The organism is Paenibacillus sp. TAB_01, assembly GCF_043945595.1.
Lineage (GTDB): Bacteria > Bacillota > Bacilli > Paenibacillales > NBRC-103111 > Paenibacillus_S.
Window position 1 is genome coordinate 5,915,001 of record NZ_JBIFNP010000001.1, and the last position, 115,343, is coordinate 6,030,343.

General features: G+C 51.2%; 98 protein-coding genes and 13 pseudogenes (2 of these 111 cut by a window edge). 30 read left to right on the forward strand and 81 right to left on the reverse strand.

Translation table 11 applies throughout. The features are described from left to right. From ACHHV8_RS28825 to ACHHV8_RS28915, 19 genes are all read right to left on the reverse strand, one after another. On the reverse strand, positions 1 to 293 hold the start of the coding sequence (locus tag ACHHV8_RS28825; RefSeq protein ID WP_395162740.1) for a sensor histidine kinase. It extends 1,084 nt beyond the left edge of the window; the window shows 293 of its 1,377 coding nt (coding positions 1-293); it begins with the start codon at positions 291 to 293; its stop codon lies beyond the left edge, outside the window. A 90-nt stretch (positions 294 to 383) separates the two neighbouring features. Next, positions 384 to 1,085, reverse strand: a complete 702-nt coding sequence (locus ACHHV8_RS28830) for a response regulator transcription factor (protein ID WP_395162741.1) — start codon at positions 1,083 to 1,085, stop codon at positions 384 to 386. Between the two features lie 286 nt (positions 1,086 to 1,371). Then, positions 1,372 to 2,244: a hypothetical protein gene (locus tag ACHHV8_RS28835; RefSeq protein WP_395162742.1), complete on the reverse strand. Its 873-nt coding sequence runs from the start codon at positions 2,242 to 2,244 to the stop codon at positions 1,372 to 1,374. A gap of 242 nt (positions 2,245 to 2,486) precedes the next feature. After that, on the reverse strand, positions 2,487 to 3,014 hold the full coding sequence (locus ACHHV8_RS28840; RefSeq protein ID WP_395162743.1) for a hypothetical protein: 528 nt from the start codon (positions 3,012 to 3,014) through the stop codon (positions 2,487 to 2,489). Positions 3,015 to 3,132: 118 nt separating this feature from the next. Continuing rightward, entirely contained in the window at positions 3,133 to 3,639 is a 507-nt protein-coding gene (locus ACHHV8_RS28845) for a copper amine oxidase N-terminal domain-containing protein (RefSeq protein WP_395162744.1), read from the reverse strand. A gap of 112 nt (positions 3,640 to 3,751) precedes the next feature. Next, positions 3,752 to 5,110 carry a phosphoglucosamine mutase gene (glmM, locus tag ACHHV8_RS28850; protein ID WP_395162745.1) on the reverse strand — a complete coding sequence of 453 codons (1,359 nt, stop codon included), beginning with the start codon at positions 5,108 to 5,110 and terminating at the stop codon, positions 3,752 to 3,754. Positions 5,111 to 5,242: 132 nt separating this feature from the next. Further along, positions 5,243 to 5,518, reverse strand: coding sequence for an NTP transferase domain-containing protein (locus ACHHV8_RS28855; protein WP_395162746.1), 276 nt, complete (start codon positions 5,516 to 5,518; stop codon positions 5,243 to 5,245). 20 nt (positions 5,519 to 5,538) lie between these two features. Then, the gene (gene glmS / locus ACHHV8_RS28860; protein ID WP_395162747.1) at positions 5,539 to 7,368 is read right to left on the reverse strand and encodes a glutamine--fructose-6-phosphate transaminase (isomerizing); all 1,830 of its coding nucleotides are present in this window, start codon (positions 7,366 to 7,368) and stop codon (positions 5,539 to 5,541) included. 31 nt (positions 7,369 to 7,399) lie between these two features. Continuing rightward, positions 7,400 to 8,755 (reverse strand): nucleotide sugar dehydrogenase, encoded by a 1,356-nt coding sequence (locus ACHHV8_RS28865; protein ID WP_395163652.1) that lies wholly within the window; start codon positions 8,753 to 8,755, stop codon positions 7,400 to 7,402. A 34-nt stretch (positions 8,756 to 8,789) separates the two neighbouring features. Further along, on the reverse strand, positions 8,790 to 9,608 hold the full coding sequence (locus tag ACHHV8_RS28870; RefSeq protein ID WP_395162748.1) for a response regulator: 819 nt from the start codon (positions 9,606 to 9,608) through the stop codon (positions 8,790 to 8,792). Between the two features lie 31 nt (positions 9,609 to 9,639). Further along, positions 9,640 to 11,088, reverse strand: coding sequence for a glycosyltransferase family 2 protein (locus ACHHV8_RS28875; RefSeq protein WP_395162749.1), 1,449 nt, complete (start codon positions 11,086 to 11,088; stop codon positions 9,640 to 9,642). Between the two features lie 15 nt (positions 11,089 to 11,103). Further along, positions 11,104 to 12,273 carry a HEAT repeat domain-containing protein gene (locus ACHHV8_RS28880; protein ID WP_395162750.1) on the reverse strand — a complete coding sequence of 390 codons (1,170 nt, stop codon included), beginning with the start codon at positions 12,271 to 12,273 and terminating at the stop codon, positions 11,104 to 11,106. Positions 12,274 to 12,294: 21 nt separating this feature from the next. Then, positions 12,295 to 14,529, reverse strand: coding sequence for a hypothetical protein (locus tag ACHHV8_RS28885; RefSeq protein ID WP_395162751.1), 2,235 nt, complete (start codon positions 14,527 to 14,529; stop codon positions 12,295 to 12,297). A 456-nt stretch (positions 14,530 to 14,985) separates the two neighbouring features. After that, positions 14,986 to 15,579, reverse strand: a complete 594-nt coding sequence (locus tag ACHHV8_RS28890; protein WP_395162752.1) for a TolB-like translocation protein — start codon at positions 15,577 to 15,579, stop codon at positions 14,986 to 14,988. A 19-nt stretch (positions 15,580 to 15,598) separates the two neighbouring features. After that, on the reverse strand, positions 15,599 to 16,198 hold the full coding sequence (locus tag ACHHV8_RS28895) for a hypothetical protein (RefSeq protein ID WP_395162753.1): 600 nt from the start codon (positions 16,196 to 16,198) through the stop codon (positions 15,599 to 15,601). A gap of 58 nt (positions 16,199 to 16,256) precedes the next feature. Next, on the reverse strand, positions 16,257 to 17,132 hold the full coding sequence (locus tag ACHHV8_RS28900; protein WP_395162754.1) for a carbohydrate ABC transporter permease: 876 nt from the start codon (positions 17,130 to 17,132) through the stop codon (positions 16,257 to 16,259). A gap of 30 nt (positions 17,133 to 17,162) precedes the next feature. Continuing rightward, the gene (locus tag ACHHV8_RS28905) at positions 17,163 to 18,110 is read right to left on the reverse strand and encodes an ABC transporter permease (protein ID WP_395162755.1); all 948 of its coding nucleotides are present in this window, start codon (positions 18,108 to 18,110) and stop codon (positions 17,163 to 17,165) included. 15 nt (positions 18,111 to 18,125) lie between these two features. Next, on the reverse strand, positions 18,126 to 18,926 hold the full coding sequence (locus tag ACHHV8_RS28910; protein WP_395162756.1) for a type 2 periplasmic-binding domain-containing protein: 801 nt from the start codon (positions 18,924 to 18,926) through the stop codon (positions 18,126 to 18,128). Beyond that, a complete protein-coding gene (locus tag ACHHV8_RS28915; RefSeq protein ID WP_395162757.1) occupies positions 18,923 to 19,774 on the reverse strand; it encodes an extracellular solute-binding protein in 852 nt (283 codons plus the stop codon). The genes ACHHV8_RS28910 and ACHHV8_RS28915 overlap by 4 nt, the downstream gene beginning before the upstream one ends. A gap of 312 nt (positions 19,775 to 20,086) precedes the next feature. On the opposite strand from ACHHV8_RS28915, the gene ACHHV8_RS28920 reads away from it, so the two are divergent. Further along, a complete protein-coding gene (locus ACHHV8_RS28920) occupies positions 20,087 to 20,887 on the forward strand; it encodes a helix-turn-helix transcriptional regulator (RefSeq protein WP_395162758.1) in 801 nt (266 codons plus the stop codon). Between the two features lie 153 nt (positions 20,888 to 21,040). Further along, on the forward strand, positions 21,041 to 22,840 hold the full coding sequence (locus tag ACHHV8_RS28925) for an IS1182 family transposase (RefSeq protein WP_395162759.1): 1,800 nt from the start codon (positions 21,041 to 21,043) through the stop codon (positions 22,838 to 22,840). Positions 22,841 to 23,120: 280 nt separating this feature from the next. Here ACHHV8_RS28925 and ACHHV8_RS28930 read toward each other — a convergent pair whose 3' ends face one another. The 10 genes and pseudogenes from ACHHV8_RS28930 to ACHHV8_RS28975 all read right to left on the reverse strand — a co-directional run bounded on the left by ACHHV8_RS28930 (position 23,121) and on the right by ACHHV8_RS28975 (position 37,010). Further along, positions 23,121 to 23,870 carry a nucleotidyltransferase domain-containing protein gene (locus ACHHV8_RS28930; RefSeq protein ID WP_395162760.1) on the reverse strand — a complete coding sequence of 250 codons (750 nt, stop codon included), beginning with the start codon at positions 23,868 to 23,870 and terminating at the stop codon, positions 23,121 to 23,123. A 9-nt stretch (positions 23,871 to 23,879) separates the two neighbouring features. Further along, positions 23,880 to 24,785, reverse strand: coding sequence for a pentapeptide repeat-containing protein (locus ACHHV8_RS28935; RefSeq protein WP_395162761.1), 906 nt, complete (start codon positions 24,783 to 24,785; stop codon positions 23,880 to 23,882). A gap of 349 nt (positions 24,786 to 25,134) precedes the next feature. Beyond that, complete coding sequence (locus ACHHV8_RS28940; protein ID WP_395162762.1) at positions 25,135 to 26,844, reverse strand: GTP-binding protein; 1,710 nt, start codon at positions 26,842 to 26,844, stop codon at positions 25,135 to 25,137. A 1-nt stretch (position 26,845) separates the two neighbouring features. Next, positions 26,846 to 27,745, reverse strand: a complete 900-nt coding sequence (cysD, locus tag ACHHV8_RS28945) for a sulfate adenylyltransferase subunit CysD (protein ID WP_395163653.1) — start codon at positions 27,743 to 27,745, stop codon at positions 26,846 to 26,848. 313 nt (positions 27,746 to 28,058) lie between these two features. After that, positions 28,059 to 31,637, reverse strand: a complete 3,579-nt coding sequence (locus ACHHV8_RS28950; protein ID WP_395162763.1) for an S-layer homology domain-containing protein — start codon at positions 31,635 to 31,637, stop codon at positions 28,059 to 28,061. Between the two features lie 818 nt (positions 31,638 to 32,455). Beyond that, positions 32,456 to 32,620: pseudogene (locus tag ACHHV8_RS28955) on the reverse strand (DUF1385 domain-containing protein); the annotation flags it as partial. Between the two features lie 725 nt (positions 32,621 to 33,345). Then, positions 33,346 to 34,110, reverse strand: coding sequence for a M20/M25/M40 family metallo-hydrolase (locus ACHHV8_RS28960; protein ID WP_395162764.1), 765 nt, complete (start codon positions 34,108 to 34,110; stop codon positions 33,346 to 33,348). Continuing rightward, positions 34,103 to 34,900 (reverse strand): hypothetical protein, encoded by a 798-nt coding sequence (locus tag ACHHV8_RS28965; protein ID WP_395162765.1) that lies wholly within the window; start codon positions 34,898 to 34,900, stop codon positions 34,103 to 34,105. The genes ACHHV8_RS28960 and ACHHV8_RS28965 overlap by 8 nt, the downstream gene beginning before the upstream one ends. Before the next feature lie 104 nt (positions 34,901 to 35,004). Beyond that, the gene (locus ACHHV8_RS28970; protein WP_395162766.1) at positions 35,005 to 36,051 is read right to left on the reverse strand and encodes a hypothetical protein; all 1,047 of its coding nucleotides are present in this window, start codon (positions 36,049 to 36,051) and stop codon (positions 35,005 to 35,007) included. A gap of 236 nt (positions 36,052 to 36,287) precedes the next feature. After that, a pseudogene (locus tag ACHHV8_RS28975) lies at positions 36,288 to 37,010 on the reverse strand (TOTE conflict system archaeo-eukaryotic primase domain-containing protein). Between the two features lie 631 nt (positions 37,011 to 37,641). Here ACHHV8_RS28975 and ACHHV8_RS28980 point away from each other — a divergent pair. Beyond that, positions 37,642 to 37,728: pseudogene (locus ACHHV8_RS28980) on the forward strand (WYL domain-containing protein); the annotation flags it as partial. 42 nt (positions 37,729 to 37,770) lie between these two features. Here ACHHV8_RS28980 and ACHHV8_RS28985 read toward each other — a convergent pair. The 5 genes from ACHHV8_RS28985 to ACHHV8_RS29005 form a co-directional block, all read right to left on the reverse strand. Continuing rightward, positions 37,771 to 38,187 (reverse strand): alpha/beta fold hydrolase, encoded by a 417-nt coding sequence (locus ACHHV8_RS28985; protein WP_395162767.1) that lies wholly within the window; start codon positions 38,185 to 38,187, stop codon positions 37,771 to 37,773. A 221-nt stretch (positions 38,188 to 38,408) separates the two neighbouring features. Then, entirely contained in the window at positions 38,409 to 39,242 is an 834-nt protein-coding gene (locus ACHHV8_RS28990) for a DJ-1/PfpI family protein (RefSeq protein WP_395162768.1), read from the reverse strand. Between the two features lie 2 nt (positions 39,243 to 39,244). Further along, positions 39,245 to 39,880 (reverse strand): DUF2306 domain-containing protein, encoded by a 636-nt coding sequence (locus ACHHV8_RS28995; protein ID WP_395162769.1) that lies wholly within the window; start codon positions 39,878 to 39,880, stop codon positions 39,245 to 39,247. A 51-nt stretch (positions 39,881 to 39,931) separates the two neighbouring features. Further along, positions 39,932 to 40,966, reverse strand: a complete 1,035-nt coding sequence (locus ACHHV8_RS29000; RefSeq protein ID WP_395162770.1) for a DJ-1/PfpI family protein — start codon at positions 40,964 to 40,966, stop codon at positions 39,932 to 39,934. Then, positions 40,963 to 41,250 (reverse strand): hypothetical protein, encoded by a 288-nt coding sequence (locus ACHHV8_RS29005; protein ID WP_395162771.1) that lies wholly within the window; start codon positions 41,248 to 41,250, stop codon positions 40,963 to 40,965. Before ACHHV8_RS29005 ends, ACHHV8_RS29000 begins: the two co-directional genes overlap by 4 nt. Positions 41,251 to 41,451: 201 nt before the next feature. Between ACHHV8_RS29005 and ACHHV8_RS29010 the strand changes: the two genes are divergently transcribed. The 3 genes and pseudogenes from ACHHV8_RS29010 to ACHHV8_RS29020 all read left to right on the forward strand — a co-directional run. Beyond that, the gene (locus ACHHV8_RS29010; RefSeq protein WP_395162772.1) at positions 41,452 to 42,138 is read left to right on the forward strand and encodes a response regulator transcription factor; all 687 of its coding nucleotides are present in this window, start codon (positions 41,452 to 41,454) and stop codon (positions 42,136 to 42,138) included. A 1-nt stretch (position 42,139) separates the two neighbouring features. Continuing rightward, positions 42,140 to 43,489, forward strand: coding sequence for a sensor histidine kinase (locus tag ACHHV8_RS29015; RefSeq protein ID WP_395162773.1), 1,350 nt, complete (start codon positions 42,140 to 42,142; stop codon positions 43,487 to 43,489). 171 nt (positions 43,490 to 43,660) lie between these two features. After that, positions 43,661 to 43,837, forward strand: a pseudogene (locus ACHHV8_RS29020) (transposase); the annotation flags it as partial. A 68-nt stretch (positions 43,838 to 43,905) separates the two neighbouring features. Here the strand turns inward: ACHHV8_RS29020 and ACHHV8_RS29025 are convergent. Next, positions 43,906 to 44,385 (reverse strand): annotated as a pseudogene (locus tag ACHHV8_RS29025) (IS3 family transposase); the annotation flags it as partial. Between the two features lie 41 nt (positions 44,386 to 44,426). Continuing rightward, on the reverse strand, positions 44,427 to 44,708 hold the full coding sequence (locus tag ACHHV8_RS29030; RefSeq protein ID WP_395162774.1) for a transposase: 282 nt from the start codon (positions 44,706 to 44,708) through the stop codon (positions 44,427 to 44,429). An 834-nt stretch (positions 44,709 to 45,542) separates the two neighbouring features. Between ACHHV8_RS29030 and ACHHV8_RS29035 the strand changes: the two genes are divergently transcribed. Continuing rightward, positions 45,543 to 46,763 (forward strand): IS256 family transposase, encoded by a 1,221-nt coding sequence (locus ACHHV8_RS29035; protein WP_395161094.1) that lies wholly within the window; start codon positions 45,543 to 45,545, stop codon positions 46,761 to 46,763. Positions 46,764 to 46,957: 194 nt separating this feature from the next. Here the strand turns inward: ACHHV8_RS29035 and rlmD are convergent, their stop codons facing one another. From rlmD to ACHHV8_RS29065, 6 genes are all read right to left on the reverse strand, one after another. Further along, entirely contained in the window at positions 46,958 to 48,514 is a 1,557-nt protein-coding gene (gene rlmD, locus ACHHV8_RS29040) for a 23S rRNA (uracil(1939)-C(5))-methyltransferase RlmD (protein ID WP_395162775.1), read from the reverse strand. 20 nt (positions 48,515 to 48,534) lie between these two features. Next, a complete protein-coding gene (locus ACHHV8_RS29045) occupies positions 48,535 to 48,693 on the reverse strand; it encodes a hypothetical protein (RefSeq protein ID WP_395162776.1) in 159 nt (52 codons plus the stop codon). Positions 48,694 to 48,723: 30 nt separating this feature from the next. Further along, on the reverse strand, positions 48,724 to 48,924 hold the full coding sequence (locus ACHHV8_RS29050; protein ID WP_395162777.1) for a hypothetical protein: 201 nt from the start codon (positions 48,922 to 48,924) through the stop codon (positions 48,724 to 48,726). Positions 48,925 to 48,956: 32 nt separating this feature from the next. Further along, the gene (locus tag ACHHV8_RS29055) at positions 48,957 to 49,940 is read right to left on the reverse strand and encodes a diacylglycerol kinase (RefSeq protein WP_395162778.1); all 984 of its coding nucleotides are present in this window, start codon (positions 49,938 to 49,940) and stop codon (positions 48,957 to 48,959) included. 235 nt (positions 49,941 to 50,175) lie between these two features. Then, positions 50,176 to 50,952 (reverse strand): sirohydrochlorin chelatase, encoded by a 777-nt coding sequence (locus ACHHV8_RS29060; RefSeq protein WP_395162779.1) that lies wholly within the window; start codon positions 50,950 to 50,952, stop codon positions 50,176 to 50,178. A 706-nt stretch (positions 50,953 to 51,658) separates the two neighbouring features. Further along, complete coding sequence (locus ACHHV8_RS29065) at positions 51,659 to 51,949, reverse strand: YerC/YecD family TrpR-related protein (RefSeq protein WP_094013678.1); 291 nt, start codon at positions 51,947 to 51,949, stop codon at positions 51,659 to 51,661. 555 nt (positions 51,950 to 52,504) lie between these two features. Here ACHHV8_RS29065 and ACHHV8_RS29070 point away from each other — a divergent pair. Then, entirely contained in the window at positions 52,505 to 52,756 is a 252-nt protein-coding gene (locus tag ACHHV8_RS29070) for a hypothetical protein (RefSeq protein ID WP_395162780.1), read from the forward strand. Between the two features lie 291 nt (positions 52,757 to 53,047). Here ACHHV8_RS29070 and ACHHV8_RS29075 read toward each other — a convergent pair whose 3' ends face one another. After that, a complete protein-coding gene (locus ACHHV8_RS29075) occupies positions 53,048 to 53,785 on the reverse strand; it encodes a ThuA domain-containing protein (protein ID WP_395162781.1) in 738 nt (245 codons plus the stop codon). Between the two features lie 215 nt (positions 53,786 to 54,000). Between ACHHV8_RS29075 and ACHHV8_RS29080 the strand changes: the two are divergent. Continuing rightward, a pseudogene (locus ACHHV8_RS29080) lies at positions 54,001 to 54,911 on the forward strand (helix-turn-helix domain-containing protein). 457 nt (positions 54,912 to 55,368) lie between these two features. Here the strand turns inward: ACHHV8_RS29080 and ACHHV8_RS29085 are convergent. The 8 genes and pseudogenes from ACHHV8_RS29085 to ACHHV8_RS29120 all read right to left on the reverse strand — a co-directional run bounded on the left by ACHHV8_RS29085 (position 55,369) and on the right by ACHHV8_RS29120 (position 61,701). After that, positions 55,369 to 56,283, reverse strand: coding sequence for a phosphotransferase (locus tag ACHHV8_RS29085; protein WP_395162782.1), 915 nt, complete (start codon positions 56,281 to 56,283; stop codon positions 55,369 to 55,371). 355 nt (positions 56,284 to 56,638) lie between these two features. Continuing rightward, positions 56,639 to 56,941: an NUDIX domain-containing protein gene (locus ACHHV8_RS29090; protein ID WP_395162783.1), complete on the reverse strand. Its 303-nt coding sequence runs from the start codon at positions 56,939 to 56,941 to the stop codon at positions 56,639 to 56,641. A gap of 730 nt (positions 56,942 to 57,671) precedes the next feature. Next, positions 57,672 to 57,923: a DUF3953 domain-containing protein gene (locus tag ACHHV8_RS29095; RefSeq protein WP_395162784.1), complete on the reverse strand. Its 252-nt coding sequence runs from the start codon at positions 57,921 to 57,923 to the stop codon at positions 57,672 to 57,674. Between the two features lie 185 nt (positions 57,924 to 58,108). Next, positions 58,109 to 58,414, reverse strand: a complete 306-nt coding sequence (locus ACHHV8_RS29100) for a DUF6678 family protein (protein ID WP_395162785.1) — start codon at positions 58,412 to 58,414, stop codon at positions 58,109 to 58,111. A gap of 150 nt (positions 58,415 to 58,564) precedes the next feature. Next, positions 58,565 to 59,287 (reverse strand): metallophosphoesterase family protein, encoded by a 723-nt coding sequence (locus ACHHV8_RS29105; RefSeq protein ID WP_395162786.1) that lies wholly within the window; start codon positions 59,285 to 59,287, stop codon positions 58,565 to 58,567. 181 nt (positions 59,288 to 59,468) lie between these two features. Then, a pseudogene (locus tag ACHHV8_RS29110) lies at positions 59,469 to 60,135 on the reverse strand (IS1595 family transposase); the annotation flags it as partial. A 132-nt stretch (positions 60,136 to 60,267) separates the two neighbouring features. Then, complete coding sequence (locus ACHHV8_RS29115) at positions 60,268 to 60,726, reverse strand: GNAT family N-acetyltransferase (RefSeq protein ID WP_395162787.1); 459 nt, start codon at positions 60,724 to 60,726, stop codon at positions 60,268 to 60,270. 21 nt (positions 60,727 to 60,747) lie between these two features. Next, positions 60,748 to 61,701, reverse strand: coding sequence for a helix-turn-helix transcriptional regulator (locus tag ACHHV8_RS29120; RefSeq protein WP_395162788.1), 954 nt, complete (start codon positions 61,699 to 61,701; stop codon positions 60,748 to 60,750). A 140-nt stretch (positions 61,702 to 61,841) separates the two neighbouring features. Between ACHHV8_RS29120 and ACHHV8_RS29125 the strand changes: the two genes are divergently transcribed. Continuing rightward, the gene (locus tag ACHHV8_RS29125; protein WP_395162789.1) at positions 61,842 to 62,267 is read left to right on the forward strand and encodes a VOC family protein; all 426 of its coding nucleotides are present in this window, start codon (positions 61,842 to 61,844) and stop codon (positions 62,265 to 62,267) included. A gap of 65 nt (positions 62,268 to 62,332) precedes the next feature. Here ACHHV8_RS29125 and ACHHV8_RS29130 read toward each other — a convergent pair whose 3' ends face one another. Then, complete coding sequence (locus tag ACHHV8_RS29130) at positions 62,333 to 63,526, reverse strand: DHH family phosphoesterase (RefSeq protein ID WP_395162790.1); 1,194 nt, start codon at positions 63,524 to 63,526, stop codon at positions 62,333 to 62,335. 400 nt (positions 63,527 to 63,926) lie between these two features. Here ACHHV8_RS29130 and ACHHV8_RS29135 point away from each other — a divergent pair, with 400 nt between their 5' ends. Together ACHHV8_RS29135 and ACHHV8_RS29140 are read left to right on the forward strand one after the other, a co-directional pair. Then, positions 63,927 to 65,201: an NTF2-like N-terminal transpeptidase domain-containing protein gene (locus ACHHV8_RS29135; RefSeq protein WP_395162791.1), complete on the forward strand. Its 1,275-nt coding sequence runs from the start codon at positions 63,927 to 63,929 to the stop codon at positions 65,199 to 65,201. After that, positions 65,107 to 66,048: a penicillin-binding transpeptidase domain-containing protein gene (locus ACHHV8_RS29140; protein ID WP_395162792.1), complete on the forward strand. Its 942-nt coding sequence runs from the start codon at positions 65,107 to 65,109 to the stop codon at positions 66,046 to 66,048. The genes ACHHV8_RS29135 and ACHHV8_RS29140 overlap by 95 nt, the downstream gene beginning before the upstream one ends. 329 nt (positions 66,049 to 66,377) lie before the next feature. On the opposite strand, the pseudogene ACHHV8_RS29145 reads toward ACHHV8_RS29140, so the two are convergent. The 5 genes and pseudogenes from ACHHV8_RS29145 to ACHHV8_RS29165 form a co-directional block, all read right to left on the reverse strand. Next, positions 66,378 to 67,530 (reverse strand): annotated as a pseudogene (locus ACHHV8_RS29145) (glycoside hydrolase family 88 protein). A gap of 230 nt (positions 67,531 to 67,760) precedes the next feature. Further along, the gene (locus ACHHV8_RS29150; protein ID WP_395163709.1) at positions 67,761 to 68,279 is read right to left on the reverse strand and encodes a hypothetical protein; all 519 of its coding nucleotides are present in this window, start codon (positions 68,277 to 68,279) and stop codon (positions 67,761 to 67,763) included. A gap of 39 nt (positions 68,280 to 68,318) precedes the next feature. Beyond that, positions 68,319 to 68,573, reverse strand: a pseudogene (locus ACHHV8_RS29155) (DUF4982 domain-containing protein); the annotation flags it as partial. Between the two features lie 421 nt (positions 68,574 to 68,994). Then, a pseudogene (locus ACHHV8_RS29160) lies at positions 68,995 to 69,555 on the reverse strand (glycoside hydrolase family 2 TIM barrel-domain containing protein); the annotation flags it as partial. After that, positions 69,537 to 70,319 (reverse strand): sugar-binding domain-containing protein, encoded by a 783-nt coding sequence (locus tag ACHHV8_RS29165; protein ID WP_395162793.1) that lies wholly within the window; start codon positions 70,317 to 70,319, stop codon positions 69,537 to 69,539. The gene ACHHV8_RS29165 and the pseudogene ACHHV8_RS29160, both read right to left, overlap by 19 nt. A 118-nt stretch (positions 70,320 to 70,437) precedes the next feature. On the opposite strand from ACHHV8_RS29165, the gene ACHHV8_RS29170 reads away from it, so the two are divergent. Next, complete coding sequence (locus ACHHV8_RS29170; protein WP_395162794.1) at positions 70,438 to 71,376, forward strand: helix-turn-helix domain-containing protein; 939 nt, start codon at positions 70,438 to 70,440, stop codon at positions 71,374 to 71,376. Positions 71,377 to 71,555: 179 nt separating this feature from the next. Here the strand turns inward: ACHHV8_RS29170 and ACHHV8_RS29175 are convergent, their stop codons facing one another. From ACHHV8_RS29175 to ACHHV8_RS29190, 4 genes are read right to left on the reverse strand one after another with little or no spacing between them, the layout of a single operon-like run. Then, complete coding sequence (locus ACHHV8_RS29175) at positions 71,556 to 72,014, reverse strand: GNAT family N-acetyltransferase (protein ID WP_395162795.1); 459 nt, start codon at positions 72,012 to 72,014, stop codon at positions 71,556 to 71,558. A gap of 48 nt (positions 72,015 to 72,062) precedes the next feature. Beyond that, on the reverse strand, positions 72,063 to 72,380 hold the full coding sequence (locus ACHHV8_RS29180; protein WP_395162796.1) for a GNAT family N-acetyltransferase: 318 nt from the start codon (positions 72,378 to 72,380) through the stop codon (positions 72,063 to 72,065). Next, positions 72,377 to 72,529, reverse strand: a complete 153-nt coding sequence (locus ACHHV8_RS29185) for a hypothetical protein (RefSeq protein ID WP_395162797.1) — start codon at positions 72,527 to 72,529, stop codon at positions 72,377 to 72,379. Before ACHHV8_RS29185 ends, ACHHV8_RS29180 begins: the two co-directional genes overlap by 4 nt. 23 nt (positions 72,530 to 72,552) lie before the next feature. After that, positions 72,553 to 73,425, reverse strand: a complete 873-nt coding sequence (locus tag ACHHV8_RS29190) for a helix-turn-helix domain-containing protein (protein ID WP_395162798.1) — start codon at positions 73,423 to 73,425, stop codon at positions 72,553 to 72,555. Positions 73,426 to 74,129: 704 nt separating this feature from the next. Between ACHHV8_RS29190 and ACHHV8_RS29195 the strand changes: the two genes are divergently transcribed. From ACHHV8_RS29195 to ACHHV8_RS29205, 3 genes are all read left to right on the forward strand, one after another. Further along, positions 74,130 to 74,417 (forward strand): hypothetical protein, encoded by a 288-nt coding sequence (locus ACHHV8_RS29195; protein WP_395162799.1) that lies wholly within the window; start codon positions 74,130 to 74,132, stop codon positions 74,415 to 74,417. After that, positions 74,414 to 75,202: a phytanoyl-CoA dioxygenase family protein gene (locus ACHHV8_RS29200; protein ID WP_395162800.1), complete on the forward strand. Its 789-nt coding sequence runs from the start codon at positions 74,414 to 74,416 to the stop codon at positions 75,200 to 75,202. Before ACHHV8_RS29195 ends, ACHHV8_RS29200 begins: the two co-directional genes overlap by 4 nt. Positions 75,203 to 75,424: 222 nt before the next feature. Next, a complete protein-coding gene (locus ACHHV8_RS29205; protein WP_395162801.1) occupies positions 75,425 to 75,826 on the forward strand; it encodes a DoxX family protein in 402 nt (133 codons plus the stop codon). 3 nt (positions 75,827 to 75,829) lie between these two features. On the opposite strand, the pseudogene ACHHV8_RS29210 reads toward ACHHV8_RS29205, so the two are convergent. Continuing rightward, positions 75,830 to 76,575, reverse strand: a pseudogene (locus tag ACHHV8_RS29210) (helix-turn-helix transcriptional regulator). 819 nt (positions 76,576 to 77,394) lie between these two features. On the opposite strand from ACHHV8_RS29210, the gene ACHHV8_RS29215 reads away from it, so the two are divergent. Next, the gene (locus tag ACHHV8_RS29215; protein WP_395162802.1) at positions 77,395 to 78,186 is read left to right on the forward strand and encodes an arylamine N-acetyltransferase family protein; all 792 of its coding nucleotides are present in this window, start codon (positions 77,395 to 77,397) and stop codon (positions 78,184 to 78,186) included. A 137-nt stretch (positions 78,187 to 78,323) separates the two neighbouring features. Here ACHHV8_RS29215 and ACHHV8_RS29220 read toward each other — a convergent pair whose 3' ends face one another. The 7 genes from ACHHV8_RS29220 to ACHHV8_RS29250 all read right to left on the reverse strand — a co-directional run bounded on the left by ACHHV8_RS29220 (position 78,324) and on the right by ACHHV8_RS29250 (position 93,243). Then, positions 78,324 to 80,399, reverse strand: coding sequence for an S-layer homology domain-containing protein (locus ACHHV8_RS29220; RefSeq protein ID WP_395162803.1), 2,076 nt, complete (start codon positions 80,397 to 80,399; stop codon positions 78,324 to 78,326). Further along, the gene (locus ACHHV8_RS29225; RefSeq protein WP_395162804.1) at positions 80,353 to 84,492 is read right to left on the reverse strand and encodes a fibronectin type III domain-containing protein; all 4,140 of its coding nucleotides are present in this window, start codon (positions 84,490 to 84,492) and stop codon (positions 80,353 to 80,355) included. The genes ACHHV8_RS29220 and ACHHV8_RS29225 overlap by 47 nt, the downstream gene beginning before the upstream one ends. 36 nt (positions 84,493 to 84,528) lie before the next feature. Then, positions 84,529 to 86,124 (reverse strand): immunoglobulin-like domain-containing protein, encoded by a 1,596-nt coding sequence (locus tag ACHHV8_RS29230; protein ID WP_395162805.1) that lies wholly within the window; start codon positions 86,122 to 86,124, stop codon positions 84,529 to 84,531. Beyond that, complete coding sequence (locus ACHHV8_RS29235; protein WP_395163654.1) at positions 86,093 to 87,679, reverse strand: Ig-like domain repeat protein; 1,587 nt, start codon at positions 87,677 to 87,679, stop codon at positions 86,093 to 86,095. Before ACHHV8_RS29235 ends, ACHHV8_RS29230 begins: the two co-directional genes overlap by 32 nt. A 343-nt stretch (positions 87,680 to 88,022) precedes the next feature. Next, positions 88,023 to 90,224 (reverse strand): Ig-like domain repeat protein, encoded by a 2,202-nt coding sequence (locus ACHHV8_RS29240; protein WP_395162806.1) that lies wholly within the window; start codon positions 90,222 to 90,224, stop codon positions 88,023 to 88,025. Positions 90,225 to 90,704: 480 nt separating this feature from the next. After that, positions 90,705 to 91,295, reverse strand: coding sequence for a hypothetical protein (locus ACHHV8_RS29245; protein WP_395162807.1), 591 nt, complete (start codon positions 91,293 to 91,295; stop codon positions 90,705 to 90,707). Positions 91,296 to 91,329: 34 nt separating this feature from the next. Continuing rightward, entirely contained in the window at positions 91,330 to 93,243 is a 1,914-nt protein-coding gene (locus ACHHV8_RS29250; protein WP_395162808.1) for a hypothetical protein, read from the reverse strand. Positions 93,244 to 93,456: 213 nt separating this feature from the next. Between ACHHV8_RS29250 and ACHHV8_RS29255 the strand changes: the two genes are divergently transcribed. From ACHHV8_RS29255 to ACHHV8_RS29280, 6 genes are all read left to right on the forward strand, one after another. After that, positions 93,457 to 93,654 carry a hypothetical protein gene (locus ACHHV8_RS29255; RefSeq protein WP_395162809.1) on the forward strand — a complete coding sequence of 66 codons (198 nt, stop codon included), beginning with the start codon at positions 93,457 to 93,459 and terminating at the stop codon, positions 93,652 to 93,654. Positions 93,655 to 93,891: 237 nt separating this feature from the next. Continuing rightward, the gene (locus ACHHV8_RS29260) at positions 93,892 to 94,029 is read left to right on the forward strand and encodes a hypothetical protein (protein ID WP_395162810.1); all 138 of its coding nucleotides are present in this window, start codon (positions 93,892 to 93,894) and stop codon (positions 94,027 to 94,029) included. Positions 94,030 to 94,047: 18 nt separating this feature from the next. Continuing rightward, complete coding sequence (locus tag ACHHV8_RS29265) at positions 94,048 to 96,090, forward strand: peptidoglycan D,D-transpeptidase FtsI family protein (RefSeq protein WP_395162811.1); 2,043 nt, start codon at positions 94,048 to 94,050, stop codon at positions 96,088 to 96,090. Between the two features lie 244 nt (positions 96,091 to 96,334). Beyond that, the gene (locus tag ACHHV8_RS29270; RefSeq protein ID WP_395162812.1) at positions 96,335 to 96,787 is read left to right on the forward strand and encodes an NUDIX hydrolase; all 453 of its coding nucleotides are present in this window, start codon (positions 96,335 to 96,337) and stop codon (positions 96,785 to 96,787) included. Then, positions 96,784 to 97,380 carry a histidine phosphatase family protein gene (locus tag ACHHV8_RS29275; protein ID WP_395162813.1) on the forward strand — a complete coding sequence of 199 codons (597 nt, stop codon included), beginning with the start codon at positions 96,784 to 96,786 and terminating at the stop codon, positions 97,378 to 97,380. Before ACHHV8_RS29270 ends, ACHHV8_RS29275 begins: the two co-directional genes overlap by 4 nt. Before the next feature lie 339 nt (positions 97,381 to 97,719). Continuing rightward, positions 97,720 to 99,852, forward strand: coding sequence for a GMC family oxidoreductase (locus ACHHV8_RS29280; protein ID WP_395162814.1), 2,133 nt, complete (start codon positions 97,720 to 97,722; stop codon positions 99,850 to 99,852). A 185-nt stretch (positions 99,853 to 100,037) separates the two neighbouring features. Here the strand turns inward: ACHHV8_RS29280 and ACHHV8_RS29285 are convergent, their stop codons facing one another. Then, entirely contained in the window at positions 100,038 to 100,973 is a 936-nt protein-coding gene (locus tag ACHHV8_RS29285) for an MraY family glycosyltransferase (RefSeq protein ID WP_483874889.1), read from the reverse strand. Positions 100,974 to 101,344: 371 nt separating this feature from the next. On the opposite strand from ACHHV8_RS29285, the gene ACHHV8_RS29290 reads away from it, so the two are divergent. Further along, positions 101,345 to 101,608, forward strand: a complete 264-nt coding sequence (locus tag ACHHV8_RS29290) for a GlsB/YeaQ/YmgE family stress response membrane protein (RefSeq protein ID WP_395162815.1) — start codon at positions 101,345 to 101,347, stop codon at positions 101,606 to 101,608. A gap of 44 nt (positions 101,609 to 101,652) precedes the next feature. Continuing rightward, complete coding sequence (locus ACHHV8_RS29295; protein WP_395162816.1) at positions 101,653 to 102,087, forward strand: YtxH domain-containing protein; 435 nt, start codon at positions 101,653 to 101,655, stop codon at positions 102,085 to 102,087. Positions 102,088 to 102,176: 89 nt separating this feature from the next. On the opposite strand, the gene ACHHV8_RS29300 is transcribed toward ACHHV8_RS29295, so the two are convergent. Continuing rightward, positions 102,177 to 102,455, reverse strand: a complete 279-nt coding sequence (locus tag ACHHV8_RS29300; RefSeq protein WP_395163656.1) for a winged helix-turn-helix transcriptional regulator — start codon at positions 102,453 to 102,455, stop codon at positions 102,177 to 102,179. 232 nt (positions 102,456 to 102,687) lie between these two features. Here ACHHV8_RS29300 and ACHHV8_RS29305 point away from each other — a divergent pair, with 232 nt between their 5' ends. Continuing rightward, positions 102,688 to 103,518 (forward strand): NmrA/HSCARG family protein, encoded by an 831-nt coding sequence (locus ACHHV8_RS29305; RefSeq protein WP_395162817.1) that lies wholly within the window; start codon positions 102,688 to 102,690, stop codon positions 103,516 to 103,518. A gap of 224 nt (positions 103,519 to 103,742) precedes the next feature. Here ACHHV8_RS29305 and ACHHV8_RS29310 read toward each other — a convergent pair whose 3' ends face one another. From ACHHV8_RS29310 to ACHHV8_RS29330, 5 genes are all read right to left on the reverse strand, one after another. Then, on the reverse strand, positions 103,743 to 104,060 hold the full coding sequence (locus ACHHV8_RS29310; RefSeq protein ID WP_395162818.1) for a hypothetical protein: 318 nt from the start codon (positions 104,058 to 104,060) through the stop codon (positions 103,743 to 103,745). 118 nt (positions 104,061 to 104,178) lie between these two features. Then, entirely contained in the window at positions 104,179 to 104,955 is a 777-nt protein-coding gene (locus ACHHV8_RS29315) for a sigma-70 family RNA polymerase sigma factor (RefSeq protein WP_395162819.1), read from the reverse strand. After that, a complete protein-coding gene (gene rsbW / locus ACHHV8_RS29320) occupies positions 104,952 to 105,401 on the reverse strand; it encodes an anti-sigma B factor RsbW (protein ID WP_395162820.1) in 450 nt (149 codons plus the stop codon). The genes ACHHV8_RS29315 and rsbW overlap by 4 nt, the downstream gene beginning before the upstream one ends. Positions 105,402 to 105,410: 9 nt before the next feature. Continuing rightward, positions 105,411 to 105,758: an STAS domain-containing protein gene (locus ACHHV8_RS29325; RefSeq protein WP_395162821.1), complete on the reverse strand. Its 348-nt coding sequence runs from the start codon at positions 105,756 to 105,758 to the stop codon at positions 105,411 to 105,413. A gap of 179 nt (positions 105,759 to 105,937) precedes the next feature. Then, positions 105,938 to 106,417, reverse strand: a complete 480-nt coding sequence (locus tag ACHHV8_RS29330) for a DUF948 domain-containing protein (protein WP_395162822.1) — start codon at positions 106,415 to 106,417, stop codon at positions 105,938 to 105,940. Between the two features lie 160 nt (positions 106,418 to 106,577). Here ACHHV8_RS29330 and ACHHV8_RS29335 point away from each other — a divergent pair, with 160 nt between their 5' ends. After that, positions 106,578 to 106,730: a hypothetical protein gene (locus tag ACHHV8_RS29335; RefSeq protein ID WP_395162823.1), complete on the forward strand. Its 153-nt coding sequence runs from the start codon at positions 106,578 to 106,580 to the stop codon at positions 106,728 to 106,730. A 318-nt stretch (positions 106,731 to 107,048) separates the two neighbouring features. Here ACHHV8_RS29335 and ACHHV8_RS29340 read toward each other — a convergent pair whose 3' ends face one another. Both ACHHV8_RS29340 and ACHHV8_RS29345 read right to left on the reverse strand, forming a co-directional pair. After that, complete coding sequence (locus tag ACHHV8_RS29340) at positions 107,049 to 107,693, reverse strand: hypothetical protein (RefSeq protein WP_395162824.1); 645 nt, start codon at positions 107,691 to 107,693, stop codon at positions 107,049 to 107,051. Between the two features lie 257 nt (positions 107,694 to 107,950). Further along, positions 107,951 to 109,433: pseudogene (locus ACHHV8_RS29345) on the reverse strand (amidase family protein). 231 nt (positions 109,434 to 109,664) lie between these two features. On the opposite strand from ACHHV8_RS29345, the gene ACHHV8_RS29350 reads away from it, so the two are divergent. Beyond that, entirely contained in the window at positions 109,665 to 110,396 is a 732-nt protein-coding gene (locus tag ACHHV8_RS29350; protein WP_395162825.1) for a hypothetical protein, read from the forward strand. Positions 110,397 to 110,482: 86 nt separating this feature from the next. Here ACHHV8_RS29350 and ACHHV8_RS29355 read toward each other — a convergent pair whose 3' ends face one another. Both ACHHV8_RS29355 and ACHHV8_RS29360 read right to left on the reverse strand, forming a co-directional pair. Beyond that, positions 110,483 to 111,664, reverse strand: coding sequence for an ATP-binding protein (locus tag ACHHV8_RS29355; protein WP_395162826.1), 1,182 nt, complete (start codon positions 111,662 to 111,664; stop codon positions 110,483 to 110,485). A 72-nt stretch (positions 111,665 to 111,736) separates the two neighbouring features. After that, positions 111,737 to 112,875 (reverse strand): annotated as a pseudogene (locus ACHHV8_RS29360) (SpoIIE family protein phosphatase). A gap of 263 nt (positions 112,876 to 113,138) precedes the next feature. On the opposite strand from ACHHV8_RS29360, the gene ACHHV8_RS29365 reads away from it, so the two are divergent. Both ACHHV8_RS29365 and ACHHV8_RS29370 read left to right on the forward strand, forming a co-directional pair. Next, complete coding sequence (locus ACHHV8_RS29365) at positions 113,139 to 113,582, forward strand: YflT domain-containing protein (protein ID WP_395162827.1); 444 nt, start codon at positions 113,139 to 113,141, stop codon at positions 113,580 to 113,582. 210 nt (positions 113,583 to 113,792) lie between these two features. Next, entirely contained in the window at positions 113,793 to 113,957 is a 165-nt protein-coding gene (locus tag ACHHV8_RS29370; protein WP_395162828.1) for a DUF1328 domain-containing protein, read from the forward strand. Positions 113,958 to 114,187: 230 nt separating this feature from the next. On the opposite strand, the gene ACHHV8_RS29375 is transcribed toward ACHHV8_RS29370, so the two are convergent. Further along, positions 114,188 to 115,343, reverse strand: partial view of an enolase C-terminal domain-like protein gene (locus ACHHV8_RS29375; protein WP_395162829.1) — the 3' portion only. The gene runs 56 nt beyond the window's last position; only the last 1,156 of its 1,212 coding nucleotides appear in the window; its start codon lies beyond the right edge, outside the window; the stop codon is at positions 114,188 to 114,190.

Genomic DNA, 115,343 nt, shown 5'->3' on the forward strand with positions numbered 1-115,343 from the left:
TTGAGTCCTTCGGACTGATCCCAAACCGCCGGTTCGCCTTTAAGAACTTTATTCACCACATCGGTGCTAACGACCTTGCCAACATTCACCTCATCCTTGGAGGAGGTAACGACAATATTGCCATCCAAATCGAATATCCAAATACGCGAGTCAAAGGCTTGATCGAAAAATTGCAGCAACTCTTTGAATCCGTCATTCGGAACCGTTTGATTTTGTATAGCGAGATTGACCTGCTTGGCCTGCCGGATCATCTCATTGCTTTTGGAGTTAACTATGTATTCTTTGGCAAACAAGGAAATGACAAGGCCGACCGCGCACAGTCCAAGAAGTGACCGTGACGATGGAGCTGGTCAGCATTTTACGCAGAATGCTTTTATTCGGATTCAGGTACATGCTTCTACCTCAAATTTGTAGCCCACTCCCCATACCGTATGAATGCACACATTGCGACAAGGGCTTAACTTTTCTCTAAGTTTTTTGATGTGAACGTCTACCGTTCTCATATCTCCTAAAAAATCATATCCCCAAACCTGCTCCAGCAGCTGCTCTCTCGTAAACACACTGCCTGGAGATTTTGCAAAAAATGCGAGCAGCTCAAATTCCTTGGGGCGCAAGTCGACCTTCGCGCTTCCCGCGATGACCTCCCGGCGGGTGACATGAACGACCAGATCGTCAAACTCATATTGGGAGGGCGCATCAACCTCAATAAGCGGCTGCCCCTTCTGCATTCTTCGAAAAATCGCTTTGATCCGCGCAACCAGCTCTCTCGGGCTGAAAGGCTTGGTCATATAATCGTCCGCACCGAGCTCAAGACCGAGCACCCGGTCAAATTCATCATTCTTCGCTGTCAGCATAATGACAGGCACATCATAACGTTTAGTAATTTCCCGGCACGTTTCAAAACCGTCGATCCCCGGCATCATTACATCCAGTATCACAATATCAGGCTTCACTTCCGCTAATATGGCCAAGGCCGAGGCGCCGTCAGATGCTTCTATCAATTCAATAAGCTGCTGACGAAAATAGAGTCGTATGATCTCCCTCACATTCGGGTCATCATCGGCAATCAACACTTTCCAGGGCACAGGCGGTTCACACCTTTCTATGATCCTTATATAGGATTCTGACATCCTTTCCATTTTAAGTGGGTAGCCCGTAGTGTATTATTTATACGACTAAGGATTTATGTCGGCAGCATCCTCAGAATTTGCGTCAGCAAGCCGCTGCGGAAACGCATTTTTCCGGAAAGTTCGGTGCTGAATCCGACTCAACAAAAAAAGCCCTCTAGCGAATAGAGGACTTTTACAGTCTGATTAAAGTATGGGAGAAAATGAACTGCTGTTACCGAATTACGGTTAACAGGAATGCAATTTACCATGAAGAAAGCGCCGTTCTTTTCCATGTGTTGGGAGCGACACAAACATACATGTATCCGTTGTCCCAAGCGATCTCCCCTTCTTCTCCTGGAGCCGAGGACGAGGCCGGCGTCATAGATTTCCTGATGCGGACGCTGTCATCGTTGATATCCAGCTTCGTCTTGGCATCCGAGCTGCCAATACCAATGTTGCCGCTGCTGCGGTCAATCGTTAGCGGATTGTCCAGTGCTTTCCCATCATCGGAATAACGGATAATTTGCAGATTGGAGCCGGCGTTCCCTCCCGATTCCTCGGAAGTGTCGGCACGCATGGCCCAGCGGGGAGTCGTGATATTCCCGTCGTCCGCTTTGGCAAAGGTCAAATCGCGGTTAATGCCGCCGGTGCCGGCGATTCGTAAAATGCCGTCCATGACATTAAAGTTGGAGGAATGCGTGCGAATTTCAGAAATATCCTGGTCAAACGGAATTTCCAAGCGGGTAAACAGCTCGTTCGCGTTTTTGCCGTCGGGCGACATCGTCGTTTCAAACGACATATGATTATGATCGTGCTGCTTGGGGTCATTCGCTTTGGCGTGAGCGACGATAGCCGCTTTGTCTTTTCCGTTCTCGTCCAACCAGGAAATGGCCGGCTTTGCCCGGTCTTTCGTCCACTGAAGCCGAATCAGATCCGACAAGTGGCCTTCTGAGGAAATCCACTGCTTATCTGTAGAAAGGTGAATCCTATCGTTATGAGGGACCTCAATGCCTCCTCCCGGTAAAGAAGATTGCTGAAAGGTGTTGGCCATATCGCTGCCGCCCGCAAAAGCCATCCCTGAAATACCGAGAGCCGCACCGGCCAACAGGGAGACAACCAAACCCATAATTTTCATTTTGTATATCCTCCTTCGTGTTTCTAAAAAAATCCGGTCACGTCGGTCGAGGCCGCTGAAAAAGTCGTCGCTGCGAGGATAGGCTCCTTCTCCTGATCGCCGCTGTGCCAGAATTTCTTGGATTTGTCCCGCTTGCTGCGGTTGAAATCCAGGAACAAAGGCGAACGCTTGCGCTTTTACAGAACCATTCCGCAGGCTCCGCTCGTTTTTCAGCGGCCGCCGTCCGTGTCCGGCATGTTCTTTTATCGATTACCGTTCACTAGTTGAATCCATCTGACGTAATCATGGACAGCGATGCCGGAATAGCTCGGATAAAGAGAGAAGTTTTCCTTGACCTGTTTCAATTCCGACTCCATGAACGAAGAGTTCGACGTGTAAAAGGTCGTATAATCGGCTTCCGTGCTGGGTAACGTATCCACCGCGACGACAGCCTGTTTCTTAAGTGTTGCCGCCTCGAGGATGATAGATTTGGCTCTCGCTATAATGCCGTTGCTGCCCTGTGCGCTGTTGCGATAAGCCATAATGACGACACTGTCCGCCTTCTCCAGCAGCCATGCGCTAAAGGAGTAGCTTGTTCCCGGAACTGTACAGCTACTGATCCAGAATGGAATATCGAAGGCCATCGTCATGCTGCGGTCAGCGTTCCTCACTTCCGTCTCAATGAGCCGGATCGTATCCATCCATCGTTCGAGTACCCAGGTCTGATTCGTTCTCCACATGCCCAGCGTGTACGGCTCAATATCAAAGTGGTAGCCTTGAAAGCGTTCCATGGCATCTACTGAATTGTTATACTGCGTAACCGACGCAATCCATTGCTGGATGTAGATATGGTTATAGTCGTAGATCCAATCCGATTCGCCTGCCAGCGCTTCTACCTTGATACCCAGCTCAGTAGCTTTTCGGATAAAATTCCGGTAGGTCTCCTGGACCGGGATACGTTTCGTAACGAAGATAAATCGAAGTTAGCTTTTGGTTGGCGGCAAACTGAAGGATACTGTCACTTTCGGTTTCAATCAGCTTGCTGTCCCAGATCCAGGTAGATCTCTGTGCTTTGTCCGCCGAAGTTATCACCGCCAAATTCCGCTCATCCACCCAGTCAACATCGGCTCCAAGACCTTCACTGACAGCCCTAAGCGGAACCATGGTACGGTCGCTTTTGATGACTGCCTGAGCGTCCAGCTTAACAGTCTTGCCATTCACCGAGGCATAATTTTGACCAATGGTCAATATTGTATTGTAACGCTGGTTGTGTAAGGTTACCTGCTCCAACGAGCGGTCCCATTCCACCTCAGCTCCTAATTTTTCGGCAATTTCTCTCGCGGGAACCATCGTACTGCCCGTCTGCTCATCGATGTACGGCTGCGCATCCGTAAAGCTCATCCTTTCCCCGTTCACTTCCACCTCCAGCTCGGTAATAAGAGAATATACCGGAAGAAACAGAGGGACGCTCGTTAAAATCAGGCAAAAAACTAAACACGCCATCATCTTTCTCATATTTACATATGGATTAAACAACGCTATATTCAAGCTCTTCCTTTACCGCCTCTACTATGCCCTTTACGTAGCTGGACAGTTCCCTTTCATCCGGCCCCTCCGCCATCACACGCACCAAAGCCTCCGTACCCGAAGGCCTTACCAATACCCGGCCGCGGCCGGCCATTGCGCTCTCGACCTGCCGGATCAGCGCTTCAATGCGCCGGTTGCCTTCCAGCTTGTATTTGTTTTTCACCTGTACATTAACAACGAGCTGGGGAAATTTCACTACAGGGGAGGCAAGCTCTGACAGCGGCTTGCCTTCCTGCCGCATCACCTGCAGCAGTTGAAGGGCGGATAATACGCCATCTCCTGTTGTCGAATAGTCCAGCATAATGATGTGCCCGGATTGTTCGCCGCCCAGGTTGTACCCGCCTTTCCGCATTTCTTCCATGACGTAGCGGTCGCCAACCTTGCTTTTCAACGAATCCATGCCACTGGCTTGCAGCGCTTTGTGAAAGCCGAAGTTGCTCATGACTGTAGATACGACCGTGTTATGCCGTAATCCGCCGTGCTTGGCCATATGTGCGGCAAGAATATAGAGGATATGATCTCCATCCAACAGCTCGCCCTGTTCATCGACAGCAATCAGCCGGTCCGCGTCGCCGTCGAAAGCAAGCCCTGCATACGCCCGATGCTCCAATACGGCTTGGCGGAGCCGCTCCGGATGCGTGGATCCGCACGCTTTATTAATGTTCGTGCCATCCGGCCGATGATACAGCAGGACTGTCTCTACGCCCAATTCGAGGAAAAGACGAGGAGCCAGTAAAGAGGCGGCCCCGTTCGCGCAATCGAGCACGACCTTGCATCCGGCCAGCGGCCCCGATAGGGTAGACTTCAAATAGCTCACATAGTCCTGAGCGCCCTGTGCGTCATCGCGTACGGTCCCGATATCGGCCCCGATAGGCCGGGAGGCCCGGTGCGGATTCCCCTGCAGGAGGGATTCGACTTCCGCCTCCCATTCATCCGGCATTTTGAAGCCGTCTCTGCCGAAAAATTTGATCCCATTGTCTTCTACCGGGTTATGGGATGCCGAGATCATCACACCCGCATCCATCTGCGAGTGCCTTGTGACGTAAGCTACGCCCGGCGTCGGCAGCACGCCGAGCCTTACAGCGTCAATCCCTGCGGACAATAACCCGGCAACCAGAGCCGATTCCAGCATCGGGCCGGAAATGCGGGTGTCCCGCCCGATCACGATGCGCGGCCTTCTCCCTTCGCAGCTGCGCGACAGCATATCGCCTGCGATAAGACCTATCTCAAAGACAAGCTCCGGCGATAATTCGCGGTTCGCAACCCCTCTAACTCCATCCGTACCGAAAATAACTCCCATATTGGAACTCCTCTCTCCATGACTTACTAGGCAAAAATGCCCATTCGTGCATAAAAGGCCCGATTCGCCTCCTCCAGCTGTTCGGGGGTGTTAATCCCCATCACCTCCATCGGGTCCTCGAGGACGATCGCTTCAAATCGCTTCGAGCCGCCGGGTTTGAAGCACGGCATGCGCCGTTCCAAGCCGGTGGATCTGCTCAACGAAGGTTACCCGCATTCCCAGATACTCCCTCACCAGTTCCCCCTTATGCCTAATAACAGCCAATATCCGGTTAATGGGCATGCTTTCGAGCTTGTTGACCAGCCGTCCGATCATCGGCATGCCTCCGACGGGATGAAGCACTTTGGGCAGCTCCGACTTCATCCGCGTGCCTTTACCTGCGGCTAACAGAATGGCGAATGCCTCCATGTGAATCCCTCCCGTACCGTTTATTCGACCGTGACGCTTTTGGCCAGATTACGGGGTTTGTCAATATCGTTCCCTAGCGCCAACGAGGCATAATAAGAGATTAACTGCAGCGGAACGACCGCCAAAATCGGCGCCAGCAGCTGAAGGGATGGAGGGATGAAGCAAATTTCGTCCACCGCATTCAGCAGCTCTACGTTGCCTTCAACGGTGATCCCCATGACGTGGGCCCCGCGAGCTTTGACTTCTTTAATATTGCTGACCGTTTTTTCATAAAGATCCATATGTGTAGCCAGCGCAATAACCGGCGTATCCTTCTCGATCAGAGCCAAGGTGCCGTGCTTCAGCTCCCCTGCCGCATAAGCCTCCGAGTGAATATAGGAAATCTCCTTTAATTTGAGAGACCCCTCCAGGGCAACGGCATAATCCAGTCCCCTTCCGATAAAGAACAGGCTGTCCGCATCCTTGATGGATTCGGCAAACAGCTTGACCTCGTTCGCGTTCTCCAGTACCTTCTCCACTTGAACGGGGAGTGCCTTCAAGCCTTTGACCAGCTCCGTGCGACGCGCCGGATCGAGTGTCTGTCTCTCCTGCGCCAAGTAGACGCTGAACAAATAGAAGGCAAGCAGCTGGGCGGTATACGCTTTGGTCGATGCCACGGCAATCTCCGGACCGGCTTTCGTCGCGATCACATAGTCCGCATCCCGAGCAATCGAGCTGGTCGGCACATTGGTGATGGCCAATATTTTGGCGCCGTGTCTCCTGCTTTCATGCAGAGCGGCAAGCGAGTCCGCCGTTTCCCCGGATTGGCTGACGACGATCACCAGCGTTCGATCCGTGATGATCGGGTCGCGATAGCGGAACTCCGATGCGATATCGGACTGAACCGGAATGCGCGTTAATTTCTCAATCACCGCACCGCCGACGAGTCCGGCATGATAGGCGGTGCCGCAGGCGATGATGAAAATTTTATCCACGTCTTGGAAAGCACCCGCTGCGTGCGCCAGCTCCGGGAAGACGACCTCATCCCGGTCATTGATGCGTCCCAGCATTGTGTTTCGCAGCGTGAGCGGCTGCTCATGAATTTCCTTCAGCATGAAGTGGTCGTACTGGCCTTTCTCCACCTGGTCGGCGCTCCAATCGATATGCAGCAGCTTACGCTCCGCCGGCTCCGCTGTCTCGGCCTTCGTGATGGAGATACGGTCCCGGGTAATCACCGCCAGATCGCCATCCTCCAATATATACACCTCGCGGGTATGCTCAATTAAAGCCGAAATATCCGAAGCTATGAAATGCTCCCCTTGGCCTGCGCCAATAACGAGAGGGCTGGACTGTCTGACCGCGACAAGCTTGTCCGGCTCGCACTCCGCCATAACGCCGAGCGAATAGGCTCCCTGCAGCCTCCCGATTACTACACGAACAGCGGCGGCAAGATCGCCCTGGTACGCTTCGGCAAGCAAATGCGCGATCACCTCGGTATCCGTCTCGGAAGCAAAGGTGACTCCTTTGGCCTCCAGCTCTTTCTTCAGCTCCATATAGTTTTCCACAATGCCGTTATGCACGACGGTAAATTGACCCGACATATCCGCATGAGGATGGGAATTCGCATCCGATGGCTTACCATGCGTTGCCCAACGCGTATGACCGATGCCGGCCGATCCTTGCAGCGGCTGCTCGTCCAGCCGGCTCGACAAGTTGGCAAGACGTCCCTCGACCTTGCTAATTTTGATCCGATCCTGTTCCAATACCGCTATCCCAGCGGAATCGTACCCTCTGTACTCCAGCTTGCTTAGTCCGTTCAGCAGAATCGGCTGTACGTCCCTTTTTCCGATATAGCCTACAATGCCACACATCGTTGTTGCTCCTCTCTATGCTATTGATCGTTTAAACGCCTACGGCGAGCTTCACTTCTTGCTTCCGGATACCGGTGCCCAATTTATAAATATTGTCGGCCTGAATGTCCGCGAAAGCATTGCGCGTATCAATGATCGGCACACCTAGCGCGGCGAGTTCAAGGTTATTGAAGCAGCGGTGATTCGTGATCAGCACCATGCAGTCGTATTTGGCGAACGCAGATAAATCATAGTCCACCGATTGAACCGTATGCTCCTGCTTGTCCCGGAACGACCGGGCATGCGGGTCGTAATAATCCACATAAGCTCCGCTCTCCCGCAGAAGCTCATACAATTCCAGCCCCGGCGATTCACGAAGATCGTCCACATCCGGCTTGTACGCCATGCCCAGAATGAGAATCTTCGAATTGCGGATCGACTTCGCATACATATTGAGCACCTGCGATGCTTTATAACGAACATATTCCGGCATGTTGTCGTTAATGGACTGCGCCAGCTCGATAAATTTGCTGTAGAAGCGGAATTCCTTCGCCTTCCAGGACAAATACATCGGATCGAGCGGAATGCAGTGCCCGCCGATGCCCGGTCCCGGATGGAAAGGCATAAACCCAAACGGCTTGGTCGACGCCGCTTTAATGACCTCCCAGACATCGATATCCATTTTGTCGCACATCATGGCCATTTCATTAATAAATGCAATGTTAATGCTGCGGAACGTATTTTCCAGCAGCTTGGACATTTCCGCGACCTTCGGAGAAGAGACGGGAACGACATTTTTCACCACATGACTGTATAATGTCACGCCAAGATCAATGCAAGCCTCGGTCGTACCGCCAATCACTTTCGGCGTATTATGAGTGTTAAAGTTCGGATTTCCCGGGTCGACCCGCTCCGGCGAGAAGCAAAGGAAGAAGTCCTTGCCTACCTTGAGCCCTTGCGCTTCCAGCTCGAACTGAATCAATTCCTCCGTCGTGCCCGGATAGGTCGTACTCTCAAGAACGATCAAAGCACCGCGCTTCAAATTTTTCTTTATTTCCAGGACGACACTTTTAATATAGGAGGTATCCGGGTCCTGGTTATCATTAAGCGGAGTCGGAACGCAAATGCTGATCGCGTCCAGCTTTTGAACCGTATGGTAGTCATCAGTCGGAATAAACCGGCCGGACTCCACTGCATTCTTAATTTCCTCATTCGGAACGTCTTGAATGTACGACTGGCGGTTGCGAAGCGACTCTACTTTACGATAATCCAGATCAATCCCATATACGGTAAACCCGCCCTTGACCATCTCCATGCATAGGGGCAACCCTACATAGCCGAGACCGATCACCCCGATTTCAGCCGTTTTTTTCGTAAATTTATATTTTAAATTTGTGTATGTGTTCATCATACTCTCCACCTTCCCATGGTTTATTTCTAGATTAATGGCTTAATCGAGAATCCAGCTTCTTGATTCTCCACTCCAGCTCCGAAATGGAAAAAGGCTTCGTCACATAATCGGATGCGCCCAGTTCAAAAGCGCGGTCCATGCTTTTCGGCAGCTGCTTATCGGTGAGAACAATGACTTTTCCATCTGTCGCATAGTCTCTCTTGATTTTATCGATCAGTTGATAGCCATCCAGAATCGGCAGGTTCAATTCCGTAATCACCAGACTAGGCATCGTTTTCTCGAATTTCTCAAGCGCTTCGCTTCCGTCTTTGGCTTCTTCCACCTTGTAACCGTTAATCTCCAGCCGCAGTTTGACAAATTCCCTGCTTACCTCGTCCGGGTCGGCGATCAGAATGGAAGTGATCCCTTGCTGAATCCCTTGATTCATAAACAAATGAGTATCCCTGTTCTCTCCTTTCGCATGAAGTGTTGTGTGGAGCAGCTGTGACAGCGACTGTTCCGTCAGCTCTCCGCTCTCCGGGAAGCTGGCGACAACCATTTGACCTTGGAGCAAGCCCTGCCGTTCGATAAATTCTTTGAGAACGAGCGACACATAGTGGGTGTCGATCAGCTTTTGCCCGGACAGCACGACCCCGAGAAGGCCATTGGAATCCAAGTAGAAGCATTGAAGGGGCATCTCGAGGTCAAATCCGTTGACAAAGGTCTGCATTTGCTCCAGTACCTTCTGATTGACCGCTGTGCACGGAGCCAGAATGATTCCGCATGTTGTGCCGTCTTCATAGGAAGCCTGGACCCGCCGGGCCAGCTCCAAAATTGCCTCTTGAATCGGATCGTGAACTAATACCGCCATCTTCTCCACTCCTCTTATCTTCGATTAGAATCTATTTATTAAAATTAGTACGGACCATCGTTCCCCAGGAATTGTTGTTGCGCAGGAATTGGATATGTCCGTTTAATCGCCACCATACGCCAATCTGCCGATAGCCTACAAACATTAAGAACGAATATAAGAGCATTTTGTTTAAATCGCTGAGCTTCGGATAACGCCCGAAGGCGGTCTCTTCAATAAACAAGGCCCCCAGGCTCAAGGAAAAGCAGGAAAATAAATTCACTAAGGAAAAGATGACGACGGTGCTCCAGTCCGTCATATTCAGCAGCCAGTACCCTAATATAGCTAGCACGCCGCTGAGCCGGAAATACGGATTGAGCGTTTCAAACACGATGTTATAAGGCAGGGTGAGCAGCCCGAATACTTTGTATTTCGGACGGAGTACCATATGGATGCCTTCTTCAATCATATTTTTCAAATTTCCCCGCCCCCAGCGCTTGCGCTGGCTGCTTAGAATCCGATAGGAATCTGGGGCCTGCGTCCAACATACGGCGTCCGGGCAGAACGCAACCCGGTAAGGAATTTTATTCTCCAGGCAGTGCCGGTGGAGCTTGATGACGATGTTCATATCCTCGCCCGGATAGCCTCCCCGGTAGCCGCCGACGTCAATCACCTTATCCTTTTGAAAAACCCCGAAGGCACCGGAGATGATAATCAGACCATTGATCGCGCTCCAGCCGATCCTTCCGCCCAGAAACGCTTTCGTATATTCTACATTCTGCAATGCCGGCAGCAGCTTGCGGGGAAATTGGACATCCTTGACGATCCCGTCTTCTACCGTGCAGCTGTTGACGATGCGGACGTTGCCGCCGACGGCGATCGTTTCTTCGGGATTCTCCATATACACTCTGGCAATCCTCGTTAAGGCGTCCTTTTCCAGCAAAGAGTCCGCATCAATGGTTGAAATGAGCCGGTAATGCGAAAGATTGATGCCTGCATTCAGAGAGTCGGCCTTCCCCCCGTTTACCTTATCCACTAAGTAGAGATTGGGATACTCGGGATTATGGTACACGCCTCTGATTTTGCCTGTCTTAATGCTGCTTGAAAGCACCGGATGAATGAGCTCCAGCTTGAATTCTTCAGTCATGCGCTGCAGGGTAAGATCCTGCGAGCCGTCGTTGACGACGATTACTTCATATTCTGCATAATTGAGAGCCAGCAAGGATCTGACATTTTCAATAATGGTTAATTCTTCATTATAGGCCGGAACTAATAAAGATACCGGCGGCAGATGGCTGGAGCCGGACAGCTTATTCATCCGGTTATACTGGATTCCGCGCTTGATTGAAAAAATATGGCGGATCGAAAATCCGAATATGAAATAATAGACTAGGGTTACGAGAATCACATAGAACAGAGCGATATAGCTGTAAGACAACAGGAACTGTCTTAATCCGCTCAAGAAGGAATCCGCAACCGCTTGATACCCGAAAATCCACATGTACGTGCAGCCCTCCTAAACGACGCGAACCACTCTTGCCGGTTTGCGGAATATTTTGTCATAGGTGTACATCAGTGTGTTATACTGCGTCAGCTTATCCAGATGGTGCAGCTGCATCGACAAATGCTTGAGCTCTTCATCGATCAGCCGGTGCATGAAGTCTCCGCGATCCGTGCCCTGCGCGGCAGCTGCACTCTCGCAGACCGCAGCCATGCCTTCCTGCCCCATTTTGAGCAGGCCTTTGGCGCACGTATAGACTACGCGCTGATCCGCATCCGCCAGACTGGCTCTCATCAATTCCACATACGCAGCATTACGAAGGGTTCCCACGGCTTCTAACGTCAGCCTGCGAATATCGAGATTCGAGTGGCTGAGCAGCTTGCTGACGACGTTCCTAGGAAGCAGGCGGGAGCTTTTCAAATATACCTCCACCGCTTTCAGTTGAATGTCTTCATGCTTGGAATCCATAAGCCGGTAAACGGCCGAGGCAGCGGCTGGATCGGTGTATCCATTCATGCCGATCAGCCCGATCTGAATGTAAGCCGAATTGGTATGATTGACGTATTCCGTGTACAAGGAAACGGTATCCAGCTCCGAATCGGCAAGGATATCGGCGACCAGCTCATAGCATTTCTTATCGTGCCGCAGCAGCTGCTGGACGATAACGCCGAGATCCTGCTGGTTCCGGGCGCACTTGGCGGCGGCTCTCGCTACGACAAACAGTGAGGAATTTAAAGGATGTTCCTTTAGCATTTCCAGTAAACCCGTCATGGCCTCCTTCACTCTCATGCAGCCCAAATGGTAGGCGGCATCCAGCTTTACCGGATACGAACGGTGATGGAACCGTTCCAAATGATGCTTCACTAAGCCAAGATCCTCGCAAAGCCGGATCAGCTGCTGTCTCTGCCAGCCCGAGAAGCATTCCACCATATCGTTCAGCCTTTCCTGCATCGCCTCCCTTTCCACCTCATTCATAGTCCATGGAGGAACCCTTAACGGCTCCACGCCGTTAAGGCTGGCATGAACATAGGTCAAGTAATCCTTAAACTTCACTTGAAACCGGTCGTTCTGCCTCCTCCTTCGGATATTTCTCAGCTTGATGGCATAAATGAATGCGATACAAACCAGATTGAAAGCGATAAAGACATATAACGCTTGAATAGCTACGTCAATATTCGCGTACACCTTGTCAACTCCTCCCCTGCTTCAGCTGCCCGGCGTGCCGGTAACCGGGCCGTTAATCTTCTCCATAGCCTCTTTCATAATCGAGTAGCTCTGTTTAGGCCGTTCCACATAATCGACCTTGTCTTCCCACCGCTGCCATGTATACAACGGCATACGGGACACCGGAACCGGCTCTGCCGCAGCCGAGTCGTCCCGGCCCACGACTTTATCGTTCTGTACAATCCACGGAACGATGCGAACTCCTTTTACCGGGGTCACTTCGAATTTATTCGCAACCGGCTGATTGTAATTCATGACACTCAGCGAGCTGGGGTCGCTGAACCCGAGCAGCATCCAAGGAATGCGCATTTCCAGCACCTGTCCCTGCGCCTGCCACATCGCCTTCGAATTATAATCGGGACGCGACGGATCGCTGTAGCCTCTCTCCAATTGGCCTACCTCCACATCGCCGAACGGATGGCTAAGCCGTGCATCGGGATACTCCAGCAGATAATTCACAGCCAGCTTCCACGGCTTGAAAATTCCCGAATCATCCTGCTTTTCCTTCGGATCGATCTCCGGCAAACCGGAACGCTCATACAAGCGGGCGTGAAGATCATAATTGGAGGCTATCATCATGCGTCCTTGATTCGGATCCGCCAATTCAATGAGCGTTTCCAGACCTTCGTCCAAAGTAACGCCATGCAGCTGCGGCGCATGACGGTTGCCTCCCGGCAGCGTATCCGTCCCGAAATAAACGCTTTGCTTGGACGGGTCGAAGGGCTCGGACAGCTTGGCCATCAGGTAAAGGTAGCCTTCGTCATGCGTCGCCCAGAGCTCCTCAAAGCCGGGGGCCTGCACATCCAACCGCTCCTTATCGTCCCCCAGCTTATCCCAATCCGAGGCATCGCCATCGATATGAATATCGTCATCCTTACTCGGGAACATGCCCAGTACTCCGAAAAAGGATTCATTGGTCAGCGTGTTATACCAGTAGGCACGGCGATCGGCTTCATCGTAGCGTTGAGTGTTCCATGTCTTCTTGAACCATTCGTCCTGCCACGTGAACAGCATCGCCCCCGAATAGCCGGTATCGTGAATCTGCTGCAATAAATCCGCATCGATCTCACCCTGCTGCTGCTCGTTATGACCGCCTTGATTGCGGCCGAGCATGCCCAAGTGGGCTACACCCACAGAAGCAGGCACGCCGTACTCGGTGATCATGACCGGCATGTCAGGATGCGCTTCTTTTAACCGATGCAAATAGGTGGTGTAGCTGTCGATTTCGCCCTTGCTGTTCTTCATTGTCTGAAACGATTTATCAAATGCAAAAAAATCCGGGTAATACGGATACACATGATACGAGGCAAAATAGCCTGCGGCCCAATCCGCCGCCTCAATATGGGTAGGATCGACGCTAACGAGATCCTCTTCAAACAACGGCTCTCCCGGATGCTCCAGCGGGTCGGTCGTCACCCAATTGGCAAAAGCCATCGGATGCTGCCAGCCGAACTGGCTTTCCGTTTGCGCTGCCGTATCCATCATAAACGCCAGCCACTTTTCAAAAGGAGCCGCTCCCGGTTTACTCCGGAAATGCTTTCCTTCATAATCGGCGGTATCGGCATGAAGTTCGTTGGTCCCCTTCACCATCTTGGGATCCCATTCGGTGCCGACAATCCAGCCCATCAGATAGGGGCCCGCGTTATATTTGTACACACCTCCCGCTTTTCCCGAATGCGGCTCGGGTGTCAGCGTCGTCTTTCCATAAACCGCCGCAACCGCATCCTTAATTTCTTGTTCGAATTTCTGTTTGATCTTGGGATCGAACGCATCTTGCCCTTCAATCAGCTGTTCCTCCGGACTCCATATGCCCTGAACAAAGAACAGCGGATTTTTGGAATGGTGCATATTGTACTTGACCAGCGCTTCATAAAACTCGGGCATCATGATCGTATAAATGCGGATCACATTCGCGCCCATGCCCTGGATCATCTCAAACCATTTCTCGTAATCATCCTCCGAAATGGCCAATTCACCGGGAAAGTGCCCGGGGATGGTCGCTCCCATGTTGACTCCCTTGGCAAAGTAAGGCTGCCAGGATTGATTCGAATACTCCTCCACATTCGTTCCCTGGGTCCTGAACTTCACATGAATGCCGTCGGCCGTCGTCGTGCTTTCAATCTTGACCAAAAGCGGACGCAGCCAATAGTAGAGCCCTCCGGCTATAATCGCAAAGACAAGCCCAAGCTTTAAAACATATTTGAACCACTTGCCCATCGTATTCACCTTCGATAATTCCAGATAGTTATGCTGTCTGTTGTCATGTTACGACATGAAAGTACAGTTTGTCTGTTTTCTAAATGTTAAACATTATGATCATTTCCGCATCATTGTGTTCCTTATTTAAAATTTGTTATCAAAGTATTAAAAGATGATGAGAAAACGATGAAATTGTTGTTTTTATCCATTAAAAGGGTAATTAAGGAAATTATCAGAAATAATAGATTGAATTATCTGTCAATTTATGATGGATTAAGCGGCAAAGGTTTCACACTTTGACATCGATTATCATTTTTTTTATGAAGCTGCATAACAAAAGACCACATACTGAACGTACGTGGTCATTTGTTTTACCTGTTTATTATGACTGCTGATCCTTTACCCGCCCTGCAGCGAGTCTTTCTACAATAGTACCGCTGAGCAGCACAACCGCTGCCGGAATTAGCCAGAAAATCAGGCCTTCCGCTCCCCGCCGGCACCCGGGAAGATCCCGCGGACATCGACAACATACATCTGTCTCCGGCCTTCGTGCGTAGAGTCCAGGGAAAAGGCCGTTCCGGCACGATTCCACCGAGGATGCAGGTCGCAGCGGTAGTCGCCTTGCACCTCAGGGTAAGAGTACAACGACCCTAAAGTAACGCCTTGCTTCCGCTCCAAATCGTACAAGTACAAATGCCGGTAGCTGTCCTCATCGGGATAGCTGTCGTAAAGCAGCAGCCTGCGGTCCGGCGAATAGCTGCAGTGGCCGTCCTTCAGGAAGAAGCCGGTATCTACCGGCTCCACCTCATGAGTCCTATCCTTCAGCACGTACAGCTGGTTGCCGGCGTCCGAGCCCTCCGCTCCTCGGGAATAAATAACGAGATGCTCCGGATCTCTCCAATGATAATGCGAGGCATAAGAATAATCGCTAAGCAAAAACAACTCCGTGCCGTCATGCTTGGCGGTAACAATCGCCGTCTTCCAGTGCGCAGCGGATGCGGTTGGGAAATTGCGGACCAGACAAACGAAGCGAGTTCCATCCGTATTGAAATTAATGTGGTTAATCATAATTTTATGATCCTGACCATTAAAGAAGTCTTTCGTAAAATCCCAAATGGCTTGTAAAGAAAGGATCAGCTCGCTCCGTCCGGTCCAGGAGGTCTATCCGATAGATGCCGTCGCCCGACGGATGCGGCTCTTGAGCGTAAGAATCCGGAATTTGAGCGTAACCGTAGCCCGGGCGAAAGTCGAACATACGGCTGAAATTGACGCTGAGCGCATATTTCCCCGTCGGGTCCACATTCGTAACCGGCTGCTCCAGCAAACGCTGCTCCTTCGTATGGACATTCAGCACGACCCCTGCGTATTGACCTCCGCTGAACGTATTGAAAATAATTTCATCCTCCGGCGCCAGCGGATTCCACTGCAGCATGGTCCCCTGCTGAAAATTCCAGGCCGTTGTTTCCGCCACAGGCGTGTACTGCTTGGTGCTTGTATCGATCATGCCCAGCTCGGCTTTATCGTCCTTATTCTGCAGCCGGTCCCAGAAGGATACTTTATGAACCAGATGGTACCGGTCATTGTGGCTCCAGGCCGGATTATCGTAATAGCCGTAAAACTGATGGCCGCTGCCGTCCGTTAATCGGTCCAGGCTGACCTGCATATTTTTCATCCGCTGTATGTTCATTTCCGACGCCTCCGCATCTTTTGGCATTTGCTTGGTTTATTACGTTTCCTGCCGACACCTACTCCTTCAGAGCGCCGATCAATACGCCTTTGACAAAAAAGCGCTGGATAAAGGGGAACACAATCAGCAGCGGTGCAATCGCCGCAACCATGATGGCGAACTTGAGGGTTAAAGAAACCAGAGCGCGGGAGTCGCTTACATCCCCCATCATCTCGGTGTTTTGATCGAGTATCAGCATTTCCCTTAGAAACACTTGAAGCGGATACAAGTCCCGCTGGCGGATATAGATCAGCGCATTGAAGTAAGCATTCCAATGACCCGAGCCGTAAAATAAAGCGATGACTGCGATAATCGGCTTGGATAACGGAAGCGCCACTTTGGCAAAAAAGTTGAGCTCGCTGGCCCCGTCAACCTCGGCAGCATCCCGCAGCTCCTGCGGAATATTCATTTCCAAATACGTTTTGGTAATAAGCAGATTCCACGTCGTCACGGCCCCCATCACGATAAGCGCCCACCGCGTATCCAGCAGTCCGAGCGATTTCACGATCAAATACGTCGGGATCATGCCCCCGTTAAAAAATAAAGTAATCACAATAAAGAATAAAACGATTCTTCGTCCGGCTAGTTCACTGCGCGACAGAGCATAAGCTGCGAGCAGCGTGACCGTCACATTAAGTGCTGTTCCGCACACGGTATATAGGATGCTGTTGCCATACCCGAGCCAGATGGTATCTGTGGACAGCAGCAGCCGGTAGGCGCCCAGCGACAGCTGGACCGGATACAGCAGCAGCGGATGGGACAGGACCGAGGCAGGATCGCTGAGCGATGCCGACAGCACATAGTAAAAAGGATAAACAAACACGATCGCAGTCAGCACAAGCAGTGCATAAATCGTGTAATCGGTTCCATTCATTTGCCTGGATAACCGGTTCATGTCAGCAGCACCCGCTTTCATCAAAATCGTTTACCACAAGGAATAGCCGCTCAGCCGGCGGGCCAGCTTGTTAAATATAATAATCATCAGAAACGTCAGCACCGAATTGAACAAGCCTACCGCCGATGCGAAGCTGTACTGCTGCTGCACCAAGCCTGAGCGGTACACGTAGGTGCTCAGCACGTCCGCCGTTTCGTAGGTGCTTGAATTGTACAGAAGAAACACCTTCTCGAAGCCAACGTCCATCACGCGCCCCAGATCCAACAGCAGGATCGTAATGATCGTCGGCTTGATTCCCGGCAGACTGATGTGCCAAATTTTTTGCCAGCGGCTTGCCCCGTCCATATCGGCGGCTTCATACAAGCTCGGGCTGATACCGGTCAGGGCGGCGAAATAAATGATCGAGCTCCAGCCTAGCGTCTGCCATACGCCCGAGGAGATATAGACGGTGCGGAACCAGCCCGGTTCCCGGAGAAAGTCAATTTTGCCCGCACCGAACATCGAAAGCAACCCGTTAATAAACCCTGTGGAAGGCGAAGTAAAGGTCACAATCAGGCCGGCCACAACGACGGTCGAAATAAAATGCGGCAGGTAGCTGATCGACTGGATTACCGTGCGGAATTTCGTATGCTTCACTTCATGCAGCAGCAGGGCAAAAATGATCGGAATCGTAAATCCGAATACAATGCTGTAAGCCCCGATGAGAAATGTATTGCGGATCAGCCTGCCGAAATAAATCGAATCATAAAAAGCTTGAAAGTGCTTGAAGCCGACCCAGGGACTGTTCATCATCCCTTGGAACGGGTTGTAATCCTGAAAGGCAATGAGCGTTCCATACATCGGAGCATAGTGAAACAAAATATAATAAAGCGCTCCGGGGGCTAAAAACAAGTACAGCACGATATTGCGCTTCAGCCGGTTCCGCATCCATAGATTGACCCGGGGCTGGGCCCGCGACATGCTTTGCTCCAGTTCCATCCTGCCTCGCCTCCGTTAGTTCTTCGCTTTAAGTACATTGCTATAACGCTCATAGGCTTGGCTGTACAGCTGGGTCAGCCGGTCCGAGCCGATTTTTTTCAATCCTTGCTGGAAGGCATCGTAATCGCTGAACGGCTTCTTCCCACGAATAAACGCATTCATGTTCTCATCCACATAGGTGTTGATGTCGCGCTGCAGCGACTGGACCTCGCCAAGCTCCTCCGGCGTGAAATGCAGCGCGGGCACCTTCTTCTTCCCGGCATTGGGTACGGACAGCGCATTTCCTTTCCTGCCTTCATCGCTTAACGTCGCTAAATAATGCTCGGGCATCATGGAGGACGGCCAGCCGCTCACATAGCCGACATACGTGTTCAAATAGCTCAATACGTCCAGCTTCGGATCGTTGGCTACTTTATCCGTATAGGTTGGAACCCCGTCCTTCATCGTGTACGTATCCCCCTCGATTCCGAAATAAAGCAGCAGCGCGCCTTCCTTGGAGTAGAAATAATCCATCAGCTTCGTAATTTGCGCCGCATTCTTCGTAGTGCTTGTAATCGCCGTTCCGCGGCCCGGATCGATCTCATTGTGCTTACCGATAATATTCCGTTCGCCCGTTGGCCCCTTAGGCGGCGCCATAGCGATAAAGCCCGGGTTCTTGTTCGCACCCTTGAGCATTTTGTTATACTTCGTTAAATAACCGGCATATGAGCCGTACATAAAGCCGGACACCTCCTGCATCACCCGGCTGTCGCGCACATCCGCCTTCATTCCTTCATACTCGGGGTCGAGCAGGCCCTCGGTGTACAGCTTATTCAAATATTGCAAAGCGTCTTTGTATCTCGGTCCGTCGGTCCGTACTTGATCTTGCCGTCTTCAATAAAAAAGTCATCCGTGCTGTTCGGCCCTCTGCTGCCTACCCCAAACGCCCAAATGATCGGGTTCGGATTATCTGTGAACGGAATTTCATCGGCCTTTCCGTTGCCATTCGGATCTTTTTCCTTAAACGCTTTCAAAACCTGGTACAGCTCATCGGTCGTGTCAGGCGCCTTCATGCCGACCTTCTCCAGCCAGTCTCCGCGCAGCATGAACCCGGCAAATGTCTGGGTACGCGGATCCAGCAGCAGCCTCGGGAAAAAGTAAATATGTCCGTCCGGCGCCGTAATCTGCCCTTTGACCGCCGGATTGCTGTCCAATAGCTTTTGCAAGTTCGGAGCGTTGCTCTTGATGAGGTCCTCCAAGGGCTGCAGCGCGCCTTGACGACCGTACTGGTCGGCGAGCACCGGATCGATATGCCCGATTAAATCCGGCAGCTTGCCCGAAGCCATAATCAAGCCCAATTGGGCCTTGTAATCCTCCGAACCGGGAGCCGCCGTCGTTTCCCATTTCACCGTCACGTTCGTTCTCTTGGCAATTTCCTTCCAGACGATCTGGTCATTGTAGCTGGTCACGCCGCTGGATCCGGCAGCCGGAATAAAGTCCGCCCAGCCATTGACGGTAAGCGGCTTATCCGTGCTTGAGGTTCCCGTAGAGCTTCCCGTTCCGGCTTCCGCCGATGGGTTCCCGGGATTGCCGCTTGCCGGGCTATCACTCAAGCAGCCCGCAACAACACTGGACGCGGTCAAAAGTGCGGAAAGAGCTAACGCAGATACGCTTCGTTTGGACATATTAATCCTCCCTTGGATTCGCGGTTTTGTGGTTATCCATTCATAACGGAACAGCCATCGACCCGGCACACGCTTATTTTGCGAACGCTTTCAATATGTGTCAAAATAGACCTTAGCTCCTCCCTTCTTCCTATAGCCCAGAGCTCGTTCTTCTATAGGTTGTAAGTTTTCATCTTTCCGTCTATGCAGCTGTTGAGCTTAATACCTAGATTATATCTAGTTTCAGCGATTCCTCACATTGACAATTGAACCATCCTTTTGTATATTCTGCTCATTCATACACTTCATTCAGGTGAGGGAGGATCAGCCGTCTTGAACCATGAAACGGAGTTTCTATTCACTGCGCTTCCGGAGCCTTACTACGAAGTCAACTTTTATAACCGCAAAGAGCATTGGGAAATGAGCGAGCACCACCATCTCTATTATCAGTTTATTTTTATTATTCATGGCGTTCTGTTCCTGCATATCGACGGGGAAACGTATCCGTTAAAAAGAGGCCAGCTGTGCATCATCCCGCCCCATCGCAAGCATGCGCTGAAAACCGACCAAGGGTACTACCAGTTCGGAATTAATCTGCAGAATGAAAAGGACCGCAAAGGGCTGATTGCCCTGTTCGAGGCTTACATTCATGACTTCACCGTGCTCGAGTCCCCGGAAGTTCTCGATCGGCTTCCTTCGATAGAGAAGGAGTGCGGCGAGTTCACCAAAATTTCCAAGATCAAAGCGGCGAATCTGCTCGATCAATTACTGACCGCCTGCATAGAAAAAGCGATCGGCGGCACGGAGATCGTCTTCAAAAACCAGCTGCTCACCTTCCTGCATAAAAACCTGCACCGCAAAATTACCCTTCACGAGGTTTCGCGGGAGTTAACGGTCAGCCACTCCCACCTGGAGAGGCTCGTCAACCGCGAGTTTGGCTGCGGCGTGATCGAGCTGTTCAATCAGCTCCGCATCGATAAGGCCTGCTCTTTATTGAGCAACTCGAACTTCAGTATCGAAGCGATTGCCGAGCATCTCGGCTTCTACGATACGTCTCACTTCTCCCACTTCTTCAAGCAGAAGATCAAGATGAATCCGACCCAATATAGGAAGCTTAAGCATTGGACGAAGTGAGGGGAGGTAAAAAAAAGGGGCTGTCCAGAAAGTCAGTAAAGCTGACTGCTGGACGCCCCGTTTTTATTAAATGTTAAAAATAGGCACAAAAAAACCGTCTTTTCCTGTAAAATGAAAGTTACCACAAAAACATCTACAGAATGGACGGTTTTTATGCGTAATCTGACGACTACTACGAAACAGTATACCATGCAACAGACACTTCCTCTAGGGGATTTGGAAGAAAAGGCAGTTTCCAAAAAAAATCTGGCCTCTACCTTTCAAGCCTATGACAATAAGCAAGCTCAGATGATTCTGGATTTGGAGCTATTCATCCCTGCTCACCATGTAGCACGTGTCATCGATGAAATGATTGAAGCGATCCCGGACGAGCAGCTGTTTGCTCACTATACGGGTGGAGGCCGCAGTTCCTACCATCCCAAAATGATGCTCAAAGTCATTCTGTACGGCTACTCGCAAAAGGTCTACTCTTGCCGAGGTACCGAAAAGCTACTGCGCGAAAATCTCCCGGCGCTGTGGCTGGCTGCGATGCAGCAGCCGGACTTCCGGACCTTGAACGACTTTCGTGGGGTGCGGATGAAGGCACTCATGGACGAGTTGTTTGAAACGATGATCCAAAAGCTCATCGCAGACAACTACATCACGATGGAAAACTACTTTCTCGATGGCACGAAGATCGAAGCTGACGCAAACAAGTATTCGTTTGTGTGGAAAAAATCCACGCTTCGCTTCGAGGAGAAGCTCAAGGCACAGGTACAGGCGACCCTTGCGCATATTCATACCCTTACACAACAAGAAGCTGGTGAATACGCGGCGGCAGCCCCGGACGAGCTCTCTGCCAGGCTCGAAGAAGCAGCGGCCGTGCTGGAGGAGAAGGTCGAAGGATTGACGGAACAACTCGCCGAGGCAAGCGGCAGCGAAGAGCGGAAAGGCTTACGCAAAGAGCGCCGTGCCTGGAAGCAGCCGCTGAAACAAATTCGGGAGGACTTTTTACCCCGGCTCGCCAAGTATGAGCAGCAGAAAGCGTGCTTTGGCGATCGCAACAGCTACTCCAAAACCGACCCGGATGCCACGTTTATGCGGATGAAGGAAGACCACATGAAAAATGGTCAATTGAAGCCGGGCTACAATGTGCAAATGGCCACGGACAACCAGTTCATTTTGTTTTATAGCCTTCATCAGCAACCTACCGATACGCGCTGCTTCATTCCGCATATGGAGCGATTGGCCGCGTCTTCTTTGCCGATGCCGAAAACGGTGATTGCGGATGCGGGCTATGGCAGTGAGGAAAACTACTTGTATGCGGTGGGCGAAGAAAGAGAACCGCGATTTGACTTTCTCATTCCCTATGGCAGCTACATGAAAGAGAGAACGCGGCGCTACAAGAAAGACATTCGCCACGCTTCGAACTGGACGTACGAGGCGTTGGATGATCGATTCCTTTGCCCGAATGGCCGTTACGTTTGTTTTAAGAAATACCAAACGAAGAAGAACGCATCGGGTTTGGAACAAAGCTTCAAGGTGTATGAATGTGAAGATTGCAGCAACTGCCCTTTCAAGCCGGCATGCACGAAAGCAAAGGGGAACCGCCAGGTTCACTGGAATACGGTGTGGGAAGAATTAAAAGCAAAGGCCAAAAAGGCCCTTGAGGATGACGAGAAATCCGCCATCTATGCTCGGCGTAAAGTCGAGGTAGAAAGCGTGTTCGGTCACCTCAAGGGCAATCGGTCGTTCCGTCGGTTCTCCTTGCGGGGACTGGATAAGGTTCACACCGAGTTTGGCATTGTAGCTTTGGCCCACAACCTACTAAAAGTGGCGGGCATCCGCCTTGCTGCATTTCTGCACAAGCAGGCACACAAAAAGGCTGGACGGAAAACCTTACGTTTTCTCGCCCAACCTTTTTATTTTGGGGACTTTTTGGACAGCCCCTTACCTACTAGGGCAATACACTAACTTATGAGAGTTTTCAGTTTGATTAAATCATCCTTAAAGTATCCGTACGAGTTTAACTCCCCCTCCGAATTTTGATTACTCTTATCAGAAATATAATTTATTTTGTTCTTGATCGAATTACATATATCTAAAATAGTTTGTCGGTGATCCGGGTTACCTTCTGATTCGAAAAATATAGTTAATCGAATAATTAATCGTTCTAATCTGGTTCTAAAAATATATGGCCTAGAAGATCCGGAAGCAAGAAGTTCATCCAATTGTGTATTAAGAAACTGAGTATTCATACACAACTCACCTCCCTTTCTTTATCTAAAGCTAAGTGAATTAAGTCTTCTGCGTGTTTTATCCAGCTTTGCAAATAATCCTTATTTATTATATTCTCGACAGCATGTCCTAAGTTCAGATTTCTAGTCTCAATCAATCTGAAATTATATAGTTTCTCATACTCCTCTAAGGTAATCGGAAACTCTCTGCCTAAAATATCCTGGCATTGTTTTACAACGCTATACTTTCCAAAATCGTATTTATTATACAGGAAACAAAGAGCTATACATGTGTTCCTTATTATTGAAGCAAGAATTGAAAGATCATATTTGAGTGTAACTGCATCCATCTGGATTGATTTTTTTATATCACCACAGACCTCAAGATATTCAATCAAGTTTTCTCTAGTTTTTAAGTACGGAGGTAATGTATCTAATAAAGAAGATAAGAAAGGGGTTCGTGAATATAAAATTTTCCCCTCATTTTTAATGTGCCATAAAAAGTAAGATCCATATTTGTGCATAGCCTTAATTGATGATTTTCTATAAACAGATAACCAATGATATGGAAGTTCTAATTCTTTCTCAATTTTTTTCTTTCTAGCTATTAAATTCTCTTCATCACAATCTTCAACTATTATTAATAGATCAATATCGCTTTGGTCATCATAATCCCCCCGGGCATATGAACCAAATAAGCATATAGAATCCACAGATCCATCATTGAATAATTTGTATTTTTTGTTTAATATATCGAATTTAATCATATGGATCCCTTACCTTCTGTTGATGAATCTAAACAGTGCAGCAACAAAAAAACCCATTAATACAACTCCAAATGTACCCTCGATAACGGTAATAGTTCTAACAAATGGGTTAATAGAAGTGAAATCAGAAGTTATAGTTAGAAAATTACAAAAACTTAGATATAAACTCTCAGAAAAGTTTAATTTCTTTGCTATAGCTTGAGAGGAATTAGCTTCTTTAAACACACTGTCCTGCATATTATAACATATTGCAAATATTAGCAAGATAAAAAATATAACAACAACCAAATTCTGAATTCTTTCGCCATAGCCCCAGATGAGCTTACTTATCTGACTATTTATATATTTAATCAATCCAACTATTCTATCAATGGTGTCATATTTTTGCTTATAATATTTTTCCTTTTGAAGGAGCATTCCTAGATAATGCTCCTCACAAGCTGATTTTTCTTCAAAAAAGAACTTTCGATAATTTTCAGAATCTCCAGCTCGTAAGCTTTCCAGTGCTAAATTAGTACACATTTTCCATCTAATGTTTGATTGAGCCGGAAGGCAATTCTTAACCTCATCGTATTCAATATAACAGTTCTCGAAAACTGTAAATCTTATATCACATTGAACCAGTTTGATATTATCAAATGTACAATTAATAAACTTACATCCCACAAAATTAATATTCTCCAAACTCGTTTTTTTAAAGTAACAATCTATAAATACGCTTAGTGAAAAATTACAATTAGAAAGAGTTGATTCCTTAAAAGAAACCTTTGCAAAAGTACTATGATTTATTGTTCTATGATCCCACTTTAATTCCTTGTCTTTTCGTTCATCGGAAATAATAATGCCTTCGTAAATTTCTTTCTTGCCTATAGAGTCAATCATCCTTCTTACTCTGCTTAGAAAATATTGATCCATCTTTTCGCCTCTCTAACCTTACATCTTATTGATTATTATACTAAATTAGAGAGGGATAGGAAATAATTTCATATTTTTTACTTTGTTCACAAGTTATTCGAGCCTAGAAAACAATTATAAAAGCTACAAGACAGATAATTAAAAAAATCCGAGATACAAGGGATTTAATCAAAACAAACTCATAAGCGTTTGATCATTTCTTTGATTTTATACGTTCTGCAAAATACATGAATCCACATTCATCACGAAATCGTTTCATACGAGAAAAGAATCCCTGCATCACCATTCAAGATGATGTAGGGATTCGATTGTGCAAAGACGGTTTCGCTGCGCCTATTTGTTACAACTTCTAATTAATCACATATTTCATTATGCGTTTCACTACATCATTCGCAGCTGCTTCGATTGAATGCCTGCTTGTATCGACCGCGATTTCCGAGCTGCCAGACGCCTCATTAGCGCTCGAGCTGACTGCAGAAGATTCATTCACATAAACTTGAATATACTCTTTGCCGATAATGCCCCGCGCGGCTGCCCGGTCGCTTTCATTAGGAGAATCATACGAGACCAAGGCAATGAGCCCTGCATCGTTCAACAATTTGGCCGTCTCCGCCACGCGCCGCGGCGATTCTTCCCGGCCATTCTCCAGTAACATGGTATGGAAGCCTGTGGATACCAAACGTTTTTCGACTTCTTTGGCAACTGCTGCTTTATCCGAGGCCGGACCGTTGAACCAGAGGGTTAACGGCTTCTGCCCTTTTTGCTCGGCACGCACATCTCTGGTAACTTCCGTCTCCAGCCGTACAATGCTGGCAGAGCTTTGAAGGGCTTGGTCAATGACTCCGCAAGCCGAGGTCATATTGGTTACGCGGTCGATCAGAATAAATCCGCCGATGCTTTTATAATGTTCAAAAGAATCAAAAACGATGTTATCCGATAAAGAAAATTCACATTGCGCCAATTCATTTTTGACAATATGTTCTGCCGGAACCGTATTTCCGGTATTAATATCAATTTTATGCGCAATGGCCGTCACCGTACCGGGCAGGACTTTCGTTCCTACCTTGACCAAATAGTTTTTACCGGGAGTCAGTACGGAATCATCCATCCATAGAATCGTGGCGCTGAAGCTGTCCGCCTCTTTGATCTGACTGTCCTTTGTGAAAACACAGCCCCGCGAGACGTCGACTTCACGGTCCAATTGAATCGTGACAGGCTGTCCCGCATGGGCCGAATTTCTGTCTTGATCTGTCACCAGGATGCGTTTAACCTTGGCCTTTTCACGGCTGGGCAAAGTCGTCAGTTCATCGCCGACCGCGATACTCCCTGCCTCGATCTGGCCTTGGAACCCGCGAAACGTATGGTCCGGACGGCATACACGCTGAATCGGCATCATAAACTGCTTCGCATCATCCGTGTTATGCACATCCACATTTTCTAAATACGACAACAAAGGAAGACCTTCATACCAAGGTGAATTTGGCGATTTTCGGGTAATGTTATCTCCTTCTGTGGCGGAAACAGGAATCACTTGGATGCTTTGAAGGTGAAATTCAGCGGTCGTTTGGAAAAAATCTTCTTTGATCTCATTAAATCTCTTCTGATCAAAGCCGACCAAATCCATTTTGTTTACAGCTAAGACAAGATGTTTAATTCCCATAAGCGCGCAAATCCGAGCATGGCGCTTGGTTTGAGTAATGACCCCTTTGGTCGCATCCACAAGAATGACGGCAAGATCCGCAAAGGATGCGCCAACCGCCATATTCCGCGTATATTCCTCATGTCCCGGTGTGTCCGCTACAATGAACGAACGGTGATCTGTCGTAAAATACCGGTAGGCCACATCGATCGTAATCCCTTGTTCACGTTCGGCCAGCAGCCCGTCCAGAAGCAGGGAATAGTCAATTTTACCGCCGCGGCTGCCCAGCCGGCTGTCCAGCTCCAAGGCTCTTTCCTGATCGGCGAACAGAAGCTTCGCATCATAAAGCATATGTCCGATTAAAGTGGACTTTCCGTCATCGACACTTCCGCAGGTAATGAATTTAAGTAGACTTTTCATCTTAAAAGTAGCCCTCCCGTTTCCGTCTCTCCATACTTCCCGCCGCTTCCTGGTCAATAACCCGAGTTGTCCGTTCGGATGAAACCGCACCAAGCGTCTCCTCGATAATGGTATCCAGCGTATCCGCTTCCGACTCGGCACCGCCAGTAAGAGGATAACAGCCTAAGGTGCGGAACCGCATCTTCTTCATTTCAATTTTCTCATGCGGCTCAAGCTTCATCCGGTCATCGTCCACCAGAATGAGATGCCCGTCACGTTCGATAACGGGTCTTTCCTTTGCAAAATAGAGAGGCACAATATCAATGTTTTCTCTGCGAATGTATTGCCAGATATCTTTTTCCGTCCAATTGGATATCGGGAAAACGCGAATGCTCTCCCCTTTATTAATTCTGGTGTTGAACAGCTTCCACATTTCCGGACGCTGGTTTTTCGGATCCCATGCATGGTTTTTATTCCTGAATGAAAAAATCCGCTCTTTCGCACGCGACTTCTCCTCGTCACGTCTTCCGCCGCCAAACGCAGCCGTAAAGCCGTATTTGTCCAATCCCTGCTTCAATGCCTGGGTTTTCATAATATCGGTATACGCGGCGCCATGATCAAACGGGTTGATCCCTTGTTCAATCCCTTCCTGGTTCGAGTGCACGATCATGTCGATCCCGAATTCTTTCGCTTTGCGATCGCGGAATTCGATCATTTCTTTGAACTTCCAGGTCGTATCAATATGCATGAAAGGAAACGGCGGCTTCTCGGGATAAAAAGCTTTCAGCGCCAAATGCAGCATCACGGAGCTATCCTTGCCGATCGAATACAGCATCACGGGATTCTCACATTCCGCCGCTACTTCTCGTATAATATAAATCGCTTCAGCCTCGAGCTGGTCCAAATGCGTCAGTTCTTGTATGGAATCGGGTTGTTCCAGATGCGTCGGTTTTTGCACGAAAAGGTGCCTCCTTTAATCCCCACTAAGTTTATAGTATTTCTTTATATCCTATCAGATTCTGGCTTTTATGCAAAGTGGTAAAATGTAAAATTCTCTGTATTCCTATTATTTTTCTTCGAATTAGTGAAGTGTTTATGAAAAAGTGGGGATCTTCACTAATATCAGCTGGAGAACTGTAATACCCAACAAGAAAGGTGAGCGGAAATATTGAAAAAAATAAAAAAGCGTGCTCACCCTAAAAGTGAACACGCTATTTAACTTTTTGAGCAATTACTTAATCAATTAATCCCGATTTTTGCAGCAGTCTCTGAATGATGACAGCTACCTCTGCCCTCGAAATATGTTCTTGTGGCGCCAGTTGGACATCGCTGCGTCCTGATACGATTCCCGCCTGGAAGCACGCCGAAATATTGTCTTTTGCCCAATCCGAAGCGGCATTCATGTCCTCGAAAACAGCCAGCGCCTGGGAAGCCGGCATCTGACTGCCCACAGGCAATCTGGTTAATTTCATTGCATTAGCGATCATAGACATCGCTTGCTCCCTTGTAATATATCCTTCCGGAACGAAGCGGTTGTCTTCAAATCCGTTAACCAGATGATACGTATAAGCGGTTTGAATGTATGCGTTATACCAGTCTGTCTTATTCACGTCACGGAACGAATTCGCATCCTGCGTCAGCTTCAGCCCGAGACCTCTCACCAAAATAGCCGCAAATTCCGACCGGGTGATCGACTGGTCAGGATTGAAGCGATCGCTGCTTACCCCGTCGATAATCATTCGGGAGCCTAGATCGTTAATGGACTGCTTGGCCCAGTGCTCCTCTACATCTTTAAACTCAAGCGGATGCCAAACAACAGCGTACAAGCTGTTCGTCAAGCTGTTGATTTTCGCGTAATAGTGACCGCCGATCTGAACAATTTTCGTTGGCACATGCCGTACGCTGCCGTCTTGCTCCACAACGATCGCCGTGGTAATTTGGCTAGGATCCACATCGTCTGGAATTGCAATGCTTCGCTCCACATAGGCATCGAACTTGCTGATCTCAATGTCTTTGCCCTCATAGCTTCCTGTCACAGTGAATTCTACCGGCTGCACCACGATCTTGAAGCGCCCTTGCTCGGCAGAATCCTTTACTAGCTTGACTGCATCAGCTGCCGGTTTTGCAATTTGAATCCGGATGTTAATTTGTTTCAAATCCACATTCTGGCCCAACTGCTTGGAAATCGCTTGAATGTTAATTTGCTGGGCGGGCAGAGAATACGAAGCCAGATCGGTCTTGACTTCAATGACCGCCTGCTTTTCTTCCATGCTGTGAACGAGCTGCCCGTTCAATTCTCCAATCACCACATCTGAATCAGAATGCACGGGAATCGTAATAATTGCGCCTTGGCCTTCGCCATCCAGCTTTGTTTTCATTTTAACCGGATCTAGGACGACAGATGTCACAATCCGTCCGCCGACTTGGGCTGTCGAAGCATAACCGACACTCTCCGCTTTGCTGTTGACAAGAACGTCCGCACCTTGGCTTGGTGTTGACGATTCATTAGCTGAAGGCGTGCTGGTACTCGTACTGCCGCTGCCGCTCGAATTTTTATGAGGTTTATAAGGTGTGACAACATTCGAAGGATCAGAAGCCAAGCCCTCTCCCACCGAATTTATCGCTTGCACAGTAAACGAATAAGAAATTCCATTCGTTAGATTCGGAATTGTCATCGGGCTTTCGCTGCCCGTTACACTTATTTGTCCGTCTACGGATTTGACCAAATAGCTTGTAATGACGCTGCCGCCGTTATCCGCCGAAGGAGTGAAGCTAACGGTAGCCTTACCGTTACCAGCCGTAGCGGTGACATCTGTCGGAGCAGCCGGAACGGCAAGCGGGGTAGCGCTGACTTCTTGCGAAGGCTCGCTGCTTCCGCCGGCATTCACTGCCTTAACGATAAAATAGTACGTATGACCGTTAATCAAGCCCGGAACATCAACGTTAGCTTCGGTTCCTCCCACAACTAGGAAGTTCTCTCCGTACGATCCCGAAAATTCACTGCTGTATACGCTATATCCGACAGTCGTGTCCACAGGACTCCAAGTCAGGCTGACCTTCCGGTCTCCTCCAACAGCGGACAAAATGGTCGGAGCCCCCGGCGCCGGGATCTGAGGGCGTGCACTCATTTGACCGGAATGCGCGCTCTCGGTATCCCCTTTGATCGCGCTGACAGAGAAGTAATAGGTAACTCCGTTCGCAAGACCTGTAATATCCAATTGATATACAGATTCCCCTACCGTTTCCTGCAAAGTACCATAGGAATCCGGAGCCAAGGATTTATAGACCTTGTACGCGGAAGCGCCCGGCACTTCCTGCCATGTCACTACCGCATGGGAATCCCCTGGTACGACGGATTGGAGAATAGGCGAATCATTCGGCTGAACGACCTGCTCTACATGAAATGTGACAGGAGTGATTTGATCGCCTGACACGGTAACTAAAGCCGTATAGGTTCCAGGCGGCAAATTATTTTTTGCATAAACGTTAAACGTTGTAGAAGGCTCACTGGTTTGAAGCTTCGTTGCCGCCGGCTGGGTTATCCCAAACGCATCCGCATTTGCACCGCTCAGGCTGGTCGCAATGTTATTGACATCATCAGTGCCAGTCATGCTGACGGATATGGTTTTTGTCTCTTGCTTGCCCTCGATGTAACCTGCGTACACGTCCGAAAGCTTCTGATCATCGATCGGAATCAGCGGGCTGGGAATCGTAATGCTTAGTTCCCCAGGTCCGATACCTTTAAATGAAAGGTCCCCCGTGACTCCGTTGGCGAATGTCGATAATACCAGCACATAATTCGCATTCGCTTCAAGCTCCAGATCCGGCATATACGATAATGGGCGATCGGCGTCATTATACGTGTCATGACCATGCGTTGAAGGATTCGTATCGTCGTTTCCGGCGATCAAATTTTTCAGCGGCTGATTTGGATCAAAACTATCCTTATATAAAAATAAGACCGAATCGCTTACGTCACGCCCACCAAGATCCTTCAAAGCGGCTTGATCTACCCAAAGCGAATATTTCCCTGATATTTTCGGCGTGACATTGGTATAAAAGTAATTGAACTTATCGTCCGATACCGTAGTAATGTCCGAGGAGTCATATACCTTGGAAACGTCTTCGGATGGAAGATCCGGTCTTTGAAAGCTGCGCTTGCCATCCAGCACTCCTGTGAAAGACGATGTTTGAAGCTCTTCGTCTTGGGCTGAAGTAATCAATTGAGGTTCGCTTATGATTTCCGGATAAGTGTTGCCTTCGTAATCCACCAGAGTAACTCCCCAGCTGATATATTTGCCTAAATCATCCTCAGTGATTCTATAGATCCCCCCGCTATAAACGGCATCCTGCACATCCTTGATCGCGTCGCCGGCATCAGGGCGGGAACTATCATTCTTACGATACCACTTTATCGTCGACGGATCGTAGTAATACGGCACCGGATAATCATATTGTCCCCTGAGGAAATAGTCCGGATAGGGAAGTCCGCTCACCTTCAGATTGGAAATGGACGGGGCAGCGACATTCACGGTGATAGAATCGGTAAAGTTGTTATTCAACGTTACCGTTATCGTCACGGTTCCCGTCGTCTTGGCCGTGATAGTCCCGTAAGCGTAACCTCCGCTAGTAATAAGATCGGATGCCTCCACTATGGCCGGATCGGAACTTTGAAAATGAAAACTTTGTACCGTTGCATTGGAAGGTTTGATCTTACCGTAGATGTCGAGCACATCACCGACAATTACATTTAATGTTTTGTTCGAGATCGAATATCTGTATGAAGACTGCTCAGAAGATACGGACGGATACATACTGATCCCTTCTGCCGGAATCGGATCAGCGTAAATTCTGTTCCCGGTAACTGGGAATACCATCGCAATCAACAATAAGAAAACGATGATTAATTTAAAAGACCTGTTTGCCAAAAAGCTCATGATTCAAATCAGCCTGCCCTCTTCTCAAATTCATGCTGCATGTGTGACACTTTTATTGCTTTCTTAATCTCGCCCGAATCAAAATGTTGCTTGCTGTCTTACCTCCTTCGAGCCTCTCTCTCGCCACACAATAGTTGTAATTCCCCCTAATACGAGATCGATTGTTTCGCAAAATATTGTATAATTCGAGAAATTATAACATGAATTTCCGGATTCGTTAAGAGAAAAATAAGGACTTTAGGCCCACTCCAAAATATAGGTAAAATTGTCCATTTTATTGGACTATTTATCCAGTTTAAGGTGGATTATTGATAATCGGTTGGGCATTGTATGCATATGTATGCAGCACTAAGAGAAGGGGTATGTTCCGTGAGGGAAACATAGGTATAAGGACATAGAGGGGGTTCGCCGCGGCAGGGCATTCAGCTTAATTAGATAGACTTCATGTGAAGAAGTCGACCTGATTATTAGGGTTTAGCCATTCGTTTGAGGTTGGGAATAATAATAATGGCCTTATCGATGGTTGATTCCTTCCAATTTACACTTATCCTACCCTCTCAAGCTTCTCCAAGCGCTTCATGCAAGCTATGGCTACTTCGATATGTTCCGCTTTAGGCTTTGAAGTGAACAAAAATCTTTGAGCCAGTCCTCCAATCCAATAAAAAGGCTTCAATAGAACATTGAAAAGCTTATGATCAACTAAAAAAATCTCCATACCGATCGGACCATGCAATCATCATTTTAAATATGAACCATATTTTTACAGGAAATAGAAGCAAAATGACCAAACCGATAAACACAGTGAGATTGGTTCCACATCGATAATGAATTCTGCTTTGCACTTGAACGTTGGACACTGTTAGTTCCCATCTCTTTCCAAGGCGTTTGCTGCCATGTGTTCGGCTGCATGATACTTTCCTGTCGGTCCGAAAATAATTTCAAAAATAAGAAATAATACACAAGCAGTTACACCTAAAGCTAAAAGGAGCAGGCTCCAACTCCAGATTTCAGAGTGGGGACTAGCGAAACTCGATGAAGGCAGAAACAGACTAGACGCCCCAATAAACAAGAGGATTCCATTCAATGTCGCTGTCAATTTATCTTCAAATGACTTTCGAATAAGCTCCGTACTCCACGGATAAATGAAAGACAAGCGATTCTTTTGTAAGAATTTGAGTTCATTCTAGGAGCGAACCCGTTTAACAACTCATCTTCAATCTCGATACTTCCATCCGAATTACGAATAGCTGTAACCTGATAGTGATCGGAAACAAACATAACTCCATTTCGATATGCTCTGCCCCCAAGTGTCTCCATTTTTCATCTCTCCTCTTTATTGCTGAACCTTTCTTCTATGTTCATGAACATGTAGACTTCCTTAAGCTGTGGGACCAGCTCCATAATGATCGTGTCTTTCACTACGAATCGAACCTGCCCTAACATTTGATCATCAAACGTATCGAACACACGCCCTGCACTTCTACACCCTCTAGGTACAGTATGGGTGCTGTTAGCCACATAATATTAAGTTACTAAAATGAATTGACAATAGTTTGTCAGAGAATGGATGTTCGTAAGAAGAAAATTAAGCAATCCGCTGCTGCTGCAGAGGAAAGTTGATTAACGATTGTACGATCAATCGAATCGTTTCTTTACATTGATTCACATTCACGTATTCCTCATCCGTATGTTCATATTCATAGCCGGCAGACAAATTAACTGAAGGTATTCCGAGAGAGGCAAATGTAACCGCATCGCTAATTCCGCCCTGAACAGCCTGCCAGCCGGACATTCCGCACATAGTTCCCATAGCTTCGAAATAATCCCCTAATTGCGGATCACAGAACCTCATTCTGCTGTTACGTACGACGATATCTCTGTTTCCCCTGCGGTCAACGACAATGCACAACTGTACATCTTCAAGCCATAAGGGATCGATCTGTTCAGAGCCGACTCGTCCGATCTCTTCTTCACAGGTAAAAGCGAGTTTCAAACACCCCTGAAACGAAGAGTTTTGATTGAGTGTACGCAGCACATCCAAAATAATAGCAATTCCTGCACGGTCGTCCGCTCCCAACGGTCCGCTGCTGCTGGACCAGACAGCTCGTTCCTGCACAATTTCACGATCGGGATCGACCCAAACGGTATCCATATGAGCACAGAGCAGAATTGTCGGTCCTACACCCGTGCCGTATGCTTTTTCAGCTAGTACATTGCCATAAGAGTCTCTTCCCAAATAATCAACTTGTCCTTGCAGACGCTTAATTAGAAAATCGGCAACTGGACGTTCCATGCCGCTCGGAGCCGTAATAGACAAGAGTTCAAATAGTTCATGTTCAAGCTTATGCATGGTTTTGTGTCTCCTTCTCATTTAATAGTGTCGTCATCCACTGGCAGAGCCCTTCAAAATCTTGGGACAATGCTTCCGCTTGCTTGCGCATGCTCCGATTTTTAAAGCTTGTGCGGCGAAGAGCCCTTAACTGAGAGGCACTTTCCCGTAAAACGAACGCCATAGAAACCGTATCCTGTCGTATAGCACGGGCCGTCCATTTCGTGTTCTCACCTAATGCAGCCTGCAAGCTTGGGCTTCCATTCGTAGAAATCACAACTTTCCACTCATAATTAAGGCTCTGCCGCTGTAAAATACGCTCACTAACCACGCGGAACCAAGCAGCAGCCCAAACACTTGCAAAATAAATGCGCGGCTCGTGCCTTCCATGCCCATCACAGCCACCAGTTACCAAAATCCCCGCTTCACTCAATGCCTTTACAAGAAAAGCAATCCCTTTATCGAGCGACAAGGTGTTCCAGCGCAAGCCGTGATTCCGTTTCGTGAAAGCCTTCCACGAATCGAACGCATTAGGAATCGACGAGCGGCCGTATCGAACTGGCATCACCTCAACTGCCCGCAGTACCTCAAGAGGCATAACCGGACTCAACACCTGCATTTGATTACCGGAGTAACAAACCGGAATTCCATGATGTTCAAGCAAATGACGTACATCCATCAGATCCTGCTTCCCATTTCCAGTTGAGAAAATCACTCGATCCTCCTGCACCCTAGCCAGGAATCCTCGTTTAGCCAGCGCTTCACCTAGTTTTTCAGCTGGGCCCATCAACATCTTTGTTTGTTTTTCCATTCGAATCATCTCCTCAAAATGTTTGTGTTCCTTTGATATCTCTATTAAAACAAATGCCGGTTACAGCCTTGTAACCGCACAAAAAAACCGAGGGAATCTCGACCTCAGTTGAGGTCAAAATCCGCTCGGTAGATATCATCTTCACGATAAACAATTTGATATATGGACTCCATTTGATGATTCCAGGAATAGCCTTCTTTGGTTGTCAGGATGATCTGGTCCATAGGTTCAGAAAAACATGGTGCCAGCTCCGCACGTAACCGGGATATATTCGTTTTCACCCATGTACTATTTGGGGGCATGGGGACTTTAAACATTCTTGAAAAAATATCTTCCTTACTACGCGTTGCAGGGGATTCTAACAAATATCGCAGCAAATCTGCCGACCTTTCCGTAATAGACACTCTTCTTCTCGGCATGGTTTGGACGATATATTGACGTGGAGCCTCTACATAGTTAAGCGTTACTGCCTTAACCTCTGTCCCCTCTTCCAGTAGCTGCAGCAGCTGCTCTTCACTAATTTGCTCTTTTCGATTATTAGTAATGATAGTATATGGTTTGAATGGTTCTTCCGAGTAAATCTGATCCTCTGTTTCGGTAATGAGAGGTCGTAACGAATCACCAAGAGCCGTATTGGCCAAGTCGCGCCACTTTCTTTGGATTCTGTCCATGGTTTGCTGGCTCAGTTTTTGATAAGCCCGTGCTTGATAGCAGAGCGCTTTGACGATTTGCTCATCATTAATACGATGCTCTGACAATAAAGCTTGTCTTCTGAGGGCCCGCTCGAATGCGCGAGCAGCACTATCCCACATTTCATCGTAGTAATATAAGAAACCAAGCCGATAATTAGCCAGGGAGTGCTCCCTATCCATTTTCGTCACTTGCTGAAAAATCTCCCGCGCCTTGCGCATATGGCTTCCCCGCATCTTGAAATCCCGTCCGAGTTCAAGCAAGCAATGCACTAACATGCTCTGAAACCGGTGCTCACCAGGGTTTATACGATTCAGCTCTTTGTAAATCTCAACACCGCGATCCCAGTGACCATTTTCGTGTTCAGCGAATCGAGGATCGTCAAATGCCTGTTCCCAGCGTTCCTCTTCGAGAAGGAGATTTTGGTATAATTCATGCTCTTGAGGAAGGTCCGTGTTCATCTCGTTGTTCTCCTTTATTGTTTTTTACTCTCAACATCCCCGTAACTCCTTAATCGTATGTGCTACTGTATCCACACGTATAGCACGCGTTTCCTTTTAACAACCTATCACTCGAGGTTTACCGTAAGTGGGCAAACGCATCGCTTGCGTTTTATAAAAGTCTGGATTTTGAAACGAAGCAAGCCGCTTGATTCGATTTATTACTGGGGCTGATAAGCCATACTTTTCAATATAGATCATATTAGAAAAGGTAGAGCTATTAAATTGCCAAATCCGCCTTTTGGAAGCGTATCTTGATTAGGAAATAAACGGTCATAGGAACCTAGCCCAAGCTCATATCGATTTTCCATCGTCTTGGTTAAAAGAACACATCCGAATTTACGAGCCAACCTTGCTTCAACGGGCTGATCAAAAAAAACCATATATGCCCTCCGTTTCCTGAACGTGAGCATTCCAGTGTAAAAGGTATCTGAAGCTCTTTGCAGGTTATAATGACAGCAGCCGCATCTTGCCTCCAATCTTATTTATCAAAATCAATAGCTAGAAACCAACAAGTTTCATCCTGGAGCATAGGGTAAATTCCGATCGTACGATTAACCTTCGCATCAAGATGGTGAGAGATAATCTCATCAGTTACAGGAAGAAACTCTCTATGAGTACCCTGAGTTTCCTGTTTTGCTATCCCATCTATTGGGATATACGTCTTCACGGCCACGAAATAGATTGCGAAATAAAGCAATCTTTTCACTAGGAGTAGAGTGATTATGGACTGTACCCTGTTCAAGCTCTATCTCAGCGATAGAACCATGAATCACAGCAATAGCATCAGTAGAAATAGAAGAATCACTTAAACCATTGATTCTCAAAATCATCTTTTGTAACAAGCGCAAGCTTTTGCTTCTACTGATTCCTCCGGAAAATAATTGTTTGGTAGACACTAGAACAAGAAAACCGCCCATTCACAAAATTGAGACAATAGACGGCTGCATAGATATTATGTAGAATCTAAATTTTTATTAAAGGAACTCCGAATTCGTTCTGGACAAAATTGTCAAGCAAATAACCTCTACTCATGAATCCCATTCCTCATGTGATCTGTTCACCTCATCAAGCAGTTCTCTTCCTCTTTCAGGAGATAACGTCCCAGCTGCTCCAAGGAGATCATCAATGGAATAATCCTCATCCTGTGCTTCTACAGTCTGCTTTTCTAGATCAATGATAACACATGAACATAAATTTCAATCGACATTAATTGTCCTACCATTTAATCAACTGTTCCATTTTTTCAGAGAGCACTGCAAAATGTGGAGGGTTATGTTGCGAGTCTGATATTCTAACATTAATCATCCGAAATCTGCCTGCATTATCTCATCGTCAATGTTTTTAAGTACTAGTTGATGAATTGATTTTATGACATACTCAGTTAATTCAATATTTCAATTAACTATAAGTTAATTGACTGGAAAACCTTCTAGTAGATCGAAATTTTCATGATTTCCATCAATGATAAGAGTTGTATATGTGACATTCTAGAGCCCGTTCAGTTCCGCCGGGAAATGATTGCCGAATGGAAGGAGATTCAGCCCTACTATGAATCTGTTTGAGAAAATATTTAATCACCAGATCTCCCGGTTGGAGGGTTCCGGTACCTTCATGGTCACATCACACGAAAGGGCATCTGGCTCACTCGTCGCCTTCCGCTCAAGCACAGTCTAAAAATTAGCCCAGCTTGTGCAAAAAGTTTGAGATGCCCTCGCTGATTTCTACAGGCGCCTCCAAGAGAGAAAGGTGGCCGCTTTTTTGCATATCCTCAAGCACCATCTCGCGAATATTTCCTTCAAGAGGAAGTAAGGCAATGTTGCTCAGAGCGACCACATAACCCTTCCACTTAAGCTCTCGTATAAGCGCCTCTGCATCAGCGGCCAGATCCTTAATCGTATATGATACAGCTGATTTGTCCGAGTTCCCCCATCCGCGATGATCATAAGTGATGCAGCGGTAATTCTCCTTGAGATCACCAACAATTCCCCCCCTGGTTCGTGTTGACCCGCCATAAAAATGTAAAAACAAAAGTGCAATGTCTCCTTGGCCCTGTTGTTCCACATAAAGTTCGACTCCGTTAACCTGATAATGCACTTGCTCCTCCTATTTAAGTAACAGTATCTGTTGCCGTTTTATTAGGTGGAGTCTTCACTAAAATTCAAACGACGATGGAAAACGAATTGTCGAGTACGACTGTTGATCAATTTGGTCAAGAGTGGAATAGTCAAATAAAAAGAGTTTTAACTGCGACAGCGGCCAGAAGACTAGATCTTTAACAACTAGTCCGGCGCTGTTGCTTTTATCAGCTCGGTCTTTTACTTCTTGACAGTGCTCAATGAAGTACCAGTTGTTTGCTTTTCTTCAGAAGCTTTTGGGCTCGTATTAAAGTCGATCGGAGCGATGCCTTCCGCTCGCCACACCGTGCCTCTTTTCTCGTACTCGAACATCTTTTCAACGGAATTCGCGATTTGAGGCCCTAACTCACGATCGACCAAATAAAGGGCCACATCAAGTCCCGAAGTCACGCCTCCCCCGCTCACGAATCGATTACTATCTTCAACGACTCTTGCTTCAACTGGAATTGCACCGAGAGCTCCTAACGCAGCCATGCCTAAATGATTGGTAACCGCATGTCTTTCTTTTAACAAGCCTTCCATCGCAGGCAGCAAAGTACCTCCGCATACTGTAGCCACGGTGACTTCCTCATTGTTAAAAGCTTGTTTCAACATAACAGGTAAGCTTGTCCTCATGGCCTGCTTTAAAATATTCGGAATGGCATCCTTTGAGTCTCCCGCTGGCTTGCCCGAAGCTCCAGGCACCAAAATAATTCCCGGTCGATTTGGATCCAATGCCGCTTGCGCTTCTAGGGCAGGCCCATTTAGACCACTCGGGACAGAACGCTTGCCTTCTGCGGAAACTAATTCTACAGTAACAGCCCCACCTGAGTACATCCCCGCGGCAGCGAATACTTCATATGGCGCCAATGCGTCCATTAGATCGAATCCATCGAATAATACAATTTGAACCTGAATACTTTTGTCCTTATTAGTATTAGTATTAGTATCTTCTGTTGTTTTTGCACTTGCTGTAGAGATAACTAAACTTAGAACTAATGCAAATGACATGAACAATCCCAATATTTTTTTCATTCTTATCCCTCCTTGGATTGACCAATATCTCTAATTATGAAGCTAGGAATAACCAGTAGCAGCACAATGGAGCCGTAAACACCAATGATATAGCTGGTAGCGTAAACAAGACCGAATCCCTGATGAAAAAGAAAAGTGATGAGATGAATCAACAAGTTCGTAAAGCAAAAGGCATAACTTCGGATCATCCAGTTCTGGTGACGAATTATGCGTTTCTTTTTGATTTGTACGAGCGCCATTATGGTGGTAAGAAGCCATATCATATTAAGTACATTAAACCCCATACTGGTTATTTTCCCTCCAGTAGCGTAAGGCGCCATATATCCGGAAGTAATCACGACAAGAAGGACGGACACTAAATAAACATAGCCGTTTATGCGGTGAAACTTGCGGCTCTTATTAAAAATTCGGTTGGAGAAGTTTAGCAGTCCTGTCGCCATGGCGATGCAGGCAAACACAATATGAACGTGCATAACGTTTATCCAGACCAGAAGATTAAGCTCGCGCTTCAGGCCGATTTTTCGATTTAAAAATGCCTTAGCTCCGGGATCGATAATAAAATTGGTGACCAAAGCGTAAAGGATAAATAGAATAATGATGCAGGCTAAAAGCCCGTATAATGTTTTCCGCTTCTCCATGCGATTCAGACCCCCGCGGCTTCACTTTTTTTGCCAATTCGCATTTTCGGCTTAGGTAACCCGCTTGCCTGTCAATTTGGATGCCGGCAGTATGCCAGCCCTAGCGAATCCGGTCATGCGATCTTCGTCGGTAGCGACTTCGAATTTCAGATTTAAGCGCATGGGTTTCGTAATGCGCAGCGACCAGGTAAGCTTGTTATTCTGAAGCAAAGGGTTTATAAACTCGACCGTCTCATCTCCCTGTGTTGCCTTGCCTGTAATCGTCCCATTCCTTATGGAAATGGAGATCTTGACCTCCAATTTCCCAACGGGTGTAACAATTGTCGTATCCCAATCCCCGTCGAAGTCAGATTCCCTGGATGATTTTATATCCAAGGTGTCGCAAGTCATTCCTGCTTTGTTCGTCGCGATGACCCTTTCTTCTTCGGTCACTACCAATTTAGAAATAGGTGCAATTCCTGTTTCCCGCCAAACCGTTCCTCTTTTATCATATTCAAAGAGTTGCTCTACCGCGTGAGCGATGCGCGGTCCAAGCTCGCGTTCCACGAGATAAAGCGCTACATCGAGTCCAGAAGTAACGCCGCCGCCTGTAACCAGATTACCGCTGTCCACTACGCGTGCCGGAACGGGAATGGCACCGGTTGCTCCAAGCACATCCATGCCCAAGTGATGCGTTACCGCCGGCCTGCCCTCTAAGAACCCTCCCATAGCCAGCAACAGGGAACCACCGCAAACCGTGGCGACGACGATGTCTTTTTGCCCGAGTGCCTGCCCTATCCTATCGTTCAATTCTGTACTCAGTACCCGCGACAGAATAGCCGGGGGCGAATCGGGACCATCTCCTTCGACGTCACCCGAAGCTCCAGGTACAAGTATGATGCCTGCGCGTTCTGGGTTCAGTCTGCCGCTCGCTTCAATTCTCAAATTGTTGATACCGCTAACGACGGTTCTCGGCCCTTCAGCGGTGACAAGTTCCACGCTTACCGCGTTCTTAGCATACATTGCAGCGGCACAAAAAACCTCGTAAGGCGCAATGGCATCTAGAAGATCAAAACCATCAAAAAGCACGATTTGAACCGCAATCATCCATTAACCTCCTCGTTTCCAAAGGTTGATCCTCTAACTTGCGGACTGATGAGGAAATTGTTATTTTTGTTAGAAAGATCATTTAGCCTTTGATATTCCTCCTCCTCGTTTTCGCCCCTAACCATCCGGCCTTCTAGAATCAAAGCAATGGCAAGGCCATTTTGATTGGAGTCTCCGTAGCGATGACCAATCGCATAGATTCGAACGACCACGAAAGAAAAAAGCGTGAGACAAAATAGAGCGCCAAATGGAAAAAACGAGAAACTGCCATGTTCCATATCCATGTTACCCTCCTTCATCCGTTTTTTGCGTTGAACGAGCCCTCACTCGAGATAGTTGTCGTCCGCAAGAAGTAGCATAACAAACGAGTATCTCAAACTAAGTTGTAAATAGTCACAAAACAATAAATAATTCCTCACAAATCGAGTGGTTCCGTTAGTTTCTAGAGAAAAAATGATAAACTAGGATTCAAAGGTGGGAGATTCATGAGTGAAGTCAATACGGTACTGGTTGTAGACGATGATCAAAGCATTGTCGAACTATTGAGGGACTTTTTGGAGTGCGAAAATTTTCGCGTTTTGACCGCATGCAATACCATTCAAGCATGGGCTTTATTTGAGCAGAGTTCCATTCAATGCATTGTTCTTGACATCATGATGCCGGGACAAAACGGGTTTGAGTTATGTCGCCGAATTCGGACGGAGAGTAACGTTCCAATCCTTTTTTTGAGCGCACGCAGCGACGATGTGGACAAGATTCGAGGGCTGACGCTAGGCGGTGATGATTATATCGTCAAAACTGCTTCACCCGGCGAAATCGTAGCCAGGATTAAAGCTGTATTGCGGCGTTCTGCTTCCCAGTTGCAAATAAATGAAAAGATCTTGGATTTTGGCCGCATCAAGATAAATCTATCTGCAAGAGAAGTGATCGTGGATGGGAAAGTTGTTGTGCTCACTCCAAGGGAATATGAGTTGTTACGATTATTTATCGAACACCCCAGGTATGTTTTTTCATATGAGCAGTTACTTTCAAAATTTTGGGATGGGGTGGGCGACAGGCATACCATTCGAGTTCACCTCAGTCGACTTCGCGAAAAGATCGAACCCGATCCGAACCATCCTCAATACCTGGTTAACGTATGGGGAATCGGGTATCGATTTGAAGGAGGTTAACATGAGAACACTTCGCATTCGTTCGTTTACGATACTACTTTTCTTCTTCGTACTTTTAGTGCCATGGATTTTCTATGTGGCAGCACATTTCATGGAGACAAAAACGCTCAACTTCGAAAAAAAAGGTTTGCAGGACGAGATTCTGCAGAGACAAATGATCGAGATCGTCCACCAAATAGAAACCAATTCGGACAATTGGAGGGATCCGAATTGGCAAAACCAATTGTTTAATAAGTTGCAGCAAGCGAAGATGGAAGCGATTATACTATCCGCTTCAGAACAGGAAATTTTTCGTTCTAAGCCTCAGAGCCATAACGCATTGTCTTCTACGGAAAGGTTCTCCATCCTAGAAAACGGTCATTTACTTGGAAAGGTCGTTATTTATCTGCCGAAGTCAAATGCGGTTCAGATCATTTCGATCTTTGCCGGATTATTGTTTGCATTCTTTATTATCGGTGTTGAAATGCGAAGGTTTCTTCTAAAGCCTCTCGAAAGGATGAGCAATTCAGCTAGGAAAATTGCCGCAGGAGATTGGGAGGTGGAGTTACCCAGATCCAGGATCACCGAAATCTCTGAAGTACGTGATGCTTTTGCAGTGATGGTGGAGGGAATTCAAAGTGCTTTTCAAAAACAAGCGGAATTGGAAGAAGAACGTCGATTCGTGATCTCTGCTGTCGCGCATGATCTACGAACCCCGCTCTTTGCATTACGAGGCTATTTGGATGGTCTGGAGCAGGGTATTGCCCAATCTCCAGATAAAATAGCCAAATATTTGGCGGTTTGCAAGGAAAAATCGGCGCAATTGGACCGGTTGGTAGAGGACCTTTTTACATTTACAAAGATGGAGAATGTGGAGATGAATCTTCAAAACCAGACGATTGATTTTAACCTCATCATCTTGAAATCGATTGAGAGTTTAAGTCCGCAAGCTCGGCAAAAGAACATCTCGATCTTGAGCCATACTGTAGACGACTGCTTCATTAATGGTGACATGCACTTATTGGAACGTGCGATGAACAATATTTTGGATAATGCCGTCAGACATACACCCTCCTATGGCGAAATTGATATTCAATGTTATAAAGTGAGTAAAAAATTGATGTTTACAATACGGGATACGGGTCCGGGCTTCTCCTCGGAAGAATTACAACGAGTTTTTGAACCTCTATATCGTGGCGAAGTGTCTAGAAATCGTTCAACTGGAGGCAGCGGATTAGGGTTGACTATTTCACACAGGATTGTAATGCGACATGGAGGTGAACTTTCCGCAAGTAACCATTCGGAAGGTGGAGCACTGCTAACAGGTTGGATACCTTTAGCAGCACCCTCTTTCGTCAGCCGTACAAGTTGAATTATCTTGTTCAGCAAACTTGATTCTGGTGTCAATTTTCAAATAAGTTTACCACTTCCTCTCCATCCCCGTCCAATTACTTCAATCCCTTGTTAGATCGGCTACACTTAGTTGGACAATAAAAATGAGGGCTTGTAGAATAAACCTAATCCTAAGGAGCGGATCTCTACAATGCCAAAACAACAAAGACGTACATTTACAGCAGAATTCAAAAAACAAATGGTAGAACTCTATGAAAACGGAAAATCCAGAGCAGCAATTGTGGAGGAATATGACCTCACAGCCTCCGCTTTAGATCGCTGGATCAAACAAGCCCAATCGTCAGGTTCCTTCAAGGAGAAGGACAATCGCTCTTCATCCATTTTCTGGTTCTCAAACTCGCTGCCCCGATCCGTATGAAACCACTGAATCTGCCGTAAATCGCCCTGGACCGAAGCAAAGGCACGAGAAATCAGCGCAGCATCCTTATGAGGACCTGCACTATGGCCGATAATTTCCCGGTTAAATAAGTCAACCAGCACACAGATGTAATGCCACCGGTTCTGTACCTTCACATACGTCAAATCGCCGACAATAAACCGCCTGGCCTCCGTCTGGTCAAATTCACGGTTCAGGGTGTTGACGGCCGCCGCCTCATTCGATGCGGCTTTATGAGGCTTATACTGTGCCACGGTGTACGTGGATACCAGGCCCTGCTCCTTCATGATCCGGCCGATCCGGCGTCTGGACACGGTCAGCCCGCGTTCCTGGAGCTTCGCCTTCAGTTTCCGGGTGCCGTAAGCTTTTCGATTCCTGTGGAAGATATCTGCAATGCTTTCTGTCATTGGGTTTTCCTTAGCGGCTTCCCTCGTTTCGTAGTAAAACGTGCTTCTGGCGATTTGCAGGACGTCGCACATTGCTGATACCGAGTATTTATCCCGGTTACTCCGGATGATAGCTACTTTCGTCCCATGATCAGCGCGGCTTGCTTTAAAATGTCGTTTTCCATTTTCAGACGCTGGTTCTCTTTCCGTAAAGCGATGAGTTCATTCTCTTCCTCTGAACGATTGTCTTTCTCGGAAAATGAACCTGTCGTCTGAGCCTGTTTAATCCAGCGGTCCAGGGCGGACGCCGTGAGGCCGTATTCTTCCACAATCGCCGCACGGGATTTTCCGTTTTCGTAGAGCCCCACCATCTGTTTTTTGAATTCTGCTGTAAATGTTCTGCGTTGTTTAGGCATTGTAGAGATCCGCTCCTTTGCTTGATAGGTTTATTCTACAAGCCCTTATTTTTATTGTCCAACTAAGTGTAGACGATCCAACATCCTCCGACCTTGCCCCACAAGGGTTCCCCTGGATTTACCTCCCCCTTTGAAAAAGAGAAAAGAGCCGAGAAAAAACAGGAAAATATCCCCGCTTCTCGCTCGGCTCGTAGCACGACTTTTTAGGCTTTAGTACGACTATTTAGGCTTTGTTTAAACTTTGATTGCGTTCTACAGCTAATTACAATCATGTCAATTTTCAAATAAGTTTGTCACTCCCTCTCCTCCCCCTCCAATCGCCACAATCCCTTTCCCCACAAGGCTTCCCAGCCTTTCCCCCTCCTATTCCTCAATCCTAAGATGCAAAATAAGTTTGCCGCTGTAATCGGAGATCTTACAGGGTAAAAGCCTGAAAAATCACCTGAAAACAGCAGGAAAAATGCAAAATAAGTTTGATGCTGAGACCAGGGAAAAGACTAGGCAAACCTGGTATTAAAGAGTAATTGGATTGGGTAAACCGATTGGGAAGAGCATTCAAAAAGCATGAGAAGAGTGATTAGCAGAACCGATTGGAGATGCCTGAGCGAGAGGCTTTAGATGGGCAAAAACGTAGGGGTGGCAAGGGTTATGGATTGGGGCAATGATTGGGATTGCACTCAGCGGCACGAGACAAAAGGAGGAAATTGAGGGCAAGTGATCCCGCGGCGGCAGATTGAATTATCGGTCTGGGAGATCGCTTCGGAGTCTGTAAAATAAACTGTGTAAACTCTCAAACCTGCTAAAATAGAAGTAACAGAAAGGTTGGGAGTACACATGGGATTATGGACAAAGGAACAACTCCGCGCATTCATCAAGGAGAATAAGCTGGTCACCGCGCAGGATGCACAAAATGCCTTGAAAGACTTGTTCGCCGAAACGTTGCAAGAGATGCTTGAGGCCGAGATGGATACGCATCTAGGTTACGAGAAGCACGATGTACAAAACAAGCAGACAAGCAACAGTCGTAACGGTAAGAGCAAGAAGAAGATCACTAGCGAGTACGGCGAGCAGGAAATCACCGTGCCTAGGGACCGTTTCAGTGAGTTCGAACCTCTCGTAGTGAAGAAGAATCAGTCCAGTGTAACCGGTATCGAGGATCAAATTATCGCGCTCTATGCCAAAGGAGTCAGCACAAGAGAAATCCAGGATCATCTGCAGAATCTATACGGCATTGACGTCTCGCCAACGATGATCTCAAACGTCACGAACAAGATCATTCCCCTCATCAAAGAGTGGCAGAATCGCCCGCTACAAGGCGTTTACGCAGTTGTCTTTCTGGATGCCATCCACTTCAAGGTCAAGCAGGACGGCGCCATTGTAAACAAGGCAGGCTATATGGTCATCGGGATCGATCTGGACGGCAACAAAGACGTACTGGGCATGTGGATCGGTGAGAACGAGTCGGCGAAGTTCTGGCTCAGCGTGCTGAATGATCTCAAAAACCGCGGCGTACAGGACATTCTCATCACCTGTGTCGACAACCTGACGGGCTTCTCACAAGCGATCACCGCATGCTATCCGAAGACCGAAATCCAAAAGTGTATCATCCACCAGATCCGTAACTCTACGCGCTACGTCTCTTACAAGGATCTAAAGAAAGTAACGGCGGACCTGAAGCCGATCTACAAAGCGGTAACGGAGGAAATGGCGCTTGTGGAGCTCGATCGTTTCGAAGAAGCCTGGGGAGCTAAATACCCGCTCATTATCCGCTCCTGGCGCAACAATTGGGACGAGCTGGCCACGTTCTTCAAATATCCGCCCGAACTACGTAAACTCATCTATACCACCAACATGATCGAAAGCTACCACCGCCAGCTTCGCAAAGTAACCAAAGGAAAAAGCATCTTCCCAAGCGATGAAGCGCTGCTGAAAATGCTCTACCTCGTCACCATGGACGTCACGCGTAAATGGACGGGACGCGTCCAGAACTGGGGACAGATGCTTCTCCAACTTTCTGTGTTCTATCCGGATCGGATCGGTCAACATTTGCCTTGAGTACCGAACTCCCCCTCGGGGGAGCTTCTCTCTAAATGAGTTTACACAAAATTATTGACAGACCCTCGCTTTGGGAAAAGAAACAAGCCGAGCGAAAACTCAGGGCAGATGCCTTGATTCCGGTCGGCTTAGCGGCAAACTTATTTTGCTTAGTGGCAGACTTTAAGTGTTCACCGGGAAACTAATTTTGTTGTCTACAAACCATTCCTCACCAACAAAGCTACCGATTCTACGTGCACCGTATGCGGGAACATATCCACCGGCTGCACCTCGACGGTGGAATACCCGCCTTCCTCAAGCACCTGCAAGTCCCGCGCGAGTGTCGACGGGTTGCACGACACGTAAACCACGCGGGCGGGCCGCATCGCGAGGATGGTCTCGAGCAGCGCGGCGTCGCAGCCCTTGCGCGGCGGGTCAACCACGATGACGTCAGGGGCGATGCCCTGACGCCGCCATTCGGGGATGACCACCTCCGCCGCGCCGGTCTCGAACTGAACGTTGCGGATGCCGTTCAGCCGCGCATTGCGCCGAGCATCGTCGATCGCTTCACCGACGATCTCGACGCCGTACACTTGGCGCGCCCGCTGTGCCAAGAACAAAGAGATCGTGCCGATGCCGCAATAGGCATCGATCACGGTCTCTTCGCCGCTCAGCCCGGCGAAGTCCAAGGCTTTGCCGTACAGCACCTCAGTCTGTACGGGGTTCACTTGATAAAACGATCGCGCGGAGATCGCGAATCGGATGTCCCCGATCGTGTCGTAGATCACATCGTCGCCCCAAAGCACCTTCGTCTTGTCGCCAAAGATGACGTTGGTACTCTCTTTGTTGATATTTTGGCAGATGCTTTTGAGACCGGGAATTGCTTCACGCAGCAATCCGACCAGCTCGTCCGCATGCGGAAGGCTCTCGCCGTTCGTGATCAGGACGACCATGATCTCGCCCGTGTTGAAGCCGTACCGTGCCACGACATGGCGCAGCAGGCCTTTATGCGTCTCCTCGTTGTAGGCACGGATGCCAAGCTCTCGAGCGACCCGTTTGACCTCAGCCACAACGAGGTCATTGTTCTCCTGCTGGATGAGACAGGCTTCCATGTCGATGATCCGGTGGCTGCCCTGGGCGTAGAAGCCCCCGACCAGCCCGCCTTCTCTGTCTGCGCTAGCGGCCTCAAAGCCTATGGGCACCTGCGCCTTGTTGCGATAACGCCAAGGATCGTCCATTCCCAGGGTTGGATGGACAACGATTCCTTTTGCGTTCAAGTATCCATCCGTCCGCTCATCGGCGCTAACCGAAGCTTCCATACCAGCTCCCGCTACCTTTAGCTTTCCGATTCGTTCCAGGTTATCTATCACCAGCTGACGCTTGAAGCGCAGCTGCGCGTCGTAGCTCAAGTGCTGCAGCTGGCAGCCGCCGCACTGGCTGTAGATCGGACAGGGCGCCGCGATCCGGTCCGGGCTCGCTTTGATTATTTTCAACAGCTTACCGTAGCCATACTGTTTCTTCAACTTCAACGCTTTGACAAGCACCCGCTCGCCGTGGAGCGCTCCAGGAATAAAAAGGGTATAGCCGCTGACGCGGCCTACCCCTTCGCCCTCATGGCCGATTCCGACAATATCGGCTTCGTATTCACCGTTCTTCTCCACCGGCAGGCCGCTTAAATCCGCAGCCGCTTGCTGTCTTCCTCTGCTCGGCGGACGTCCCGGGGACCCAGCAGACTTTGAGACGGCCGTCGCTCCACCACGCGTCTTCGCCAAAGCACCCGCTTCTGTCGCTCTCAACGCTGCTTCTCGGGCTCTTCTGCCCGCTTGGCTCCCTGCTCCCGCAGTCCCAGCTCGCTTCTCCGACGCGGTCGCCGCTCTGCCACGAGCTCGCGCCAATGCCCCCGCTTTTGCCGCTTTGACCTCCGCTGCTTCTCGGGCTCTTCCGCCCGCACGGCCTTTTGCTCCCGCAGTCCCTGCAGACTTCAACACAGCTCCCGCACCGCCACGCGTCCTCGCCAAAGCGCCCACTTCAGGCATGTTCGCCCCTGCGCCAGGGCCCCTTCTCTCTGCATAGCCCCCTGCACTTGCACCAGCAGCTGCAGACTTCCTTCCGCCAGCCTCTGGTCCGGAGCTCCGCTCAGCCCTTGCCTTACCCGCTCCCGCATTTGTTCCCGCTCCCGCATTTGTTCCCGCTCCGCCTCGGAAGCCCTTGCCGTTACTGCTCTTCTTGCTCATGTTCGTCCACTCCAGCTTTAGTTTTCCATGGCAGCTTAATCTGCTGTAATGGGTGCTGCTTATATACCGATTGCCCGCTCTCGTCCACAAAAATATGCAAATGAGACGGCAGGTTCGTAAAGACGCACGGCAGGGTGCCGCCGAATTCGCCGTCCAGATTGATCTGTACATAATCCGGTGAGGTCACTTGGATATTGCGCGTCTGCAAATAAATAATGTTCGGGTCGCCCAGATGCTCACCGCGGAGCGCTAGGGAAACGACGCGGATGAACTCCGCGAGGTTGCACTTTTTGAGGATCAGCACGTCGAACAGGCCGTCGCTGAGCGACGCGTCCGGGGCCAGCCGTTCGAAGCCGCCGACGGAGTTGGAGTTCGAGATGAGGAACAGCATCACTTCCTCGTGGATATCTCCCTCATCGGTCCGGATGTACAGATCGATGGGCCGCAGCCGCGGCAGCTTCTCCAGCCCTTTCATATAATAGGCCATCTGGCCGATCATCGTTTTCAGCTTGCTCGGCACCTCGTACGTCAGCTCCGTCAAGGAGCCGCCGCCGGCGATGTTGATAAAATAGCGCTGGTTCATTTTGCCGACGTCGATAACGCGCGTATGCTGCTGCAAAATGACGTCAACCGCGCCTTCCCAGCTTCGCGGAATGTTGAGCGCACGGGCGAAGTCGTTCGTCGTCCCGAGCGGCAAAATACCGAGCGGCGGGCGGTTTTCCTTCTCCGCCATGCCGTTGATGACCTCGTACAGCGTGCCGTCGCCGCCCGCTGCGATGATAATATCGAAGCCGCGCGCAACCGCATCCGCCGCGGCGAGCGTTGCGTCGCCTTCGCCGATCGTCGCGTGCGTCGAGGTCTCGAGACCGCCGCGCTCCAGCCGCTGCAAAATTTCCGGCAGCCGCTTTTTAATTTCCTCTCTGCCGGAGGATGGATTATAAATCAACCTTGCTCGTTTGGCCATTCTTTTCTTCACCCGTTCGCTTCAATTTCCTTGTTATAGCCGGCTTTCCTATGTATGTTCATTATCCGTTATAAGTTTTATTACCCGCAGATTCGCGGTTTGCTTATATCGGCAGCTTGCCCAGCGGATCCGTTCAGATTGTCTGAGTCCGCTCCGGCCCTATATCCGATGGTAATCGATGAAGAATGGGCTCACCCAAAAATTCGCCTTACCTATGCCGTCGTACTAAGCTTAGCTACCTGTGCTGCATCAAACCTAGAAAAGGCGCCGTCTGCCGCTCCATCCACCGCGAGAGCAGCGAGTGCGGAAGCAGCGCTTTCCCATTGTATCTGTATATATACCCGTTCATGCGAGCCGGAATCACTTCGTTGGTAAAATACCCTTCGCTGAGAAACAGCGGGACGACCAGCACCGCATGCTCCGGCTTGAGCTGATGCCACCTTTGCATTTTCTGCGGAAGCTGGTCCGGCAGCAGCATCGCCGTATCGACTTCGTCGAAGCCTCCAAGCGTCCGGATACGGGAGGCAAGCCGTTCCATGCCTTCGAGCCAGCGCTGATGAAAGCCTTCTTCTACGCTGCCATGTCCAACCAGGATAACGATTTCCCGTTGAGGGTCGACGGACAACGGCTTCATTTTTTCATACAGGATGTCCGCAATGATCGGATCATCGTCAATCGGAGAAGTGAAATGGATCCGCGCCCGAATCGCAAAAGGCGTCATATCCGTCGGCAGCAGCGGCTCCGGCTTCACACCCAGAGCATAGCTGATTTCATCGATATGCGTGCTTCCCGACGACACGAAGAAAGGAATTACCACAATATCCGTCACGCCGAGCGACTCCAGATGCGTAATTCCGTCCTGAATGAGCCGCCCTTCGACAATTTCAAGAAAAGACGAAAACACCGGCACACCTTGAGGCACACGCATAGCAAGAACGGCCTCGTCAACCAGACGAACCCATTCCTCGCTGCGTGAACCGTGGCTGATGACTAGTATACCCAAGCTGCTCAACGGCGTTCTCCTTCCTGTCTTTGCAAAAGATAAACGTTCGATCCGATGCCCTTTTACCAACCCAAAAAGAAAGGCGCTTCGAAGTGCCCTTCTCGCTTCTTAGATTTAACTTTCCCTATTATACCATAAATATATAGGGTTCGCCCGCAATTGGATACGAAAACCATTTATGTCGAAATGGGAGAAAAAGCATTCGTGCTGAAGCACCGCCCGCAAGGCAAGCGTTTTCATTTTACATAACGCCGGGCGTATGCCTGATGCAGACCAAGCAGAAAAAACGAGCGGGACCAAGGCCATTCCCTGCGATCCCTATTCAGGATCTTGCGGCCCTATCCGCACTCGCTATTTTCCAGCCGACACAGCGGCTGTGCTCTTGGCTGCACGGCTTATTGCCGGCCTGTGAAACCCATTTTGCCATCCATCTACCACGCCATTAAACGGCTAATCCGCCAGTCGATCCATCGACTCAGCGAGCCGCCAAACCTTTGAGCCGTTAGTCCACCAGTTCATCAATCCGTTAATCCATCGATCCACCAAGCCATTAATCCGCCAATCAATCCATTCATCGAATCATTCATCGGTCAATCATCGATTCATTAATCCATCGATCCGTCGAGTCATTGACATTATTCCAGCAGTCCGGTCCATCGCTTCCTTTCAACCGCGTCTCCACGCCTAAACAAGGAGCATCCCGGATGCAGTTCTCTTAACGGCCCAGGCGCTCCAGCGACATTTTGTAGCCGTCGTTTCCGTAATTCAGGCAGCGCTTAACCCGGGAAATCGTCGCCGTGCTGGCGCCGGTCTCCGCCTCGATCTGGTTATACGTGTTGCCCTTGCGCAGCATCCGCGCTACCTCCAGACGCTGAGAGAGCGACTGAATTTCGTTCACAGTACATAAATCGTCGAAAAAAACGTAGCATTCCTCAATATCTTTAAGCGTCAAAATCGCTTCAAACAGCTGATCGATCGCTTTATCATTCAACTTTTTCAATTGCATATTGTTCAACCCCTTGATGGTCTGCTTCAATATCAAACCTGCTTATAACTAAATAATTCGACACTTTCGGGAGAATTCCTCCCTTTAGAATAGCAAAACTTTACTATTTTTATGCGGTAGTGGGTTAAAACCCAATAAATCGCCGAAAACCGTGACAGGAGTCCAATCCATCCATTCGCCTATCACATAGACTACATTAGGCAAAACGTCTATTTCATGCGCAAAACGGACCGTACAACAAGGCCCTTTGCCATAATCCAATCAAAGGAATGTGAATCCCGTGAGCTATCATCAAAGACCTACGATAGGCAACCAAGGTGCCCATACCCGCAGCTTTCAGCAAGGATCGCCTCCTTATTCCGCGGGCGGAGGCGGAGACTTATTTTCCAACCCGTATGCAGGACAACAGCCATTTTCCGGCATGGGAGTCAGCTCCGTGACGCCGGAGTCCCCAGTCTGCCCGTTCCGGCATCCAACTCGGCAGGCCAAGGCGGCGCCCTAAGCTCGCTGTTCGGCGGCGGAGGCTCCGGAGGAAGCGGCAGCAGTACGTTTAACGTGGCCCAGGTCAAACAAATGATCGACCGCCTGGGCGGGATCGAAGGCATCATGGATACGATGGGCAAGGTGCAGAAGATGGTGCAAAGCGTACAACAAATGGCACCGCTAGTCAAGATGCTGCTCGGCTCCTTCGGCAAAGGCAAAAAAGACGAGGACGCCGATGCGCTCCCGGCCGGACGCAAAAAACGCCGCAAACGCAAAACAGGCGCCACAGGCAAGCGGCGCACCAAACGCAGAACCGGGCGATAACAAATGAACGGGCTGACCGAGCTGGAATGGAGCCCTTTTCCTCCAAAAGGGGACATCAAACGAAAAGGAGCTGTACCGGACTTGCCGGAGACAGCTCCTTGCTTTTTTTGCTAGGGAGGATCCTTTGCTCTGCACCTTTGTGCAGTCCTTGAAGCCTATTGATCCTACCGCACTCCACTGGCCTCTTAGCGGACCGTCCGGTTTTAAACAGAAAAATCCGGCAGGAGATCTGGCTCCCGCCGGATAGCTTGGGCCGCCTGCAAATAGGCTGACCGTTCGTTCGTTTCACGCTTAGCCGCGGACTTTTTCCTTGATTGGCTCCAATGGCTTATGGTTGCCGTACACAGGATAATCCCTGGTCGTCGGCGCAGCCCATTTGACCCCGTTGGAAATGACGCGGCGCACCTGCTCGTTGAAGTACGTCGGATACGTTTCGTGGCCCGGGCGGAAGTAGAAGATTTTGCCTTGGCCGCGGTGGAACGTGCAGCCGCTGCGGAAAACTTCGCCGCCTTCGAACCAGCTGACCAGGATCAGCTCGTCAGGCTGCGGGATGTCGAAGTGCTCACCGTACATTTCTTCGGCTTCCAGCTCGATATATTGCCCAATGCCTTCCACAATCGGATGCCCCGGGGAAACAACCCACAGACGCTCTTTGTCGTCCGCTTCTCTCCATTTGAGGTCGCAGGAAGTGCCCATGAGCTTTTTGAAGATTTTGGAGAAATGGCCGGAGTGCAGCACAATCAGGCCCATGCCGTGCAGCACGCGCTGATGGATACGCTCAACGATAGCTTCGGTCACGTCGCCGTGCGCTTTATGTCCCCACCAGATCAGCACGTCGGTGTTGTTCAGCTTGTCCTCGGTCAAGCCGTGCTCCGGCTCATCCAATGTCGCATATTGAACCTCGAAATCGGCACCCAGACCTTCGCCGATCGCTTGATGAATGCCGTTCGGATAGACGGAGCGGACCTTTTCGTTTTCTTTTTCATGACGGAACTCGTTCCATACGGTAACGCGCAATTTTTGGCTCATGGTTTGTAACCTCCAGTGAAATGAGTAGCGTTTTCTTGCCTTGATTATATAGGATGACACCGCGGGAAAGATATTCTCAATACTGCCAGCATTGTATGCGATAATGTCCTCGCTGCGCCAAACGTGCTATACTAATCATGTTTATTTCTTCATGACAGTATGCGATCTTGTTTTGTCATATTTTGTAAGCAGGAGGGATTGTCCCGTCCATGACCATGCTGACCGATCTTGAAATGTTAGAAAGCGACGTACATAACGAACGCGTCGATTACCAGAACCCGCTGCTGCGCCTCAAAATATGGCAGATCCATGCCCCGCGCCGTCCGGTCGAGGAGCCTCAGCAGGTCAACCGCTGGCATTACCACAAGGAAGTGGAGTTCCTGGCAATAGTCCAAGGCTCTCTCGGCATCCAAACCAAGCACGATGCAAGGCTGCTGCAGCCGGGTGACGTGCATCTGTTCGGCTCCTCCCAGCTACACCGGACGAGAAATGAGGGTACCGAGGCTGTAAGCTACATAGTATGCCAATTCGATTTGGCGCAGCATTTTGACGAGAGCACGATGCCCTACCTGCATTATTTCAACGAAGCCCGGCGTCCGCTTGGGCATTTGAATTACATGTTCCGTGAGGACCCGAGGTGCAGCGGCAGGCATACGCGCTTATTATGGACATTTTTCAGGAAACCCAAACGAAAGTGAAAGGCTATGAGCTGGCAATCAGCGCTTCTATCCGCAGACTGATGCTGCTGCTCCTTCGTCACGATACCCGAGAGCTGCTTCATGGAGCAGATAATCTGGAGCTGATGCGGCTGCAGCCGGCCTTAGACTATGTAGACGCGCATCTCAGCGAAAAGATTGCCATCGAGCAGGCGTGCGCCGTGCTGAATTTAAGCTATCATTATTTTATTAAGTATTTTAAAAAGGTCATGGGGCTGTCGTTCGTTGACTACGTTAATTATAAACGGATTAAAACGGCGGAGCGTCTGCTGCTGACGCAGGATATTAGTATTATGGAGCTTGGCGAGGCCGTCGGGATTCCAAATATGGCGCAGTTTTACAAGCTGTTCAAGCGGCATAACCACTGCTCGCCGAAGGAATTCAAGCTGCGGATGCGGGCGGAGCAGTAAGAGGCTGTAAGCTGCAGGCTATGTAACCTATAAAATATTTGGATAAACCCATCTATTCGTGCGTGAGGGAGGGAAGGGGCAGAGGGTTCCAGCCGTTGTTGAAGTCGTGTTCCTTTTTTATTAGATCTAGCGGTGGGAACACGACTTCAAAGACGGCCCGTAAACTTCCCACCCCCTGCCCCTTCCCTCTTCTGAGCTGCATTGTGCTCACTTCCACTTTAAAAAATAGGCTATGTTAAATTCTAATGTTGATATTTGACCATAAGAAAACCGCCTTTTCAACGAAGGCGGTTTATTGCTATCGTGTCCCACATTAGCGCAACGACTTACTCTGTTGAATTTCGTGTTCCTCAACATAAAGCGGCATCAGAGAAGGCGGATCGTACCTTATCGCGGCCTTTAAACGACAAAATGGTGCCGATAGCCATAGCCCCATAGCCGCAACGAAATAATGAGCCTAATCCGACAGTGCCCGCATGATGTTGGATTTCGCCTCTGCCGCAATCGCTTCATTCCCGTCATCGACCGCTTGCATTAAGATCAGTATGGGGATGTATACCGCGATCAGCCGCGCCAGCAGCTTCGCTTCCTCGTCCGCTCCTCCGTACGTTTCGAAAAACACGCCGCGAGCGTAAGGTGGCAAAAAGCTATAAGCAACGCTCAAATCGCAAGCCGGATGGCCTACGCTCAGATCGCCCCAATCAATGATGCCGGAAACGATCCCGTTCTCATTCACAAGCATATTTTTGAAATGAAGATCGCCATGTAGCAGTGCATTCACCGCCTCGACACGGTCCTTTTGCAGCCTGCTAATATACGCTTCGATCACACCTGACTCCTCCGGCGACAAGTGTTCAACCACCTTCGATAGAAAGCCCTCCAATTTCACTTTGCGCGATGCTATGTCCGTCAAGTTTCGATGATCTTGCTGAACTCCGCACTTCAGCGCCGCCTGCACCGGAAACTCATGCAATCTCCGCAAAAATTTCGCCAGCGTCTCTGCCGATAAAGCCCGGCGTTCTTCCGTCAAACCGATGGGGAAATCTCCTGGCACGTAGGCATAGCCCAGAAATGGTGCCGGGTATTCGTCACTTGCTTCGCCATAAAACAACGGTTTCGGATAGGGGATGGTCATATATGCCTCCAGCTTCGGCAGCAGCTTCCCTTCCATACGAATCGAGCCAACTGCAATCGTTCTTCTTGGAAACCGGAACACGTACTCGTCACCGATGAGAAAAACCGTATTGTCCCAGCCCCAGCCCAATCGCTTCACTTGCTTCGATGACAGCTGAGAGAATTGTCTGCCGATTAGCGTCCGCGCCTGCTCTTCGTTAACCTCCCACTCCGCATCCCATACATTCGTTCCTCCCAAGAATTGTCTGCCTCCTCGTTCCTTACGTTATTTAGATGTTTACATTCCCTAGAAGTTACGCATAACTGCCCGTTAGCACAACGCGGCTGCCGATTTTATGCCGGCAACCGCGTCGTAATTATTTATTAAGCTATCGTTTTTACGTTAGCGTAACGAGCATAGCAATCAAAACTTCTACTCGAGTGATTTTAAGTAAAACATTATCCCTGCTCTGTCTACATTAGAAAATTGCAAAGGCTCATCAGCCATCATACTTCTTAATTCGTCTACTGAAATCCATCTTGGATTCTTAGTCTCATCACCTGAAGATAATAACTCCCCTTGCACTTTACAGCGGAAATAAACTCCAACTGAATCAAAAGGACACTTTTATTGTTTGATAAGCTCCAAAGGGTCTTATACATTCCACTTGGAAGTCTGGGTCGATACCTGTTGTATCTACCCGTGTATCATCACCTTCAATTTCGACTACATCCAGTCCAGTCTCTTCCTTAACTTCCCTTATTAGAGCTTGTGTTAATGATTCATATTGTTCGATTCTGCCACCAGGAAGTTCAATTCTTTTCGCTTCACCCGCTTTATCCCTTGTCTGTACTACTATTTCTAATGTTCCGTTTACTATTCTTTCAATTATGGCACGAGAATTTACTAAAAACATTTGCATCAACCCCGTTTCCCAATTTCAGTTATCCAAAATATGGATTTATAAAAGTGATTTATTCTACGTGAGCTTCAAACTCTCCTGCCCGTTAGCATAACGAAAGTAGACGTACTCACAACCTGGTTCCTTCGAAGCCAAGGTTATTAGCTTCTTTTATTTATTCGTCTTTTTAATATATCCCCAAATATAATATACTCCCCAAAATACTATTGGAACAATTAACGTTAAGGTCTTTAATTCCCTTGGTAAATAAAATGCCATGAATATTGCAATCAACAAAAAAGGAGGTAGAAGGGTCCAATATTTTTTATTTCGCACAGTTCGACACTTCCTTCATAAGCATATTATACTAATCGAACTTCTTTAATGCCTTATTCGCTCAACTAACTTTTTCCGTCGTTTAACAGTGGACATTGTTATTTTTTACTTTTAATTGACCTAAATATATTTATTATCATTCTACAAAAACCTTGAGAGAAGTCACTTAAATATTTTTTGACTAGGAACCTTACCAATGTAAAGAAGAGAGAAATAGCTATTATAAACACAAAAAGTTTTATCCCTGCTTCTATAGATTCTATTGTAAGCTTCATAAGCACCTCCACTTAGAGTAGCTAATAATTCCAATATACCACATATTGGAATTATTCTGCCTGTTAGCACAACGCGGCTGCCGATTTTATACCGGCAACCGCGTCGTAATTATTTATTAAGCTATCGTTTCCCGTTAGTTGAAAAAGAAGCCCCGTATAGAGACAAATAAAATAAACAAAGAAACTAAAATACTTAAATACCCCCAAAATCCTTTTCTATTTCTTTGGTATTCGATTAGTCCTGTCACCAACATTAATATCGCCAGAAATAACATCAAATAAGGCATTAATTCAAAGTTCTTAGTAATTAGAAGATAACTAGAAAAACCAATAACGATTATCGCTATAATAACTTTGCTTATTTTCAACATTGTCCTCACTCCCATCAAGGTCGCTGAACAATTTATGCTCGGCAGCCTTCTTCTATGCAGAATTTCATGTATTTCCCCCGAGAGTATGACCTAGTGCAGAGGCAGCTTGAACAGAGCTTAAAATACGCGGCGTCAATGCCACGAGTCTAGCTGGTGGTGTTTTATATTGAACTATCGTCTCCGTTAGTTCAATAAGAATCTCAAATAAAATCCACAAATCCGTCTTTGTAACCGTAAACTCTTAACACATCTCCATCTATTTCGCCTGGAACGCGAATTTCCTTTAACTTGGATATGACATACGATGTGTTATCGTTGGTCAGACAGATTTCCAACCATTCGATGTATTTGTAATTACCTATCCTAAAATGATGAAACCACTCAGCATCCCACCTACTGATATATCCGCTTTCTGCGTCCTTTGTTCTCCAGTGAATCGCTCCCTCGAAAACACTCATAGCCAATCTGATCTCGTCCCACTTTGTATTGTTCATTAATGGACTCATATGTGATCTCCTTTTTCTCAGCTGCCCGTTACTTCAACAAGAACAGGGAGCAGCACCTCGGCGGTATGCTCCCTGTTCTTATTGCTATCGTTCCCAGTTAGCGCAATGGCTGCCGATCCATTTTGTCGACAGCCTTGCTTCGTTAAATTCCTAACCTAATTGCCCACCATGGAAAATCTTCAGAATAAATTCCCGTTCAGGTACCTGCAACCGATGATAAGATTGCAGAAACTCCTTATTGTCGTAGGGTACCTCGATTAACTCTTCGCTGATAGCATTCTCGGTTAACGTAACAATGCCGTATCTTGCGAGCGGTTTATCGTAACATCCTAATGCACCAGGATTGAAATAATCTCGTTTGCAAGAAACAAAGTGGTGGACGATGTGATGATGACCAAAGCACACCAGCTTTAATTTGGTATCTTTGTAGAGTTGGTCTAAATTCTCCGCTGTCGGGTTCTTTTCAATAGACAAAAACCAGCCATCTGGATTGAGATGATAATGAGTAAATAGCAGTTGTTTATTGAAATGATCGTTGATTAACTGTTTAGGCCATTTGCCCATCGCTTCAATGTATACGGGATTGATTCTTTCAGCCAACCATTGATGATGGTACCGTATATTTTGATGCCCTTCTGGAGCCTCCTCACCATGAAAGGCGGCCATTACCGCTATATCATGATTACCCACAACAAAAGAAACATCGGTCCGTGACAATAACAAATCAAGGACTTGGTTGGAGTCTGGTCCAATACCGACCACATCCCCCAAACAATAAATGTGATCAACGTTTTTGAAAGTAATATCCTGAAGCACTGCCATTAATGCAGGGCTGTTTCCATGAATATCAGTTATTATTGCAATTTTTTCCATTCATATTACCCCCTGCAGCTCTACGTGTTGTATTGGATTCGAGATGAGTACAAAATATCCTTCTTCTTCCATTGATTTTCCATAACTGCATTACTGCACGTTTAGCAGACGAGGCCACCGATGATCCCGCGGCAACCTCGTGGTGAAGTTATATGCTCGTTGCGCAAATCTGCCCGTTAGCTTAACAAGAATAAGCAGAAAGCCGAAGTTTGGTGTTCGTGTCGGTCACAGTAAACAGGCACGATTTGACCAACATATTTTTCTTATTCGATGCGGTATTCTCATATTCCTTGCTGTCTAAGTAACGAAACCACGCCAAGTAATTCTGCAAATACGTTTGTTACAACACCATTGAAGAGATCCATCCATTTCTTCAAGCGGCTGTGGTAGCTGTTTACGTTTTGGATATGGTACACGCCTTTCACACGTTGTTTTCCGTCGGATTTGAATCGGTAATGAGTCGTGCCTTTTGAATTCGCAAAGGAGCTAAATGCCCTCCATGAATCAGTGCATAACACGTTTGAGTCAGACAGATGACCACCAATCGCTTCGTCTAATTTTGTAGTCCGAATACGTCCACGCCCAAGTACGCCAGAGTAAGTCATTTTCTGACGGTCACGGGCAACCAGCACGCACACTTGATCGTGGCTTATTTCCGAGTAAAGAAAGTAGGTCTCGTCCATTTCAACAATATCTTGAAATGCTTCGGTTGGAATCTGCTTCAGAGCGGAAAGAATCTTATGCCGCCAGTAAAACAAAGTGACATGCGTGACTTCATCGTTTAACTGCTCTGCACATTTTCTCAGAGAAAAGCCCTCAATCATGCATTCGATAAAACGAACAAATCGAACAACAGAATGGTTTTTGCAATGCGGGCAAACAAGTCCGTATATACTGCTGGCTGCCCCTAGCAAACAGAGTGCCGCTTTGATGCCGCGAGCCTAGCAAGAGACCAGCTTTCACAACCATATCCCAGGCGTTCATGTCTCCTTGACTATCCGCTTCTCACAGAGAAAGCGTTCCACGCCGGGATATTTTTCGCCAAGGCTTCGGATATCGAAGCCGCAGGCCCGGTAAAAGCCGACGGCATCCTGATCTGTCTCCGCTGTGAACGAGCGGATGGCATAGCGGGCTGCGGCGTCCTCCAGCAGCAATCGGCCGAGCCCTGAGCCTCGGTAAGCCTCATCTACAACGATATGCTGGATGATAGCGGCCTCTCGGCAAGCTTGAAGCCTCAAACCGAGAATGGCACAAACTGCCGTGGAGGACTCCTCCGCGGCATATGCACAGCAGATTTGAGCCGGATCGTCCAGATAGCCGCGGGCGATCAAACTCAGCTTTTCTTCTGAAGGCTTATATAAACATTGAGCGAGTATCGCCATTGTTTCCACGTCAAACTGCCTGATCGGCAGCAGCCGCATAGGTCTCATTCGTCTCATCGAACCAGCCACCATTCCCCACTATTTTGCCGCATACCGCTCCATCATTTCGGTCAGCAGCTGCCTCATCCTATCCAGCAGCTCGGGCGGCTGGCGCACATCCGCTTCCTTCCCCAAGCCGATAAAAAACTTTGCAAAAAAGGGCAGCTCCCGCTCCGGAACCTCTCCCTCGATCCATCCTGTGCCGTCCTCGCGGATATGGAGCCGGGATGCCGACCACAGCTCGGCCTCGCACTGCTGCACCCCCTCCGGAGTAAGCTCAACTTGAAGGCGAGCCTCCGGCGTATGGTCTCTCGTAAACGCCTCCTTCGTGTCCAAATGAATATGCCGCAAATCCAGCGGCTTCGTGTCCGAAACATCTTCCACAGCCGCATGGATTCGGTCGCAGCGGAACACGCGGAAGCCGCCGCGGAGAAAGCAGTAAGCCGAGCAGTACCACAAGCCGCTGCTGGCATAGAGGCCGACCGGCTGTATTTTTCTGCTGGCCGTCCCCTGCCGCGATTCGTATTCAATCAGGATAATCTCCTGCTCCATGGCGGCTTCCAGCAGGATCGACAAGTAGGGGAACTCCGCTTGCCTTTTGGGCGTTATGAAATCTACCCGATGCTTCATCTGATCGATCCGGTCTCTAACATCCCCGGACATGTAGTGATAGAACTTGCTTAGCGCAGACGAGGACTCCGTCTTGAAGGGCAGGAACGTATAATGGCGCAGCGCATGGCAAGCGAAAAAAATCGCAACGGCCTCCTCCTCCGTAAACGCAATCGGCGGCAAAATCCGCTCGTTCAGCACCTGGTATCCGCCGTGCGGCCCGACCTCGGAATATAAAGGAACCCCCAGCTCGCTCAGCTCCTGCAGATCTCTCAAGATGGTTCGCTTGGACACGCCGAACTCGTCGGCCAGCTCCTGAACCTTGAATCTGCGTTTGCGATTCACTGTCATCATCAAATCCAAGAGCCGTTTTGATTTCGACATGGCTGTAGCTTCTCCCTCAAACACAATATTTTTAGAATATTATTTTTAGTTGATGACAATCCTTGTCACCATTATAAGTTATCATTCAGTTAGAGCCGTAAGCAACCATCAAATTCTTATTGAGAAGGAGCTGTTACTCTATGATTTTACAATTAACCCCATTTATCATGCTGGACGGAAAAGCGCACGAAGCGATCCGCTTCTACGAGGAAGCGCTCGGTGCCAAGGTCGTCTTCAAGCAAACGTTCGGCGAAGGGCCCCAGAATCCCGTATCCCCTCTGTCGGAAGAAGAAAAAGCCCGCGTAGCGCACTCCGTACTGAAGATCGGGGAAGCCGAGCTGATGGTTTCCGACAGCCTGCCGGGAGCAAGCCTCGAAGCCGGAAGTCAGGTGAACATCTGCCTCGTGACGACGGACGCAGCGCAGGCTGGGCAGGTGTACGACGCCCTGAGTGCGGGCGGTCAGGTGCATATTCCGCTGGGCGAAATTCATTTCAGCCCTGCTTATGGCATGATCACCGATCGTTACGGCGTGACGTTTCAAGTGTTTACCCAACGCCCGCGTTAAGACGAGCGGGCAGCACGAAGAAAGCCACGGCTGCGCCTTGGCTTTCTTCAAGTTTCAGCTTCGCGTCACACCTGAAGCTTGGCTTTTTGCTCCGCCATATGCTCCATTAGGAAGGAGACGTAGACTTCGTCCCGCGCCAGCCATGCGGCATATTGCCTTTTGACGTAGCGCTCCGCCTCCTCGAACGTAGCAAACCGTCCGCCCTCTTCCTCGCCGTCCACATCAACCGCCCAGCCGCCTCCAACGGAGAAGATGAACATGCTTTGATCCTTCCGGTTTTCGTAAAGAGAGCCGTACGGAGATTTCTTTGTGTTAAACGCATTGCGGAAGGCATCGGCCCGGATCGGCTCCATCGGAAATACTTCCGCCACATACTGACGGTAAGCTTCCTCGGTCATCGAGGCTCCGGCCGCTTTGGCATGCCCTCCCCCTCCATACCGGCCCGCAATATCCGACACATCCACATAGTCATGGACGGTTCTGAAGCTGATCCGTTTGCCGCCCATATTGAGAATCGCGATATAATCGAGGTGCGGGTATTCCTTGCCCAGCTCGTTCCCAAGCTCGGAGTGATAAGACTCGGCATGAACAATGCCTGCATACAGGTCATGGATGACCGTTGGGATCAACTCCCGCTTCTTTCTGCGGACATACCGTTCGATTTTTTCCTCCTCGATATCCAGCAGCTTTTCTTCAAAATCGTCGAAGGCGAACGTCTCGGCGTGCTGCAGCCGCGCGACCATTTTTTCCTCGAACTCTTCAATGGACATCAAATGAAACAAGTCGTTCAGCCGCTTCGCCTGCTGCTGATTGTTCCGCTCCCACTCCCAGGTATCGTACTGCCGGACCAGTTCAACGAAGGCATCCAGCGTCGGGGTCGGCTTCAACAGCCCGTTTTGCAGCAAATATTCATAGAAAAGCGACGTTGCTGACGCGAGCTTCCCGTTCTCATACTCGACTTGAACCATTCCCCAGGCATACCGGTTAAAATGCAGCGAAGTTTTGTGATGATCGATCAGCTTAACTTTGCCGCCGGCTTTGGCGAATGCGTCCAGCCCCTGCTCGTTGGCTTCATTCACCGCCAGGTCGGTGATAAACAGCTGATGCTTCTTTTTGCCTTTCTCCAGAAACCGTTCTACCTGCAAGTTGAGCCCGCCGATAGAATTGTACCGGATGTCGGCTTTCACGCCGAATGCGCATCTCGCAACTATGCCGCAGCCTGCGCCGTCCAGATCATTATGGGTATATAAAAGATACAAGGGTCGCTCCTCCTGCCGCTGGATTCGATTTCGCTTAAAATCTACCGGATAAAATACCCTGGCGCCTGCGACTTTATGCGGTGCGGGACCATTCCGAGGGGACTTGCAGAAAATTTGCTGTTAGGCTGCTGCCAGCTTGGTGTGAATTTGCTAGGGAGCTCTATGAACTTACTGCTGTGCCTGCTGCTGTATGACTGCTGGACTACTGCCGGCTTGCTGTAAGTCGCTAGGAGCTCTATGAACTTGCCACCGTGTATGCTGGGACTTACTGCGGGCCTGCTTCATCGTTCCAGCTGTATCAGAACCCTATCAGAACAATATCAGGGTTCAACTATTTCGTCTGCCGCGCGTCTTTTATACAATGAGGAAATGAAAGCCATGGAAAGGATTGGTGCCTGCAATGAACAATCGATGGGGAAAGCTGGCGGGCAGCTGTATGTTCGTGCTCTTGCTGGGCGTTTTGATGGCAGGCTGTGAGGAAAAAGTCGTACCCAAGCCTGAAGATACAATGAAAGCTTTCGTGGAGGCCTGGCAGCAGAAGCAGTACGAGTCAATGTATAACCTGCTTCCGGCCGAAACCAAGCAGCAAACGACGCTGGAAAATTTCGTGAACCGGTATAAATCGATTTATGAGGGCATTGGCATGAGCGATCTATCCATCCGCTGGCAGCCTCTGGAGACTAAGCCTGCCGCCGACACGGCCGCATCCGCTGCATCCAAACCGAAGGAGGTGCAGACGGACCCGAATAAAGCAGCCTATACGATGCACGTAGAGATGAATACATCCGCCGGTCCGATTGCGTACGACCAGACTGCGCAGCTGATGATGGTGAAAGAAAAGGTTATGGTCAAGAACAAGGAAAAAGAAATGGACAGCTGGAAGGTCCGCTGGGACTCTACTTATATCCACCCCAAGCTGACAGACAAGGATAAAGTCCGCGTGGAGGAGACAGCGCCGCTTCGGGGCGAAATTGTCGACCGGCAGGGACTCGGGCTGGCAATTAACGAGGAGAGGCTGGAGATCGGCCTCATTCCGAAAAAGCTGCCTGAGCCCGCTGACGATACCGTCATCAAGCTGGCGGATGTGTTGAAGGCGAATCCCCAGGATATCCAGGCCCAATTGAAGGCCACCTGGGTCAAACCGGATTATTTCGTGCCGATTACGATCGTGGCGTCGGATGACAAACGGCTGGAGGCGCTGACGGCGCTGCAAGGAGTCACCTACCGGAAGAAAATGCTCCGCGCCTATCCATTGGAAGCCGCGGCGGCACATTTGGTCGGTTACATAGGCAAAATTAGCAGCGAGGAGCTGACCAAATATAAAGATAAAGGCTATCAGACCGACGACTGGATCGGCAAGTCGGGGCTGGAGCTCGCATTCGAGTCCAAGCTGAGAGGCTCGGCGGGTACCCGCATCTACATCGCAGACCCGGACGGCAGGGAGAAAGCAACGCTGGCGCAGCGGGACGCTGTCAACGGAGAAAAGATCCAGCTGACCATTGATTCGGAGATGCAGCTGAATCTGTATCATCAGCTTGAGACCGATACCGGCGCAGGCGCGGTGATGCAGCCGATGACGGGTGAAGTGCTGGCCCTCGCCAGCGCCCCCTCCTTCGATCCGAATTTATTCATCAGCGGCGTGTCGGCCAGCCAGTGGAAGCAGTGGACGGACTGACCCGAACAAACCGCTGCTGAACCGTTTTGCCCGCGCTTATGCTCCGGGCTCCGCCTTCAAGCCGCTGACAGCGGCTATCGCGCTGCAGGCCGGAACGCTCGATCCGAATGCAGAGCGCAGCATTGTCGGCAAGCAGTGGAAGAAGGACGCCTCCTGGGGCAATTATTACGTGACCCGGGTGTCCGAATCGCAAACCGCGGTGAACCTGTCCAAGGCGCTGATGTATTCGGACAACATTTATTTTGCCCAGGTGGCCTTGGATATGGGAGCGGACAAATTTCTTGAGGCGGCGGGCAAATTCGGATTTGGCGAAAAGCTGCCCGTTCCGCTCGCCATCGACACCTCCACTCTTTCCAACAATGGAAAAATGCGCAACGATGTACAGCTAGCCGATTCCGGCTACGGGCAAGGAGAGGTCGTGATGAGTCCGCTGCATGTCGCCGCGGCGTACACTGTATTTACGAATAACGGGACGATGCTGAAGCCGGTGCTGCTGATGAACGAGGGGCAAAAAAGCGAGCCCTGGAAAACCGGGCTGATCAGCGCCGACGTAGCGAAGACAGTGACGGAGAAAATGACCGAGGTCATCGAGAATCCCGCCGGAACCGGTCACGATGCCAAGATCGAAGGACTCAAGCTTGCAGGCAAGACCGGCACCGCCGAGCTGAAAGTGAAAAAAGATACCGCCGGACAGGAAAACGGCTGGTTCGTCGCCTTCAACACCGATAACCCGCAGCTGCTGGTCGCCCTGATGGTCGAGCAGGTACAGGACCGCAGGGGCAGCCATTATTTATCTCCTAAAATCAAAAACCTGTTCAGCCCGCTGGTTGGGAAAAAACAGCCTTAGGCATGAAGAAAGCCCGCCGGATAAGGAAAAGCTAGCCCGGACCCAAACGCTTCCCGCCGGTCGAGGTTGACGGGTCACGAACAGATCGTCCCCTTCTTCGAACTGTATAGGGCTTACAGCCAGCCCAGCGGCTCCTTCTAAATGGATCCACGGGGCTCGGGCTTTATCCCGCCAAGCAGACCAGAAAGCAAGAAGACGCCCCCAGCTCCGCTTCTACAGCGGCGGTGGAGGCGTCTTTCGTATTAGGGCTGAGCCTGACGCAGGGCTTGCCCCTAGCCAATCCTCAGCCAGGGCAGCTCCTTTGCCAGGCTGACGGCAGCTGACGCGGATTAGAAAATCCGCGATTTCCAGCCGAGCAGCTTCGCGAGCGCTTCGACGTAATAGTAGTCTCCGTAGATGAGGGAGACATCGATGTTTTGTCCGGCCGGCTTGTGTCCGGTGCCGGCGTACAGAATCGCCTCGTGCTCGGGACGATCCCACGTGGCGTAGTTTTGCGTCAGCGAGAGCAGGATGCGCTCAGCCGCTTCGCGGTACGGGCGCCCCTGTACCGCAGGCAGCGCAGCGGCCAGCTCGAGCAGCCCCGAGGCGGCGCAGGTAGCCGCCGAGGTGTCGCGCGGCTCGCCATCGAGCGACTCGGCCGCGCGGAAATCCCAATGCGCGACGTGGTCGTCCGGCAGCATTGCTAGGAAGTAATGCGCGACGCGCTGAGCCGCGTGCAAGTATTTCGTATCGCCGGTATAGCGATACGTATTGGCCATGCCGTGCAGCGCCCACGACGCGCCGCGGCTCCAGGACGAGTCGGGTCCGGCGCCTTGGCCGCCGAGCGACTTGATCTTGTCGCCCGTCAGCGGGTCGAAGCTGACGATGTGGTTCACGGAGCCGTCCTCGCGGATGAAATGCTTCACAACCGTATCTGCGTGCGCCTTCGCGATCATGCTGAAGCGCGGATCGCTAATCTCTTCCGCCGCCCAGAACAGGATGGACAGGTTCATCGAGGAATCGACGATCGCCCAGCCGGTTTTGTCCTGATTCCATGCTCTCAGGAAATTACCCGCAAGGTTGAAGCGGCCTGCAAGGAAGTTCGCCGCCGCCAGGCCGCGGCGCTTGCCGTCCTCATCGCCGGTCAGCTTATATTTGATCACCGCCGTAGGCAAATACTGAAAGCCGACGTCGTGGTGAAAGTTGCTCGGTTGAATCGAACCGCTGCTCCAGCTTCTCGTCCCAGCCCCAAGCCGCGTTCTTGTAATCGCCCTTGCCTGTCATCTCGTGCATGATCCACAAAATGCCCGGCCAAAAGCCGGATGTCCACCAATCGTGGCGCATGTCGTCATACTTGCCTGTGTCTCTTGGAGCCACGTGAGGCGACTTGTCGCCGAGCTGCTCGATCATCAGGTCCACTTTGCTTTGCAGTGCTTCCCAGATGTGCGGGAGCGCTTCCTGCAGGTTATCCGCTTTCATAAATTTGCTTGTATCCCATGTCATGTGTTTCGGCCTCCTTGGGGATGGGGGTGTGACCGGATAAACTAGCAGGTGCCTGCTTAGGGAAAGAGGTCTGTTTCCGGTCGCTGTTGAAATTGTGAAATTGGATTAGATGATACTTCGTGGTGATTTCACAATTTCAAAGGCGAACGTTTCACTCCTTCAACAGGCCTCTTTCCCTTCGCTTGGCCGCTAATCGCTTAGCTTAGCTTATCTGTCACACCCTGTGTTTTTTATATAGTAATAAAAGCAGTAACCAAGCCGGCGCTGGCTGCGCTGACGACCGAAACCGGCTTGCGGGTCAAGCTTGATGCATTCGCAGCTCCAGTGCTGTCAGGCGCTGCGCCAGCTTGCGCTGTGCTCACGCCGGCTGCGGGAGCGGACCCTGCGCCTGCACCGGCGCCGGAATTCGGCCCGCTCGCGGAAACGAAGCCGGTGACCGGTACGCTCGCGGCGGCACCGCCGGACGGATCGATCAGGATGCGCGCGCGGCCGTTCGCCAGCTGGATCAGGCTGGAGCCGCGGACGGTTCCCTGGCAGTCGATCAGCTTACCGTCACCTGCGATGCCGAAGCGCACGAAGTTGGCCGCATCGAGGCAGAGCACGCCTTGCGCGTCATAGGCCAGCGCTTCTACGAGCAGTTGGCCGTTCTCCTGCGGCTGGGCGTTCAGCCTCAGCTCGGCAGGCTCGCCCCAGCTTTGCGTCTGGTACTCGAACGACAGCTCGTCCGTGACGGTAACGCCGTCCTTCACCGCAACCACCTTCACATGGTTCGTGTCCGGCTGAAGCACCGTATCCCAGCGCAGGCCGGCGGCCGGGAAGTTTTGCGAGTCGCGCCGCTTCACGCCAAGACTGGCTCCGTTCAGGAACAGCTCCGCTTCGGTGCAGTTCGAGTAGACCTTGATCTGCTTGCGTTCCCCTTCCGCACCCCAGCGCACCGGCATCGTATGGCCGTAAATACGGGCCATCGGCTTCGACGTCCAATACGATTGGTAGACGTAGTAGGCGTCTTTTTTGGTAAAATCGCGCTCGATAATGCCCTTCATGTTCAAGTAGGGAATCGGCGAGTCCGGACGGAACCGGCGTCGCAAAATCTTTGAACGCCCACTGCGCCGCACCGGTCAGCCAGTCCATGTTCTCCTGCGATTTCAAATACCAGTCGATCATTTCGCAGAAGTATGTCTCCGACCAGTCGCCGTCCCGTGACACGCGCGGATCGCCACCGGTCAGCAGGTAGTCGCCGTCGCGCTCATCGGTCTGACCGTTGCCGTGACCAATAAATTCGAAGCCTGTATAGGTCTTCTCCACATGCCGCGTCGCAAGATTGTCAGCGCCCCACTCCATATGGAAGAAGGAGTCGACGTTCTCGAACGCCTGGCGTGAGCTTTCCTCGTAATCCGTGTAAATGCCGCGGTACCAGCCCGCCCAGATGGAAGGCGAATACACGTCGATAATGTCTTTGCAAAATTCGCAGCGGCGAATTGCCGTCAGCCGGCCCGGGTCCAGCTTATGCGACAGCTCATGAAGCTCCTTCATCAATGCCTGGATCGCCGGGATATCGAAATAATCGAAATCGCACTCCCAGTCGTTCTCGTTGCCGAGCCCCCACAAAATTACCGAAGGATGGTTATAATGCTGCTCGATCATCGCGCTCAGCATATCGCGGCACTGTTGCTTGTACTGCTCGCCGCCGAGACCCCCTCGGCACCACGGAATTTCTTCCCAGACCAGAATGCCCAGCTCGTCACACAGCTCCAGCACGATCCGGGACTGCTGATAATGGCCGAGGCGGATAAAGTTGACGCCCATGTCCTTAATCAGGTGCATCTCGGTGCGGATCATCTCTTCGGTCATCGCCGGGCCAACGCCGGCATGATCCTCATGACGATGCGTACCGCGCAGCAGAAGCCGTTCGCCGTTCAGCTTGAATGGGCCTTTGGTGACAAATTCGAAGCTGCGCACACCGAACCGCTCCACGACTTCCGTGTGCCCGTAAGCGCTGTCCAGCTCTACCGTGCAGCTGTACAAGTACGGCTCGTCCGTAGTCCAGAGCGTCGGTCCGTTAATTCATGCAGCGACAGCTCCTTCATGCCTTCCCACGCCTTGGTGCTGGTCTCGAATGCGGCCAGCTCTTTTCCCTCGTGGTCGCGCAAGCGCACCGTCAGCTTCACCTCATCCGCCGAATGGCCCTGCGGATTATACAGCGCCGCCCGCACTTTGACCGTGCAGGACTTGAGGTCCTGGGACAGCTGCGGCTCCACGTGCACGCGCTCAAGCGATACCGCCGGAACATACACCAGGTTCAGGTAACGGTAAATGCCCCCGTACAGGTTGAAATCGCTCGCATCCGAAGGAATCGTCTCCAGCTCGCGGCTGTTATCGCAGGCGACCGCGATCGGGGTCAAGCCTTGATAGCGCTCGATCGCTTTGGCTTCCTCGACCGCATCGGTGATATCCACGGTAAATTCGTCATAGCCTCCGAGGTGAGAGCCTACCTTGCTCGTGTATACGTACACATCGGTACGCTGTCCCGCTCCTTCGAAATGCAGCAGCGTCCGTCCCTGCGGATACGGATTGCTGACGGCAAGCTTCGTCCGGTACCAGCCTTGCCCCTGATAATATTTGCCGTCGGGGTCCAGCACGTCCAATCCGTTGTACGTATGCGGCAGCTCTACCGCATGCCACGGCACATTATAGTGGTTCTGCAGCTTGTCCTGCCGCCAGACCTCCCAAGGGCCGCCCAGGCTTCCGCGGTGATGCTCCCAGTGCTCGTTCAATCGCTGCTTCTTCACAATGCTTCACGCTCCGTGTACTCATTTGATGTATAAGTTCATGTCATTTGTCTGCTATCCATTCCCCCTATAGCTTAGCAAAAAATACAGCCGCATTGTTTGGCGTCCTTATGATAAAATGTTGTTATATTACGGCGAATCTCATGGGGTGAACGTTGCGATGCGCATCATGAACTATATGAACCTGAACCAGCATCCGGTTCAGTTATCTTTTGTCAGAAACCGGACGGACGAATTCGTCGAAATCTATCATGCCCACCAAGGGATGGAGCTGCTGTATGTGCATGAAGGCGCCGGGCAGGTCATTGTTAATCAACAAATTTCAGAGCTGGCTCCGGGCACTTTGATCTGCTTCCGCCCCTTTCAGCTGCACCGGATTCAAATCAAGCTGCCGCCTGCAGCCAGGTATATCCGCTCTCTGTTCGTCTTTGAGCCGACGGAGCTGGAACGATACCTGGCCCCTTTTCCATCCCTGCAGGCCTTCTTCCACCGATTGTGGAAAACGCCGCTCGCGCAGCAGATTGTGTCCGGTCTTCCCCAGGGGCGGATGCTCGGATTGATAGAGGATTACCGGGAACGCATCGCCCAGTCACCGCAGGAGCGGATGCTGGAGGAACAGATGCTGTTTCTGGTCGCTCTGCTGCATTTGGTCTCCGCGCAAAAGCCGGCCGTTTCCGCCGAGGCCTCCCTGGAATCCTCCTCTTCCGGGTCCGGAGCATCCGGCAAACCCAAATCGTCCACAGCGGAGCAGGTTATGGAATGGATCGAAGAGCATTACATGGAGGAGTTCCAGCTTGACGCTCTTGCCAAGGCGGTTCATCTGTCGCCTAACCATGTTTCCGCGGTGTTCAGGCAGACGGTAGGCACCAGCATTACCGAATATTTAACGGCGCGGCGCATTCGCCAAGCCTGCTGGCTCCTGCGCACGAGCGACGCAGCCGTACAAGAAGTAGGCCAGGCCATCGGCTTGAGCAACTTCCCTTATTTTTGCCAGCTGTTCAAAAAGCACGTCGGGCTGACGCCCTACAAATATAAGCGGACGATCGGGCAGCCGTAGCCGCACGGTTAGCGCTTCACATTTTAGCAGCACAATCACACCCGCTGAATAGCCTGCAACGGAAGCTGGCGCGATCATTCCAGCCTCTTAACGACTAAACCCCAAAAGGCGGGCGTGTTGTGTTCATACGCCGTACGTCTTTTGGGGTTTATTTTTTATCCTGTTGATTATTTGGTCCATTAACTATTTGAGACTACAAACTTCAATAAAGGCAGCAGCATCGTTTCATTGACGGCGGAAGGCTTATAGCCGATTCTAACTGCTCCCTGTTTCAAATAAAACGCTTCGGCATGAATATCACTCTTGATGATAAACCCGCTAATACCAAGCTCTTTTACGGTCTTCAAAAGATGATTCCACAAGAATTTGCCGACGCCTTGACCTATCCTTTGGGGATGGATAAAAAACCAAACTAATTCATGCTCTGTCCCGATCTCCGTCAGTTCGTAAAATCCTATAACATCCTCCTCCTGTTCGATAACATAAACATGGTTATCCTGGATAACTTGCTCCGTGATGTTCATATACTCACGAGCCGCCTCGAGGTATCCTTGATCGTATCCCCAGTACGATTTGGATTCAAATGCAAGCTGTGTGAGCAAAGACGCTTCCTCAGGCACTGCTTCTCGTGTCCTCATCTGTTTCCCACCTTTCAAACCGGCTTAATTGCTGCCAGCCTATGCCGTCTATAAAATCATTTCGAACTCGATCTCATGCTGAATCGGAATGCCCTCATCGCTTACCAAAGGAATGCTCGGCTTTACCAATCTAGCCTCATGCACTGCATGGCGATGAATACATTTCATATCAAACCCGCGCTTCTGATAAAATCGAATGGCATGAATATTATCGTTTGTCGTAATGAGCCACATTCGCTTATAGGGGCCTGCTTGCAGGCGTTCTTTAACAAGGTTAATTAATGTCGTGCCAATTCCAGCGCCTTGACGGTAGCTATTCAATGCCACGATCTCGCATTCCTCATCCGCCAAAGCATAGAAGATCATGCCAAGGATATTTCCCGCTGCGTCCTCCGCGATATAACCTGGAAGCTGCCCTTCAAGTGATGAACGTTCCCTCTGGAGACGACAATCGTGCCCCGCGCAGCCAGCAGCTGCTCTCTATGACGGTCACTAATCTCTTTATAACGCACCATTCAGCTCTCCCCCCAGCAAGCTGCTACTCGACCGGCCCCCAGACCTCTTCCTTCTCCTCAATGTACGCCTTTCCGGATGCTTTGCGGTATTCGGTCGGGGACAAGTTAACCGCTTTCTTGAAAATACGTGAAAAATAATACAGCTCCAGGCCGATCTGATCGGCTATAGCCGAAACGGACAAATCCGTAGTGGCGAGCAGCCTGCGCGCTTTATCCAGCCGCTTTTTGTTGATGTAAACAATCGGGGAAAGTCCCATCATCGTTTTGAAGTAATGCAGGAAGTAGTTCGGGTGAAAATGAACCAGCTTGGCCAGCTCTTCCACCGTCATCGGCTCGGCCAGGTGCCGTTCGATATAGGCAAGCACGCTGTTGATCTTCGAGGTACTGGAGATTGCCGTCAAATGAAGCTGCTCCTCGGACTGCTCGATATATTCCGAAATGATCTCGAGCAGCAGCGATTTAATGCGCAGCGGTGCGGTGACTTGATTGCTGCGGCTGAGCACCATCAGCTGTTCGAACTGCCGCTCCAGCCGGGCCTCGTCCCGTACCTCGATCCAATGCGGAAGCTCCAGCATTTGAAACAGGTTGATATCCCCGACAGTCGCCGAGAAATGGCACCAATATTTGCCGAGCGGGTTCTCGAGAACCGGGGCGTAGGATAACCTCATGCCGGCCGGCAGCAGGTAAAGCTGCCCTCTGCGCGGGGTATAGTCTCTGCCGCGGAGATGAATCCACCCCTCGCCCTCGCGGATGAAATAAAGGCGGTTTTCATTCGGCATCATATTCGTGGTCCGCCAATTAGCCCCGACTTTCGTATAGTGCGCAATCTGCATATTGATCTGCGTGTTCTCCAGATAACTTCTCATCAGTTGATCCTGTAATTTATCCTGCTCCATATGCCCTCCCACCCAGCCGATATTACCTTAGCATTGTGCAAATGTTTGCTATTATCATACATCCTCAAGCATGGGTTTGCATACTACAATAATGATTGTAAGCAAGAACAACCGCATCCTGGAATGGGATGTCCGCTCGATTGGAAGGAACGGCCGGCTGAATTACGCTGCTGGATGAAGACGGGAGAGAGGATCTTGCAGAGAACAAAGTAATCGCTTACATTTTTGTTCTTATGAAGGATCGGGCTACGCAGCTTGGCAGGCAACTCCCCGCCCATTCTCTGTCATTTGACCAGCTATATGCGGTACTTTCCAGATTCATCCGATTTCATCCGGGTATCACAAGCTTTATAACATTCATGCCTTTACAATGCGCCAGACCTCATTAGAACTCATCAGATTGTATCACACTTCATCAGGATTACATCAGATTGCATCAAATTTCATGAATTTTCGGCAGATCTCATCAGATTACATCATTTTTCATCAGATTTGACCATTTTCCATCATTCCCCTTCAAGCTGCATCGTATTTCATCAGATCTCTGCAAAAGTCATTGGATTAAAACCGTAACAATTAGACTGAAGCGAAGCAAGCTGTTCGGCCAGCCGCCGCTTCTACCCGGATTCATTGAAGGGAAGCTCCAAGCTTGGCCTTCAGCTTTGCAAAATGAAAGTAAAACTTTTTTTGAGGAGGCCCTTTCTATGAGCACGACCCGCCAGCAAATCTTGATTCTGCACCTGCACGATCCCGATCTCGAGTCCCGCACCGTGGCCTGGGCGCTATACGACAGTACGATTCCTAAAGGACAGCTGCAGATGAACACAGGCGACTCCAACGAGCCCCCGTATGAATCCGTGCTGGATGCGATGCGTGACGGCTGGAACGTGATCCAGCTGCCTGTGATGCCGATTTTCCGTACCGGCTTCGAGCACGAGCAAGGTCATTTGCCGTATGAATATGTTCTTGAAAGAAAGGTGACAATCCAATGAGTAACGTTGAAAAGCAGCATCTTCTGACCGCCAAGCAAATGGCCGAATTTGCGGCAAACGGCTTTCTGAAGCTTGACGAAATCGTACCGAAGGAATTAAATGACGCCGCCTATAAGGAACAGCGGGAATATACGGGGCCGGGCGGGCAGTACTGGAACGAATCGAAGGTTATACGCGAAATTTTCGAGCTGCCGCAGGTGAAGGGCGCCATTCAAAGCTTTGTCGGCCGCTCTCCGATCTATGACCATTCGTTTATGCATATCGTTCGCGCCAAGCATCTGAAGGGACAATTCTATCATGCCGACTCCGTTATCGATACGCGTCCGTTCGGCTTTGATATTCAAGCCTTCTACTTCTCTCACGATGCGCCTGACGAAATGGGCCCGACGCTCGTGCTTCCGGGATCGCATCTGCGCAAGGTAAGCAACGGCAGCATCGCACGCTATAAAAATATTATCGGTCAACAGCGGATGGTGTCCAAAGCGGGGTCTATCGGCTTCCTTCATCACGGCATTTGGCATTGTGCCCAGCCGAACTTTACGGATGAGACGCGTTACGTGTTCAAGCTCCGGCTTCGCCCCGGACAAGAGCAGCGCAGCTTGTTCAACACGGACGATTACGACAGCCCTGAAGTACGGGATATTATCAAAAAAGCCCAGCACCGCTGGTGCGGGGACGAGGCCCGCGTGAACCAGATTCAAATCGCCAAGTTTTGGCGGTACCTGTGCGGCGACGATAAGGTCGACGCTTCGTTCGAAGGCGCGCTGACCCGGATGGGAATATAGCCAGCTGCGCCGCATGGGGGGCGACCAGCCGTCGCGCAGCGTCACAGTGCTCGAGTGAGGTTCGCTCTTCCTGCAAGCCTGGAACCTGTTTTTTCTCGGGTTCCGGGCTTTTTTATGTGAAAAGAGCAATCGATGAGAAATAAGCACGAAGGAGATCTGTTAACCTGAAAAGGAGTAAAACGAGTCTGGAAAACAATGAAACTGCGAAGGAGAATCCATTTTATGAAATCAATGAATCTCACGTATTGGATCATCACCGGGCTGTTATCCGCCCTCATGCTCTTGGGCTCGGTGCCGGACCTTCTGATGAATCCCGATGCCGTGGCGCTGTTCGCCCAACTGGGCTACCCGGCCTATCTGCTTCCCTTCCTCGGCGCGGCCAAAATAGCAGGCGTAGCGGCCATCCTCATTCCCGGCTTTCCGCGCATCAAGGAATGGGCCTATGCCGGCTTGACGTTCGACCTGGCCGGCGCCATGTACTCGACTATCTCCGTAGGCGATCCGGCCGGAGGATGGCTGCTGTTCCTGATCGGATTCGCGCTGATTGCCGGATCGTATATTTTGCACCACCGCAGACAAAAGGCCTCAACAAGCGGCAGCGCTAAGTATACCGGAGCATTCTAGGCATCATTGGCGGTTCAGCTTCTGGACGCGCTCCAGAAACCGGTTCATCAGCAAGGGCAGGGAAATCAGGATAGGCGGGTCGTCCGCCCGGGGAGCACGAAGCGTCACATGCTGATGAGGGACGACCGAATAGGGCTTCACAATCAGCGGCTCCGTGGAGCGTGTCCGCAAGGTGGAATGCGGAAGCATGAAATCCATCGCCTGCATCCCCCAGGAAACGGACGTTCCCATCAAGTAATACGTGCCGGGCTTCACGCCGGTAAATCTGAATTTCCCTAAAGCGGAAGAAACCAGCGTACCGTAAAGGGGAAGTCCCTCGGGGATGGGTCTGGCGAACAATCCTATAAGAATGACGCCCTCAAAAGGGACTTCCGTGCGGACGGTCCTTCTACGGTTCCGTGCTGAATCAGAATCGGATAGGAGGAAGCCGTCCAATCTTCTAACCGGCTTAGTATTTGCAGATGATCGTCCGCCTGCGGTTTCGAATTCCGGAATGCGGCAGGAGTCATGCCTACCCGTTCCGTAAAACGGGTCGTAAACGTCCCGAGACTTTGCTGGCCGATTTCCAGTCCGATCTCCCGTATGCTGAAGTTCGTCTGCAGCAGTAGATCCTTAGCCTTCTGCAGCCGCAGGGAGGATACGTAATACAACGGGGACAGACCCGTTCGTTCTTTAAAAATCCGGGTAAAATGGTATGGGCTGTAGGCTGCGTAGCTGGCCAATTTGGAAAGCGGAAGCGGTTCATCCATGTGGCGGTGAATATAAGCAATGACGGCGTCCACTTCTTCGGTGTATCGGGGGGCAGTCAAGAGGGCTGCACCTTCCTTTCGAAGATCGTTCAAACGAACGGTGACGACAGGAAAAGAAGAAGAATAAATCCAATGCTGAGCAAAGCTGGCTATCGCTGCACGTACACGGAACATTTGTTCTCGTTTATTTTACCACATTTTTCTTGTAAATGAAATGATAAAACGCTTATCGACTTTTTTCCATGGATATTCGACGATTGCAGCAGGGATTCTTACCGCCGCACCGATAGGACTAGCTGAACACAAGCAGCAGGCCAATATCCAAGATCCACAAGACCGGCAGCAAATTCACGAAAATGGCCGTTCGTCTTCTGCGCAGCCTAAGCAGCCAAGCCGTAATGGAGCAGCCTATCACGGCTATCGGGTAAGCGCTGATGGCAATAAAAAACAAAGTATTCTACAAATAACCCCCCGCATCGAATACCATCACCGACATGCCCCATATAAATAACCATGGCAGTAGGCCGAGAGCATATATAATTTGACTTATGATCAGAAATATTTCACGCAGCACCTCCTCCGCAGCACATAAGCTTAAATCCCCGCCGCTCCATCCTATGGTAACACGGCCTTCCTCTCCAACGACCCTGTTTTTAAAATTTATATTCAGAGGTCAGAAGGTGTCCCTGCCCCTTATCGATTTCTCTCCCTCTTCCTTCAAAGCTTATGATAAGATGAAGAAAAGCCCCGATTCGGGAGCCCTTTCCACGATCATGACCCTGCTTCAATCAAGATGAATACAGGAGGAATGAACAATCAATGGGAACCGACTTATCGCCTGACGTGCTTGCCTACTTGGAACGGATCAGTTTTACGGGTATGCCGGATGCAACAAGCATCGCTGCGCTGGCCGAGCTTCAGGAACGGCATCTTCATACCGTCCCCTATGAAAACCTGGATATTCTCGACAGGATACCTCTATCGCTGGACATTAAAGACCTGCTGAGCAAAATCGTCAGACGCCGCCGGGGCGGCTACTGCTTTGAGCTGAACGCTCTCTTCGGCTGGCTGCTGCGCGAGTTGGGTTATCCCGTCACTGATCTGATGGCCCGCTTCTGGCGGGACGAACCCTCACCCCCTCCCAAAAGACGCCACCATGTGCTGAAGGTAGAAGCCGAAGGCGAATTCTTTTTGTGCGATGTGGGGGTAGGAGGAATCGTTCCCCGCCGGCCGATAAAGCTGGAGGAAGGCCTCGTTCAGAGGCAGGGGGATGAGACGTACCGGCTCGAACGCGATCCCTGCTTCGGTTGGGTGCTCTGCGAATGGAAGCGGGATACGTGGAGCTGGCTGTACTCCTTCACGGAAGAGCCCCAGCTGTCCAAAGATTTCATTATGGCAACCTACTGGTGTGAACATGCAGCGGATTCAATATTCGTTAAACAGCCGATGGCGGCTCTGCGCACCTTGCAAGGACGTCACACCTTGGCGGCGGGCAAGGAATTCAGAATCTTTACCGCGGACGGAGTCAGCTCCTTCGTTCCTCAGAACGAGGAGGAGTACAAAGAAGCCCTCCACGCTTATTTCGGCATCCGCCTTGAAAGCGGCCAGTGATGCTTTAGCGGTCTCTCCATGCTTCTGCCTGCAAAAAAAACAAACCTCCCGGACGACTTCCTGTCCGGGAGGTTTGCTGCTTTAGAGATGGAAATCGTATCCGGCGGCTTTGCGCCAGGAGCCGATTCCGCCTTTAATTATTGAAATGTGTCCGTATTCACCCAGTGCGCGATCATCGCCGCCGCTTCCTCGCGGGTAATCGTGCTTTCCGGTTTAAAGGAGCCGTCCGGATAACCGGAAATAATGCCGCTATCGGCTAAAGTATTAACATAAACCTTAGCCCAGCCAGGTATCTGGCCTTCATCCGTGAAGACTGCCGGATTGGCCGTCTGCCGCTCCCAAGTCCGGCCCAATATTGAAGCGGCCTGCACTCTGCTGATATGAACCGACGGCTCGAACACCGTCTTGTCTCCAACGGCAGTGCCGTCGACCCAGCCGTTGGCATACGCCGTCTGCAGGAACGGCCTGCCCCATTCCGGAGTCGCGGTCCAGTCCGCAAACGGCGGTTCGCCTCCGGTTTTCAGAGGCTGTGCTGCCCCCATAGCAGCAGTGATAAGCTTCGTAAATTCAAGTCTCGTGATCGGACGAGACGGTTCGAAATACGATCCGTCCTCTTTTGTAACCCCGTCAGCCAGCTGAAGAGACAGCAGCGTTTTTACATATTTGTCCGACCAGCGTTCCTTCATATCGTTCATCACGGGCATAGCTTTATTCTCCATCAGGGCAAACGTGCCCAATCGTTCTACCTCGGCACTGACCGTATGCGTTTGCGGATCAATGACACCGTCGACATACTGCCATTTTTGAAGCTTTTCATTATAGCGGTAGATGCCGAGCAGGTCCGTATTATCTACATTCTCCGGGGTATACTGCAGTTCCAGCTTGACCGGCGCAGCAAGCACCGAGCTCGTCCTGGCCATCTGGATAGAATACAGCTCACCCTGGACCTTCAACTGACCCGGCGGGTAGTTCTGCAAATACGAGGCCGCGTTATCTACCGCAGCCACAGCCACCGCATCCGCTTGAGTAAGCAGCTGCTCCGGAACGGTCAGCTTGCCTCTCTCCCCGATCGGCAGTGTCGCCGTTTGGCCGGGGATCAGGCTGTAGTTTCCAATCAGCTTCAAATGCTTATCTTTGGCAATGAGCTCGGCGAGCACATTTTCCAAAGTCCGGTCGATTTGCGCCGTATCCGGTCCGACAGGGGGCACTGTGCTTCCCCCGCTGCTATTATTATGCTTATGTCCTCCGGTTGTCGGTCCCGTATCTCCGGGATCCGGGATTGTCCCGGGATCGGGATTCGGCGTAACGGTATCGCCATTGACCGTGATCTGAGCCACGTCTTCAAAAGCAAAATCGCTTGTCGTATAATAAGCGGCTTTCACGATGACTTTACCGGAGCCGGATGCCTGAAGCTGGCCGTCCGGCGTCACAGACGCGATCGAATCCCCCATCATCACAGACCATTGGACGTCGGCGGGATTCATCGTGACCGCATTGCCGGCCTGGTCACGTCCCTCTAATGTAAACGATTGACGATCGCCCACTTTCATGGTGGAGGCGTACGGGTCAAGGGCAATCTTTTTCAGCGGCTTCAATGCCGTATTCACAATTTCCGTCTGATAGGATGACTTATTCCCCGCCGGATCGGCCGCTTCTATCGTCACCGTCTTGGACATACTGCTGCCCAAATCCAGTTCCGCGGCAAACCGGCCGTTCACGTCAGGCGACACCGTCATACCGTCCACCGTCAACTGAGAATCACGGTCGGTTGTCCCTTTTAATACAATCTTCCCGTTGGCGTTAACGTCCTGCGCGGGATCGATCATCAGCGGAGGAGCAGTCGTATCTATTGTGAAATTCACCTGCGATGCGGACGTATCGCCTTGTTCATTCACAGCTTCAAACTCCACCTTATGATCCCCGTCCGCAGCCGGGATCGAAATATCCCAGGCGCTGCCTTCCTTCAGCGACACCGCGGTACCATCCAATTTCACCATCGTCTTCACCGCTTGGTCCGAGCTGAAATGGAGGACAGGCGCTCCCTGATTCGTAATTTTCGTCTTGGCCCCATTCGCTTCCGTCTTGTCTAAAAATTCGCTTCCGTAAGTAACCGTCAGCTTCGCCGGATTCGGAACAGGCAGGAAGACCGGATCGGAATAAGCCGTCTCACTGTAATGAAGCACACCATCCGCCGTCTTCCGTTCGGTAATCAATCCCACCTTGTAGGAGGTGCCCGGGAGGCAGACCAAGCGTAGCCCCTTTGTCCGTCCGGTACTGTCCGCCGATAATAGCGCCGGATTCGTCCGCTGCGACGAATTTTTCGCCCACCGTGTCCACCTTGCTGCCCTGTTCATCGTAAACTTCGACGTAATAGCCGGTGACCTCTGCAGACTTGGAGCCTGTCCAGCTGACATCAAGCTTTCCGTCTCCGAACAATGCAGCTTTTACGCCCTCAGCCGGCAATGGCGCATTCGGATCGTCCAAGCGGATCGGCTCGGAATAGATGCTTTGCTGTCCGGTCTGTCCGTCGCTTAACGAAACGCGGATATAATAGGTACCTGATTTCGTATCCTCAGGAACAGACGCCAGCATCGTTCCTGCTGTCGGGTTCACCCCGGATGCGATGGTAACGCCCGCTTCTTCCTGGTTACGGGCCAGGGAAACCGTCAAGCGGGATTGCGCCGCGTTGCTGGCAGTCCAATCCACCTGAAGCTGACGGTCGTCGACCTTGCTTACCTGCACGCTCTCCAGCTTAGGCGCAGGAGTAACATCATAACCTACGAGAGAAACAGGTTTATCGGCAACGATCTGCCAGTTTCCGCTTGCAGGAGCTTGAACGGATATAAACAATTTTTGCTCCGTTTCGCCGCTTGCGCTGTTCTCTGCCGGTACTGTCTGCTGCAAATAGTTGCTGTTCGGCTGCCCCTCAGGAATCAGCACGTATTCCGATCCGTCCGGACGGTACACGTGAAGCTGCGGCTGCGTGCCGCTGTAATTAATCTCAAAGCAGGCCAGCGCCTGATCTCCGATAGCTACCGTATGCTGCGTCTTCTCCGTCCCGGACGGCGTTTGTTCCAGCAGCCCTGCAATATCGGCGTTGGAAAGCGAAGCCACCTGGCGTTGAAGAGGCAGGTTGTTATCGGATGTAATGCGTTTGAAGTTTCCTCCGACTACCATCGTGACCGGCTTGCCGTCTTCGGTCTTCAGCCGTTCGGTGTACAAGCCTTCCCGGGTCCGAATCGGCACGATGCCCTGCGCATCGGCGAACTCGACGCCTTGTCCCCAATAATAGCGGACACCGACCGGAAGGCCGATAACCTCTACGGAGCCCCATACGCTTTCGGAGCTGACGCCGAGCTCGGCGCCGGCGAGTGTTTTGCCGCCCGCGATCGGAATCCATTTCGGGAAGACGACCGCTGCCTTGGCGTAGCCCTCGAACCGCTCTCCCGAAATGTATATATACACCTCTCCGATGACGACATCGACGATGTTGAGCTTCGCCTCCAGCTCCAGCTTGGCCGGCTCGGCCCACTGCACGTCCGCCGAGACCTCTTTCATGAAAGGAAGCTTGGCGATTTCAAAGCCGCCTTCCAGCGAGAAACCAAGGCGGGATACTTTTAGCGTAAACTCCCCTTCGAGTACCTCGGCCATCTTGATCGCTGCAGCGAGCACGATTTTACCGGGGCCGTCGGAAATACTGCTGACGTCTTCCACGCCGCCGCCGAGCATCGTCACGAACACGTCCGGCGCAACCATAATGCCGGGTTCTCCCTTGGCCGACAAGAACAAATCGTCCACCTTCGGGGTGCCGTCCTGAATGGCGATGGTCAGAATGCCATGGAACTCAAGCACCTTAATCTTCAACTGTGCATCGACGCCGTAAATATTATCAATGGTATTAATAGTTAATGAGGCACTGGCTTCATTCTTCATCATGCCGCCCAGGAAATCCTCGGGAAGCCCGATCGAAACGGTCGTATCGATGCCAATAAAGCCGACTTCGCTGTTTTCTTTCTCCCCGAACAGCACATTGTCTATCGAAGCGCTGAAATCAAACATGGAGTCATCCACGCTGCCAGGCTCGTATTCGGGGTTTTGCTTATTCCACTTCTTGTCCTTCTCTTCTTTATACTTTTCTTCGCCTCCCGGCAGGAAGGTCAGTGCCATGGCGCCGGAGAACGAAACCGCCTTATCATGCAGAACCGCGCCGTTAATTTCGATACCGAAGCCGCTGATCATCTTCAGCGATTTGCCCAATCCGGCCAATTCCATCGAGACCGGCGACTGGTCATCGTCCGCATCCAGCGCGTAATCCTCGCCATCCTTAAATTCCATCGCAAATTCATACTTCCAAAACTCCATGCCGCCCGAAATACGGAGCGAACCGTTGCCGGAAACCTCGATATAATCCCGGATGTGGGAGCTGTCGTGAGGATTTTTCCGGATCGTCATCGGCGTACCGCCGTATTCGACGACTGAATTCAGCACAGCCGGATTCGCAGTCGTATTGACCACATACTCCGTCGCTCCCGAATCGTCCTTCTTCTCCATCACTTCCCCGCGCACATCCAGCAGGATGCTCTCGTCCTCGGAAAGCCCGGCCTTATATTGCTCCAATGCGGCCTCATCCGCAAGCGAGACGATATCATAAATAAAATCGTCATCCACCGCTGTCTTCTTGACGGCAAGCAGTCCGTAGTACCGCCCCATATATCTGGTATCCGCGCTCACGTTCAGCGTCTGCTGAATACGCTGTTCCCCGAAGTCGCGGTGAGTAATGACGGCTTGGTACACGCCCGGATCGAGCGGAGCCTCTACCCGAAGCATCATGTCCGTATCCGAAGTCACATCCGCCGCATCCGCGGGCAGTTCCGTCCGGACACCGGTCACCGTATTTTCAAGCCGTACCGACCAGCGTGACAAATCCTTATACACATTGAAACCTTGACCCTTCACCGTAATAAACCGGGTGCCGCTCGTATAAACCGTATCCGGGGCCAGCTTCTGGTATTGAACCGCCGGAGGATCCCTGTGCACGCCGGGCAGTAAAATATATCCGCCCGCCGTCACAGGCGCCGTCATGCCTTCCGCTTGAATCTCCACGCGGTATTGCTTCACGGCGTAGCTCTGCTGCGGATCGGCCTTCACCTTCCATTTGAACGCGTAAGTCCCATTCGTTTGAATCAGCGGGGCTGTCTGGTACAACGTACCGTCCTGAACCGCAGCTAACCCGTTCTCGAGAATCAGGGACGCCTTTACGTTGGACAGCATCCGGTTGTTCGCTCTTGTGTTGTCCACCTCGGCGGTAATCTCGAATTCGTTCTCGGCGTAGCCGTCACCGGCTTCATTCACGTTCAATTGATCGGGCGCATAGGCAGCCAGCCCGAAATTGGCTCCATCCGCCGGCTTGCTGAAATTACCGGTGCCGTAGTACGTCTCGAATGTTTTGGTTTCTCCGGCGCCGATCTCGATCGGATTCCAATACAGAGCCACGGCGCTGTCTGCCGCACCGTAGGCATTCGTTTTTTTGGTGAAATCCAGATTCGCATCCGGGCTGTAATCCCATTTCGTTTCGGACAGCTTGTTCCAATGCCCGAATACAACCTGCGACGGCTTCGCGTTCCCGTACCCGCTGAGCAGGCCGTAGGAGAACACCGCAGGATTGAACAAGTTGTCGAGGCTCCGCCAGTACGTCGGCACCTGATCTCCGCTTAGCGACGTCTCCGTCGTAATCGGCTTGTTATCGCCGCCGACAAGGAATGCCGCGCCGTCATTGGAGCCGAGCATCGTATCCAGCAGCATCCGGGCGCCGATCTGCCGGACTGCGCTTCCGTTGTTTGAAACTTCATATTTAACCCGGACATTGCCGATATTCGGGTTCTTGATATCGTCGGCAATTTCCAATGTCTGACGGATGCTCACCCCATCCATGCTCCACACCGATGTATTGGTGCGATCGACATTATGGGGCTTCTCCGTAAACGAGCCGTCCAGGTTCATAAATCCGTAAGCATTGCCGTAAATATAGTCCTTGCCGTCAATCTTGAATGTCGCAAACGATGTTTCCGGCTCCTCTTCCTTATAGAGGAGCGCCGCATCGTTATCCGTTGGGCGGTACGGGTCGCCCAGCACATTTTTGATGCTGAAGCGCCCGTTGTCCGCCTTTACCGAATATTGAATATAATCGTTCTGAGCCGTCACGACACCGGCATGATCCTCCGCATACACCAACTGCTGAAGCAGGCCCGACCAGAGCATTGCGCCTGTGGCAACCAGCGAGACTGCGATCCGGCATATCTTTCCCATACGTCCTCCTTGTAGATCCTAGTTTTGCAAAATGCTTTACAGGGAACTGATATAAATCAGCGCCAGCACCGTACTCCGTTCCTGATCCTGAATGTAGAATGTGTACCATCCGGGAGCATCGGCTTGGAAAACCGTTCCGGACAGCTCCTGCGTTCCGCTCTTCATATCTCCCTTGGTCAGCTTGCCTTTCTTCCACTTGATCTGCAGAGCTCCCTCGGCATTCATCGCCCGGAACTCAAGCTTCGAGCCCGCGACGATCAGCGGCTCCATGCCCAGCTTCGTACCGTTCACGAATACCTGCTTCTCGCTGGCGCCGACCACCGTGACCTGGCGCTCCGCTCTTGCCGTGTTGCCTGCCGAGTCGGAAACGGTATAAATGACCGTGTACGTTCCCGGCTGGCCGATTTCGAACCCGTTCGGATCTATAGCAATCCGATCGTTCAGGCTGCCCTCCAAAGAATCGTCAGCCTCCACATCGCTCAGCTGGTACGTTCCGTTTTGCAGGAAGGTTAGCGGCGTTTGCTGCCCGAACCGAAGCACGGGAGGGGTCGTATCCATATTTTCCACGGTCGCATTCACCGTAGTCTGATTGCCCAGCGCATCGCTGATAACGAAGGTGAATGTACCATTTTCCTTAAACACGAATTGCTGCTGCCCGTTGTTATTGAGCACGGTAATCGGCTCTCCAGCGGTAACGGTTGCCGTCACCGGCATATTCGTCAGCCCGGTTTCGCTATAAGCTACGGATGCCTGGGGCGGCGTATTGTCAATATTGCCGACCGCTGCCGTTACCGTCCCGATATTTCCGGCTTCATCCACGATCGTAAATTCGTAAGAAGCATTTTGATAAAATACGCGCTCCGTTTTGTTCTGGTTGTTAGCCACCTTGAACGGCTCGCCGGCGGATACCGTGACCGTCACCGGCTGGTTGGTCGGTTCCGTCGTACTGTAGGCAACGGTGCCGACCGGCGGCGTTTTATCGATATAGTTCACTTCCGTATGAATTTGCGACTCATTGCCCGCTTCGTCCGCCAGGACGAAATCAAAGGGTCCATTCGTTGTATAGGTGTAGGTCAGCTTCCCGTCATTGTTCTTCACGGTAACCTTCTCGCTCGGCTTGATCGTGACCAGAACATCTTTATTCGTCAGCTTCACCGCCGAATAGGTCACCTGCGCTGTAGGCGCGGTTTTATCGATATTGCTGACGACCGCCCTCACTATGCCCGCATTGCCCGCTTCATCTTCGATCTCGAAGTCGAAGACGCCGTTTTCCGTGAAGGTGCGGACCGGGCTGCCTCCGTTATTGACGACATGCACCGCGGTTTGCGTATCGCTCATGGTAAGCGTTGCGGTGACGTCCTGATTCGTCTTCTGCGTTTGATACACGCTGTAGGTGACCGTGCCTGCCGGAGGCGTTTTGTCGATGTTGGCAACCGTCGCCGTTACCTGCTTGGTGTTGCCCGCCGCATCGCGCAGCTGGTAAACAAATTCCCCGTTGGCGTCGAACTGCCGCTGCGGGCTGCCTCCGTTGTTCACAATAATGACCGGCTCTCCGCTGTTATCGGAAGGAGCCAGCGTCGCCGTGACACTCTGGTTCGGCTCACTGCGTGCTGCTGTAGGTAACGGTTCCATCCGGCGGCGTCTTGTCGATATTGCTTACCGTGGCGACCGCCTCGCCCGAATTCCCCGCCGCATCGGTGAAGGTAAACGTAAACTGTCCGTTCTCCGTAAAGGTGTGTACCGGACTGCCTCCCGCACTCGTGATCCGGTAGGAACCGGAGCTGTCATATACCGTCATCGATACGGTAACATCCTCCCGCGTCCAATCTTGAGTGCTGTAGGTCAGGGTGCCGACCGGCGCGATCAAATCGATATTGCTTACCGTAACCGGAACGCGGTCTATTCGCTCCAGCTCCGGATATGCTACGTTCACATAGAACGTTCCGTTGTTCCTCACCTCATAAACGACAGAGGTCACCGTACCGGCCGAATCGGTCGTACGGTCAAGCAGGGTTGCCTGCATTTGAACAGGAATGTCAACGCTGGATATCGCGCGGACCGGATTGCCGTACACTTCGACGGTCACTCGGACAGGCTGATTCGTCCAATCCCGGGTGGAATAATCTACATTTACCGTCGGCAGGCCGGGATCGATCCAATCGACCGAAGCGGTTTGAGTACCGATATTGCCTGCGGCATCGCTGTATTTAAATTCGTAGGTTCCGTTCTCCTGGAATACGTGGTACGCCCTCCCGTCCTCCGGCTGCAGGATCGTTACGCTTTCCGGAAACGAAATATACGCTGTCACCGGGCTGCCCGTCGCCGTATCCGGCGTGTAGGACAGGCTGGCTGCCGGCGGCGTGTTATCGAGCACGAACGGCCGGCTTGAGCGAACCGTTGCGGCCTGATCGCTGTCAAAAGCCTGGATATGCAAATACCAGCTGCCGTCGCCGCCCGTTAATGTAAACCGGTACGCATTCGGATCATCCGCAATCTTCTCAATCGTCGTACGGATCTGGCCTTCAACCTGGTATGCGCCTGCTGAAGCTTGTTTCCAGCCGGTTGGCGACGGTGTCGGATCTTGGCTCCATTGATAATGCATATCCGCATCTACCGGCAGGGCGGACGAATTCGTTACGCTGGCTGTCACCGCTGCCGATTGTGCGGGGATGGCGTTGCCATCCTGGGACAAGACTATCTCTACGTTCTCCTCATAGATCCAGCTGACCGCCGCTGGGATCTGCGCTTCATTGCCCGCCTCATCCTCCAGCTTGAAGATAAAGTCGCCATTCGATGTAAAGGTTTTGGCTAGCTCTCCATTATTGTTGGTTACCTTCAGCTTATCGGCCGAGGATACATTGTCGCTTAACTGCACCAGCGTCGCCGTTACGCTCTGCTTGGTCGGCGTTGTCATCGAATACTGAACCGAAGCCGTCGGCGCCGTCCGGTCCATAGTGACATCCGCGCTGTATACGGTACTCTCATTGCCCGCTTCATCGCGGAATTTCACTTGAACGGTGTAGCTCCCCTCAGCGTCGGGAAGCTCCGCCTCCGCATCCGCCGTGTAGGATCTCCAGCCGCTCCACAGAGCTCCGTTATCCGCCGACAAATTATATTCCAGCCCGCCGAGTCCGCTCCTTTCGTCCTGTGCGGCCAGCTGCAGCGGAATTACATGCTCTTTCGTCATGGGCTTTGCGATAGTTATGCCGCCGGTCGGAGCCGTATTGTCCAGTACATACGGATTGCTGCCGGACGCTAAGGCCACATTGCCGGCATCGTCGACCGCCTTCACGTGAACGACCCAAAGGCCGTCTCCACCCGTCTTTTTCGGCGGCGCCAATGCCGTAATCAGCTGCCAGCCGCTGTCTTCCGGCGAGACGGTTTCTCCCTGCAGAGTCCACTTGTAGTAAAGCTGAACCGCCGTATGCGCATCCGCCGCCGATACTTCTGCGGCCGCCGTTTTGCTTGGCGTCGAAGAGGTATTCTCCGTCAAGCTGATCTCAGGCGGAGTGTTGTCGAACAAAAATGGCTTATAAAGCACAGTATGATTGCCTGCCGCATCGGCTGCATCCAAATGAAGATAATAACTTCCGTCCAAATCCGGATCGGAAGTAAAAGCGATCCCGCTGCTTGCGGATTTCCAGCCCGCTCCGGGACCCGGCGTATCCGTGCTGTCGGTCTGAAATATAAGAAACACTCTGCACTCCGCCCGCATCCTGCACGTTAACGGTCACCTGGTAGCTCCGCTCATACTGCACGTCGCCCGCCGGCGTCACGGTCACAACCGGCGCGTCGCGGTCAATCGAATAAGATAATGAAATAAAGTCCGTACGGTTCCCCGCTTGATCCTCTACCCGGACCGCAAGCTTCCATTGTCCGGATTGGCTTGCTCCTGTCAGATCCGATTCTATAGCATCCGTTAAATTCCCCGCCGTCCATTTGCTTTCGTCCACGGCGGCATTGTCCTTTAACCACTGATACTTGATCTGATTTCCATTGATGCCGGCCTCGCTGTCGCTCGCTACAATCCGCACAGCATATTTTTGTGCAGGCGCTGTGCTTCCATCGGCATCCACGGCAACCGTAGGCTTCGTGTTATCCAATTTCACGGCTTGGGTCGCAACGGTTTCGTTGCCGGCTTTATCGTGCGCCTTTACATGCAGATAGTAGTCTCCCGTTGCATCCGCAGGGGTCGATATCTCCGTCCCAGGCGCGGCCGTAAGAGCCGTTACCCCGCTCCAGTTCGAGACAGGAGCCGAGTCTGCAGACCAGTAATAAGAAAACAAATCATCCGGCCCGGAGCCGTTCGTATCGCTGACATCGACGCGAACCTTATGGCTCTGCTTATAAACCGAGGCATTCGAGGCGCTGAACGCTACGGCCGGAGGCGTGCGGTCGATGCGGATATTTTGGGCCAGCAGACCGGACACCGCCCGGTCTTGTATCGCATTGCCCGCAGCATCGACGATCGTGCCTCCCGTAAACGCCCCGGACAAGGCAAAATCGAGCGCCGCCGTATCCTGATCCGCCGTGTCCACCGTATAGCGGAACGTGAGGTGGTCGACTCCATTGCCAATGCCCGTGCTGACCGCCGTTCCGCCATTATTGAAATGAAGCTGAGGCGATCCCGTTACACTGACCGGCTCCGTAAAGTAAATGGAAATATCCGCTGCTTCACCGGCTTTTAACACGGTATCGCGGACGCTGGACGTTGTCAGGGGCCCGTTCACGGCCGGAGGAACGCCGTCAACCGCAAAATGGCTTGAAGCCAGCACATTTTGAAAACCGGCCGCCGTATCGATGCTTTCATTTCCGCTCAAATCGACCGCATTCAGCGTTTGATCTACAATCGTTACCGGATTGTTCGTGAAGCCTAAGGCCGACTGTTGATCCCCGCTTCGCACCGTATAGCTGTAAGTCAGCACATTGGACTGATTCCCGCTTACATATACGGCCGAGCCCCCGGTATTCATCGCAATGGTTTGGGTCGTGTCCACCGTTACCGGCTCGTCGAACTCGAACTTCAAAGCGATGCTCTGTCCGGCTGTAAACGTTCCGGGCACAGCATCGGACGAAATTTTGCTCAGCAGCGGGCGGTTCTTGTCTTTAAAATAAACCCGGATGTTCCGGGCCCCGGCCTCCTGATCATCATCATCGGACGAAAAGGTCAGCTGCAGCGTTCTTGTTCCGGAGGTCAAGCTGAACCAGCCCAGATCCAGATTATTCTGCCAGTCCTGCAAATCGTCGAAATATTTCTCCGTGCCGTTCTCGCCGTCACCTATGTATTTCAGCGTCGTTGCCGACCCGTTGGCCGCCTTCTGCTCCAGCTTGAAGTACAGCCAGTCATCGTCAAGCGAGCCGTCGTAGCTTAGCGCGTCGAACTTCACCTTCACCTGCAGGTCACCCTTGTCAATGATCTGCTGCAAAGCGCTAAGATCCAGCGAGTAGCCCGCTCTCCAGCTGCCTGAATCGCCGTCGGACTGAACATAGGCATTGACGCCGGACAATGTTTTGCTTGTATCAAGTCCATACTGGTCCGTCAAAGCGGCAAGACCAAAATTGTTCTTGGCCTCCACCTCGCTGTCCGAGCTGCCCGCGGAAGCCAACTGAAACTGGCCGGCCGCCGGCGCAGCCCAGGCTACCGAAGCGGTATAGCAATTTACCACAGCGGCGATCCAGGCGATAAACATAACATACCGAATCGTCAGCGCCGTTTTTTTCCTTCTGTTCATGGAATGGTCATAACCCCTTTCGTCTCATGAAAAATTCAGCTCCAGGCAAGCCTGCTCGATTTTCCTGGCTTACCCGGGGCTAGCATGGATTTCCAAGTTCTGAGAATCATTATAACATAGGATTACAGTCCTAAATTATAATTTTTCTTTGCCGTTAGGTGAGCATTTACACCATAAACCGGAAAATTGCGACAAGGAACACCTGCAGCAGCAGTGCTTACAGCTTCCAAGGATGTTAGGCATAAAGACCTATCACCCGAATGAGAAGAATACCGGCAGCCCCAAACGGCTAAGGGTACGAAACCCGGCATATGAACCGTCACACGGAAAGCTCTGAAGTGATGGGAATAAAAAAAGCGGCTGGGCGCCCTAAGGCTTTGCCCAACCACTTTGATCGATACTGCAATTCACTAAAAAAAGGAAATCATTCATTCTTATCTTTACAATATAAGGAATTCCGTTTCCGTGCTCATACAGTGCCTACTGCTTCGCTTCCGAGGCTTCCGAAGCTGCCGGGGCTTCCGCCGCCGGCGCGTCAGCCTTGGCCTGCGGCACCGCCAGCTCAAACTTCCGGCTGTCGTTCACTCCGATCGTTTCTACACGGCCGTTCGTGTTCACCCAGCCTTGAGCCAGAAGCGAAGCCTGACCGGAGTTTACGGTGATGCTCCCTAGATACACCCGCTCCGCGCAGGTCTTATGGTTACCGAAATTAATATGGTAAACCCCGGTGGCATGCGGCTTCAAGACAGTCGGCTGCCCCGGTGCGATCGTCGAACCGATATCCCGGTAAGAGGAGCCTTCCGAGGTAAATTCCGTGCCGTCCTGCATATACAAATGCATGGTTATATCTGCCGCCGTATTCCCGGCATTGGACAGCTGGAACGAGAAATCGTGTGAATCCTCTGTGCTGCAGTAATTGTTCGCCGGGATTTGGAATGCCATTTCACTAGGCAGCGCCGGCGGCTGCGGCGCGATTCCTCCGGGCGATTCAACGGCGGCTCCAGCCGGAACGATAAACATCATGCTAAGCGCGATAGCGGGAAGAATAGCTTGCTTCAAAAGGTTTCTCATCTTGTCGTCTCCTGATTCTCATCTCTTGTTATTATTACTTCGCGGTAACCTCAAACTCCTGCTGCCATACGATACGTTCCCCGATTTTCACCGCAGCGGTGAATTCATTGTCTCCCTGAATTAGAGGCTCGGCTGCCGACAGCTCATACAGACTGGCGACGGCAAACCGCATGCCCGTGTCCTCCCTGTTCGACGGCAGCGCCCCCGCTGCCTCTGCTGACGTGCGGCGGGATAACGACAGCTGCGGGTACAGCGTCTCCCCCTTGCGGACTTGGTCGAGGGCGTATGCTTTGATCTCCAGCGGAGACCCTGCCGCCGCTTGAGCCGGCCAGTCCGGCGCTTCTACGGTATACGCCTTCGCCGCCAGAAAAAATACCGGGGCCGCGTCGTCCTTCGTCCAGACAGCGCCGAACAGCGTCCGCACATCCTCCGACCGCAGGTAGAGCACGCCGTTCTCTAACTCAGGAGCGGACTGCAGCTTCACTGTCCGCTGCTGCCGCCCGTTCCACAGCGTGACGGCGGTGTCGGCGCCTTCTTTGATCTTGAACGCGTACCGCGTCTCCGGCGACAGCGTAACCCAGCCGTCCGGATCAGGGGAGATCAGCTTATAGCGCAGCGCATCGGCGACGGACGAGACCGATAAATAGTGAACGCCGGATCGAACAAAGCCTATCGGCTTACTGCCATAATCGGTCAATGTCTCCCCGGACTGGACATACGGCAGCGCGGATAATGTCTGAAAAGATACCTGGAGCCTCGGCTTGCCGTCCGGCACTGTCAGCCTGTCGAACTGCGGATCGATCCGGAACCAAGCCCGGCCGGCATACGACTGCGTACGAAACCAGGTGGAGCCGTCCGGATCGTTCCAATAAGCATCGGTTCGAACGGTCTGCGCGGCAAGCGGTTCATAGGCTTTCAGCATCCGTGCATTCGGATACTGGTACAAAGACGTCTGCGTATGAAGGCGGATATCCAGAACCGCAGGTACGCTGTGCTCCGGCTCGCCCAGCGACCGGTTGATCCATCCATCGCCTTGAGAGGTTAAAACATGATACCAGACCCCGATCCCGTTAGGGTCACTCCCTACCTTCTCCACGGCGGTGACTGTCTGCGGCACCACCGTGCCAAGCTGTGCGGCATTATCCAGGAACGAGTCGAACAAGGCGACCTCCGACGGGAGTGTCAGGTATTCATGGATCGCCTCGATGTCCATTCCCGGTTCGCTAATCCACTTCTCTCCAATATCGGTCTCCACCCGGTACGCTTTACCGAACGGCGTGACATATTCCCCGGTTACATGGGCATAACGATTCTCCAGCTTACCTACCTGTGCTGCCTGCAAATAACGGACCGGCGGGCTGTCGTATACCTCTGCATACATCAGGTATGTTCTGCGGTCCGTCTTGCGCAGATAGCCGACCGAACCGAGCGGAACGTGAATCCATTGGTCGCCCAGCCACGAGGTGCTGATTTTCAGCCATACGGGCTCCGTGCCGTCCTTCACTTGAAACCACTGCTTCCCGGCTCCGACTATCTGCACCTCCTGAGGAGACAGCACCGCGTTCGGCTCTTCCTTCGCGTTCGGACTGCCGTAGATCGGCGTCTCCTGCAGCAGCGTCACCTGCTCGGGCGGCGGCACGTCAAAGGTACCCGGCTCCGTAACGATCCACTTGTCCCCCAGCCAGGTCCGGATCTTCCAGCGGTTCCGTTCATTCACCCAGCCGTTCTGCCCTTCCAGCACTTCCACATCCTGCGGGGAAATGATTCCGGCCGGATGATTCGGGTAATCCGTTTCCACGTTATCGTAGAACGGCGTGTCTTCCAGCAGCTGAATATGCGGCGGAATCCTCAGAGGCTCCGGCTTTTGCGTAATTGCCTCTGCCTGCCCGGGGGGCAGCCACCAAAGCAGCTGAAGGAAACATAAGGCGGCCGCGATTGTTTTCTTCATGGTTCACATCCTTTTCATCCAAGTAAAGATTCGCTATATGGTTAGACGCACACAGCTGCCGTTTGTTTCCTTAGGGTAAGTCCCATTTTCGCTCCATGCCGGGTCCCCTTCGTTTCAAACCGGCGCAACCGGTGTAAATAATAGACGTGGATTCCACCGCAAGCGTTCGCCATGGCCCCCGTAAATTTGAACAGGCAAAAGAGAGGTACAAACATGCAAACATCTTATTTTCAATCCAATTCCAATGAAGACTTCCGAACCATTGACGATATTATCGATTTCTATACAAAAGCCCACGCGGATGAGCATCATTCCAACCAGGGCTGCGGCAATCAAAATAAATCATTCGCTGCGAAGGGTGATCGTGAGGAGGAGAACCGTTCCCACACAGCTAAACCATTGAATAATTAACCTTGGCGGTTGAGGGCTTCGTTCCCTCAGCCGCTTTTTTTGCCAAGGCAAGCGTGCATCAAATCGAGATTAGGTACCGGAAAATCGGATGCAACTTTGCCCTCGTTTGCATCGTCTTTAGGAATATAGAGGAAATCATCTCCATATATATATGAAGTTTGCAAACATTTCACCATGAGCTTTATTCCCATGGTAAACTAGTAGCAGCAGCCTCACACAATAAGGAGCAGGAGCGGCATGGCATCGAAATTCGAAAGAAAAAACGCCCGGAAGCAGCGGGAATGGCGCGTTGCGGCCATCACTGCGCTTTCCGGCTGTCTGGCGGCAATCGTACTCTGGATCGGGATTATTTGGCTTGGAATCAAGATGGACTAAAGCTGAGGAGTGGAGACGGTGGGAAGCGGCTTTTTTCGATATACCGAGGATCAAACCGAGAAACAGGAAAACCGGAAACGCAGACATTTCTCACTCCGGTTGAATTTGTTCTTTTTTATTACGTTTATGCTGTTCTCCGTATTGATTGTGCGCCTCGCGATTCTCCAGTTTGTCGAGGGCAAGTACCTCAAAGAGGTGGAGAACGAGGTTTCCAACAGCGATAGTCCCATCGCTCCGATCCGGGGAACCATTTATGACCGGACCGGCTATGCTATCGCGCAGTCCAGATCCATGCAGTCGCTTTATTACCGGGTCGAGGGACGGGCGACGAACAAGGATGAAATTATCGAGCTGGCCAAAACATTGGAGGAGATCTTCGCCAAATACGGCAAGCAGCCCCAGCTGAAGCCGCTGACGGCGGCGGATATCCTCAAGCTGATGGATGTCGGCTTCGACATGGATAAGGCCAAGACCAAGGAGCCCAGCTACTTCTACGTTCCCCGGCGGATTAAAGCGGATTTGTCCCAGGCCGAGATCGCTTATTTGTCCGAGCACCGGGACCAGCTGAAAGGCATCGAAATTTTTGAGGACAGCATCCGCACCTACGACTCCCAGACAATAGCCGCCCAGCTCGTCGGTTATATGAAGCGGTTCAGCTCCGCCCGCAATCCGACTTCGGGATTGGAATATTACCGCAGCAAAACGGATGAATACCTGGATGTGGAGGATGTCGGCTTCGACGGCCTGGAGCTGATGTACCAGGAGGATCTGCGCGGCAAGAAAGGCTTGAAGCGCTATCCTGTCAACGCCGTTCAAAAAATCGTCGGTCCGGCCACCATCATCCCGCCTGAAAAGGGGCATAACCTGTACCTGACCATCGATAAAAATATCCAGCTCGCTACAGAGCAGGCGATCATGGATCAGCTGTCGTTTATCCGCAATCGCAGCCTGGCAGGCGATTTTGGTTACGCGCCCAATGCACGGTCCGGCTATGCGGTGGCTATGGAGGTTAAGACCGGCAAGGTCGTCGCGATGGCCAGCATGCCCGACTACGACACGAATACATGGACGGGCGGTATGAGCACGGAGGATTACAACCGGATCATGCCGTTCATCAATAACGGGACCATCACCACCTCCTATCCGGACTATCCGGAGAAGGAGATTCCGAAGCACCCGTCTTCCTTATTATATATGGGCTCCACGATCAAGCCGCTGACCATTCTTGTCGGTTTGAGCGAAGGGGTCATTACACCGAACAGCACGTACAACGATACAGGATCGTTCTCGTTCGGTCTGAACAACAATGCCAAAATCTCCAATTCCGACGGCCACGCCTACGGACTGTTGAATCCGATGACGGCGATTCAGAACTCATCCAATACCTTCATGTCCGCCATGGTCGGAATTCCGCTGTACAACAAATACGGGGGAAAATCCAAGGTCATGGACGTCTGGGCGGAGCACCTTGCCCAATTCGGACTCGGCGTCAAGACCGGCAGCAATCTGCCGAACGAGTACGAGGGTTCTAACGAGTTTTTCAAAAATGCCAAAACAAGCTCCCCCCAATCCGCCATGGTCTATGCATCCTGGGGGCAGAACGAGAAGTATACGACGCTTCAGCTCGCGCAATACGCCGCCACGCTGGCAAGCCGCGGCAAACGCATGCAGCCGCAGTTCGTCGAGAAAATTACTACCTCGAGCGGCGAGCTCGTGAAGGGCTTCGAGCCCGTTCAACTGAACGAGGTGAACTATCCCAAAAATTATTGGGAAACCGTCATCCGCGGCATGAAGAGCGGTGCGGAAGGCATCGATGAGCTGCCCTTCCCTGTCGCCCGTAAGACCGGTACCTCCACGCAGGATGTGCCCGGCGGGAGCGTCGATAACGGGGTCTTCATCTCGTTCGCACCGGTGGACGATCCGGTTCTCGCTGTCGCCGTCATCATCCCCGAGGGCCGTTTTGGCCGCTACAGCGCCTCGCCCGTCGCCGCCAAAATTTATCAGGCGTACGACCAGTATATCGGCGGGCTTAGCTCGCCTGCGGGAAGCAAAGACAAATAGGCCCTCAAGAGCGCCCATAGGCTGCTGGTTTCAAGAAGAGGACGTTTCCTAAGCGAAAGCATAGGGATGTCTTTTTTTATTGAACAGATGAGCAGGAACATTTTACAAAATGTGGAATTCATTATTGAGCATCTTAACAGCTGGAGCAATAACCATTTTACGTAGTTAGAACAAATGCTTGGGGTCAGATCAACTAAGAAAAGATACTTACTACTATAAAGAGATACATAAAGGGGTTTAATATATGCAACCCATTACATTTGGAGAAAAAATCAAAGGCAAAGAATACATTTGGAGACCTGCCGTTTACGGTTTGATATTCAACAAACATAAAGATAAATTAGCAATCATCCATACCGGTGACGGAAATTTTTTACTACCAGGCGGTGGAATGGAGTTCAATGAAACATATGAAGAATGTTTAAAAAGAGAAGCACATGAAGAAATAGGAATAGAAATTGAGCTAAGAAGCTTCATAGGTTGCGCTCGAAGATGTTTTTATTCCATAAATGAGGATAAATATTATCTCAATGAAGGTCATTTCTATTTATGTGACATGGGAAAATCAATTGGTACACCAACTGAGGAAAATCATATTCTTACATGGCTTGAACCTATTCAAGCGATTGATTGTTTATTCCATGAGCATCACAGCTGGGCAGTGAGAAAAACTCTAACAGGAGGCACGCATAAATGAGCATTACTTTCTTCCTTGTAAGGCATGCCATCAAAGAAAAAGCAAGCGGAGATGTCCCCTTAACTTCCAAGGGGGTGTTGCAGGCACAATCGACCGCGAAACGTCTTGGCCATCTGCCGATCACAGCCATACTTTCAAGTCCGCTTCGAAGAGCCGAAGAAACCGCCGAATACATTGCATCGGAGACAGCATCTACCATTCAAGTTGACAGCCGATTACGGGAGCGCGCTAATTGGGGAGACCTGCCAGGACAGACTTTTGGCGAGTTCGTCGCTATGTGGGAGCGATGTACGCGCGAGCCCGACTATCTACCTCCCATAGGGGATTCCGCCAGGCAAGCAGGAGAACGCTTGTCCTCTTTATTGGCAGCATTGGCACAGAACCACCCGCCTCAAAGTCAAATCGTCCTCGTTACCCATGGAGGATTAATCACAGACTTTCTGGTTCACACATTCTCCAGCAATGAATTGGAGGTTTGGCATCCACAGTTCGTCGAGAAACAAAGCGAGCTGATTCCAGAGTGCTCGATCACAACGCTAAGCTATGAAAGCGGAAAGTATAAGCTTGAAGACTTTGATCCATTGAACATTTAAAACCATTTTAAATGAATAGGCCATCTCATCTATCTATTTTTTGATTGTACACTTTGGTATGGTTAATACGAGTGGAGGATATGGAGCTTACCGAATTGTATGAGTTAATCCTAAAGGAGTTTTAAATGTCTGGCAGATGGACCAAGCCGCATGATAGACTAGACTTTAGAAGGGACTCTCCCCTTCTATCGCCGATAGGGAAGACTCAGACTTTATTTGTAAGCGCTTTATATTATTTTGTCGGATGGAGTCGAACGATCGCAATGGGCGAACGAACAAAGTACGCACAAGGACGAGCAAGTAGAATGCAGGCCTAATTTTATTGGGGGGTGAACGCTTATGAAAGCCGATGATCAGCACTATTTGTCAAGCGAGCTGCGTCCTGCCTTGGAAGCAGTCGCCAATCGGATGATCCCGGGGGATGCGTGGCCCTCAGCAGCCGACGGAGGCGTCTTGGCCTACCTCCATCGTCATGCCGGCGAGGATGCCGCTGCCTGGAGGGACTTGATAGAGCCCGGGCTTCGGGCACTGGATGAGGAAGCAGCCGCGCTCAAGCAGAGGCCTTTTTCGGAGCTGACGGCCGAGGAGCAGGACGAGCTGTTACGGGAGCTGGAGCATGAACGGCTTCGGAGCTTTCCGGTTTCGCAAAAAACCTTCTTCTCCATCCTGCTCAATCTGGTTATTGAAGGGTATTATGGAAGTCCCAACGCTGGGGGAAATCGGGATGGCAAGTCATGGGACATGGTCGGGTTCCGTCCGGGGCCCGTCTCTGAGCTCCATGAACCCCTACGCGAGGAAGAGCTGCCGCAGCAGGCCTTCGATCAGCTCCGGGACACGTACGATGCTATCGTCATCGGGGCAGGCGCAGGCGGCTCGGTAGCGGCTGCGGTGCTGGCTGAATCGGGGCTCCGCGTGCTGGTCGTCGAGCGCGGAAGCTGGCTTCGATACAGCGAGGTCGGCAGCGATCATGCGCGCAACCACCGGTTTAGCAAATACGGCCATAACACAGGGCCAGCGCTGGAGGGCCACCCTCGCACGATGCTTTCGGCTAACGGAGACGAGCGGATTACGCTCCCTTTTGAAGGGGACTACCATAACAATGCAATGACCGTAGGCGGAGGTACACGCGTCTACGGCGCTCAAGCATGGCGCTTCCATCCGGATGATTTCCGTATGGCCGCCCGCTACGGGATTCCAGATGGGAGCTCGCTCAGCGATTGGCCCATCGGCTACGCTGACCTCGAGCCCTATTACGAGCGGGCGGAGTGGGAAGTCGGCGTTTCCGGCGACGGCAGCGCCCATCCTGGACGGGGAATGCGCCGGCTCCCTTATCCTATGCCGGCGCTGTCGAGCACGTTGGAAGCGAAACGTCTGGCTCATGCCGCAGCGAAACTGGGCTGGGACGCCGGTCCGGTTCCCCTGCTCATTAACTCGGTCGAGCGTGACGGGCGTCCGGCCTGTGGACGCTGCGGCCAGTGCGTCGGGTTCGCCTGTCCGACCAACAGTAAAAATGGCGGCCACAATACCATGCTACTGCGGGCTATCCGATCCGGTAACTGCCACTTGATTTGCGATACGATGGTGGAACGCATAGATACCGAAGGAGGAAAGCATGCCACCGGGGTTCGTCTTGTGCAGGAAGCGGGCGGGGCCGTTCAACGCCGGCAAGTACGTGCGGGACATGTCGTAGTTGCTGCCGGAGCCATTGAAAGCGCGCGCCTGCTCCTCAACTCGGCAAGCGATGCCGAACCGAACGGAGTAGGCAACCGGAGCGGCCAAGCAGGAAGAAACCTGCAAGGCCACGTGTATACGGGAGCCTATGCCCTTTTTGACGATCCGGTTCAAGACGGTCTGGGGCCTGGCGTAAGCATTGCCACCTGTCGTTTCGCCCATGGGAATACGGGCGGAATTATTGGAGGCGGGATGCTTGCCAATGAGTTTACGCGGCTGCCGCTGATTCACTGGAACCGAGCGCTTGCGCCGGACGCCGCGCGATGGGGAATCGCAGGCAAGGCAGCCATGCGCGAGAGCTACCTGCGCACAAGCCATGTTCAGGGGCCGATCCAGGATATCCCGAACCCCGAGTCCAGGGTACGGCTCTCGCCAACGGTGAAGGACCGCTTTGGCATCCCCGTAGTACAGCTCTCAGGAGCCGTGCATCCCGAATCTCTTCGCGCTGCAGCCATGCTGGGCGAGAAAGCGGAAGCCTGGCTCTGGGCAGCCGGTGCGCGTCAGGTTTGGCGGACCCGGCCAGGCCGCGGACTCAGCGGCGGACAGCACCAGGCAGGGACACTGCGTATGGGCAGCGATCCTGCGACATCGGTTACCGACCCGCAAGGCCGTGTGCACGGGTACGATAATCTTTGGGTAAGCGACGGCTCCGTGCATGTAACCAATGGCGGGGTGAATCCGGTGCTGACGATTCTTGCCTTAGCTTTCCGCACGGCGGAAAACCTGGTGAAGCAATCGTAGCACAATGCAGATTTGTGGCCTGTTGAAGGCCGTGAAACGTTATACATAGACTCTCCAGCGGACTGGGGGCTGCGAGCCGAGCCGTGTATGCAAACCTTCCAGCCTCCTCCAAAAATACAAAACCGCCCGGCCTTCGAATCTCCATAGGGATCGAGGGCCGGGCGGTTTGTCTGCATTTTAGCTGCTCACACGTGCAGCATTAAGATAATAATCGAAGTCAGACTGAAGCAGACATTAACGAGGCAGAGGAACATGACGACCTGCTTCGGATTAAGGCCGCTCGCCAGCAGACGGTAATGCGCCTGTGTGGCATCGGCTTGATAAATCGGTTTGCCGTTCAGCAGACGCTTGAACACGACGAACAAGTTATCGAAGATCGGTACGCCCAGGGCCAGGATCGGGATGAACAAGGAGAGCACCGTAGCCTGCTTAAAGGCGCCGTTCAATGCGATAACCGCAAGCATAAACCCGATAAAGGACGCTCCCGCATCCCCCATAAACACTTTGGCCGGCGGCTTGTTGTAGCGCAGGTAGCCTACGCCGACCCCGACAAGCGCAATAGCCATCATCGCCGAATCCGTCTGTCCTTTGGCCAGCGCCACCACAAACAACGTCACGGCCGATATGGTGGACAGCCCGCCTGCCAGTCCGTCCATCCCGTCGGAGAAGTTAATGACCGTCGTTACCCCAAAGATCCACATCACGGTCAGAATAAATTGAAGCCAGGTCGGAAGCAAAAATTCCTGCCCGCTGAACGGGTTCGTAAAGCCGTGAAACACAATGCCCGACTGATATACAATGACAGCCGCCAGCACTTGAATAATCAGCTTCGGCAAAGCCGGCAGCTCTTTCCCGTGGGTTTTGTACCAGTCATCTACCATGCCGATGCCCAGAATAAGCAGCCCGCCCGCCAGTATCGCCGCGGATTGGCCCAGATTATCGCGGATAAAAACAAAATACGTGACCACAAATCCGGCAAAAATAGCGATCCCCGCGGTCAAAGGTATCGGTTCGCGGTGAATTTTACGCTCCACATCCGGCCGGGGCTTGTCCACAAAATCGATGCGGTAAGCCAGCTTTCGAAGCGGCGGGATCAGCAGAAATACGATCAGAAACGACAAGAGTCCTGCAAAAAAGTACGAAATACCGTATCCCTCCCATTTGGTAAATGAATAGTGCGGTAAACAGCCATCAAGCTGCAAAATACGAGATATGTAAACAGGCTATGACAATTCCCATTATATCACAGCAGAGACTGCAGAACACCCATCAAACCCTGACGCGACAGTGATAATCGGCTGAGTGGACATCTGGCCAAAAGCCTGATGAAACGCGCGGCCAAGCCCGCCTTCCTGCAGCACGATCTGACGGCTTCCATCCCCTTGCCTGTCAATGATCGGCCGCCTGTTCCCGCTCTGTTTTGTTTCAGGATATGTCGAATCGGGTACTTATAAGCAAGCAAGAAAAACCGACCTAAGGGAGCGTGATGAAAATGATCGGCTTACTGATAACTATTATCATGGCCATCGTCATCGGGGCTATCGGGTCTGCCATTGCGCCGGGCGGTATGCCGGGCGGCATTCTGGGAGCTATGGTCGCCGGTTTCGTAGGCGCTTGGCTCGGGGCTCTCGTGTTAGGCTCATGGGGACCCGTCATCGGAGGCTTCTCCGTCGTGCCCGCGATTCTCGGAGCGGCTATCTTCGTACTTCTGCTGACCCTGCTCTCCAGAATTTTGAACAACCGTCCTTCTGCATAAGCTGTGGCAGACAACCTATTCTTCTATAAAAGGAGCGATAGAACATGACTACAACCACTACCGAATCCAAACGTAACGATATGCTGCTGGGAACGCTGATCGGCGGCGCCGCTGGTGCGCTGATCGCTCTTCTGATGGCACCGAAATCGGGACGCGAGCTCAGAGGCGACTTGGCCGACAAGGTTCAAATGCTGCAGTCCAAAGGACAAGAATGGTGCGATCTGGCCAAAAGCCTGGCCGCCGAAGGCGTAAAAACAGTGACCTCCAAAAGCTCCGACCTGCTGGACAAGGCCCAAAATACGGCCGATCAGGTCGTAGAAGGCGCCCGCAAAGTGACGGAGCAAGCGGCCGATACCGCGCGCCGTGCGACGGATCAGGCGGAGCAGTCCATTAAAAAGGCAGCGGATAAAGCGTCCGACACCGCTCATGACGCTATTGACAGCGCTAAGCAGTTCAAGCCGTCGGACAAGCTGCAGTAACCTCCCAACCCGAGCAGATGGCGCCCCTCCAAGGGCTTCATCCCAAGCGGTGCCTGCGATTCTCCAACGCAGGCGCCGCTTTTTCACGTTTATGCCTCTCCCCACCTCTGCCGCCATTCCCGCATGGCGAGGAGCACCTTTTGAAAGTCTGCGCCTTTATCCGTCAAAGCGTACTCCACCGTAACCGGCACGGTAGGGAACACTTTACGGCGAATGATGCCGTGACTTTCCAGGTGGCGCAAAATATCAGTCAACGACTTGGTGCTGACCGCTCCAAGGCTTCTCTTCTGCTGATTAAAGCGGTGAGGACCGCGATTAAACAGCTGCCCCAGCACAAGAAACGACCATTTGCCGCCGATCATGCTCATCACTTCCCCAATGGAAGCCAAGCATTGTTCTTCTTAATTGCTTGACATGCAAGCCATCCCCTTACAATTATTAAGTAAGTTCATTGTATGAACCTATGTTTAAAAATAGTGCCTTCTTTTCATCATAGAGCTTCTCCCCTACAATAACAATCAGGGCGCCCTTCCTGGTCACAAATCTATTCAAGAAGGGAACAAACGCATATGAATCGGAAGCATCAAACCATACTCGTTATTGGGGCAAGCGGCCGCCAGGGCGGGGCTGCAGCCAGACGGCTGCTCGAACGAGGGTGAGCCCGTCCGCGCATGGATACGCGATCCCGGGCACCCGCAGGCGGCCGAGCTGCGCCGATTAGGCGCCGAAATCGCTGAGGGGGATCTCAACCTACCGGCCTCCATGCGATCTGCCATGGAGGGGGTCTACGGCGTCTTTAGCGTCCAGGCACTTCATCTGGACGATCTGGAGCGGGAGTTCCGCCATGGATACACAATCGCCGAAGCCGCAAAAGCAGCCGGTGTCCTGCACTTCGTCTACAGCTCTGCGGCCGGGGCGAACCGGGCAACAGGCATCACGGCCTTCGAGAATAAGGGACGTCTGGAAAGAGCGATTCAGGCTCTCTCGCTGCCAGCGACTATTCTTCGGCCGGCTATGTTTATGGATAATTTCCTTCCCTTCCTACGCTCCTCGGACACAGACAGGCCTGTGATCCTCCCATATATGGGGCCTCCCGACACGCAGGTACAGCTGATCTCCGTTCAGGATATCGGCGCGGCGGCGGCTCTTGCCTTCGAAGAGCCGCGGCTCTATATCGGTGAAGCGGCAGAGCTGGCCGGCGACGAATTAAGCCTTGAGCAGCTGAGGCAGACACTGCAAACGGCGCTCGGCGTGCCGATAGCATTCGCAGCGCCTTCCGCCGCGGCCGGAGCAGCCGAAGAGCATGATGGAGTGAAAGCCGCCGCCTTCTTTCACCGAGAAGGCTTTCGGGCGGATCTCGCCTCGCTTCGCGCGCGGTTGCCGGGACTGCTCCGGTTTGAAGACTGGCTGCGGCACAATGCCGCAGGGTAATGCCAGCATAGGGAGCGCATAATGAGGCTCTCGTTCCCGCTTCATCGATCGGATGCAAAATAGCCCCGCCGCTAGTGGCGAGGCCGCTGAAAAATTTGCGGAGAGGACGGAATCGTTCGGTAGAAGCGTAAGCGTTCGCCTTTGTCCACTGCATTCAACAGCAATTAAAAAAATCCGGAACTTGTCCAAGAAGAAAGCTTCCTGGAAGTTCCGGATTTATTTTTTTATTTAAGCAGGAGGCTTAGTCTTTCGGGAGGCGTTCCTTCCTGCAGCAAAGTGCCAATATGGAGCTTCGGGCGATCAGGCTTTATGAAATGGCCGTTGTCCAGATAATAGCCCATTTCTTTAGCAGTCGTATGCAGTCGACAGAACAGCTCGGCGGCTTGAATGGCTTCATCCAAATTTGAAAACGTTTCCAATACGTTGCCTGTCCCTAATGGATTATTCGATACGGCTTGAATGCTTACTTGATACGTATCCGTTCCCGTATGACGAACCGTCACCTCACTGCCTTCGCAAGGAATGCTATGTTTAATTGTCATGACCGTCACCGCCTTTTATTAAATAATGGTATGAACCGGTTATGATTATGATTACCCTGTCAGCCCACCCTTGAAACAAATGAACCGGATGCTGATGGATTTCAATCAGACAACCGGTTCATCCGTCAGAAGCGTCTTGTTCCTCCTCAAACAACTGCCGCAGCTTCTCCAGAGCGCGCTTTTGAATACGTGAAACGCTCATCTGCGATACTTTCAAGCGCTGGGCAATGTTTCGTTGGGACTGTCCTTCCACATAAGCAAGGTGAAGCACCTGCCGCTCCTCCAGCTTCAGCTGTCCCATCGCTTCCTCCAGATCGAGCCTGCGCTCAAGCTGCTGGTACTCATCCTTCTCGGTTCCAAGCAGATCGCCGATCGTGGCGCCGCTTTCCTCCGAAGAAAGAGGGGTATCCAAGGAAACATAATGATAATATTCTCGCCCTGCCAGGATTTCGATAGTTTCCTCTACCGATAAATCCACCTCGGCTGCAATTTCGTCCACGTTCGGGCGCTGTTCCAAGCGTACGGTTAAGGTGTCGATGGCATTCTGGATACGTCCACCCTTCTCTTTGACACGTCTTGGTACCTGGACATACCACGATTTATCGCGGAGGAAATTCTTCATGTGTCCAATCACGCTTTTCATCATGTAAGCTTCGAATTGAACGCCCTGCGCCGTATCAAACTGCTTGAACAGACGAAGCATCGACATCTGTCCCACTTGGTACAAATCTTCATAGAGGTCCGGACGGTTGCGCGACATTTTGCCGGCAGCCATCTTGACCATCGGTTCAAACTGCTGCAGCAATGAGGTGGCTACCTCGTTACAACCTGTTTCCTGATATGCGGCGATCAGTTCATGGGTCGTGGATGCCGGTCTCTCTGGATTTAGTTTCATACCATTTCCTCGCTTTTACTGAGCCATTTGGTCAAAACGACCTCCGTTCCCCCGTCGTTCCTAACCTCTACTTCATCCATCAACGCCTGCATCAGATAGATGCCCAAGCCGCCTACGTTTACTTCCTCCAGGGACTTGTCATGCAGAGAGCTGGCCTGCCGCACTTTCTCTTCAAAATTAAAGCTGTAGCCATGATCCCTCACCGTAATTTTCAATCCGCTGTCAAGGCGCTCGAATCGAACTTCCAGCGTCCCCACATTGCTCGGTTCATAAGCATGAACGACGGCATTGTTACAGGCCTCCGCTACAGCTACCTTCATATCTTCAATATCTTCGTAAGTAAAACCGATCTTCGTCCCGAGCCCGTACAAGGTCAGACGGACCAAATCGATGTATTCCGCTTCGGCCGGCAGTGTCATACTGATCGTACGATTGTCCAAGTTCATTATGTGCTTCTATCCTTTCTGATTCACATTGATGGAGGTCTCTTGAATAAAAGGGGTTAGGCCTGTCATGTCAAACAAACGTTGGATTTTCGGGGGAATGTTCTCAACTCCCATCGGAGCCTTCAAAACGTGTCTTGCCTTCAGCAAAGATAAAATGACGCCGATACCCGTACTGTCGATGTAACCCAGATCCTTCAGGTTCAAAATCAAGCGCCGCTGCGTATCCGCGACAAAAGGATCGGCCGCCGCACGCAGCTCAGCCGCTTTGGATAAATCCAGCTCTCCTTTCAAAATCAGCAGGTTACTCTCTGAAGTCGTTTGCTTCTCTATCTCGAACGAATGTTGACGATTCATCATGCTCTCCTACTCCTCCTAAACATTTCGCCTGGGCGAAAAGTGCATTACAAGTTCTCTGCCTCCGCAAGTGCGCGGTAAGCAAATGCTGCCCGGAACCCGTCGGTTCCTCGTTGTTATTGTAACATTACCCAACAGGAGAACCAATGAAACAGGTCCGGGAGCCTTTTTTTCATTCCTATTTAAACGGAGCTGCCTTTGGGCGCAGCTGCTGCAGACGCAGACGCCATCATGCGGCGGTGCTTGATTTGCTGCCACACATCGACGACAAGCGGAGCGAACGTAATCGCTTGGGCAATCCGGTTGTTGAGCGGAAGATTCTTTTCTTCCTTCACCTTGGCTTGAATCGTTTTGGCCACCGCCGTGGAGGCCTGCTTGACCGATGAGGTAATATCTTCGACAACTTCGCCCACCTGTTTTACCGAATCGAAGGTCGGATCGAGCGAGTGCAGCTTATCCAATACATCAACGGTCACTTGGTTCGTATGCTGGAGCAGATGCGAGGCTTCCTTGGAAATCCCCTTGATCTCTCCTTGAAGCTCACGAATCGTCGTGTTCGTCTGCTTAAGCAGCTCGCTCATCGAGCGCAAAGTGACGATAAGAAAGGCTACCAGCACTACAAAAGCTACTGCGATCAACGCTACGCTAATTTGAATAATCATACATGGCTTCCTCCTTTTCCAGAAGATGAATGGTTCTTGCTTGTCCAGTATTTACCCCGCGGCAGGGCCTTTGAAACGATGATTCACCTTCTCCGGCAGGGGGTAATACATGGCACCGCGGTATCCTAAAATCAAGCTCAATAGCAAAGGAGCGATTCGCATGAATCAAAATATGGATATTGAGAAAAAAAGTGTCGAGCATAAATATGACAAAGGCATGGTAGCTTCGACTTTCATTCGGTACGCAGCCTATATTGTTATCTTTTTCGGTTTCTTATATTTTATCGTACGCTACGTGTTTCCAAAGTTCTAACAGGCTCGTACGGGCTGCAGCGCAGCCTCGGGCCGTGAAGCTTGTTCATTCATAAAGCAGCTCCGCCAAAACTCTCTCTTCCGAACGGGCCCGCAAGCGGCCGTGCCGGATGAGGGAGTTTTTTCAGGAAAGCGGCGGGGCTAAGTAGGAGGTTCGACCGGCTGCCACGCGAAGCGCAACGTCGTACAGGGCATATTCGCATACGCGAAATGCCCCTCTTTTCTTCCTTATTAAATAGCATACCAAAAAACAGCACCCTCGCTCCCTGCGAGAGTGCCGCTTAACGGAAAAGCGCGCTTAGCCGCTTCTTGCCGCGCCTTATTCCGCCGCTGCATGGAAATAATGAATATTATCGATTTCGCCCGTATCGGGATCAAGGAAAATTTTCAACGCATGATTACGGTTCTTATAGACGATGCCGTCCTCGCTGATGAAATACGGCGTGCCCAGCTTTTCCCCCAGCTTCGCCAGATCGATCGGGATAATCTGCCCGTCAATATCTATCGTCCCTGCCGACGCCGGCACCACCACATATTGGATCGCGCCGTCCACCAGACCGATGCTGCAGTCTTTATAGCTGTAAACTTGGGATAAGCGCAGCACGTCATCGCGCTGTTTGGAGATCGGCTCGCCTTTGATTTCGTATATCGTCTTCAAATCGTCCGCTATCGACACCCCGTTCACCCGATCCAGCTTCATCAGAGATTCCGCACCGGATGGACCGCTTTCTTCCACCGGCTGCGTCAGCCGAATCTCACTCGTCGTTACCGCAGCCGCCGCCGATGCCGATACATTTGCGTTGGCGTATGCGGCTGTCTGTGCGGGCTCCGCCGCCGAAGCCTGCGCTGTCGCGAATGAAACGGAGCCCGGCGTGCCGGGAAGATGATTTATTTGTTGAAACGCCCAAATATCTACGGATATGAATAGTCCTGCCAGAACCACCAGCCAAGGCATAGTTCTCATGTTCATTCCCTCCTTACGATGACTTCAAGCATGTAACGAACGGATGCAACTTCCATCTCCCCGGAGCTTAGGCTCGCGGAAGCGCGATGGATGTACCCTGCAGGTTTTAGGATGGCCTCTTGTTATATCTTTACACGAACGTTCGGGCGTTGAAACAATCGGAAGACGGGGATTAGCTTATATGACAGCTGGAGGAGAAACAAAAAAAGGCGCGAATGGAAGCGCTATTCTCCACTCACGCTAACGCGCAGATCCCCTTACAATGAAGTTAGACACGGCGGGACTCGATATCGAGCCGTTTGTTCATAGGCGTAAGCCAGTCTAATCAGTGCCGGCTCGCTATAAGCCGTACCTACAAAGGTGATCCCCTGGAGCCCTTTGGTATTATAGCCTCCAGGAGCGATAACTCCACTCAGAGCCCGGCCGGCAGGAACGGTAATGGACGGATACCCCGCTCTGGCAGCCAAATCCGCGCCTCCCTGAGCACCGAGAAAGAGGAGCGCATCCAAGCGATGCTCCTGCAGAACGTAATCAATCCCTCTCGCCCGGGCCATTATCCTGTTTTGCTCCACACCCTCCAGATACTCCGGCTCCATCAGCGTCCCGCTCGTTTGATCTGAGAGGACTAGAAGATCTTGACCATATTTCAGGGCCGTTTCAGCATGCTTGAGATTGAAATCGATTAATTCCTGCAGCGAGTGAACCGGTACGGATGGGAAGAGCTTGCTTAAATAATCGTTCAATCCTTTTTTAAATTCATACTTGAACACAGCCTTGTTCCATTGGGTCCCCTCACACGGAAGCGAAACCGGATCCACGATCACTGCCCCCGCATCCCTTAAATCCCTAATTGCCTTCTCCACTAGGGCAAGACGTGCTTCGTCCAAATGCTTGTAATAAAATCTCGGTATGCCGATTCTTGCATTCAACAAGCCATCCCGTTCCAGAAATGCCGTATAGTCTCGATAGAACCGTCCCTCGCTTAAGCTCGTTATCGGGTCCTTCTCATCTTTCCCCGTCAATGCCCCCAGAAGCAGAGCCGCATCGGTCACCGTTCTCGCAATGGGTCCCGGAGTATCCTGACTAAGAGCAAGCGGAATGATACCCGCCCGGCTAATTAACCCGACGGTCGGTTTTATTCCTACTAAACCGTTCAGACTGCTGGGACTTATAATCGATCCCGAGGTTTCCGTTCCCAGCGCAGCCGCAGCCAAATTCCCCGCAGTCGCCACCGCGGCTCCTGAACTGGAACCCCCGACGAACAGCTCGCCCGGAACCGTAGGGATTTCGTGTCAACCCTCCTCTTGCGCTGTAACCCGCCCAAATATGCGATGACATGTAGCCCGCCCATTCGGTCATATTCGTTTTTCCGAGAATAACCGCTCCCTCCGCACGCAGCCGGGAAGCAACCCAGGAATCCGCAGCTGCCAACGAATCCGCCAAAGCAAGGGAACCTGCGCTTGTATGAAGGCGATCCTCCGTATCCATATTATCCATCAAAAGAATAGGGATCCCGTGCAGCGGCCCCCGCGCCCCCGTTTCTTTTCTCTCTGCATCCAATACTTTGGCTATGCTTACGGCATCGGGATTGATTTCCAGAATCGAATTCAACTGCCCGTCAAACTTCCCTATCCGCTCAAGATACAGCCCTGCCAGCCGTTCAGAGCTGATCAGCCCGGACTCCATCGCTTGCTGCATCCCGGATATATCCGCTTCTACAATCCAGTCCTCAAGCTCCATCCCCTTCTCCTCCCAACCATTCCCATCGTTTAATTTGACATTAGTCGAACACAGCCTGCCGTACAAGGGGAACTTAAGCTCTAACCAAATAATCCGGATCATCCATGTTTTAGGTTATCTTTAAGCCAATCTTCAGGAGTGTTTAAGATTTCTTCTATATACTTACTGACGAACCCTTTACAATCGGTAAACACATAAGGTTCAAATGGAGATCAGGAGGATGGATGGAGCATGGATTACAAAAAACTTAGCGCTGCAGGGGTGCTGCTGACGTTATTATTAAGCGGCTGTGGAACGCAAGCTCAATCGCAGGATACGGCAGCAGCCGGCAATACCGCTCAAGCGGCCGCATCGCAGGATACCGCGAAGAAGGATGCTTCGCAGCAGACGAATCAGGAAAAGCCGGCGCAAATGAATGAGAAGGAACGTCAGATGATGATGACCTTCCAGAACCTTATGATGATGGACAAGGCGGACGGCCTTGCAATTACGAAGGAGCAGGCCGAGCCTATGCTGGCCGTCGTGCAGGACAGCATTACGAAGGGTGAACTGACCAGTGACGCCCAGACCAAGCTGACCGAAAAGCTCACGGCGGATCAGAAAAAATATTTGGACGACGCGGCTGCCAAAATGAAAGAGCGTATGGAGCAAATGAAGGAGGGCGGAGGCGGCCAGAGACCGGGCCAAGGTCAAGGTCACGGAAAAGGGCAAGGAGCCGCTCAGGGACAAGCTCCCGCTCAAGGGGATGGCACACAATCCCAATCCGCTTCCGGCTCCGGCGCAAGCAGCAGCTTGGATGCCAAGCCGGCACAGGCAGGCCAAGGACAGAGCGGCTCGGTCGATGGCGCAAAGACGCAGGACGGCAAGGAACGCGGCCCGCGAGGAGGCGGAAACGGCGGCTTTGGCGGCGGCAAGAATGCCGGCCAGCAATTCGTAGAGCTGCTTCAATCCAAGCTGAAATAGCAGCTTTACATAGAGACTATTACGCACTCAAAAAAAGCAACCTCGTGCTCTGCCTAGGGCTGGCCGCGGTTGCTTTTCTATTATCGTTAACCCATTTCTCCCGCCTCGACCTTGATCGTAAATACGAATCTGGCCCCGGTGACGTAAGATGTATCCAAGCGGATCGTGCCGCCCAGCAGCTCAGTCAGGCTTTTGCAGATGGCCAGCCCCAAGCCCGTGCCGCCGTACTTGCGGGTAGTTGAGGAATCCAGCTGAGAGAACGGCTTGAACAGCACGCCCCGTTTCGTTTCCGGGATGCCAATCCCGGTATCCTCCACCGTGAATTCGAGTTCAAACGTATCGCCTTTCCTCCCGAGCAGCCTGATTTTCAGCCGCACACTGCCCCGCTCCGTGAATTTAACCGCATTGCCCAGCAGATTAAAAAGAATGCGCCGTAAGGAAACCTCATCGCTGACCAGCCAATCGGGGACCGATTCATCGATATGCAGGAACCAATCCAGCGACTTTTGCCGGCTTTCCAGCTGAAACAGCTCGCACACGTCGTCCAGACACGACTTTAAATGGAACAATTCCTTTTGCGTCTGCATTTTGCCCGACTCGATCTTGAACAGATCCAGAATGTCGTTGAGAATTGTCAGCAGGGACGACCCGCTTCTGCGGATCGTTTCCGTGAATTCCTTTTGCTCCTCGGTCAGCTCGGTGTCCAGCAGCAGATCGGCCATCGCCAGCACTCCGTTCAACGGCGTCCGAATTTCATGGCTCATGATGGCCAGAAACTCCGTCTTGGCGCGAGCCGCCTGCTCCGCCTCCTCTTTTGCCAGCTGCAGTTCCTCTTTCCGCTGGTTCAGAAGCGCAGTCTGCTGCTGCAGTTTTTGCTGAGTCAAATAGATATGGACAAATCCTTCGATTTTGGATTTCAGCACATTGGCGACAATCGGCTTGACCATATAATCGATTGCGCCGACGGAATAGGCCATATACGACTGATCCTGCTCCTCGTACGCCGCCGTTACAAAAATAATCGGGACAGATTTCGTTTTTTCCCGCGATTTGATCCATTTGGCGGTTTCAAAGCCGTCCATTCCCGGCATCTGTACATCGAGCACGATCACCGCAAATTCGTACGTCAATAGACAACGAAGCGCCTCCTCGCCGGAATGGGCTTTGACCAGACGGTAATGCTCATTGCCAAGTATGCCTTCCAAAGCCACTAAATTTTCAGGTTGATCATCTACCAGCAGGATGTGTATAGGTTCGTTCAACGTCATAGTCACTTTAACTCCATTTCTGTATAATTGCGCGTCATCCCGACCTTTCTTCCTGCTTGGCGTATCATGTATTTACAGCGTTTGAACCATGACCATACAGATATCATCCTCCTGCGCATCCCGAATTTCCGGGGGCAGGAGACGGTCGATGACACAGCCAATATCTTGATAGCCGCATGACTGCAGCCCCGTGATCAGCTGTTCGATCTCATCTTTTCCTTCTTCCTCGATCGCTTCCAGCAGGCCGTCGGTGTAGAGATACAACCGGATCGGCTGCTCGTAAGTCACGCTTCCTTTGGATATGTCCAGCTGCTCGAAAAATCCTACCGCCGCACACCCGCGGTTCAACAGCGTGACCGGCTTTCCCCCTTCGAACAGCATGCCCGGTGGGTGGCCTGCATTCACGTATTCAATCGTTCGGCGCTCCGTATCGATCAGCAAGTAGACAGCGGTGAAATAATAATTTATCGAATCGTCCCGGCGGTTTAACTGGTTCATGTACCGGTTCAGCTCGGCAATGACCAGCTCCGGCGATACATACCGCGTAATCGTATCCTGCATGACCGAAGAAATGAACATACAGACCAAGGAGGAAGAAATGCCATGCCCCATTATATCGAGCAAAATAACGCCGTATCGATGCTCATCGATCCGATACCAGCTGTAGAGGTCCCCGCAAGCTCGGAGGACGGATGATAGGAGGCGTCGATCCGCACCAGGCTGTCGTAAATCGGTTCGCTCAGAACGCCGCGCTGCACCTGCTTAGCCAGCTCAAGCTCCCGGCTGATGCGCGCCTCATTCTCCTTATGCCAATCCTTCTCGTATTTTAAACGGAGCGCCACCCGGATCCGGGCAATCAGTTCCACCTTGTTTACCGGCTTCATGACGTAATCGATGGCCCCCGCTTCCAGCGCTTCGGCCAACAAATTCGAGTCGCCGACCGCGGTCACAACGATGATCGGTATATCTTTCAGCCCCTCCTGCTGCTGCAGCAGCCGACAGGCCTCCAGACCGTCCATCTCCGGCATCATCATATCCATCAGAATCAAATCGACCGGAACCTGCGGCTCCGCGTCGGTACCGACATTCAACAGCTCCATCAGATCCAGGGCTGAGGGCAGCTTAATAAAATGCTTATAGCCGGCATTTTGCAATATTTTCTCAATTACCATCAAATTAACCGGATTATCATCCACAATCACGATGTTCATTGGTTATCCCCTAACTTATTTGCTTCCTCTTATAATTATAGCCTTATTCCTACTAATAAGTAACCTTCCGGGGTCCCGAATGAATCAGTTTTTTGTGTTTCAGAGACGGGACAAGCGGTTAATAAGGAGCATGCCAATACGGCGCATCATTCTCCCCAAGCTTCAAAGGGAATGCCGGCAGATCCGGCTGAGACAGCTCCCCCTCACTCAGGAATGGACGCCGTCCGGCAGACTTGTACTCAAACTCTTAGGAGGGATTACCTATGGACAGCAGAGTAAAATTGGTAACTCATGAAGAGCAGGCGATCGAGGAGATTCGGGCGTTCCGCCGAGAAGGATATGCACTGGAGGAAATTTATGTGCTGGCGCATGACGATAAAACAACCGAGGGGCTTTCCAGCCTGATGGACACGAACAAGGTTGGATTGTACGAGGAGGGAATTGCAAATACCTTCGCCAATCTGTTCCGGTCCAAAGGCGACCAGCTCAGGTCAAAAATGACCTCGCTCGGTCTGACCGAAAGCGAAGCGAACCATTACGAGAAAGAGCTCGATATGGGGAAAATCATGGTGATGGTCTGGTTCGATGAAACCGACTCCGGTTCCATGGAAGCTCATCGGAGGCTCCGCCGCCGCGAGGACGAATATTCCGTTCCTACGACAGGCGTTTACATGGCCGACCGCCAGGGGCCGAACGGTATTGTTTAATCCCCAGTGAGATGAACGGTTCCGTGCCATCCACGCACCTAAAACCGATTATACCCATGGGGTAACACAGGTAAAATATTTCCACAGATAGTTTTGCTAGCGGAAAACTCAAAGCGTATGCTTTCGACGCCAGTTTTGCTGGCGCAAAACTCAAAGTGTATGCTTTCGACGCCAGTTTTGCTGGCGCAAAACTCTTAGGAGGTGGCAAACATGTTAAGCTGGGCATTGATCTTTCTAGTCGTAGCCATTATTGCAGGGGTGCTGGGCTTCTTCGGATTAGCCGCCGCAGCAGCCGGTATCGCCAAAGTATTATTCGTTGTCTTCCTCATCCTGTTCGTTGTTTCTCTCCTGATGGGCAGACGAAAATCAGTTTAACGAATCCAGCGATACGGACCTTCGCAGCTTATGCTGCAGGCCTGTATATCTATAGCTTCCTACCAAAAAGAGCAGGAAAGGAATGACTGCGGTCATCCCCTTCCTGCTCTTTTTCTGATGAGCTTCCGCTTACGCAGCTTCCTAGCCGCCGAGCGCCGTAAAATATTAACCCGCTCCGCAGCGCATCGACACTCATCGGCTTGGCTTGTTCGATCCGCGCTTCGCTTCGGCTACGGCCTGGCCGACGTACCGTCAGGTCTTCTCGCCAGCGTCCAAGCCGGAAGCTTGTTGACGGCCGGATACTTCGCCGCCAGCTTCTCGTCCAGCTCCACCCCGAGCCCCGGCTTGCCGTTCAAATAAGCGAAGCCTCCTCTTACCTCAGGCGTGCCGGGGAATACCACCCGAATCAGCTCCGAGGGGCCGTACCATTCCTGGACGCCGAAGTTAAGCGAGCTCAGATCCAGGTGCAGGTTGGCCGCGTGACCTACGGGCGAAACATCTCCCGGACCGTGCCAGGCGGTGCGAACTCCGAACGCCTCGCAGAGGACGGCCAGCTTTCTTGCCGGCGTCAGCCCTCCGATTGCGCTGATATGGCAGCGGATAAAATCGATCAGCCGGTTTTGGATCAAGGGCACCCATTCCTGCGGATGCACGAACAGCTCGCCCATCGCAATCGGCGTACTGCTCTGCTGGCGAATCATTCGAAACCACTCCAGATCCTCCGGAGCCAGCGGGTCCTCCAGAAAGAACAGCCGGTAAGGCTCCAGCTGCTTGGCCAGACGAACCGCCTCGATAGGGGCGACGCGCTCATGAATATCATGCAGCAGCTCGACGTCGAACCCCACCTTGGACCTGATATGCTCGAACATCGCCGGAACACTGCGGGCGTAGGCGTCCGCATCGTAATACGCCCCCGCCGCAGCTCCTTCGGGGGTATGCATCGCCTGCTGCTTGCCCCCGTACCCGCCCCATTGGCAGCGGATATATTGGTATCCCTGCTCCCGGTACCGGATGACATTTTCTTCGAGCTGCTGCAGAGTTGCCCCGTCTGCATGCCGATATACCGCCGCCGCTTCCCGGCACTTGCCTCCCAGCAGATCGTACACGGGCATGCCGGCCACTTTGCCTTTAATGTCCCATAAGGCCATATCAATGCCGGAGATCGCATTATTCAGCACTGGGCCATTGCGCCAGTAAGAGCTGACCATCGCCGTCTGCCAAATATCTTCGATACGCGACGGATCTTTGCCGATCAGGAAAGGGCGCAAATATTCGTCGATGGCTGCAGCGACAGCCAAATACCGCTGGGTAAACGTGGCGCAGCCCAGCCCGTACAGCCCCGGCTCGTTCGTCTCGACTTTGACAACTACCAGATTGATCCCGTCT

Bases quoted from the DNA above. Each gene is read 5' to 3' on its own strand.
- ACHHV8_RS28835 (WP_395162742.1), bottom strand. From the start codon at position 2,244: ATGAAAATTATGGGTTTGGTTGTCTCCCTGTTGGCCGGTGCGGCTCTC.
- ACHHV8_RS28840 (WP_395162743.1), bottom strand. From the start codon at position 3,014: ATGGAACGCTTTCAAGGCTACCACTTTGATATTGAGCCGTACACGCTG.
- glmM (WP_395162745.1), bottom strand. From the start codon at position 5,110: ATGGGAGTTATTTTCGGTACGGATGGAGTTAGAGGGGTTGCGAACCGC.
- ACHHV8_RS28855 (WP_395162746.1), bottom strand. From the start codon at position 5,518: ATGGAGGCATTCGCCATTCTGTTAGCCGCAGGTAAAGGCACGCGGATG.
- glmS (WP_395162747.1), bottom strand. From the start codon at position 7,368: ATGTGTGGCATTGTAGGCTATATCGGAAAAAGGGACGTACAGCCGATT.
- ACHHV8_RS28865 (WP_395163652.1), bottom strand. From the start codon at position 8,755: ATGAACACATACACAAATTTAAAATATAAATTTACGAAAAAAACGGCT.
- ACHHV8_RS28870 (WP_395162748.1), bottom strand. From the start codon at position 9,608: ATGGCGGTATTAGTTCACGATCCGATTCAAGAGGCAATTTTGGAGCTG.
- ACHHV8_RS28875 (WP_395162749.1), bottom strand. From the start codon at position 11,088: ATGTGGATTTTCGGGTATCAAGCGGTTGCGGATTCCTTCTTGAGCGGA.
- ACHHV8_RS28885 (WP_395162751.1), bottom strand. From the start codon at position 14,529: ATGGGCAAGTGGTTCAAATATGTTTTAAAGCTTGGGCTTGTCTTTGCG.
- ACHHV8_RS28890 (WP_395162752.1), bottom strand. From the start codon at position 15,579: ATGATTAACCACATTAATTTCAATACGGATGGAACTCGCTTCGTTTGT.
- ACHHV8_RS28895 (WP_395162753.1), bottom strand. From the start codon at position 16,198: ATGAACATACAGCGGATGAAAAATATGCAGGTCAGCCTGGACCGATTA.
- ACHHV8_RS28900 (WP_395162754.1), bottom strand. From the start codon at position 17,132: ATGAACCGGTTATCCAGGCAAATGAATGGAACCGATTACACGATTTAT.
- ACHHV8_RS28905 (WP_395162755.1), bottom strand. From the start codon at position 18,110: ATGGAACTGGAGCAAAGCATGTCGCGGGCCCAGCCCCGGGTCAATCTA.
- ACHHV8_RS28915 (WP_395162757.1), bottom strand. From the start codon at position 19,774: ATGTCCAAACGAAGCGTATCTGCGTTAGCTCTTTCCGCACTTTTGACC.
- ACHHV8_RS28925 (WP_395162759.1), top strand. From the start codon at position 21,041: ATGCGTAATCTGACGACTACTACGAAACAGTATACCATGCAACAGACA.
- ACHHV8_RS28930 (WP_395162760.1), bottom strand. From the start codon at position 23,870: ATGATTAAATTCGATATATTAAACAAAAAATACAAATTATTCAATGAT.
- ACHHV8_RS28935 (WP_395162761.1), bottom strand. From the start codon at position 24,785: ATGGATCAATATTTTCTAAGCAGAGTAAGAAGGATGATTGACTCTATA.
- ACHHV8_RS28940 (WP_395162762.1), bottom strand. From the start codon at position 26,844: ATGAAAAGTCTACTTAAATTCATTACCTGCGGAAGTGTCGATGACGGA.
- ACHHV8_RS28950 (WP_395162763.1), bottom strand. From the start codon at position 31,637: ATGTATCCGTCCGTATCTTCTGAGCAGTCTTCATACAGATATTCGATC.
- ACHHV8_RS28960 (WP_395162764.1), bottom strand. From the start codon at position 34,110: ATGCATAAGCTTGAACATGAACTATTTGAACTCTTGTCTATTACGGCT.
- ACHHV8_RS28965 (WP_395162765.1), bottom strand. From the start codon at position 34,900: ATGGAAAAACAAACAAAGATGTTGATGGGCCCAGCTGAAAAACTAGGT.
- ACHHV8_RS28970 (WP_395162766.1), bottom strand. From the start codon at position 36,051: ATGAACACGGACCTTCCTCAAGAGCATGAATTATACCAAAATCTCCTT.
- ACHHV8_RS28990 (WP_395162768.1), bottom strand. From the start codon at position 39,242: ATGAAAAAAATATTGGGATTGTTCATGTCATTTGCATTAGTTCTAAGT.
- ACHHV8_RS28995 (WP_395162769.1), bottom strand. From the start codon at position 39,880: ATGGAGAAGCGGAAAACATTATACGGGCTTTTAGCCTGCATCATTATT.
- ACHHV8_RS29000 (WP_395162770.1), bottom strand. From the start codon at position 40,966: ATGATTGCGGTTCAAATCGTGCTTTTTGATGGTTTTGATCTTCTAGAT.
- ACHHV8_RS29005 (WP_395162771.1), bottom strand. From the start codon at position 41,250: ATGGATATGGAACATGGCAGTTTCTCGTTTTTTCCATTTGGCGCTCTA.
- ACHHV8_RS29010 (WP_395162772.1), top strand. From the start codon at position 41,452: ATGAGTGAAGTCAATACGGTACTGGTTGTAGACGATGATCAAAGCATT.
- ACHHV8_RS29015 (WP_395162773.1), top strand. From the start codon at position 42,140: ATGAGAACACTTCGCATTCGTTCGTTTACGATACTACTTTTCTTCTTC.
- ACHHV8_RS29030 (WP_395162774.1), bottom strand. From the start codon at position 44,708: ATGCCTAAACAACGCAGAACATTTACAGCAGAATTCAAAAAACAGATG.
- ACHHV8_RS29035 (WP_395161094.1), top strand. From the start codon at position 45,543: ATGGGATTATGGACAAAGGAACAACTCCGCGCATTCATCAAGGAGAAT.
- ACHHV8_RS29050 (WP_395162777.1), bottom strand. From the start codon at position 48,924: ATGCGGGAGCGGGAACAAATGCGGGAGCGGGTAAGGCAAGGGCTGAGC.
- ACHHV8_RS29055 (WP_395162778.1), bottom strand. From the start codon at position 49,940: ATGGCCAAACGAGCAAGGTTGATTTATAATCCATCCTCCGGCAGAGAG.
- ACHHV8_RS29065 (WP_094013678.1), bottom strand. From the start codon at position 51,949: ATGCAATTGAAAAAGTTGAATGATAAAGCGATCGATCAGCTGTTTGAA.
- ACHHV8_RS29075 (WP_395162781.1), bottom strand. From the start codon at position 53,785: ATGAGCCAAAAATTGCGCGTTACCGTATGGAACGAGTTCCGTCATGAA.
- ACHHV8_RS29090 (WP_395162783.1), bottom strand. From the start codon at position 56,941: ATGTTTTTAGTAAATTCTCGTGCCATAATTGAAAGAATAGTAAACGGA.
- ACHHV8_RS29095 (WP_395162784.1), bottom strand. From the start codon at position 57,923: ATGGGAGTGAGGACAATGTTGAAAATAAGCAAAGTTATTATAGCGATA.
- ACHHV8_RS29100 (WP_395162785.1), bottom strand. From the start codon at position 58,414: ATGAGTCCATTAATGAACAATACAAAGTGGGACGAGATCAGATTGGCT.
- ACHHV8_RS29105 (WP_395162786.1), bottom strand. From the start codon at position 59,287: ATGGAAAAAATTGCAATAATAACTGATATTCATGGAAACAGCCCTGCA.
- ACHHV8_RS29115 (WP_395162787.1), bottom strand. From the start codon at position 60,726: ATGAGACGAATGAGACCTATGCGGCTGCTGCCGATCAGGCAGTTTGAC.
- ACHHV8_RS29120 (WP_395162788.1), bottom strand. From the start codon at position 61,701: ATGTCGAAATCAAAACGGCTCTTGGATTTGATGATGACAGTGAATCGC.
- ACHHV8_RS29125 (WP_395162789.1), top strand. From the start codon at position 61,842: ATGATTTTACAATTAACCCCATTTATCATGCTGGACGGAAAAGCGCAC.
- ACHHV8_RS29135 (WP_395162791.1), top strand. From the start codon at position 63,927: ATGAACAATCGATGGGGAAAGCTGGCGGGCAGCTGTATGTTCGTGCTC.
- ACHHV8_RS29170 (WP_395162794.1), top strand. From the start codon at position 70,438: ATGTTGTTATATTACGGCGAATCTCATGGGGTGAACGTTGCGATGCGC.
- ACHHV8_RS29175 (WP_395162795.1), bottom strand. From the start codon at position 72,014: ATGAGGACACGAGAAGCAGTGCCTGAGGAAGCGTCTTTGCTCACACAG.
- ACHHV8_RS29180 (WP_395162796.1), bottom strand. From the start codon at position 72,380: ATGATCTTCTATGCTTTGGCGGATGAGGAATGCGAGATCGTGGCATTG.
- ACHHV8_RS29185 (WP_395162797.1), bottom strand. From the start codon at position 72,529: ATGGTGCGTTATAAAGAGATTAGTGACCGTCATAGAGAGCAGCTGCTG.
- ACHHV8_RS29190 (WP_395162798.1), bottom strand. From the start codon at position 73,425: ATGGAGCAGGATAAATTACAGGATCAACTGATGAGAAGTTATCTGGAG.
- ACHHV8_RS29195 (WP_395162799.1), top strand. From the start codon at position 74,130: ATGAGCACGACCCGCCAGCAAATCTTGATTCTGCACCTGCACGATCCC.
- ACHHV8_RS29200 (WP_395162800.1), top strand. From the start codon at position 74,414: ATGAGTAACGTTGAAAAGCAGCATCTTCTGACCGCCAAGCAAATGGCC.
- ACHHV8_RS29205 (WP_395162801.1), top strand. From the start codon at position 75,425: ATGAAATCAATGAATCTCACGTATTGGATCATCACCGGGCTGTTATCC.
- ACHHV8_RS29215 (WP_395162802.1), top strand. From the start codon at position 77,395: ATGGGAACCGACTTATCGCCTGACGTGCTTGCCTACTTGGAACGGATC.
- ACHHV8_RS29225 (WP_395162804.1), bottom strand. From the start codon at position 84,492: ATGGGAAAGATATGCCGGATCGCAGTCTCGCTGGTTGCCACAGGCGCA.
- ACHHV8_RS29230 (WP_395162805.1), bottom strand. From the start codon at position 86,124: ATGGAACCGTTACCTACAGCAGCACGCAGTGAGCCGAACCAGAGTGTC.
- ACHHV8_RS29235 (WP_395163654.1), bottom strand. From the start codon at position 87,679: ATGACGAAAGAGCATGTAATTCCGCTGCAGCTGGCCGCACAGGACGAA.
- ACHHV8_RS29240 (WP_395162806.1), bottom strand. From the start codon at position 90,224: ATGAACAGAAGGAAAAAAACGGCGCTGACGATTCGGTATGTTATGTTT.
- ACHHV8_RS29245 (WP_395162807.1), bottom strand. From the start codon at position 91,295: ATGAGAAACCTTTTGAAGCAAGCTATTCTTCCCGCTATCGCGCTTAGC.
- ACHHV8_RS29250 (WP_395162808.1), bottom strand. From the start codon at position 93,243: ATGAAGAAAACAATCGCGGCCGCCTTATGTTTCCTTCAGCTGCTTTGG.
- ACHHV8_RS29255 (WP_395162809.1), top strand. From the start codon at position 93,457: ATGCAAACATCTTATTTTCAATCCAATTCCAATGAAGACTTCCGAACC.
- ACHHV8_RS29260 (WP_395162810.1), top strand. From the start codon at position 93,892: ATGGCATCGAAATTCGAAAGAAAAAACGCCCGGAAGCAGCGGGAATGG.
- ACHHV8_RS29270 (WP_395162812.1), top strand. From the start codon at position 96,335: ATGCAACCCATTACATTTGGAGAAAAAATCAAAGGCAAAGAATACATT.
- ACHHV8_RS29275 (WP_395162813.1), top strand. From the start codon at position 96,784: ATGAGCATTACTTTCTTCCTTGTAAGGCATGCCATCAAAGAAAAAGCA.
- ACHHV8_RS29280 (WP_395162814.1), top strand. From the start codon at position 97,720: ATGAAAGCCGATGATCAGCACTATTTGTCAAGCGAGCTGCGTCCTGCC.
- ACHHV8_RS29290 (WP_395162815.1), top strand. From the start codon at position 101,345: ATGATCGGCTTACTGATAACTATTATCATGGCCATCGTCATCGGGGCT.
- ACHHV8_RS29295 (WP_395162816.1), top strand. From the start codon at position 101,653: ATGACTACAACCACTACCGAATCCAAACGTAACGATATGCTGCTGGGA.
- ACHHV8_RS29300 (WP_395163656.1), bottom strand. From the start codon at position 102,455: ATGAGCATGATCGGCGGCAAATGGTCGTTTCTTGTGCTGGGGCAGCTG.
- ACHHV8_RS29310 (WP_395162818.1), bottom strand. From the start codon at position 104,060: ATGACAATTAAACATAGCATTCCTTGCGAAGGCAGTGAGGTGACGGTT.
- ACHHV8_RS29315 (WP_395162819.1), bottom strand. From the start codon at position 104,955: ATGAAACTAAATCCAGAGAGACCGGCATCCACGACCCATGAACTGATC.
- rsbW (WP_395162820.1), bottom strand. From the start codon at position 105,401: ATGAACTTGGACAATCGTACGATCAGTATGACACTGCCGGCCGAAGCG.
- ACHHV8_RS29325 (WP_395162821.1), bottom strand. From the start codon at position 105,758: ATGATGAATCGTCAACATTCGTTCGAGATAGAGAAGCAAACGACTTCA.
- ACHHV8_RS29330 (WP_395162822.1), bottom strand. From the start codon at position 106,417: ATGATTATTCAAATTAGCGTAGCGTTGATCGCAGTAGCTTTTGTAGTG.
- ACHHV8_RS29335 (WP_395162823.1), top strand. From the start codon at position 106,578: ATGAATCAAAATATGGATATTGAGAAAAAAAGTGTCGAGCATAAATAT.
- ACHHV8_RS29340 (WP_395162824.1), bottom strand. From the start codon at position 107,693: ATGAGAACTATGCCTTGGCTGGTGGTTCTGGCAGGACTATTCATATCC.
- ACHHV8_RS29350 (WP_395162825.1), top strand. From the start codon at position 109,665: ATGGATTACAAAAAACTTAGCGCTGCAGGGGTGCTGCTGACGTTATTA.
- ACHHV8_RS29355 (WP_395162826.1), bottom strand. From the start codon at position 111,664: ATGACGTTGAACGAACCTATACACATCCTGCTGGTAGATGATCAACCT.
- ACHHV8_RS29365 (WP_395162827.1), top strand. From the start codon at position 113,139: ATGGACAGCAGAGTAAAATTGGTAACTCATGAAGAGCAGGCGATCGAG.
- ACHHV8_RS29370 (WP_395162828.1), top strand. From the start codon at position 113,793: ATGTTAAGCTGGGCATTGATCTTTCTAGTCGTAGCCATTATTGCAGGG.